This is a genomic window from Streptomyces tamarix (assembly GCF_032423885.1).
Lineage (GTDB): Bacteria > Actinomycetota > Actinomycetes > Streptomycetales > Streptomycetaceae > Streptomyces > Streptomyces tamarix.
This window is the reverse complement of record NZ_JAWCTQ010000030.1, coordinates 1-89,594: the sequence shown is the minus strand read 5'-3', so window position 1 is coordinate 89,594 and position 89,594 is coordinate 1. Positions and strand designations below refer to the sequence as shown.

General features: G+C 73.4%; 77 protein-coding genes and 1 pseudogene. 47 read left to right on the top strand and 31 right to left on the bottom strand.

Annotated features, from left to right (window positions below):
• Positions 1–529: 529 nt before the first annotated feature.
• Positions 530–922, bottom strand: coding sequence for an SCO4983 family protein (locus RND61_RS22135; protein WP_315879779.1), 393 nt, complete (start codon positions 920–922; stop codon positions 530–532).
• Between the two features lie 80 nt (positions 923–1,002).
• Positions 1,003–2,214, bottom strand: a complete 1,212-nt coding sequence (locus RND61_RS22130; RefSeq protein WP_315879778.1) for a pyridoxal phosphate-dependent aminotransferase — start codon at positions 2,212–2,214, stop codon at positions 1,003–1,005.
• A gap of 201 nt (positions 2,215–2,415) precedes the next feature.
• Here RND61_RS22130 and mptB point away from each other — a divergent pair, with 201 nt between their 5' ends.
• Positions 2,416–3,888 carry a polyprenol phosphomannose-dependent alpha 1,6 mannosyltransferase MptB gene (gene mptB / locus RND61_RS22125; protein WP_315879777.1) on the top strand — a complete coding sequence of 491 codons (1,473 nt, stop codon included), beginning with the start codon at positions 2,416–2,418 and terminating at the stop codon, positions 3,886–3,888.
• Positions 3,889–3,906: 18 nt separating this feature from the next.
• Here mptB and RND61_RS22120 read toward each other — a convergent pair whose 3' ends face one another.
• The gene (locus RND61_RS22120; protein ID WP_315879776.1) at positions 3,907–5,487 is read right to left on the bottom strand and encodes an N-acyl-D-amino-acid deacylase family protein; all 1,581 of its coding nucleotides are present in this window, start codon (positions 5,485–5,487) and stop codon (positions 3,907–3,909) included.
• Positions 5,488–5,524: 37 nt separating this feature from the next.
• Positions 5,525–6,820: an alanine racemase gene (locus RND61_RS22115; protein ID WP_315879775.1), complete on the bottom strand. Its 1,296-nt coding sequence runs from the start codon at positions 6,818–6,820 to the stop codon at positions 5,525–5,527.
• 716 nt (positions 6,821–7,536) lie between these two features.
• Between RND61_RS22115 and RND61_RS22110 the strand changes: the two genes are divergently transcribed.
• Genes RND61_RS22110 through RND61_RS22100 form a run of 3 tightly spaced genes read left to right on the top strand, consistent with a single transcriptional unit; the run spans position 7,537 to position 9,694 of the window.
• Entirely contained in the window at positions 7,537–8,538 is a 1,002-nt protein-coding gene (locus RND61_RS22110; RefSeq protein WP_391653894.1) for a sugar kinase, read from the top strand.
• Positions 8,535–9,296 (top strand): IclR family transcriptional regulator, encoded by a 762-nt coding sequence (locus RND61_RS22105; RefSeq protein ID WP_315879773.1) that lies wholly within the window; start codon positions 8,535–8,537, stop codon positions 9,294–9,296. Before RND61_RS22110 ends, RND61_RS22105 begins: the two co-directional genes overlap by 4 nt.
• The gene (locus tag RND61_RS22100; RefSeq protein ID WP_315879772.1) at positions 9,293–9,694 is read left to right on the top strand and encodes a RidA family protein; all 402 of its coding nucleotides are present in this window, start codon (positions 9,293–9,295) and stop codon (positions 9,692–9,694) included. The genes RND61_RS22105 and RND61_RS22100 overlap by 4 nt, the downstream gene beginning before the upstream one ends.
• Positions 9,695–9,701: 7 nt before the next feature.
• Here RND61_RS22100 and RND61_RS22095 read toward each other — a convergent pair whose 3' ends face one another.
• Together RND61_RS22095 and RND61_RS22090 are read right to left on the bottom strand one after the other, a co-directional pair.
• Complete coding sequence (locus RND61_RS22095) at positions 9,702–11,552, bottom strand: serine/threonine-protein kinase (RefSeq protein WP_315879771.1); 1,851 nt, start codon at positions 11,550–11,552, stop codon at positions 9,702–9,704.
• 142 nt (positions 11,553–11,694) lie between these two features.
• Entirely contained in the window at positions 11,695–13,041 is a 1,347-nt protein-coding gene (locus RND61_RS22090) for a M14 family metallopeptidase (protein ID WP_315879770.1), read from the bottom strand.
• 191 nt (positions 13,042–13,232) lie between these two features.
• On the opposite strand from RND61_RS22090, the gene RND61_RS22085 reads away from it, so the two are divergent.
• Positions 13,233–14,564, top strand: coding sequence for an Nramp family divalent metal transporter (locus tag RND61_RS22085; protein WP_391653887.1), 1,332 nt, complete (start codon positions 13,233–13,235; stop codon positions 14,562–14,564).
• Positions 14,565–14,607: 43 nt separating this feature from the next.
• On the opposite strand, the gene RND61_RS22080 is transcribed toward RND61_RS22085, so the two are convergent.
• Positions 14,608–16,296: a chitinase gene (locus tag RND61_RS22080; RefSeq protein WP_315879769.1), complete on the bottom strand. Its 1,689-nt coding sequence runs from the start codon at positions 16,294–16,296 to the stop codon at positions 14,608–14,610.
• 366 nt (positions 16,297–16,662) lie between these two features.
• Here RND61_RS22080 and RND61_RS22075 point away from each other — a divergent pair, with 366 nt between their 5' ends.
• The 13 genes from RND61_RS22075 to RND61_RS22015 all read left to right on the top strand — a co-directional run bounded on the left by RND61_RS22075 (position 16,663) and on the right by RND61_RS22015 (position 27,704).
• Complete coding sequence (locus RND61_RS22075) at positions 16,663–17,562, top strand: hypothetical protein (protein WP_315879768.1); 900 nt, start codon at positions 16,663–16,665, stop codon at positions 17,560–17,562.
• Between the two features lie 70 nt (positions 17,563–17,632).
• Positions 17,633–18,358 (top strand): Flp pilus assembly protein CpaB, encoded by a 726-nt coding sequence (gene cpaB, locus RND61_RS22070; protein ID WP_315879767.1) that lies wholly within the window; start codon positions 17,633–17,635, stop codon positions 18,356–18,358.
• Positions 18,359–18,374: 16 nt separating this feature from the next.
• Positions 18,375–19,604 (top strand): AAA family ATPase, encoded by a 1,230-nt coding sequence (locus tag RND61_RS22065; RefSeq protein ID WP_315879766.1) that lies wholly within the window; start codon positions 18,375–18,377, stop codon positions 19,602–19,604.
• 21 nt (positions 19,605–19,625) lie between these two features.
• Entirely contained in the window at positions 19,626–20,009 is a 384-nt protein-coding gene (locus RND61_RS22060) for a TadE/TadG family type IV pilus assembly protein (RefSeq protein WP_315879765.1), read from the top strand.
• Positions 20,010–20,014: 5 nt separating this feature from the next.
• Positions 20,015–20,413: a TadE/TadG family type IV pilus assembly protein gene (locus tag RND61_RS22055; RefSeq protein WP_315879764.1), complete on the top strand. Its 399-nt coding sequence runs from the start codon at positions 20,015–20,017 to the stop codon at positions 20,411–20,413.
• Entirely contained in the window at positions 20,410–21,753 is a 1,344-nt protein-coding gene (locus RND61_RS22050) for a CpaF family protein (protein WP_315879763.1), read from the top strand. The genes RND61_RS22055 and RND61_RS22050 overlap by 4 nt, the downstream gene beginning before the upstream one ends.
• Before the next feature lie 43 nt (positions 21,754–21,796).
• On the top strand, positions 21,797–22,735 hold the full coding sequence (locus RND61_RS22045) for a type II secretion system F family protein (protein ID WP_315879762.1): 939 nt from the start codon (positions 21,797–21,799) through the stop codon (positions 22,733–22,735).
• Between the two features lie 34 nt (positions 22,736–22,769).
• Positions 22,770–23,660 (top strand): DUF5936 domain-containing protein, encoded by an 891-nt coding sequence (locus RND61_RS22040; RefSeq protein ID WP_315879761.1) that lies wholly within the window; start codon positions 22,770–22,772, stop codon positions 23,658–23,660.
• Positions 23,661–24,063: 403 nt separating this feature from the next.
• Positions 24,064–24,297: a hypothetical protein gene (locus tag RND61_RS22035; protein WP_250334898.1), complete on the top strand. Its 234-nt coding sequence runs from the start codon at positions 24,064–24,066 to the stop codon at positions 24,295–24,297.
• Positions 24,294–24,878 (top strand): pilus assembly protein TadG-related protein, encoded by a 585-nt coding sequence (locus RND61_RS22030; protein ID WP_315879787.1) that lies wholly within the window; start codon positions 24,294–24,296, stop codon positions 24,876–24,878. Before RND61_RS22035 ends, RND61_RS22030 begins: the two co-directional genes overlap by 4 nt.
• Positions 24,879–24,899: 21 nt before the next feature.
• Positions 24,900–25,508 (top strand): hypothetical protein, encoded by a 609-nt coding sequence (locus tag RND61_RS22025; RefSeq protein WP_315879760.1) that lies wholly within the window; start codon positions 24,900–24,902, stop codon positions 25,506–25,508.
• The gene (locus RND61_RS22020) at positions 25,508–26,140 is read left to right on the top strand and encodes an OmpA family protein (protein ID WP_315879786.1); all 633 of its coding nucleotides are present in this window, start codon (positions 25,508–25,510) and stop codon (positions 26,138–26,140) included. Before RND61_RS22025 ends, RND61_RS22020 begins: the two co-directional genes overlap by 1 nt.
• Before the next feature lie 352 nt (positions 26,141–26,492).
• The gene (locus RND61_RS22015; protein ID WP_391653892.1) at positions 26,493–27,704 is read left to right on the top strand and encodes a hypothetical protein; all 1,212 of its coding nucleotides are present in this window, start codon (positions 26,493–26,495) and stop codon (positions 27,702–27,704) included.
• On the opposite strand, the gene RND61_RS22010 is transcribed toward RND61_RS22015, so the two are convergent.
• Positions 27,676–28,056 (bottom strand): DUF192 domain-containing protein, encoded by a 381-nt coding sequence (locus RND61_RS22010; RefSeq protein ID WP_315879759.1) that lies wholly within the window; start codon positions 28,054–28,056, stop codon positions 27,676–27,678. The two genes, RND61_RS22015 and RND61_RS22010, sit on opposite strands and share 29 nt — an antisense overlap.
• Positions 28,057–28,406: 350 nt before the next feature.
• Between RND61_RS22010 and RND61_RS22005 the strand changes: the two genes are divergently transcribed.
• Positions 28,407–29,204: a prepilin peptidase gene (locus tag RND61_RS22005; RefSeq protein ID WP_315879758.1), complete on the top strand. Its 798-nt coding sequence runs from the start codon at positions 28,407–28,409 to the stop codon at positions 29,202–29,204.
• A 333-nt stretch (positions 29,205–29,537) separates the two neighbouring features.
• Here the strand turns inward: RND61_RS22005 and mgrA are convergent, their stop codons facing one another.
• The gene (gene mgrA / locus RND61_RS22000; protein ID WP_315879757.1) at positions 29,538–30,575 is read right to left on the bottom strand and encodes an L-glyceraldehyde 3-phosphate reductase; all 1,038 of its coding nucleotides are present in this window, start codon (positions 30,573–30,575) and stop codon (positions 29,538–29,540) included.
• Between the two features lie 116 nt (positions 30,576–30,691).
• Here mgrA and RND61_RS21995 point away from each other — a divergent pair, with 116 nt between their 5' ends.
• The 5 genes from RND61_RS21995 (at position 30,692) to RND61_RS21975 (ending at position 36,540) form a co-directional block, all read left to right on the top strand.
• Positions 30,692–31,453, top strand: coding sequence for an isoprenyl transferase (locus RND61_RS21995; RefSeq protein ID WP_315879756.1), 762 nt, complete (start codon positions 30,692–30,694; stop codon positions 31,451–31,453).
• A gap of 343 nt (positions 31,454–31,796) precedes the next feature.
• Positions 31,797–33,119: a PhoH family protein gene (locus RND61_RS21990; protein WP_315879755.1), complete on the top strand. Its 1,323-nt coding sequence runs from the start codon at positions 31,797–31,799 to the stop codon at positions 33,117–33,119.
• A gap of 454 nt (positions 33,120–33,573) precedes the next feature.
• Positions 33,574–34,293: an aggregation-promoting factor C-terminal-like domain-containing protein gene (locus tag RND61_RS21985; RefSeq protein WP_315879754.1), complete on the top strand. Its 720-nt coding sequence runs from the start codon at positions 33,574–33,576 to the stop codon at positions 34,291–34,293.
• 100 nt (positions 34,294–34,393) lie between these two features.
• A complete protein-coding gene (locus tag RND61_RS21980; protein WP_315879753.1) occupies positions 34,394–35,788 on the top strand; it encodes an AI-2E family transporter in 1,395 nt (464 codons plus the stop codon).
• Positions 35,785–36,540, top strand: coding sequence for a hypothetical protein (locus tag RND61_RS21975; protein ID WP_315879752.1), 756 nt, complete (start codon positions 35,785–35,787; stop codon positions 36,538–36,540). Before RND61_RS21980 ends, RND61_RS21975 begins: the two co-directional genes overlap by 4 nt.
• A 301-nt stretch (positions 36,541–36,841) precedes the next feature.
• Here the strand turns inward: RND61_RS21975 and RND61_RS21970 are convergent, their stop codons facing one another.
• Positions 36,842–37,381, bottom strand: coding sequence for an alkyl hydroperoxide reductase (locus RND61_RS21970; RefSeq protein ID WP_315879751.1), 540 nt, complete (start codon positions 37,379–37,381; stop codon positions 36,842–36,844).
• A gap of 23 nt (positions 37,382–37,404) precedes the next feature.
• Entirely contained in the window at positions 37,405–37,959 is a 555-nt protein-coding gene (locus RND61_RS21965; RefSeq protein WP_315879750.1) for a peroxiredoxin, read from the bottom strand.
• Positions 37,960–38,089: 130 nt separating this feature from the next.
• On the opposite strand from RND61_RS21965, the gene RND61_RS21960 reads away from it, so the two are divergent.
• Complete coding sequence (locus RND61_RS21960) at positions 38,090–39,058, top strand: hydrogen peroxide-inducible genes activator (protein ID WP_391653880.1); 969 nt, start codon at positions 38,090–38,092, stop codon at positions 39,056–39,058.
• Between the two features lie 89 nt (positions 39,059–39,147).
• On the opposite strand, the gene RND61_RS21955 is transcribed toward RND61_RS21960, so the two are convergent.
• From RND61_RS21955 to RND61_RS21930, 6 genes are all read right to left on the bottom strand, one after another.
• Positions 39,148–41,472 carry an FtsX-like permease family protein gene (locus tag RND61_RS21955; RefSeq protein WP_315879749.1) on the bottom strand — a complete coding sequence of 775 codons (2,325 nt, stop codon included), beginning with the start codon at positions 41,470–41,472 and terminating at the stop codon, positions 39,148–39,150.
• Positions 41,473–41,591: 119 nt separating this feature from the next.
• Positions 41,592–42,308 (bottom strand): ABC transporter ATP-binding protein, encoded by a 717-nt coding sequence (locus RND61_RS21950; protein WP_315879748.1) that lies wholly within the window; start codon positions 42,306–42,308, stop codon positions 41,592–41,594.
• On the bottom strand, positions 42,305–42,838 hold the full coding sequence (locus tag RND61_RS21945; RefSeq protein WP_315879747.1) for a PadR family transcriptional regulator: 534 nt from the start codon (positions 42,836–42,838) through the stop codon (positions 42,305–42,307). The genes RND61_RS21950 and RND61_RS21945 overlap by 4 nt, the downstream gene beginning before the upstream one ends.
• Before the next feature lie 85 nt (positions 42,839–42,923).
• Complete coding sequence (locus RND61_RS21940; protein WP_315879783.1) at positions 42,924–43,886, bottom strand: endonuclease/exonuclease/phosphatase family protein; 963 nt, start codon at positions 43,884–43,886, stop codon at positions 42,924–42,926.
• A gap of 239 nt (positions 43,887–44,125) precedes the next feature.
• Positions 44,126–44,479, bottom strand: a complete 354-nt coding sequence (locus tag RND61_RS32735; protein ID WP_391653878.1) for a hypothetical protein — start codon at positions 44,477–44,479, stop codon at positions 44,126–44,128.
• The gene (locus RND61_RS21930; RefSeq protein WP_315879746.1) at positions 44,476–45,441 is read right to left on the bottom strand and encodes an SPFH domain-containing protein; all 966 of its coding nucleotides are present in this window, start codon (positions 45,439–45,441) and stop codon (positions 44,476–44,478) included. The genes RND61_RS32735 and RND61_RS21930 overlap by 4 nt, the downstream gene beginning before the upstream one ends.
• Positions 45,442–45,680: 239 nt before the next feature.
• Between RND61_RS21930 and RND61_RS21925 the strand changes: the two genes are divergently transcribed.
• On the top strand, positions 45,681–47,933 hold the full coding sequence (locus RND61_RS21925; RefSeq protein WP_315879745.1) for a transglycosylase domain-containing protein: 2,253 nt from the start codon (positions 45,681–45,683) through the stop codon (positions 47,931–47,933).
• Positions 47,934–48,010: 77 nt separating this feature from the next.
• On the opposite strand, the gene RND61_RS21920 is transcribed toward RND61_RS21925, so the two are convergent.
• The 3 genes from RND61_RS21920 to RND61_RS21910 all read right to left on the bottom strand — a co-directional run bounded on the left by RND61_RS21920 (position 48,011) and on the right by RND61_RS21910 (position 52,820).
• A complete protein-coding gene (locus RND61_RS21920) occupies positions 48,011–50,266 on the bottom strand; it encodes a SpoIIE family protein phosphatase (RefSeq protein WP_315879744.1) in 2,256 nt (751 codons plus the stop codon).
• A 246-nt stretch (positions 50,267–50,512) separates the two neighbouring features.
• The gene (gene fomD / locus RND61_RS21915; RefSeq protein WP_315879743.1) at positions 50,513–51,256 is read right to left on the bottom strand and encodes a cytidylyl-2-hydroxypropylphosphonate hydrolase; all 744 of its coding nucleotides are present in this window, start codon (positions 51,254–51,256) and stop codon (positions 50,513–50,515) included.
• A 127-nt stretch (positions 51,257–51,383) separates the two neighbouring features.
• On the bottom strand, positions 51,384–52,820 hold the full coding sequence (locus tag RND61_RS21910) for a class II fumarate hydratase (RefSeq protein WP_315879742.1): 1,437 nt from the start codon (positions 52,818–52,820) through the stop codon (positions 51,384–51,386).
• A 105-nt stretch (positions 52,821–52,925) separates the two neighbouring features.
• Between RND61_RS21910 and RND61_RS21905 the strand changes: the two genes are divergently transcribed.
• On the top strand, positions 52,926–54,458 hold the full coding sequence (locus RND61_RS21905) for a ricin-type beta-trefoil lectin domain protein (protein WP_315879741.1): 1,533 nt from the start codon (positions 52,926–52,928) through the stop codon (positions 54,456–54,458).
• Positions 54,459–54,589: 131 nt separating this feature from the next.
• Here the strand turns inward: RND61_RS21905 and RND61_RS21900 are convergent, their stop codons facing one another.
• Positions 54,590–56,254 (bottom strand): fumarate hydratase, encoded by a 1,665-nt coding sequence (locus RND61_RS21900; protein WP_315879740.1) that lies wholly within the window; start codon positions 56,252–56,254, stop codon positions 54,590–54,592.
• Between the two features lie 138 nt (positions 56,255–56,392).
• Here RND61_RS21900 and RND61_RS21895 point away from each other — a divergent pair, with 138 nt between their 5' ends.
• Together RND61_RS21895 and RND61_RS21890 are read left to right on the top strand one after the other, a co-directional pair.
• Complete coding sequence (locus RND61_RS21895; protein ID WP_315879739.1) at positions 56,393–57,070, top strand: DUF1707 SHOCT-like domain-containing protein; 678 nt, start codon at positions 56,393–56,395, stop codon at positions 57,068–57,070.
• Between the two features lie 162 nt (positions 57,071–57,232).
• On the top strand, positions 57,233–57,607 hold the full coding sequence (locus RND61_RS21890; RefSeq protein WP_315879738.1) for a WhiB family transcriptional regulator: 375 nt from the start codon (positions 57,233–57,235) through the stop codon (positions 57,605–57,607).
• A gap of 196 nt (positions 57,608–57,803) precedes the next feature.
• Here the strand turns inward: RND61_RS21890 and glpX are convergent, their stop codons facing one another.
• The gene (gene glpX, locus RND61_RS21885) at positions 57,804–58,835 is read right to left on the bottom strand and encodes a class II fructose-bisphosphatase (RefSeq protein ID WP_315879737.1); all 1,032 of its coding nucleotides are present in this window, start codon (positions 58,833–58,835) and stop codon (positions 57,804–57,806) included.
• A 135-nt stretch (positions 58,836–58,970) separates the two neighbouring features.
• Between glpX and RND61_RS21880 the strand changes: the two genes are divergently transcribed.
• Positions 58,971–59,486 carry a DUF4245 domain-containing protein gene (locus tag RND61_RS21880; protein WP_315879782.1) on the top strand — a complete coding sequence of 172 codons (516 nt, stop codon included), beginning with the start codon at positions 58,971–58,973 and terminating at the stop codon, positions 59,484–59,486.
• 105 nt (positions 59,487–59,591) lie between these two features.
• Here the strand turns inward: RND61_RS21880 and ppgK are convergent, their stop codons facing one another.
• Both ppgK and RND61_RS21870 read right to left on the bottom strand, forming a co-directional pair.
• Positions 59,592–60,332: a polyphosphate--glucose phosphotransferase gene (gene ppgK / locus RND61_RS21875; protein ID WP_315879736.1), complete on the bottom strand. Its 741-nt coding sequence runs from the start codon at positions 60,330–60,332 to the stop codon at positions 59,592–59,594.
• Between the two features lie 154 nt (positions 60,333–60,486).
• Positions 60,487–61,470 (bottom strand): 4-hydroxy-3-methylbut-2-enyl diphosphate reductase, encoded by a 984-nt coding sequence (locus RND61_RS21870; RefSeq protein ID WP_315879735.1) that lies wholly within the window; start codon positions 61,468–61,470, stop codon positions 60,487–60,489.
• Positions 61,471–61,559: 89 nt separating this feature from the next.
• On the opposite strand from RND61_RS21870, the gene xseA reads away from it, so the two are divergent.
• From xseA to RND61_RS21855, 3 genes are all read left to right on the top strand, one after another.
• Positions 61,560–62,792, top strand: a complete 1,233-nt coding sequence (gene xseA, locus RND61_RS21865; protein ID WP_315879734.1) for an exodeoxyribonuclease VII large subunit — start codon at positions 61,560–61,562, stop codon at positions 62,790–62,792.
• Between the two features lie 94 nt (positions 62,793–62,886).
• On the top strand, positions 62,887–63,132 hold the full coding sequence (locus RND61_RS21860; protein WP_315879781.1) for an exodeoxyribonuclease VII small subunit: 246 nt from the start codon (positions 62,887–62,889) through the stop codon (positions 63,130–63,132).
• Between the two features lie 150 nt (positions 63,133–63,282).
• Complete coding sequence (locus tag RND61_RS21855) at positions 63,283–63,873, top strand: malonic semialdehyde reductase (protein ID WP_315879733.1); 591 nt, start codon at positions 63,283–63,285, stop codon at positions 63,871–63,873.
• Between the two features lie 468 nt (positions 63,874–64,341).
• Here RND61_RS21855 and RND61_RS21850 read toward each other — a convergent pair whose 3' ends face one another.
• Positions 64,342–64,830 carry a DUF6542 domain-containing protein gene (locus tag RND61_RS21850; protein ID WP_315879780.1) on the bottom strand — a complete coding sequence of 163 codons (489 nt, stop codon included), beginning with the start codon at positions 64,828–64,830 and terminating at the stop codon, positions 64,342–64,344.
• Positions 64,831–65,429: 599 nt separating this feature from the next.
• Between RND61_RS21850 and ychF the strand changes: the two genes are divergently transcribed.
• Positions 65,430–66,518: a redox-regulated ATPase YchF gene (gene ychF / locus RND61_RS21845; RefSeq protein WP_315879732.1), complete on the top strand. Its 1,089-nt coding sequence runs from the start codon at positions 65,430–65,432 to the stop codon at positions 66,516–66,518.
• A 561-nt stretch (positions 66,519–67,079) separates the two neighbouring features.
• Here ychF and RND61_RS21840 read toward each other — a convergent pair.
• From RND61_RS21840 to RND61_RS21825, 4 genes are all read right to left on the bottom strand, one after another.
• Complete coding sequence (locus tag RND61_RS21840; protein WP_315879731.1) at positions 67,080–68,432, bottom strand: hypothetical protein; 1,353 nt, start codon at positions 68,430–68,432, stop codon at positions 67,080–67,082.
• A complete protein-coding gene (locus RND61_RS21835; protein ID WP_315879730.1) occupies positions 68,429–70,414 on the bottom strand; it encodes a hypothetical protein in 1,986 nt (661 codons plus the stop codon). The genes RND61_RS21840 and RND61_RS21835 overlap by 4 nt, the downstream gene beginning before the upstream one ends.
• Positions 70,411–71,202, bottom strand: a complete 792-nt coding sequence (locus tag RND61_RS21830) for a toll/interleukin-1 receptor domain-containing protein (protein WP_315879729.1) — start codon at positions 71,200–71,202, stop codon at positions 70,411–70,413. Before RND61_RS21830 ends, RND61_RS21835 begins: the two co-directional genes overlap by 4 nt.
• Positions 71,203–71,521: 319 nt before the next feature.
• A complete protein-coding gene (locus tag RND61_RS21825) occupies positions 71,522–72,766 on the bottom strand; it encodes a helix-turn-helix domain-containing protein (RefSeq protein ID WP_315879728.1) in 1,245 nt (414 codons plus the stop codon).
• Positions 72,767–73,374: 608 nt separating this feature from the next.
• Between RND61_RS21825 and RND61_RS21820 the strand changes: the two genes are divergently transcribed.
• A complete protein-coding gene (locus tag RND61_RS21820; RefSeq protein ID WP_315879727.1) occupies positions 73,375–74,079 on the top strand; it encodes a VanZ family protein in 705 nt (234 codons plus the stop codon).
• A gap of 279 nt (positions 74,080–74,358) precedes the next feature.
• Here the strand turns inward: RND61_RS21820 and RND61_RS21815 are convergent, their stop codons facing one another.
• The gene (locus RND61_RS21815) at positions 74,359–75,141 is read right to left on the bottom strand and encodes a TetR/AcrR family transcriptional regulator C-terminal domain-containing protein (RefSeq protein WP_315879726.1); all 783 of its coding nucleotides are present in this window, start codon (positions 75,139–75,141) and stop codon (positions 74,359–74,361) included.
• Positions 75,142–75,230: 89 nt separating this feature from the next.
• On the opposite strand from RND61_RS21815, the gene RND61_RS21810 reads away from it, so the two are divergent.
• The 4 genes and pseudogenes from RND61_RS21810 to RND61_RS21795 all read left to right on the top strand — a co-directional run bounded on the left by RND61_RS21810 (position 75,231) and on the right by RND61_RS21795 (position 79,512).
• On the top strand, positions 75,231–76,142 hold the full coding sequence (locus tag RND61_RS21810) for an alpha/beta fold hydrolase (RefSeq protein WP_315879725.1): 912 nt from the start codon (positions 75,231–75,233) through the stop codon (positions 76,140–76,142).
• 210 nt (positions 76,143–76,352) lie between these two features.
• Positions 76,353–77,468, top strand: coding sequence for an IS630 family transposase (locus tag RND61_RS21805; RefSeq protein WP_315879724.1), 1,116 nt, complete (start codon positions 76,353–76,355; stop codon positions 77,466–77,468).
• A 45-nt stretch (positions 77,469–77,513) separates the two neighbouring features.
• Positions 77,514–78,176 (top strand): annotated as a pseudogene (locus RND61_RS21800) (response regulator transcription factor); the annotation flags it as partial.
• A 256-nt stretch (positions 78,177–78,432) separates the two neighbouring features.
• A complete protein-coding gene (locus RND61_RS21795; RefSeq protein ID WP_315879723.1) occupies positions 78,433–79,512 on the top strand; it encodes a sensor histidine kinase in 1,080 nt (359 codons plus the stop codon).
• Positions 79,513–79,864: 352 nt separating this feature from the next.
• On the opposite strand, the gene RND61_RS21790 is transcribed toward RND61_RS21795, so the two are convergent.
• Positions 79,865–80,833, bottom strand: coding sequence for a PDR/VanB family oxidoreductase (locus tag RND61_RS21790; protein WP_315879722.1), 969 nt, complete (start codon positions 80,831–80,833; stop codon positions 79,865–79,867).
• Between the two features lie 300 nt (positions 80,834–81,133).
• On the opposite strand from RND61_RS21790, the gene RND61_RS21785 reads away from it, so the two are divergent.
• From RND61_RS21785 to RND61_RS21750, 8 genes are all read left to right on the top strand, one after another.
• Positions 81,134–82,309 carry a trans-sulfuration enzyme family protein gene (locus RND61_RS21785; RefSeq protein WP_315879721.1) on the top strand — a complete coding sequence of 392 codons (1,176 nt, stop codon included), beginning with the start codon at positions 81,134–81,136 and terminating at the stop codon, positions 82,307–82,309.
• Positions 82,310–82,628: 319 nt separating this feature from the next.
• Positions 82,629–83,657 (top strand): SGNH/GDSL hydrolase family protein, encoded by a 1,029-nt coding sequence (locus RND61_RS21780; protein WP_315879720.1) that lies wholly within the window; start codon positions 82,629–82,631, stop codon positions 83,655–83,657.
• A 316-nt stretch (positions 83,658–83,973) separates the two neighbouring features.
• On the top strand, positions 83,974–86,040 hold the full coding sequence (locus RND61_RS21775; RefSeq protein ID WP_315879719.1) for an iron-containing redox enzyme family protein: 2,067 nt from the start codon (positions 83,974–83,976) through the stop codon (positions 86,038–86,040).
• 70 nt (positions 86,041–86,110) lie between these two features.
• Entirely contained in the window at positions 86,111–87,946 is a 1,836-nt protein-coding gene (locus RND61_RS21770) for a carbamoyltransferase family protein (protein ID WP_315879718.1), read from the top strand.
• A gap of 31 nt (positions 87,947–87,977) precedes the next feature.
• On the top strand, positions 87,978–88,124 hold the full coding sequence (locus RND61_RS21765) for a hypothetical protein (RefSeq protein ID WP_315879717.1): 147 nt from the start codon (positions 87,978–87,980) through the stop codon (positions 88,122–88,124).
• A 90-nt stretch (positions 88,125–88,214) separates the two neighbouring features.
• Positions 88,215–88,949: an AzlC family ABC transporter permease gene (locus RND61_RS21760; RefSeq protein ID WP_315879716.1), complete on the top strand. Its 735-nt coding sequence runs from the start codon at positions 88,215–88,217 to the stop codon at positions 88,947–88,949.
• The gene (locus RND61_RS21755; protein WP_315879715.1) at positions 88,946–89,278 is read left to right on the top strand and encodes a branched-chain amino acid transporter permease; all 333 of its coding nucleotides are present in this window, start codon (positions 88,946–88,948) and stop codon (positions 89,276–89,278) included. The genes RND61_RS21760 and RND61_RS21755 overlap by 4 nt, the downstream gene beginning before the upstream one ends.
• A gap of 1 nt (position 89,279) precedes the next feature.
• The coding region (locus RND61_RS21750) for a carbamoyl-phosphate synthase domain-containing protein (protein ID WP_315879714.1) at positions 89,280–89,594 on the top strand (315 nt) is incomplete at its 3' end.

The following is an 89,594-nucleotide window of genomic DNA, read 5'->3' as shown; positions in this document are numbered from 1 at the left end:
GCTTCGCGCCTCCGCGCGATCGCCCCCTCGACACTCGCGCGCCCCTTCGGCTCCACGAGCGGTTCACGGGGGTGTCCTTCCCCTCCCGGCCCACAGGGGTTTCTGGTCCTGCGAGTGGTGTGCCCCCTTCGGCTTCACGAGCCGATCACGGGGTACTCGCCCCCTCCCTCCCGACACTCGCGCGCCCCTTCGGCTCCACGAGCGGTTCACGGGGGTGTCCTTCCCCTCCCGGCCCACAGGGGTTTCTGGTTCTACGAGTGGTGTGCCCCCTTCGGCTTCGCGAGCCGATCACGGGGCACTCGCCCCCTCTCTACCAGGGCGCCAGGGTGCCGCTTCGGCTTCGCACGTGGTTCACAGGGGACCCGCCAGGGTGCCTCTCGGCTTCGTGAGCGGTTCACGGGCGTGGCCCGTCCCCTTCCCGCGCCCGCGCGGCACCAGGGGCCACGGCCTTCGGCTCGTGGGTGGGATCGACGGGGCAAAGGGGTGGCAACCCGGTCCGCGCACCTTCGCGGGCGCGGACCGGGGCCGTTCAGGGGGCGCCGACCAGGCTGTCCTCGCCCAGGACGGCGGCGTGGGCGTCCATGCGCTCGGCGGCGAGGATCGCGGCGGCCGTGTCGGCACGGGAGGCCGCGACGACCAGGGCGCGCCCCGCGAGGGCGTGGGCGCGGCGGTGCAGCGCGGACGGGTCCGCGCCGGTCAGTCCGGCGTGCCGGGCGGGCGGGGCGCCGCGCAGCCTGGCCACCTGCTGGGCGATGCGCTGCGCGGCGGCGGCGTCGCCCAGTTCGTCGGTGACGGCCAGCAGCGCCGCGAGGTGCCCGGCGAGCTGGATGTCCAGCTCCTCCTCGCGGGAGCGGTGCGGGAACTGGTTCCGGTCGTCGTCGGCCATCCGGTGGACCGACTTGGTGCGGATCGGTTCGTACATGGGATGGCCTCCTGCTCTCAGACAGGAGGCCATCCTACATTGGATTCAGTCTAAAGTTGAGCCCGTCCCAAGTGACGGTGTCAGTGCTGGCTGTAGCCGTCCAGGAAGGTCCCGATCCTGGTCACGGCGTCGACCAGGTCCGTCGTGTTGGGCAGCGTGACGATGCGGAAGTGGTCCGGCTCGTGCCAGTTGAAGCCCGTCCCGTGCACCACCATGATCTTCTCGGCGCGCAGCAGGTCGAGGACCATCTGCCGGTCGTCCTTGATCTTGTAGACGGCCGGGTCGAGGCGGGGGAAGAGGTACAGCGCGCCCTTCGGCTTCACACAGCTGACCCCGGGGATGTCGATCAGCCGCTCGTACGCCGCGTCCCGCTGCTCCAGCAGCCGGCCGCCCGGCGCGACCAGCGCCTCTATCGACTGGCGGCCCTGCAGGGCCGCCGCGATGGCGTGCTGGGCGGGCATGTTCGCGCACAGGCGCATGTTGGCGAGGATGGTCAGGCCCTCGATGTACGAGGAGGCGTGCGCCTTCGGGCCGCAGACGGCCAGCCAGCCGCTGCGGTAGCCGGCCACGCGGTAGTTCTTGGACATGCCGTTGAACGTCAGGCACAGCAGGTCCGGGGCGATGGCGGCGGTCGGGGTGTGCGTGGCGCCGTCGTAGAGGATCTTGTCGTAGATCTCGTCCGAGCAGACCACCAGGTTGTGCCGGCGGGCGATCTCGGTGAGGCCGCGCAGCATCTCGTCGTCGTAGACGGCGCCGGTCGGGTTGTTCGGGTTGATGATGACGAGCGCCTTGGTGCGGTCGGTGACCTTGCGCTCGATGTCGGCCAGATCGGGCATCCAGTCGGCCTGCTCGTCGCACCGGTAGTGCACCGGCGTGCCGCCCGCCAGCGCCACCGACGCCGTCCACAGCGGGTAGTCCGGGGCGGGGACGAGGACCTCGTCGCCGTCGTCGAGCAGCGCCTGCATCGCCATCTGGATGAGCTCCGAGACGCCGTTGCCGAGGTAGACGTCCTCGACGGAGAGGGGGATGCCCTTCGTCTCGTAGTGGCTCATCACCGCGCGCCGGGCCGCGAGCAGGCCCTTCGCGTCGCCGTAGCCGTGCGACGAGCCGAGGTTGCGGAGCATGTCCTCGAGGATCGCGGGCGGGCACTCGAAGCCGAAGGCGGCCGGGTTGCCCGTGTTGAGCTTGAGGATGCGATGGCCTGCCGCCTCCAGCCGCATCGCCTCGTCGAGCACCGGGCCGCGGATTTCGTAGCAGACATTGGCGAGCTTCGTTGACTGGATGACCTGCATGCCCGCGAGCTTACGGTCGCCCGGCCCGCCGCGCCTCGTGTTTTGCACCACGCAGCGGACCCGGTTCTGCACCGCGCCGCGGACCCGGACGGGGCCGGGGCGCGGTCGCGTCACCGGGACGAGGGGGTGGTCGAAAGCGCGGGCGAGGGATTCCGCGGGCTCAGGTGGGTGGACGGGGGAGGCCGGGTAGGTTGGCTCCTCATGTGGTCCTTGAGGAGCGTCGCCGGATGCAGGCGCCTGGGCGCGGTCGGGTCGGTCGGGGTGGCCCTGGGCGGCTGGGCCGCGGGCACCATGCCGGCCCGTGACCCGTGGGGCCTGTGGTTCCCGCGGGTCCAGGACACGGCGCGGCCCGGGGTGCTCCTGGCCCTCGCCGGGCTCACGCTCCTGGTCGTCGCCTGGTGGCGGTACGGGCGGCTGGTCGCCGGCGGCGCCGCCGCGCGCCCCCGGGCCGCCGCCGCCACGCTCGCCTGGTGGACCGCGCCGCTCCTCCTCGCCCCGCCGCTGTACAGCGCCGACGTGTACAGCTACATCGCGCAGGGCGCCATGGTCGCCGAGGGCCACGACGTGTACCGCTTCGGCCCGTCCGTCCTCGCGCCCGACGGGCTCGGCGGGGTGGCCGCCGCGAGCGTCGGCGGACACTGGACGGACACCCCCGCCCCGTACGGCCCGGCCTTCCTGCTCCTCGCGAAGGCGGTCGCCGCCGTGACGGCCGGGCAGATCGTGCCGGCCGTGCTCGGGATGCGGATCGTCGCCGTCGCCGCGCTCGCCCTGCTGTTCTGGGCGCTGCTCCGGTTCGCGCCGCGCGCCGCCACCGGCGGCGCGCTCTGGCTCGGCGTCCTCAACCCGCTGCTGCTCGTCCACGTCGTCGGCGGGCTCCACAACGACGGGCTGATGGCGGGGCTGCTCCTGGCGGGCACCGCGCTCGCCGTGCGCCGGGGCCGCTGGGTCGTGGGCAGCGCCCTCGTCGCCCTCGCCATGATGATCAAGTCACCGGCCGCGCTCGCGCTGCTGTTCATCGGCGTCGTCGTCGGCCGCGAGACGTCCGGCCCGCTGATACGGCGCGTCGCGAAGGGGCTGCTCGGGCCGGGCGCCGTCGCCGCCTGCGTCGCGGTCGGCGCGACGCTGTGCGCGGGCACCGGCTTCGGCTGGCTGCGCACCCAGAGCGTCGCCGGGACGATCCACACCGCGCTCTCCCTCACCAGCGACCTCGGCGTCGCGCTCGGCGAGTCCATGTACTTCCTGTCCGGCGCCGAACCGGACCCCGTCAAGCGGGCCGTGCAGGCCATGGGCCTCACCCTGGCCCTCGCCCTCGTCGCGTACCTCGCGTCGTGCGTGGCACGCGGCTGGCTGGACCCGCTGCACGCCCTGGGCCTCGCCCTCCTCGCACTGGTCGCGCTCTCCCCGATGGTCCAGCCCTGGTACCTGCTGTGGGCCGTGCCGCCGCTCGCCGCGACGGCCTGGAACGGCCGCGTCGGCCGCGCGGTCACCATCCTGTCGGCGGGCCTCGTGTACGTGACCGCGCCGGACGGCCGCACCCCCGCGTACGGCTTCGCCCTGGCCGCCGTCGCGTGCGCGATCGGCGCCCAGCTACTGCTGCGCCGCTCCGACTTCGCCGGCGGCGTGTGGCTGCCGTCGCCGCGCCGCGCCGAGGAACGCGAGCCCTCCCGGGCCTGACGGGCCCTTCGCGCCGCCCTACGGCGCCCGCCGCACCGCGCGCCCCGCCAGGACGTCCGTGCGCCGCCCGTCCCGCACCGCGAACCGCCCGTTCACCAGCACGTGCGGAATCCCCACCGGCAGGGTGCGGGGCACCGCGAACGTGGCGCCCGCCGCGACCGCGTCCGGGTCGAACAGCACCAGGTCCGCCCGGTACCCCGCCCGCACCAGGCCCCGGTCCGGGAGCCGCAGCCGGGCCGCCGGGCGGGACGTGAGGTGCGCGACGGCCTCCTCCAGGGACAGCACGCCCAGCTCCCGCACGTACCGCCCGAGGTAGTGCGGGAACGTGCCGTACGCCCGCGGGTGCGGCTTCGCGCCCTGCAGGATGCCGTCCGAGCCGCCCGTGTGGACCCGGTGCCGCATGATCGCCCGTACGTTGCCCTCGTGCCCGACGTGCTGGAGCACCGCCGTGCCGAGCCGGTCCGCGAGGAGGAGCCGGCGCGCCGCCGCCCAGCCGGGCAGCCGCGTCCCCACGTACCGCTCCAGCGCCGGGTCCGACACGCCCGACACCTCCACCGTGTCCCACGCCACGGGCACGCCGTGGCAGCCGTCCGACCCGGTCACCTCCAGCGCGTACCGGATCCGCTCGGCCGCCGCGTCGTCCCGCAGCCGCGCCAGCAGCGCCTCCGGACCGCCCTCGTGGGCCCAGCCGGGCAGCAGCGCCGCCAGCGTCGTGCAGCCCGGCGTGTACGGGTAGGTGTCGAGCGACACGTCCACGCCGTCCGCCAGGGCCTCGTCGAGCAGCGCCAGCAGCTCGGGCGCCCGGCCCTCGTTGACGCCGAAGTTCAGCGTGGCGTGCGCCAGGTGCAGGGCGCAGCCCGTCTCCCGCGCCAGGTCGAGCACCTCCGCGTACGCCCCGAGCGCGCCCGCCCCGTACGAGCGGTGGTGCGGGCAGTAGTAGCCCCCGTGCCCGGCCACGACCCGGCACAGCGCGGCCAGTTCGGCGCGGTCCGCGTACATGCCGGGCGGGTACGTGAGGCCCGACGACATGCCGACCGCGCCCTGTTCCAGGCCCTCCGCGACGAGCCGCCGCATCCGGTCCAGCTCGGCGCCGGTCGGCGGCCGGTCCGCCCACCCCATCGCGTACGCCCGCACCGTGCCCTGCGGCACCAGGTAGGCGGCGTTCACGGCGACGCCCTCCCCGCCGAAGCCCCGGTCGAGGCGGTCCAGGTAGCCGCCGACGGTCCGCCAGTCCGGGTCCACGTCCGCCAGGTCGCCGTTCCAGCCGGCGATCGCCGCCCGCACCTCGTCGAGCGTCCGGTCGTCGGCGGGCGCGTACGACAGGCCGTCCTGGCCGAGCACCTCCAGCGTCACGCCCTGCGCGACCTTCGCCTCGTGCGCCGGGTCCCGCAGCAGCGCCAGGTCGCTGTGGGCGTGCATGTCGACGAACCCGGGCGCGAGGGCCAGCCCCGCCGCGTCCAGCGTCCGCGCGCCGGACAGCGGCCGGTCGCCCTCGCGGCGGACCGCTGCGATCCGGCCCCGGTCGACGCCCACGTCCGCCCGGTACGACGGCCCGCCCGTGCCGTCGACGACCCGCACGTCCCGGATGACCAGCTCCACCGCGCGCCTCCCCCCTCGAAGACCGGAACCCGGAGCGTCAGAAGAACGTGCGGACGTAGTCGACGGCCGTCCCGTCCGCCTCCACCACCGGGATCAGCGGCCACTTCTCGAACACCGTGCACGGGTGCGCCAGCCCCAGCGCCACCCAGTCGCCGACCTCCAGCGCCGTGCCCTCCGGGTCCGTCCGCAGCCACGCGTGCTGGTCCGACAACGCCGTCACCGCCAGCCCCGCCGCCGGGCGGACCGCGCCGTCCCGGCCGGACCGCACCCACTGCGGCACGGGCAGCGCCAGGTCGTACGATACGTCCCGCTTCCCCGCGTTGAGGAACGCCTCGCCCGGGGTGGGCCGGGACACGACCTGCGCCCACAGCCGGAACGCCGGCTCCAGCGCGCCCTCCTCCGGGACGCGGTTGAACGGCGTCAGCCGCTCGTAGTGGCCGTGGTCGTGGGAGACGTACGCACCGGACCGCAGCAGCCGCAGCACGGGCGCCGACAGCGGCGGCACCTCGGCGAACACCTCCGCGACCGCGTCGAACCACTCGCTGCCGCCCGCGCTGAGGACGATCTCCTCGGCGTCCGCGAACAGCCCCGCCCCGTCCAGTTCCGCCGCCAGCCCGACGAGCCGCCGCAGCCACGCCCGCACGGTCTCCGGGGACGCGCCCGGCACCTGCGCCTCGTACCCGGCGACCCCGACCAGCCGCAGCGACGCAGCCCGCGCCGCCGCCCCGGCGACCTCCGCGGCCGCCGCGGGCGTGCGCGCCCCGGTCCGGGCGCCCTCGCCGGCCGCCAGCTCGACCACCACGTCGACGGGGCGCGCGGACCCGGCCAGCGCCCGGTCCATCAGCTCGACGCCGCGCACCGAGTCGACGTAGCAGACGAAGCGGAACTCCGGGTCGTCCGCGAGCTGTCCGGCGACCCAGCGCAGCGCGGCCTCGTCGACCAGCTCGTTCGCCAGGAACACCCGGCGCACCCCGAACGCCCGGCAGACCCGCGCCTGGTGGGGGACCGCCACGGTCACGCCCCAGGCGCCGTGCGCCAACTGGCGGGCGAACAGGCCCGGTGCCATCGTCGTCTTGCCGTGCGGGGCGAACGCCAGGCCGTGGCGCTTCGCGTACGCCCCCAGCAGCGCCAGGTTGTGCTCCAGGGCCTCGGCGGAGAGCGTCAGGACCGGCGTCGTGAAGCCGCCGGTGAAGACGTCGCGCCGTTGGGCGGCCAGTTCACCGACCGTCAGGCCGTCCGCGTCCGGCGGGAGGCCCTTGAAGCGGTGGTCGACCCGCTCGTCCGCGAGCCGCGCGGCGAGCGCGTCGGGCCCCAGCGGCTGTCCGGCGGCCATCGGGCCTCCCTTCCGTTGCGTATGGTGCAACGGTCGTTGCGTATTCTGCTTGACGGTGTCTAACATCCGGGCGGACGCCGGGTCAATGGCCCGGGCCGGGCCGGTTCGTCCGCGCCGGCGGCCGGACGGCCGCCGTGGCGACCGGCTCGCGGAGCCGAGGGACGGGCGGGGTGGTCATGGCCGACGCGTGGAGCCGAGGGGCGGACGGGCACCGGGCCGATCGGCTCGTGGGACCGGTGGGACCGGTGGGGTCTGGTGGTGCCGGGAGGGGGACGGTGCCCCCCTGGGCCGCTGGTGGTGCCGGAGGGGCGCGCGGGCGTGGGGAGGACGATCGCGCGGAGGTGTGTGGCGCTGAGGTTGTTCGCCCGGGGTCTGGTGGTGTCGGGAGGGGGACGGTGCCCCCTTGGGCCGCTCGTGGTGCCGGAGGGGCGCGCGGGTGTGGGGAGGACGATTGCGCGGAGGTGTGTGGCGCTGAGGTTGTTCGCCCGGGGTCTGGTGGTGCCGGGAGGGGGACGGTGCCCCCTTGGGCCGCTCGTGGAGCCGAAGGGGCGCGCGGGTGTCGAGGCGGTGATCGCGCGGAGGCGCGAAGCGCTGAGCACGTTCGCCGTCTCGACACCCGCTCACAGCGCCCCGGAGGCGGAACGAGCCTGAAAAGGGGGGAGCGCCCCGGAGGCGGAACGAGCCCAAAACCAGCAGCAGTGTGTCTGGGCGAGTCCATGGTCGCCTTCCTGCCGTCCCGTCCCGGCCGCCTCGCGGACGTGCCGTCCTTCACCCGTGGGATCGGCGGCGCCGAGTCCAACGTGGCCTGTGCCCTGGCCGCCGCCGGGCACCGCGTCCGTTGGATCAGCCGTGTCGGCGCCGACGGCTTCGGCGATCACCTGGTGGCGTCCGTCGCCGCGTACGGCGTCGACGTCTCGCGCGTCCGCCGGGATCCGCGCCGGCCGACCGGGGTGTACTTCCGTACGGCCGCCGACCGCGGTGACGTCGCGCACGAGGTCGTCTACCACCGGGCCGGGTCGGCGGCCTCCGCGATGTCGGTGCGGAACGTCCCGTACGAGGAGGCCGCGGCGGGCCGCGTCCTGCACCTGTCGGGCATCACCGCGGCGCTCTCGCCGGACTGCCGCGCGTTGATGGCGGCGCTCACCGCCCGCCGCCCCGACCGGCCGCTGGTCTCCTTCGACCTCAACCACCGCCCGTCCCTGTGGCCCCGCCCGGAGACCGCCCGCCGCGTCCTGTTGGAGTTGGCGCGCGGCGCCGACCTGGTCTTCGCCGGGGAGGACGAGGCGGCCCGCGCGCTCGGCCTGCACGGCCCGGCCGCCGTCCGCGTCGCCCTCCCGGAGCCGGACGTGCTGGTCGTCAAGGAGGGCGCGAAGGGGGCGACCCTCTTCGCCCGCGTGCCGGGCTCGGCGCGCGACGTGCGGGTCTTCGTGCCCGCGCCGCGCGTCGACGTCGTGTCGTACGCCGGGGCCGGGGACGCCTTCGCCGCCGGGTTCCTCGACGCGACCCTGCGCGGGCTGCCGTTCGCGGCGCGGCTGCGGTACGGGCACCTGGCGGCGGCGGCGGTGCTCACCGTGCCCGGGGACCTCGCGCCCGTCCCGGATCCGGCGCGCGTCGCACGGCTCGCCGCCCTCGGCGACGCCGACTGGGGGAGACTGCGTCTCGGTCCCGGCCGGCCGGAGCCGGGGCCGGACGACGACGAGGAGGTACGCACGCGATGAGCCAGACCGTCGACCGGGCGCTCAGCATCCTGCCGCTGCTCGCCCAGGGCCCCGCCGACCTGGGGCAGGTCGCCGAGCGGCTCGGTGTCCACAAGTCGACCGCCCTGCGTCTGCTGCGCACCCTGCACGAGCACGGCCTCGTCCACCGGCAGCGGGACCAGCGCTACCGGCTCGGCGCCCGCCTTTTCGCGCTCGCCCAGGAGGCCGCCGAGAACCTCGACGTGCGGGAGATCGCCCACCCCCACCTCGTCCGCCTCAACGAGGAGACCGGTCACACCGTGCACCTCGCCGTCCGCGAGGGCGACGAGGTGCTGTACGTCGACAAGGTCGACAGCCGCTACCCGGTGCGGATGTACTCGCGGGTCGGCCGTCCCGTCGCCGTCACCGTCGCCGCCGTCGCGAAGGTCCTCCTCGCCGACCTGCCCGAGGCGGAGCGCCACGCGCTGACCGCCCGCCTCGACTACCTCCCGTACACGCCCCGTTCGACGCCGAACGCCGCCGCCTTCCGCACGGAGCTGGCGGCCGTGCGCGAACAGGGCTGGGCCGCCGATCTCGGCGGTCACGAGGAGTCCATCAACTGCGTCGCCGCCCCGGTGCGCGGCGCGGACGGCCGCGTGGCCGCCGCCCTGTCGGTGTCCGCGCCCAACGTCGTCGTCACCGCCGACGAACTCCTCGCCCTGCTCCCGCTGGTGCGCCGCACCGCGCGGGCCGTCAGCGACGACTACTCCGGCACCACCCCACCGAAGGACACGCCATGAGCGAGAAGACCGCCGTCACGCCGCCCACCCACGCGGCCCCGCCCGCCCGGTTCTCCCACGGCGTGCGCAAGGGGAACGTCCTCCAGGTCGCCGGGCAGGTCGGCTTCCTCCCCGCCGTGCCGGGGCAGCCGCCCGTCGTGGCCGGGCCGACCCTGCGCGAGCAGGTCCTGCAGACCCTCGCCAACGTCGAGTCGGTCCTCACGGAGGCGGGCGCGGGCTGGGACGACGTGGTGATGACGCGCGTGTACCTGACGGACGTGGCCCACTTCGCCGAGATGAACGCCCTCTACGACGCGCACCTGAAGGACGTGGCCGTGCCGCCCGCGCGCACCACCGTGTACGTCGGGCTGCCGGCGGGGCTGCTCGTCGAGATCGACGCGCTGGCGGTGCTGGACTGACGCGCGGTCAGGCGACGCGGGTGCAGACGTAGCCGCGGCCCTCGTTCACCTTCCAGGTCCAGTAGCGGTTGTTCTCGTCGGGGCAGCGGGTCCGCCCGTCCGACGGCATCCGGTAGTAGCCGGTGATCTGGAGGATGTGCGTCTGGCCCTTCGGCACCCGGTCGGAGGCGCAGTTCCAGATCTCCATCAGGTTGGCGGAGGCGTCGCCGTCGCCGTCGATCTCCGCGGTGAAGCACTGGCCGGTGCGGAACTGGCGGGAGAGGCACAGCACGGTCCGCATCCCGTCGTCCGCGTGGTTCGACCATTGGTCCCGGCCCGGTCCCGAGTCGCACGGGCCGGCCGGGCCGACGCGGGTGACGTGGACGTACGCGCTCGCCGAGTCGCAGTCCACGCGGACCGGGGCGGGCTTGCTCCACTCGCCGTACCCCGTGTCGTACACGTCGAGGCAGTTCCCGGCGCGTACGGCGCGGAACGCCAGGTCCTGGAGGCTGGGCGTCGGCTTGCGGGGCGTGTACGCGTACCCGGGCGTCGGGCGGGTGAGCGAGCCGCCGCTCCCGGGCGTCGAGGACGAGGTGGTCCGGGCGGCGTCGTCGAAATACCAGGCGGCGAAGAGGAGGGCCAGGACGACGAGCAGGGCCGTGGAGCACCCGCCGGACGACTTCTTCTCCGGGGGCGGCGACGGGGCCGGCAGCGGGACCGGTGCCGGCCCTGTCGCCCGCGCGCCCGCCGAGGCGCGGGCGCGCGCCCGGGACGCCACCCGCTGCCGGCCCCGTTCGCGCTCGCGTTCCCGCTCCTGTTCGCGCGCCCGCGCCCGCTCGCGCTCCTGTTCGCGGGCGCGGGCCCGTTCCCGCTCCTCGGTGTACGTCCGCGTCGGGTCGGGCGGCGGTACGGCGCGGGTGCGGTCGTCGACCGTGAGGGCCTCCGGGTCGACGGGCGCCGGCCGCCTCCACTCCTCGCCCTGCCGCTCGTACGCGCGGATCAGCTCCGTCCAGCGCGGCGGCAGCCAGCGGCTCCCGTCGGCGGTGGCCGGCAGCCCGCGCATCTCCTCCAGGAACCGGTCGAGCACGTCCGCGGGGCGCGGCCGGTCGGCGGGCTCCACGGCCAGGCAGGGGCGGACCAGCGGGACGAGTTCCTTCGGCAGCCCCGCCAGGTCCAGGTCGCCCCGCGACACGCGGGCCAGCAGCCGCAGGGTGTCCTCGCCCTCCGGGTAGGGGGGCCGGCCCACGGCCAGGTGGAAGAGGGTGGCGCCCAGCGAGTACACGTCGGACCGCTCCGTGGACGGCTCGCCGCGCGCCTGTTCGGGGGAGGTGAACGCGATCGTGCCGAGCGTGAGCGTCGTCCGGGTGATGTCCTGGGCGTGCGAGATGCCGAAGTCGATCAGCCGGGGCCCGTCCAGCGGCAGCAGGACGTTCTGCGGCTTCACGTCGCGGTGGACGATGCCCTGCCCGTGCAGGGCGAGCAGCGCCTGTGCCGTGCCCGCGGCGATCCAGCGGATGGCGGACGCCGGCAGCCGCCCCGCGGTGCGGACGAGTTCGGCGAGGGACGGAGCGGCGATGTACTCGATCGCCATCCACGGTGTCGGCGCTTCCGGGTCCGTGTCGAGCACGCGCGCCGTGTACCGGTTGTCGACGCGCCGCGCGAGCGTCACCTTGCGGGTGAAGCGGCGCCGGTCGTGGGCGCTGACCTCGCCCTCGGCGAGGAGCGTCTTCACGGCGACGAGCGGCCCGTCCGGCTCCGTCCGCGCCAGGTAGATCCGCCCCATGCCGCCCGAACCGAGCCGCCCCAGCAGCCGGTACGGGCCGAGCGCGCCCGGATCGTCCCCGCCCAGCGGCAGCAGCCGCGTTCCGGCCCCCGTCATCCCCCGCTCCCTCCTGCGGTGCCCCCGCCAGCAGGGTAGCCGCCAACTCCCCCCGCAGCAGCCGCCCTTGGGCGTCCGCGCGGTGGCACGGGTCCCGTGCCACCGCGGGGGGTCCGGCGCCCCGCCGGGGGCGCCCGGTACCTCAGGAGGTCGCGCAGTACTGCTGCTGCTTGCCGATCGACCGGTACATGCAGTCGGCGTTCTCCAGCAGATGGAGCACCGCGTCGCGGTTGCGGGCGGTCTCGCGCTCGATCACCTCGTCGGGCGGGTAGAAGCCGCCGCCGGAGGAGCCGCTCGGGTACATCTCGAAGGTGTAGCCGAAGATGCGCTGGTCGCCCCAGAGCCAGTCGTCGATCGACCCGTCGGTGACGTAGAGGTCACTGGACTGCTCGGCGGTGTAGCCGTTGCTGGCGGCCATCTTGCGGCCGACCGCGGCGAAGGCGTCCCGGTCGTCCTGGGTCATGCCGGGCGCGGTGTCGGCGTAGGTCCAGCCGAACGGCCAGAGGACCAGCTCGCTGTAGGTGTGGAAGTCGATGGCCGCCCTGATCTGCTGCTTCCCGCCGACGACCCGGGAGCGGACGAAGTCGGCGACGACCTTCACCTCGGGGGCGGACTCGGGCGCCGAGCCGCGGTAGGTCTCGGAGCCCGCGGAGCCGGAGGAGCCGCCGCAGCAGCCCCACTTGTAGTTCCAGTTGCGGTTCATGTCGGTGCCGACGGCGGTGGAGCCGGAGTTGGGCTGCCGGTTCTTGCGCCAGCTGCGGTACGTGCCGGAGGCGATGTCGTACTCGCCGCCGTCCGGGTTGAGGTCGGGCACGATCCATATCTCGCGGCCGTTGACGGCGTTGGTGACGCGGGTGTCGGAGCCGTAGCCGGCGCCGAGTTCGCGCAGCAGGTACAGGGCCATCTCGACGGTGAGGTGCTCGCGGGCGTGCTGGTGGTGGGTGAACAGCACCTCGGGCTCGTTCTCGTCCGTCGCCACGTTGTCGCTGATCTTGATGGCGACGATGTCGCGGCCCTGGTAGGACTTGCCGATCACGCGCTTGCTCATGATGTTCGGGTACTGCTGGAGCCGCTGGTTGATCTCCGCCGTCATCTCCGCGTAGGTGTGGTAGCGGGAGTCGGCGGAGGGGAAGTCCATCGGCGTGACGACGCCGCCGGTACGGTCCGGGGGCCCGGGCAGCGGTTCCAGCCGGTGGCCCAGCGCGCGCAGGAGGCGGGCCTGCCCGGCGTCGGCGCTGACGACGACCGTGTGGCCGTCCACCTCGTCGACGGAGACGCCGGTGGCGGTGAGGGCGGCGCGTTCGGCGGGGGTGGACGGGCCGTGGATCTCGTACTGGCGGGTGGCCTCGTCGGCGGTGGCCGCCGGGGCGGGGGAGGGGGCGGAGGGCGCGCCGGGGGTGCTCGCGGCGGCGGTGAGCGGCGCCGCGACGGCGAGGGCGAGGGCGGCCGCGAGGGTGGCGGACCGTCCGCCGGTGATGCGTAGTCGCATGCTGACTCCTGGATGGGGGTCGGGGTGTGTCCCCGTGCGACGCAGGATGGAGTCATGGCATGAGCGCGTCAAGAAGGGGCTTCGGATCACGGCCGGAAAGGCTCGTTCCGCCGTGTGCCCTTGCGCGCCCGCCCGCCGGGCGCTTGGGTGACGTGCGCACCCCTGGAGAGACGAGGAAAGGCGGACGGCTCATGGCGGACACCGCGGACACCGCTCACGGCACGGCACACGACGGGGGCGGACCGCGCACCCCCGCGATGCGCAGGGCGAGCTGGCGGCACGTCGGACCCGGCATCGTGGTCGCCGCGACCGGCGTCGGCGCCGGCGACCTGGTCGCCACGCTCGTCGCCGGCGGCAAGTACGGCTACACGCTGCTCTGGGCGGCCGTCCTGGGCTGTCTGATCAAGATCTCCCTCGCCGAGGCCGCCGGCCGCTGGCACCTCGCCACCGGCCGCACCCTGCTCGACGGCTGGCGCTCCCTGGGCCCGTGGACGACGGTCTACTTCACCGGGTACGTCGCCGTGTGGGGCTTCGTCTACGGCGCCGCCGCGATGTCCTCCACCGCGCTGCCGCTGGCCGCGCTGTTCCCCGGCGTCATGGGGCTGAAGTGGTGGGCGGTCCTGTGCGGGGTGGGCGGGCTGCTGTTCGTCTGGTTCAACCGGTACGCCGTCTTCGAGAAGGTCATGACGGCCCTCGTCGGCGTGATGTTCCTGGTCACCGTCTACCTGGCCGTGCGGGTCGTCCCGGACCTCGGCGGCCTCCTCGCCGGCCTCGTCCCGGTCCTCCCGGACGGCTCGCTCCTCTACACCCTGGGCCTGGTCGGCGGCGTCGGCGGCACGATCACCCTCGCCGCGTACGGCTACTGGGTGAACGCCAAGGGCTGGCGGGACACGGGGTGGATGCGGGTGATGCGCCTGGACAACCGGGTCGCGTACCTGACGACCGGCGTCTTCGTGGTGGCCATGCTGATCGTGGGCGCCGAGCTGCTGCACTCCTCGGGCATCGCCATCGCCAAGGGCGACAAGGGCCTCGTCGACCTCGGCGGGGTCCTGGAAGAGAAGTACGGGGTGGCCACGGCGAAGCTGTTCCTCGTCGGGTTCTTCGCCACGTCCGTCACCTCGCTGATCGGCGTGTGGCAGGGCGTGAGCCTGCTGTTCGCGGACTTCGTGGCCCGCCTCCGCGGGCGGGGCGCCGACTCCGCGGGGCCGCAGGCGGCGCCGGGGCCGGAGGCGGGCGGGGTGCCGGTGGAGCGGTCGGTGCCGTTCCGCGCGTACCTGCTGTGGCTGACCTTCCCGCCGATGGCGCTGCTCTTCCTGGACCAGCCGTTCGTGCTGGTCGTCGTCTACGGGGTGATCGGCGCCTTCTTCATGCCGTTCCTCGCCCTGACGCTGCTGTGGCTGCTCAACTCCTCCCGCACGCCCGGGGAGTGGCGCAACGGGTGGCTCAGCAACACGGTGCTGGGCGCGGCGGGGCTGCTGTTCCTGGTGCTGTGCGTCGAGCAGGTGCGCGACCTGCCGTGGTGAGGAGGGGGCGCCGCGCCCCGGCGCGGCGCCCCTCGCGCACCGCCTACGGCAGGTTGTGGACGTGCGGGCCGACCGCGTTCGACCAGGCGTTGCCCGCCGTGGCGTCCCAGTTCGTCGACCAGGTCATCGCGCCGCGCAGCGACGGCCACGTCTTGGACGGCTTGAACGAGCCGCAGCCCGTGCCCCGCGTCAGGCAGTCCAGGGCGTTCTTCACCACGGACGGGTCGACGTAGCCGCTGCCCGCGCCGCGCGGCGAGGCCGGCACGCCGAGGCCGACCTGCGACGGGTCGAGGCCGCCCTCCAACTGGATGCAGGCGAGCGCGGTGAGGAAGTCCACCGATCCCTGCGAGTAGACCTTGCCGTCGCAGCCCAGCATGGAGCCGCTGTTGTAGTACTGCATGTTGACGACCGTGAGGATGTCCTTCACGGCGAGCGCCAGCTTGAAGTACTCGGTGCCCGTGCTCTGCATGTCGATCGTCTGCGGGGCCATCGTCAGGACCATCCCCGGACCGGCCTTCGCCGAGAGCTGGCGCAGCGCCTTCGTCAGGTACGTCGCGTTGATGCCGTGCTCCAGGTCGATGTCGACCCCGTTGAAGCCGTACTCCTGCATCAGCGCGTACGCACTGTTCGCGAACGCCGTCGCGGAGGCGTCGCTGTTGATCGTGACGTTGCCCTTCTCACCGCCGACCGACAGGATGACCGACTTGCCCGCGGCCTTCTTCGCGGCGATGTCCGCCTTGAAGTCCGCCACCGAGGCGTACCCGACGGCCGGGTCGAGGTTGAAGGTGATCTGGCCGGGCGTCGTCGTGGAGTCCGCGAACGACACGGCGATGATGTCGTACTGGGCCTGGACGTCGCGCAGCTTCTGCACCGTCGCGCCGTTGTTGAAGTTCTGCCAGTAGCCGGTCACCGCGTGCTTGGGCACGTTCGGGTTCGGGTTGGTGCCGCCCGGCGCGGTGCGGGCGGTGACGGTCGCGGACCGGGCGGACTCGCCGGCGGCGTTGGTGGCCGACACCTGGAAGCCGTACGCCGTGTCGGCGGCGAGGCCGGTCACGGTCGCGGACGTGCCGGACACGGACTGGACGCGCGCCCCGTCCCGGTACACGTGGTAGCCGGTCGCGCCGCTCACCGGGCTCCAGGAGAGCGACACGGACGACGAGGTCACCGTCCCCGCGGCCAGCCCCGCCGGGGGCGCGGGCACGACCGGGTCGGGCTCGCCGGCCCCGCCGCCGTCCGGGCCGAAGACCGACACGTCGTCGACGTGGTAGGCGGCCTGCCCGTACCAGCCGTGGGTGTAGACGGTGACCGAGGTGGTGGCGGACCCCGTGGTGAAGCTGGTGGTGAGCTGCTGCCAGCCGGAGGAGCCGGGCGACCACGTCGCCACGTCGGTCGTGCCGGTGCCGGTCGCGCCCAGGTAGGCGTACCCGCCCTGCACCCACGCGCTCAGCCGGTACGTGGAGTTCGGCTGCACCTTCACGGTCTGGGAGCAGCGGGCGTTGTCATGCCCGGCGGGCGTCGCCTTCAGGGCGGCGGTGCCGGCGCGGACGGGCGAGGCGACGGCCGTGCCGCTGTTGGCGGAGCAGGTCCAGTCGGCGAGGCCGGACTCGAACCCGGCGTTCCTGGCGACGTTGCGGTCCTCCGCCTGCGCGGTGCCGGCGCCGCCGGCCAGGACGAGCCCGGACGCGACGGCGAGCGCGAGGGCGCCGCCGACGAGCGGTCTGGTGCGGTCCACTTGCTTCCTCCGGTGGGGAGTGGGGGTGGGGGAGTGGGGATCGGGAGAAGGCGTGCGAGTCGGTGGCCACCGCGCTCCGTGCCCGTACAAGTTGGTCCAGACCAATCGCGTTGTCAAGGTTCCGGGGCGGCGTCGGGGGTGCCGTCCCCGCCCGGATGTGGGGCACCGGGCAACTCATGTCCTCTTCGCCCGATTTGACGGGGCGTGCGGAACGCGTGGTCCACCACGAGGAGTCCGAAAGCGGTTCTCCAGCCCCGTTCCCGCCGATAAAGTGCGGGATCAGGAGCACACACGGAGCGAACAGGTGTCGCAGACGACTGCGACACGCCGGAAACACCGGTGGCCGGAGCCGAACGGGGAACCAGCGTGCCGACCGCGATTGCCGTCACCAGTGCCGACCTGGTGCTACCACCGACCGACCACCACACCCCCGGCGCCGCCGTGCTCCCCCCGCCCGACACCCAGCCCCTGGACGCCGCCCTCGCCGACACGCGGACCCTCGTCGAGCAGTACGGGCACGTCGTCGCCCTCTACCCGGCCTCCACCCCCACCGCCCACGTACGCCGCCTGCACACCGTGCGCGCCCTCCTGGAGAGCGACCGCGTCGCCCTGCTGCCGCTGGACCTGCCGCCGCTCGGCGTCGCCGTCCTCGTCCGCCAGCTCCGCCAGCTCTCCGTCTGCGACTTCGGCCCCGGCGTCCTCGCCACCGCCGCCCGGCTGCTCGCCCACTACGTCCACACCGGCGCCGTACTCAACTCCGTCGCCCGCCTCGACCGGGTCCCCGTCACCCTCAAGGCGCACGCCAAGTCCTGGATGCCCGGCTCCCAGTTCGCCGTCCTCGCCAACCCGGAGCCCCGCCTCCTCCGTCTCGGCTCCCAGGGCGGCGACCCGTTCCCCGGGCCCGACTTCGCCACCCGCATGGCCGTCGCCCGCGGCCAGCTCACCACCGACTGGGTCACCGACACCCTCGGCCCCGCCTGGCGCGTCCAGGGCGTCGACGAGGTCCCGGTGCCCGCCGCCTCCGCCGACTGGTGGGGCACCGCCCGGCTCGTCGAGTTCGCCGCGTACCTGCCCGACCTGCCCGTCCTGCACCAGCTCGTGTCGTCCGTGCGCCGCGAGACCTGCGCCTGGTGCGGCATCGAACTCCTCGGCGACCGCTGCGGATTCTGCGCCGCCCCGCTCACCCCGCCCCACCCGCCCGAGCCCCGCGCCCCCGGCGGCCCCGCCGCCCTGCCCCCGGGCACGTCGGCACGGCACGCGCCATGACCCGCCCCGGCGCCCCGCCCGCGCCTCCACGCCCGTCCCCCGCCCGCCACCTCACGAGGTTCTCCCGCCCATGAACGCACGTCAGCGCCGCGGCGTCATCCTGCTCGTCCTGTCCGCCCTGTGCGCCCTCGGCGCGTTCGCCGGCGTCGTCGTCATCGTCAGCGACGTCCAGGCGAAGGTCGGACCGGAGGTCGCGGCGTACCGCGTCAAGGCGGACGTACCGGCCTACGAACCCCTCAGGCCCGGCCACTTCCAGAAGATCACCATGCCGGAGCGGTGGCTGTCCGCCAACGCCGTCAGGGACCTCTCCGCCGTCCAGGGCAAGATCGCCGTCACGGACCTCAGGAAGGGCTCCCTGCTCCAGAAGGACATGGTCGCCGACCGGCCCGCCCTCGCGAGCGGCGAGCAGGAGATCGCCATCATGATCGACGCCTCCACCGGCGTCGCCGGCAAGATCACCGCCGGGGCGCGGGTGAACATCTTCGCCACCTTCGACGACGAGGGGCGCGGCAAGAACGCCGTCGCCGAGTCCCGGCTCATCGTCGCCGGTGCCCGCGTCCTCGACGTCGGCAGGCTCACCCCCCTCGACCAGCGCAGGAGCGACGGCGGCACGGCCGGCGGTGCCCGCGAGGCCGTACCGATCACCTTCGCCCTCACCACCGCCGACGCCCAGCGCGTCGCCTACGCCGAGTCGTTCGCCGAGCACGTGCGCCTCGCCCTGCTGCCGAAGGACGGCTCCGCCGCCCCGAAGCCCGGCGAGTCGACGTACACGCTCGACGAAGACAAGAACAAGTGAGGGGACAGGCAGCAGGATGACCATTCGCGTCCTCCCCGCCGTCGGCGACCCCGACGCCGCCCGCGCCATCACCACCCTGCTCGGCCAGCTCCCCGACACCGAGCAGGCCGCCCCCGCCCCGGTCGGCGACTCGACCACCCTCGTCGACACCCTCGCCCGGGCGGCCGCCGACTCCGTCGACGACCTCCCCGAGGTCGTCCTCGTCCACGAGCGGATCGGCCCCGTCCCCGCCCTCGACCTGATCCGCGAGGTCGCCCTCCGCTTCCCCGCCGTCGGCGTCGTCCTCGTCACCGCCGACACGAGCCCCGGCCTGTACTCGGCCGCCATGGACTCCGGCGCCCGCGGCCTGGTCGGCGTCCCCCTCTCGTACGAGGAGCTCGCCCAGCGCGTCCAGTCCGCCGCCGCCTGGGCCGCCGGCGTCCGCCGCCACCTCGGCCAGACCGGGGACGCCCCCACCGGGCCGGGCGGCACCGTCGTCACCGTCAGCGGCGCGAAGGGCGGCGTCGGCACCACCGTCACCGCCGTCCAGCTCGCCCTCGCCGCCCGCGCCTCCGGCCGCAGCGTCGCCCTCGCCGACCTCGACCTCCAGTCCGGCGACGTCGCCTCCTACCTGGACGTGCAGTTCCGCCGCTCCGCCGCCGACCTCGCCGCCATCCAGGACATCACCCCCCGCGTCCTCCAGGACGCCCTCTACACCCACCCGACCGGCCTGTCCCTGCTCCTCGCCCCCGCCGACGGCGAACGCGGCGAGGAGGTCACCGACCGGTCCGCCCGCCAGATCGTCAGCGCCCTGCGCCACCGCTACGAGGTCGTCGTCGTCGACTGCGGCACGCAGATGGACTCCGCGAACGCCGCCGCCGTCGAGATGGCCGACACGGCCCTCCTCGTCGTCACCCCCGACGTCGTCGCGGTCCGCGCCGCCAAGCGCATGATCCGCCTCTGGGACCGGCTCCAGATCCGCAAGGCCGAGGACACGACGACCGTCGTCAACCGGCACACCCGCCACACGGAGATCCAACCCGCCCTCGTCGAGAAGATCACCGGCACGCGCGTCGCCCGCACCGCCGTCCCCGCCGCCTTCAAGGAACTCCAGCCGTGCGTCGACGCGGGCCGCATGCACGAGCTGGACCCCAAGTCGACCGTCAAGCAGGCCCTGTGGGCGCTCGCCGGCGAACTCGGCCTCGTGAAGGCCCCGGAGTCGACCGGCGACCGGCCGGGCAGGCTGCTCAAGGCACGCAGGAAGTAGCGGAGAGGGGAGGGGCGGCCCATGGGAGGCACACGGACCGGAACGGCACGCGGCGACCGCCGCCGCGGCGACCGGGGGCAGGTGGCCGTGGAGTTCACCGGCATGGTGCCGCTCGTGCTCGGCGTGCTGCTCCTGCTCTGGCAGGCGGCGCTCATCGGCTACACGTACTCCCTCGCCGGCAACGCCGCCGACGAGGCGGCCCGCGCGGGCGCGGTCGGCGGCGACTGCCCCGGCGCGGCCGGGAGGACGCTGTCCGGCGCGTGGTCGGCGAGCGCGGACTGCGGCGTCGCGGGCGACCTGTACACCGCCGACGTCAGCATCCGCGTCCCCGTCCTCTTCCCCGGCGCGAACCTGCCCTTCACCGTCCGGGCCCACGCGGCGGCGGCCGACGAGCGGGGGGAGTGAGGACCGTGACCGGCCACCACAGCGGCGCCCCGCACCACCGGAGGGGGCGCTCCGACCGGGGCCAGGCGGCGATCGAGTTCGCGGGCTGGATCGGCATCCTCCTGATCGCCGCCCTCGCCGCCGTCCAGCTCGGCATCGTCGCCTACGCCGCCCAGCAGGCCGGCACCGCCGCCCGCGCCGCCGCCCGCGTCGCCTCCCAGGGCGGCGACGGCGCCGCCGCCGGACGGGGCGCCATGAGCGCCTGGCTCGCGGACGGCGCGGAGGTCAGCGCCCCGTCCGGCGCCGAGGAGGTCACGGCGACCGTGACCGTCGACATCCCCGCCGTCCTGCCCCTCCTCCGCTTCGACCCGGTCACCCGGACCACCACCATGCCCGTCACGACCAGCGAGGGAGGGACCCCATGAGCCTGCGGGCCCGCATCACCAGCTCCGAGCCGGCCGGCGGGAGGGACGGCGAGGAGGACCACCTCGTCGGCGTCTACCGCGGCAAGCTCCTGGAGGAGATCGACCTCGCGGAGATGTCCGCCCTCCCGGCGGCCGACCGCCGCGTACGCCTGGAACGGGTCCTCGGCCACATCATCAGCCGCGAGGGCCCCGTCCTGTCGTCCGCGGAGCGCTCCCACCTCATCCGCCGCGTCGTCGACGAGGCGCTCGGCCTCGGCATCCTCGAACCGCTCCTGGAGGACGCCTCCATCAGCGAGATCATGGTCAACGGCCCCGACCAGGTGTACGTGGAGCGGCACGGCCGCCTCGAACGGCTCCCGATGCGCTTCTCCTCCACCGACCAGTTGATGCAGACCATCGAACGCATCGTCTCCACCGTCAACCGCCGCGTCGACGAGTCCAATCCGATGGTCGACGCCCGCCTCCCCTCCGGCGAGCGCGTCAACGTCATCATCCCGCCGCTCTCCCTCAGCGGCCCCGTCCTCACCATCCGCCGCTTCCCCCGCGCCTTCACGCTCCACGAGATGGTCGCCCTCGGATCGCTGGACGAGCACATGGTGATGCTGCTCTCGGGACTGGTCCGCGCCAAGTTCAACGTGATCGTCTCCGGCGCCACCGGCACCGGGAAGACCACCCTGCTCAACGCCCTGTCCGGCCTCGTCCCGGACGGCGAGCGCATCGTCACCATCGAGGACTCCGCCGAGCTGCGGCTCCAGCAGTCCCACGTCATCACCCTGGAGTCCCGTCCCGCCAACGTCGAGGGCAAGGGCCGCATCACCATCCGCGACCTCGTCCGCAACTCCCTGCGCATGCGCCCCGACCGCATCATCGTCGGCGAGGTCCGCGGCGGCGAGACCCTCGACATGCTCCAGGCCATGTCCACCGGCCACGACGGCTCCCTCGCCACCGTCCACGCCAACAGCGCCGAGGACGCCCTGACCCGCCTCCAGACCCTCGCCTCCATGTCCGAGGTGGAGGTGCCGTTCGCGGCCATCAGGGACCAGATCAACAGCGCCGTCGACGTGATCGTCCAGCTCACCCGGCACGCCGACGGCGCCCGCAAGATCACCGAGATCGCGATCGTCGACTCGCACGGCCGGGAGGAGTACCGCATCGTGTCGGTCTGCCGGTTCGAGGCCCAGCCGATGGCCCCGGACGGCCGCGTCCACGGCAGGTTCACCCACCACCCGCTGCCCCGGCGGGTCGCCGAACGGCTGTACATGCACAACGAGCCGACCCCCGCCGCGTTCGGCGTCGCCCACAGCGACGCCGAACTGGCCCTGCGCGGAACAGCCGCGTGACCCCCGCAGCCCCCTCCCCCGGAATCGACGGACAGACGACACGATGGACAACCTCCCGCTCCTGACGCTCGGCGCCACCCTCCTGGCCGGCTTCCTCGCCGTCCTGGGCGTGCACGCCCACGCCGCGGGCAGGGCGCAGCAGAAGGCGCTCGTGGCGCGGATGGCCCAGACGGGCCCCGCCCCCGCCGCCGGCCGCGGCCGCCGGTTCCCCGGCCTGGACCGCCGGCTGCGCCGGACGGGGCTGGGCCGCCGCCTGGAACGGAAACTGGCCGTCACGGGCCTCGCCGTCACCCCCGCCGAGTACACGGTGTACGCCCTGGCGGGCCTCCTCGCCCTGTACGTCACGGCCGCCGCCGTGTTCGCCCCGTTCTTCGGGGCCCTCGCCGTCCTGGCCGGGCTGTGGGGCGCCGACGCGTTCCTCACCTGGCAACGCCAGCGCCGCACCGAGGCGTTCATCAACCAACTGCCCGAGCTGACCCGCGTCCTCGCCAACGCCACCCAGGCCGGCCTCGCCCTGCGCACCGCCATCTCCATGGCCGCCGACGAACTGGACGACCCGGCCGGCGAGGAACTCCGCAGGGTCGCCGACCAACTCGCCGTCGGCCACAGCCTCGACGACGCCCTCGGCGACCTCGCCGACCGGCTGCCCTCCCGCGAACTCGTCGTCCTCGTCACCACCCTGGTCCTCTCCAACCGGGCCGGCGGCCAGGTCGTCGGCTCGCTGCGCAACCTCACCGGCACGCTCGACGAGCGCAAGGAGACCCGCCGCGAGGTCACCACCCTGCTCTCGCAGGTCAAGGTCACCGCGTTCGCCCTGCCCCTCCTCGGCCTCGGCTTCCTCCTCATGATCAACGGCATGAACCCGGGGGCGCTGGACGAGATGACGGGGTCGTTCGCCGGACAGGCCGGCTCGGTCGTCGCGTTCGCGCTGTACACCGCCGGGTTCGTGATGATCCGCCGACTGTCCAGGGTCCGGGTCTGAGGCACCGGGAAGAGGAAGAGGAGGGGAACGGGACATGGTCCTCCTGCTGGCCGCGCTGACGGCGCTCGCCGTGTACGGGATCTTCCACGGCGTGCGCCTGTACCGCGCCGAGGCCGAACTGCCCGGCGACCTGGCCGTCGCCCTGGAGGTCGGCGCCACGCGCACGACCGCCGTCGGCTCCGGCGTCGACCGGCTCGGCATGCGCTGGGCCCCGTCCGTGCTGCGCCTCATGGGCCCCAGGCGCGTCGACGCCCTGCGCCGCCGCCTCGACATGGCGGGCAACCCCGGCGGCCTCACCGTCGACCGGTACGCCGCCCGGCGCGCCGTGTACGGCGCCCTCGGCGTGGCCGCCGCGCTGGCGATGCTGCTGCGCGGCCAGCCCGTCGTCGCGGCGGTCGTCCTCGCGTACGGGCTGACCTGGACGGACGTACTGCTGCGCATGGCGATCCGGCGCCGCAGGGACGACATCGAACGCACCCTGCCCGACTTCCTCGACGTCCTCGCCGTCGTCGTCTCCGCCGGACTCGGCTTCCGCCAGGCGCTGGAACGGGTCGCGGAGAAGTACTCCGGCCCCTGGGCCGACGAACTGCGCATCACCCTGCGTCAGATGGACATGGGCGTCAGCCGCCGCGACGCCTTCGACCAACTGCGCAGGCGCAACGCCTCCGAACAGGTGTCGATGTTCGTCACCGCCCTCCAGCAGGGCGAGGAACTGGGCGCGCCCATCGTCGACACGCTCATCCAGATCGCCAACGACATGCGCCGCACCGACGCCCAGAACGCCCGCCGCGCGGCGGCGAAGGCCGTCCCGAAGACCACCCTCGTGGTGACGCTGGTGATGCTGCCCGCCACGATGATCCTCATCACGCTGAGCTTCTACTACGGCTCCGGCGTCGACCTGGCGGACCTGCTGGGCGGTCGGTGACGGGCGGAAGGACGCGGGCGCGGCGGCGAAGAACGTCTGCAACCGCATACGCCCCGGCGGCGGACACCCGTGTCACACCGTCAACAACCCGGTCGCACCGGAGGGGAGGGGGCGGTGACCGCTCGACCGAATGTGTGGAAGACGCTTCGCTTCCGCAAGCGGATGTGGCACATTCGTTGCTGAGTCAACGGGAGACGACGGGGGGCGCGACAGACCATGACTGACCACCGTTTCCGGCCCCAGTCGCCGATTCGGGCCCATGGACGGGCTCCGAGCCCCATGATGAAGGGGGCCCGCCCCGCGTACGGTCACGCCCCCACCCGCGTGACCTCCGGGGCACACCCCGCACCACGCGCACACGGCACCGAAGACCCGCACCATCCCGACCCCGGAGGGGACCGCAATGTCGAACATCGCACTGAAGGCCCTGACTCAGGCCAAGGTGTACGTGGGCACCTGGGCGCACACCACGACGACCGCCCTGAAGCGCCGGGGGGACCGGGGCCAGGGGGCGGTGGAGTACGTGGGGATCATCATCTTGGTGGGGGTGATCATCGCCGCGCTGGTCGGTTCCGGCATCGGCAACACCATCGCGTCCGGCCTGCGCTCCCAGGTCAGCAAGATCATCGGCGGCTGAGGGGCGCGGACCGCTGCGGCCGCGAGACCGGGCAGGCGTCGCCGCTCTATGTGTTCATGGTGGCGAGTCTGCTCTTTCTCGCGCTCGCGTTCTTCGCGGTGGGACAGGCCGGGGCGACCCGCAACGGCGCGCAGTCGGCGGCGGACGCCGCGGCGCTGGCGGCGGCCAAGGAGTCCAGGGACCGGCTCGTCCTCGGCGGCCTCGACATCCCGGGCTGGAGCGACCTGTTCGACGGTGACCTGGTGGGCGAGGACGGTTGCGGGGCGAGCCACGCGTACGCCGCCCGCAACGGCGCGACGGTGGAAGGCTGCTACGCGCTCGCCGACGGCCGCTGGGGCTTCACGGTGACGGTGCGGTCGCGCAAGCCGGTGGGCGACACGATCCTGCCGGGTACGGAGGGGGAGCACGCCGTGGTGACGGCCACGGCGGTCGTCGTTCCCCGTTGCGCCTTCGAACCGGCCGACGACGAGGACTCGCCGTCGCCGGGATCACTGGACTGCGAGGACTCCGTCCTCGACTTGGATCCGAAGGATCTTCCGGACGTGGCCGACCTCTTCGAGGTGCGGCTCGCCGAGGACTGACCGCGAAGGAACGCAAAGGGAATGGCATTCATGGGTATGCGATGCGGAGCGACCGCGCGTAGTGCCACGACGGGCATGGCGGCGGTGACGCTGGCCTTCCTGCTCACGGCCTGCGGCGGTGACACCGGAGGCGACGAGGGCGGCGGGAAGCCGCCGGGCAAGGCGGGCAGCGCCTCGTCCGCCCCCGTGGAGCAGGATCCCCCCAAGGACGAGGGGGGCGGCCCGGACACCAGCAGAACGCTCGCCACACTCAGTGGGGCCGGCGGGTTCGAACTCGTCATCCACAGCGCCGCCAGGGACCAGGGCGGCTTCCTGACGGTGACCGGGACACTGAAGAACCCCACGTCCGGAACGCTCGACGCTCCTCTCGAATGGAACGGCGAGGAGCTCCAGGTGAAGAAGACCGGACCGTCCTTCGCCGGCGCCACGCTCATCGACAAGACGGACAAGAAGCGCTACTACGTGCTGCGGGACACGGAGGGCTTCCCGCTCACGACCACCGGGGTGACCACCGTGAAGGCGGGTGAGTCCATCGTGATCTTCGCCCAGTTCCCCGCTCCCCCGGCGACGACCACGCAGGTGGAGTTCCAACTGCCGAAGATGTCCCCCGCGACCATCGAGATCTCATGATGCGTGCCCCCACCCGCCGTCCCGGCCCCGGTCTCCTCGCCGTTCTCGTCCTCCTCACCGGTGTTCATCTCGCCGCCCCCTCCGCCGCGCACGCCGACGAGACCCCGGGTGCCGTGCCGCCCGGGACCGAGGCGTCCGCGCCGGTCCCCGAGGTCGACCCGACCGCACCGGGGCTGAAGATGCGCGAGGGCGCCACCCTGGCGGCCGCGAAGGTGCTGCCGATCGTCTCCATCGTGGAGTCCGAGGGCGGAGAGGAGCGCCGCGAGGAGACCAACACCAACCTGAAGTTCGCGCTCCAGGCCGAAGTCCTGTTCGGCAAGGACAGCGCCAAGCTGACGCCCGAGGCGAACTCCCGCATCGCGGCGATCGCCGAGGAGATCAAGAAGCGGAACGCCACGAAGATCCGCGTCTTCGGCTTCACCGACGATCTCGGCTCCGCCGCCCACGGTGACGTCCTGTCCAAGCAGCGCGCCGACGCCGTCCACGGCGTGCTGTCGCCGCTGCTGGCGGCGCAGAACATCACGTACGAGATCCGCGGTTACGGCGAGCAGTACCCGATCGCGGACAACAGCACGGAGGAGGGCCGCCGCAAGAACCGCCGCGTGGAGGTCTCCTTCCCGACCGGCGGCTGAACGGCAACCGGACCACCGGCACCCGGCGGCGGATGGCGGCCAACGGCAGGAGCGGCCGGGGGACGGCCGCGGGGTAGCGCCCCGCCACCCCGCCCCGCCCCGGGTGCCACCTGGGCACACCGGGTCGACGCCGACGGCGCCCGGGTCCCGTCGGGAGCCCCCGCGCCTGCGGCGACGCTCCCGTTGCCGGGCCGGCCGGTCGCTGTGCCTGCGGTGGCGTTTTCGGCGCCGGGGCGACCGGCCGCTGTGCCTGCGGCGACGCTTTCGGGTTCACCGGGACGTACCTCACACTGCTTTCCCGGCATTCTCCGACCGGCCGCGTCCGGACGGCGGACATAATCGGCCGGTGCCCTTGGACCGAACGGCCCCACCCGCCCGGACAGCCGCGGCGGACGAAGACCCCCGCCCCGGCCACCCCAACCGCCCTGGTCACCCCGACGGTCCCGGCCGCCCGAACCGTCCCGGTCGTCCGAACGCCGCCGCCCTCGCGCTGCTGGGCTACGCGGCGGCACGCCTCACCGGTCTCGCCGTCCTCTTCGGCGCGGCCACTGCGAGCGGGGAGGACGCGTGGCACCGGCTCATGGGCCGCTGGGACGCCGTCTGGTACACCCGCGTCGCCGAGCGCGGATACGGCCACGAGATCACCCTCCCGGACGGCACCGTCCACTCCGACCTGGCGTTCTTCCCGCTGTTCCCCGCCCTGGAGCGCGCCCTGTCCGCGGTGCTCCCGATCGGCGTCGCCCCCGCCGGGCTGGTCGTCGCCTGGACGGCGTCGCTCGTCGCCGCCTGGGGTGTCTACGCGGTCGGCGCGCACGTCGCCGGACGGCGCGCCGGTGTCGTCCTGGCGGTGCTGTGGGGCGTGTACCCGACGGCGTTCGTGCAGTCCATGGCGTACACGGAGACGCTGTTCACGGCGTTCGCCGCCTGGTCGCTGTACGCCGTGCTGCGCGGCCACTGGATCCGGGCGGGCGTCCTCGTGGTGCTGGCCGGGCTCACCCGGCCCTCCGCCGTCGCGCTGATCGCCGCGCTCGGCGTCGCCGCGCTCGCCACCGTCGTCCGGGAGCGCCGCGTCACGCCCGGGCTCGCCGCCGGGGTGCTGCTGGCGCCGCTGGGCTGGTTGGGGTACGTCGTGTACGTCGCCGTACGGACCGGCAGCCCCACCGCGTACTTCGACGTCCAGGCCGGCTGGGGCAACCGCATCGACGGGGGCGCCGCCCTCGCCCGGTTCGTCCTGGCGCAGCTGACCGGGCCGCAGCCGCTCGCCGGGGTGGGGCTCCTCGCGGCGTTCGCGGTGCTCGGCTGGGCGGTGTGGCTGTGCGTGCGGCAGCGCCACCCGCTGCCGGTCCTCGTCTACACCCTCGCCGTGGTCGCGGTGTCCCTCGTCGGCGCCGCGTACTTCGGCTCCCGACCGCGCCTGATCATGCCCGCGTTCCCGCTGCTGCTCCCGGCGGCCGTCGCCCTCGTCCGGCTGCGCCCCCGGTACGCGGGCGCGGTGCTGGCCGTGTCGGCGCTGGCCTCCGCCGTGTACGGGGCGTTCACGCTGCTCGGTCCGGGTCCGCCGTGACCGGCACGTCCACGGTGAGCCGGACGCCCGGCCGCACCCCCCAACGCTCCATCGCCCCGGCCTCCGCCTCCAGCACGTGACGGGCGCGCGGCCGGGGCAGCCCGAGCCGTCCCGGCGGCATCGCCGGGACGACGGCGAGGACCGTCAGGTCGCGGTCCAGGTACGCCACGTCGATCGCGAACCGCATCCGGAAGGTGTGCACGCTCCCGCACGGCGTCAGCAGCATCGCCCCGTCGATCCCGTCCCGCCCGAGCAGGCCCCGAGCCCGCGCCCGGTACGAGGCCGCGATCTCCACCGGCACCGCCCCGCCGCCACCGACCCGCAGGGTGCCCGTCCCGTTCCGCCATCCCATGTCCCGCACGGTAGGCCGCCGGACCGCCCCGCCGCAGGGTTTCGCCGCCGGCCCGCTCTTTTGCCACAGGCTTTCGCCCCCGTGCCGCCCCGCCACCGCAGGGTTCCGCCCCCGCGTCGCCCTGCCGCCATTCCCATCGCCCCCGTCACCCCACCGCCCCGTCACCCCCTCGCCTCACCTCCTCTCCCCTCACCCCTTCGTTCCCCCTTTCCTCGCCGCCCCCGGCGCCGCCCCGCTTCCTCTCGGCTCCTCACCACTCCGCCCCGTCGCCCGGTCGCCCCGCCCGCCGGGAACATTCCGGCCGTCCCGCCCCGTGACCCGCCGGGCCACGCCCTTCTAGGGTCGGCGCTGTGTACGCCACGCTGATCGCCGTCGCCGCCCTGTGGGGCGCCGCCGCCGGGCTGCTCGTGCGGCGCGCCGCGCACCGGCTCGCCGTCGAACCGGACGAGCCCTGGCGCGACGCCTGCCCCGCCGGGCACGGCTACGCCCCCGGGCCGCGCGGCTGGCTGGGCCCCGCGCACTGCGCCGGCTGCCCGCCGCCCGTACCCCGCACCCCGCGCCGGGCCTCCGCACCCCGTGCCCCGCGCCGGGTCCCGGCCGTCGCCGTGTCGCTCCTGGCGCCCGCGCCGCTCACCGGGGCCGTCGCGTGCGCGCTGCTCGCCGCGGCCACCGGGGGGCGGCCCGAACTGGTGGTGTGGCTCCTGCTGGCGCCGTTCGCGCTGCTCCTCGCGGCCGTCGACCGGCGCGTGCACCGGCTGCCCGACCACCTGACCCTGCCGCTCGCCGCCGCCGTCCCGCTCCTGCTGGGTGTCGCCGCGCTGCTCCCGGGCCGCGCCGGGTCGTGGCGGCTGTCCGTGCTGGGCGCGCTCGCGCTGGGCGGCGCCTACCTGGTGCTGTTCCTCGTCAACCCGAACGGCATGGGCTTCGGCGACGTGAAGCTCGCGTTCCCCCTGGGCGCCGCGCTCGGCTGGTACGGCTGGCCCGCGCTGCTGGCGGGCGCCTTCGCGGGGTTCCTCTTCGGCGCCGCGTACGGCCTGGGGCTCGTCGTGCGCCGCCGCGCGACCCGCAGGAGCGCCATCCCCTTCGGCCCCTTCATGATCGGCGGAGCCCTCCTGGGCCTCCTCCTCGGCGCCCTCGCCCACCCGTAGGTCCCCACCCCCGCGTGGCCCCCCAGCGCCTCGCCCCCGCTCCCGCGTGGCCCCCGGGCGCCCCGCCCCCGCCCCCGCGCGGGCGGCCCTCCGCACGCCCCGCCGCCCCGCCGCCCGGACGTCAACCGGGGGCCCGCGCCGCGGGGTCCCCCCTGCGGAGGACGGCCGGGGACGGGGCCCGCGCCCGTACCGCAGCCACGCGTTTCCGGAGCGTAGCGCCGGCATGTCGTGGCACCCACCACGCCTTATGAAGGGTTATGGTGGAAACCCCCCCTCGGGCCGGTCCGTATCCCCCCCCACGGACCGGCCCGTTTTTCATGTCCCGGTCCCGGGTCAGCTCCGGGCGGCCCAGATGTTGACCCCGGCCGTGTCGACGGCGAAGGAGTCGATCTCCGTCAGCTCCTCCCGCGTCAGCGGCGGCCCGTCCAGCGCGGCGACGTTCTGCTCCAGTTGCGCCACGCTCGACGCGCCGATCAGCGCGGACGTCATCCGCTCGTCGCGCAGCACCCAGGCGAGCGCGAGCTGTGCCAGCGTCTGGCCGCGGCGCCGGGCGATCCCGTCCAGGCCGTGCAGCCGCCGGACGACGTCCTCGGAGATCAGGCCCGGGTCCAGCGACTTGCCGAGCGAGGCCCGCGAGCCCTCCGGGATGCCCTCCAGGTACTTGTCGGTGAGCATGCCCTGGGCGAGCGGCGCGAAGGCGATGCAGCCCATGCCCTCCGCCTCCAGCGTGTCGAGGAGGCCGTCCTCCTCCGTCCACCGGTTGATCATGGAGTACGACGGCTGGTGGATCAGGGCCGGAACGCCCATCTCGCGCAGCAGCCGCGCGGCCTCGGCGGTCTGCTCGCTCGTGTACGAGGAGACGCCCGCGTAGAGCGCCTTGCCCTGCTGGACGGCGGAGGCCAGCGCGCCCATCGTCTCCTCGAGCGGGGTGTTCCGGTCGAAGCGGTGCGAGTAGAAGATGTCGACGTACTCCAGGCCCATCCGCTTCAGCGACGCGTCGAGCGAGGACAGCAGGTACTTGCGGGACCCCCATTCGCCGTACGGGCCCGGGTGCATCAGATACCCCGCCTTGGTGGAGATGACCAGTTCGTCCCGGTACGGCCGGAAGTCCTGGGCGAGGAGCCTGCCGAAGTTCAGCTCGGCGGAGCCGGGCGGCGGGCCGTAGTTGTTCGCCAGGTCGAAGTGGGTGACGCCGAGGTCGAACGCCCGGCGCAGGATGGCGCGCTGGGACTCCAGCGTGCGGTCGTCGCCGAAGTTGTGCCACAGGCCCAGGGAGACGGCGGGGAGCTTGAGGCCGCTGCGGCCGACGCGGCGGTACTCCATGGAGTTGTACCGGTCGTCGGCGGCGCGGTGGAGAGGGGAAGCGGACATGCGTTTTCCCTATCACGGACTTGTGACCCACCGGGTTGGGCCACCGCCCGGAGCGCCCAGTAAGGTGGCGGGCCTCGGGGACGGCCGCGGTGCCCCGTACGCGAGAGGTGAGATCGGTGAACTTGCGCGACCTGGTGTACAGGCTCTACGCGCGCCGGGTGGAGGGCCGCCTCGACCACGCCCAGGTGCCCAAGCACATCGGCGTCATCCTCGACGGGAACCGGCGCTGGGCGAAGGCGTCCGGCGGCACCCCCGAGCAGGGCCACAAGGCCGGGGCCAGCAAGATCATGGAGCTGCTCGGCTGGTGCACGGAGACGGACGTCGAGGTCGTCACGCTCTGGATGCTCTCCACCGACAACCTGAACCGCCCCGAGGAGCAGTTGGTGCCGCTCCTCGGCATCATCGAGGACGCGGTCCGCAGCATCGCGGCGGACGGCCGCTGGCGCGTCCACCACGTGGGCACGATGGACCTGCTGCCGTCGCGCACGCAGTCGGTCCTCAAGGAGGCCCAGGAGTCGACGCGGCACATCGACGGGATACTCGTCAACGTCGCCGTCGGCTACGGCGGGCGCCAGGAGATCGCCGACGCGGTGCGCTCCCTGCTGCTCGACCACGCCGAGAAGGGCACCTCCTTCGAGGAGCTCGCCGAGATCGTCGACATCGACATGATCGCCGAGCACCTCTACACGCGCGGCCAGCCCGACCCGGACCTGGTGATCCGCACCAGCGGCGAGCAGCGGCTGTCCGGCTTCATGCTCTGGCAGAGCGCGCACTCCGAGTACTACTTCTGCGAGGTCCACTGGCCGGCCTTCCGCAAGGTCGACTTCCTGCGGGCGCTGCGCGACTACGCCGCCCGCCACCGCCGCTACGGCACCTGACCCACCGGGGCGGACGCCCCGCGACCCCTTTCCGAGCCGGGCCGTCGAAGGACGCGGCCCGGCTCCGGCACGTCCCGCCGGACGGGGTGTCATATGCCAAGGGCGCCACGGGCATGGCCCGGTGGCAACAGGGGCATATCCCTTGCAGAGTGAGCGGTACGGAGCCCGCTCGCCCGGGAGGCCCCTTGCGCCAGGACAACCGCGCGGCACCGGTCCGCGGTCGGAGCGGAGGGCCGGAGACACGGCCCGTGCATCGTGGCCCGATCCCGGTCCGTCCCACCGCGACGCCGCAGCAGTCGCAACCCGACCTCATGCGCCTCTAAAAGAGGGGGTCTGTCCTTCCGTGGTGACCAGCACTAAGCGCCGTCCCGACGACCGGCGCACCTACGTCCTCGACACCAGCGTCCTGCTGGCCGACCCCAACGCCCTGACCCGCTTCGAGGAGCACGAGGTCGTGCTGCCCGTCGTCGTGGTGACGGAACTGGAGGCCAAGAGACACCACCCGGAGCTCGGCTACTTCGCCCGCCAGGCGCTGCGCCTCCTGGACGACCTGCGCGTACGGTACGGCCGCCTCGACGCCCCCATCCCCGTGGGCGACCTGGGCGGGACCCTGCGCGTGGAGCTCAACCACTCGGACCCGGGCCTCCTCCCGGCCGGTTACCGCCTCGGGGACAACGACTCGCGCGTCCTCGCCGTGGCGCGCAACCTCCAGGCGGAGGGGTACGACGTCACCGTCGTCTCCAAGGACCTGCCGCTCCGCATCAAGGCGTCCTCCGTGGGCCTCCTCGCCGAGGAGTACCGCGCCGAGCTCGCCATCACCGACTCCGGCTGGACCGGCATGTGCGAGCTGCCGCTCTCCGCCGAACAGGTGGACCTCCTCTACACCCAGGAGACGCTGTACGTGCCCGACGCGGCCGACCTGCCCGTGCACACCGGTCTCGTCCTGCAGTCCGAGCGCGGCAAGGCGCTCGGCCGGGTCACGGCCGACGGCTCGGTACGGCTGGTGCGCGGCGACCGCGAGGCGTTCGGCATCCGGGGCCGCAGCGCCGAGCAGCGCATCGCCCTGGACCTGCTGCTCGACCCGGACGTCGGCATCGTGTCGCTCGGCGGCCGGGCCGGCACGGGCAAGTCCGCGCTCGCGCTGTGCGCCGGCCTCGAAGCCGTCCTGGAGCGCCGCCAGCACCAGAAGGTGATGGTCTTCCGCCCGCTGTACGCGGTGGGCGGGCAGGAACTGGGCTACCTGCCGGGCACCGAGGCCGAGAAGATGAACCCCTGGGCGCAGGCCGTCTTCGACACGCTGTCCGCGGTGACGTCGCGCGAGGTCATCGAGGAGATCACGGCCCGCGACATGCTGGAGGTCCTGCCGCTCACCCACATCCGCGGCCGCTCCCTGCACGACGCGTTCGTCATCGTGGACGAGGCGCAGTCCCTCGAACGCAACGTCCTGCTGACCGTGTTGTCCAGGATCGGGACGAATTCCCGTGTCGTCCTCACGCATGACGTCGCCCAGCGGGACAACCTGCGGGTGGGGCGGTACGACGGGGTCGTCGCCGTGGTCGAGAAGCTGAAGGGGCACCCGCTGTTCGCGCACGTCACGCTCGCCCGGTCCGAGCGCTCCCAGATCGCCGCACTGGTGACCGAAATGCTCGAAGACGTCCACGTCTGAGTACGAGGGGGCGGGAGGGGTCACAGGGTGACCGCGAACTGATCGGCCGCCAGTCAAGAGGAACACAACGGAGTTGGATCCGTGGGCGCCGCCCGGTGAAGCGCGAGAGCGTAGCCGGGCGGCGCCGCGTTGCGCACCCCTTTCGGCGAAACTCCCATGACGGACCGGGTGTGAGCTTTCACACGCGGCGAAGAATTGCCTTGCGTCCGCGCCTTCCGGCAGAGTCTTGCTTCCGTCAGGCCCCGCATACGGCACAGCCACATCCCCAGGGACCCGTGGCAGCACAACTCAACAGCCGTCCGCCGTATGCCGCCCGAGCACCACGCGGCGCTCCCCCAGGGGAGTCGCCCACCGGGCCCGTGTCCCCCGTGACCCAGCAAGTGGGGGGACCAGTGCCAGGGGCACGATCGCGCCCGCGAGGTCACCCGTGCGGGCGATGCTGGAAGGAAACCGTGTGAGCCGGATCTCGGTCCGGGGATTCGCGGTGGCGTCGGCCACCGCGGTCACCACTGTCGGCGCCGTCGTCGGTGTCGCCGCGGGCGACCCGCAGGCGACGCAGCCGGAGAAGTTCGAGGCGACCGCCGCCGACGCGACCCTCCTCGCCGACATACCCGCCGGGCAGCAGGCGCAGGTCCAGGTCGCCTCGCTGACGCAGCAAGCCGAGGCGCAGGCCGCCGAGGCCGACACCGCCGCCCAGCAGTCCGCCTGGGAGGCCGCGCGCCTCCAGGCGGCCAAGGACGCCGAGGCGAAGAAGGCCGCCGCCGAGGAGAAGGCCGAGAAGGAGCGCAAGGAACGCGAGGACCGCGAAGCACGCGAGGCGCGCGAGCGGGCCAGCCGCGACGCGGTCCGCGACGCGTCGTCCTTCGCCGCCCAGTCCTCGTACTCCGTCGCCGAGGTGCAGGCCATCGCCCGTCAGATGGTGCCGGGCGGCCAGTTCCAGTGCTTCAGCAACATCGTCGACCACGAGTCGAGCTGGAACTACCGCGCCCAGAACCCCTCGTCCGGCGCGTACGGCCTGGTCCAGGCGCTCCCCGGGTCCAAGATGGCCTCCGCGGGCGCCGACTGGCGGACCAACCCCGCCACCCAGATCAAGTGGGGCCTCAACTACATGAACGACCGCTACGGCAGCCCCTGCGGCGCCTGGTCGTTCTGGCAGGCCAATCACTGGTACTGACAGCGACGCCCGACTTCCCCGAGCCCCTCGCCGTCCTACGGCGAGGGGCTCCGTGCGTGTACGGTCGGGAGACCGCAACCCCGGGGGAACAGGGAAGATCATGTCGAAAGTGCCAGGGTGGCTCGGCCGGCTGGGTGCCGGACTGAGCCGGGTGGGACAGCGGATCGAGGAGCGCCGCGCGCGGGCCGAGGCGGAGGCCGACGCCCCCATCGGCGTGTCCCCGACCGGGGACGCGCCGGGGAGGCCGGCCGCCGGGGCCGCCCACGGAACGGGAGCGCCGGGCGACAGCCACGCGCCCGACATCGTCCCCGCGCCCCCCGCGTACGCGCCCGCCGTCGCCGCCCGGCCCGACCCGGCGGCCGCCGTCCCCTGGGGGGTGCGCGTCGCCGCCGAGGCCGGCTGGCGGCTGCTCGTCCTCGCGGGCACGCTGTGGGTGGTGATGAAGGTCATCAGCACGGTGCAGCTGGTGGTCCTCGCCTTCGTCGCCGCGCTGCTCATCACCGCACTGCTCCAGCCGACCGTGAGCCGGCTGCGGGGGTTCGGGCTGCCGCGCGGGCTCGCCACGGCGGTCACCGCCATCCTCGGCTTCGTCGTCATGGGCCTCGTCGGCTGGTTCGTCGTGTGGCAGGTCATGGACAACCTCGGCAACGTCTCCGCGCGCGTGCGGGACGGCATCGAGGAGCTGAAGCGCTGGGCGCTGGACAGCCCGTTCCACGTGACCGAGAGTCAGATCAACGACATCGCCCAGAACCTCAGCGACACGATCGGCACCAACACCGAGGAGATCACCTCCGCGGGCCTCACCGGCGTCACCGTCATGGTCGAGGTGATGACCGGGATACTGCTCGCGATGTTCTCGACCCTCTTCCTGCTCTACGACGGGAAGAAGGTCTGGCAGTGGTTCCTCAAGCTGGTACCCGCCCAGGCCCGGCCGGGGGTCGCGGGCGCCGGGCCGCGCGCCTGGCGCACCCTCACCGCGTACGTGCGCGGCACGGTGATCGTCGCCCTCATCGACGCGATCTTCATCGGGCTGGGCATCTACTTCCTCGACGTGCCGCTCGCGGTCCCGCTGGGCGTGTTCATCTTCCTCTTCGCCTTCATTCCGCTGGTGGGCGCGGTGATCTCGGGCGCCCTCGCGGTCGTCGTCGCGCTCGTCACCAACGGCGTGTTCACGGCGCTGATGGTCCTCGTCGTCGTGCTGGCGGTGCAGCAGATCGAGGGACACGTCCTCCAGCCGTTCATCCTCGGCCGGGCCGTACGGGTGCACCCGCTGGCCGTCGTGCTGACCGTCTCGGCGGGCGGCCTCGTCGCGGGCATCGGCGGCGCGGTCGTCGCGGTCCCGCTGGTCGCCGTCACCAACACGGTCGTCGGGTACCTGCGCGCGTACAGCGAGGAGCAGGCCCTGCGCCGCCTCGCGGCCGCGCACGCCCCCACCCCCGCGCCCCCGCCGGGCGGTGGGGGCGGCGGCGGTCACGAGCGGCCGGAGACCGAGTGATATCCGAACCCGAACTGCTCGACGACGAAGGCGACCCGCCGCGCGGCGCGGCGCCGGCCCGCGGACCGGAGGGCGGCGCCCCGGCGCCCGGGCGGGGCGGGGCGCGGTACCGCCGGCCCTGGCTGTGGGCGCTCGGCGGCGCGCTGGGCGCGTCCGCGCTGTGGGCGGCCGGCCTCACCGCGTACCAGACGCGCGGACCGGACCTCGGCGGCTACCGCGCGACCGAGGCCCTGTGCGCGGAGGCACCGCTGTCGGCGCTGGTCACCGCCCTGGGCGAGCGCGGCGCCACCACCGGCGCCGACACGTACGAGCACCCGGTGCTCGACCGGGCGTACTGCTCGGTGCAGTTGGGCGAGCCCCCGACCGGCTACGACGCGAGCCTCCGGTACCAACTGCACAAGGAGAGCGATCCGGGACCGGAATTCGGGGCGGTGCAGGGCCGGGCCGCCGTGCCGGGGGAGCCCGCCCCGGAGCCGGTGCCGGGGCTGGGCGACGAGGCGTACTTCAGCGTCAGCGGCGGGACGTACGCCGAGCTCGTCGTCCTGGACGGGCCCGCCGTGATCGGGCTCTCCGTCAGCACCGCGCTCCACGAGTACCTCGACGACACGGGCGATCCGCCCGCCGAGTCGACGCACGCGCCGCTCGACGGGGTGAAGGAGTTCATGGTCGAGGACGTGCGCGCGCTCATGGAGCGCCTCCGGTCCCCGGCGCCGTCCGACCTCGCCGGCACGCCCTCGCCCGACGCGGGTTGACGCTCCGCGCCGGACGGTGCTCCGCGCGGGACGGCGGAGGGTGCGGGACGGGCGGATGGCGCCTCGCGCGGGATGACGCCGCTCGGGGTGGGGTGGCGCCCGGCGTGGGAGGCGTCCGGTGTGGGATGGTGCCCGGCGCGGGAGGGCGGAAGGGCGCGGGACGACGGAGGGCGCCGGGCGGCGAGGGAGTGCCGTACGGCGGAAGCGCGCTGAACCGTCGGCGAAGGGCGCGGTACGGCGGAAGGGCCCCACCGGCCGATGCCGGTGGGGCCCTTCGCGCTTCGCGTACCGGGCCGGCCGATTACTCGGCGGCGGTCAGGACCGCTTCCGCGTCCAGCGTCGCGCCGACCGCCTGGATCACCGCGGCGATCTTGAACGCCTCCTGGATCGTGTCGCGCTCCACGCCCGCCTTGCGGAGCACCTGCTCGTGCGAGTCGAGGCACTGGCCGCAGCCGTTGATCGCGGAGACGGCGAGCGACCACAGCTCGAAGTCGACCTTCTCCACACCGGGGTTGCCGATGACGTTCATCCGCAGGCCGGCGCGCATCGTGCCGTACTCCGGGTCGGAGAGGAGGTGGCGCGTCCGGTAGAAGACGTTGTTCATCGCCATGATGGCGGCGGCGGACTTGGCCGCGTTGTACGCCTCCGGCTTGAGGTTCTCCCTCGCCTCCGGCTCCAGCTCCGCCAGCACCTTCGGGGAGCGCGAGGCGATCGCGCACGCCAGGACGGTGCCCCACAGCTGCTGCTGCGGGAGGTCGCTGTTGCCGATGACCGAGCCGAGGTTGAGCTTCAGGTCCTTCGCGTAGTCCGGTACGGCGGACTTCAGGGCGTCAAGAGACATGGTGATTCACTCGTTCCGGTTGGTCACTCGCCGGCCAGCAGCTTGACCGGGTCGAGGGTCTCGTCGCCCTTGCTCCAGTTGCACGGGCACAGCTCGTCGGTCTGCAGGGCGTCCAGGACCCGCAGGACCTCCTTGGGGTTACGGCCGACGGAGCCGGCGGTCACCATGGTGAACTGGATCTCGTTGTTCGGGTCGACGACGAAGACGGCGCGCTGCGCGAAGCCGTCCTCGCCCTGGACGCCGCACGCCTGCATCAGCTCGTGCTTGGAGTCGGCGAGCATCGGGAAGGGCAGGTCACGCAGGTCGTCGTGGTCCTTGCGCCAGGCGTGGTGGACGAACTCCGAGTCGCCGGAGACGCCGAGGATCTGGGCGTCGCGGTCCGCGAACTCGTCGTTCAGCTTGCCGAACGCGGCGATCTCGGTCGGGCACACGAAGGTGAAGTCCTTCGGCCAGAAGAACACCACGCGCCACTTGCCCTCGTAGGACTTGTGGGTGATCTGCTCGAACTCCTTGCCGCTCTCCAGCGACACGCAAGCGGTCAGGTCGTACGTGGGGAACTGGTCACCGACAGTGAGCACACGCTCTCCTAGTGGCGGGGATTGCCCTTGTGGGGGCATCCGTGGGGGCTGGACGATCGTCAGCATGGCACGGCGTGCATTGATCAGTGAAATAGCTAGACTGGGTCACGTTGATCGAAGGCGGTTATCAGTGATCTCCCCCGCGCATCCCGCGCAAAAAGGAAAACAGCCGAGTCTGGCGCAGCTCAGGGCCTTCGCGGCCGTGGCCGAGCATCTCCACTTCCGGGATGCCGCCGCCGCGATAGGGATGAGCCAGCCCGCGCTTTCGGGCGCGGTTTCGGCTCTCGAAGAGGCACTCGGTGTCCAGCTCCTTGAGCGTACGACGCGCAAGGTGCTGCTCTCGCCGGCGGGGGAGCGGCTCGCCGTCCGCGCCAAGGCGGTGCTGGACGCGGTGAGCGAGCTGATGGAGGAGGCCGAGGCCGTGCAGGCCCCGTTCACGGGCGTGCTGCGCCTCGGCGTGATCCCGACCGTCGCGCCCTACCTGCTCCCGACGGTCCTGCGGCTCGTCCACGACCGCTATCCGGACCTGGACCTCCAGGTCCACGAGGAGCAGACGTACTCCCTGCTGGAGGGGCTGGCCGCGGGGCGGCTGGACGTGCTGCTGCTCGCCGTGCCGCTGGGCGTGCCCGGCGTCACCGAGCTCCCGCTGTTCGACGAGGACTTCGTCCTGGTCACCCCCGAGGGCCACCGGTTGGGCGGCCGTACCGACATCCCCCGCGACGCGCTGCGCGACCTGCACCTGCTGCTGCTCGACGAGGGCCACTGCCTGCGCGACCAGGCCCTCGACATCTGCCGTGAGGCCGGGCGCACGGACGGCGCGGCGGTCACCACGACGGCGGCCGGGCTGTCGACGCTGGTGCAACTGGTCGCGGGCGGACTCGGGGTGACGCTGCTGCCGAGGACGGCGGTGAAGGTCGAGACCGGGCACAACCCGAGCCTGGTGACCGGCTGTTTCGCGGACCCGGCCCCGTCCCGCCGCATCGCCCTCGCGATGCGCACCGGCGCGGCGCGGGCCGCCGAGTTCGAGGAACTCGCCGAGGCGCTGCGGGGGGCCCTGGTGTCCCTGCCGGTACGGGTGCTCCCGGCCGGGGCCGGATAGGCCGGAGCGGGCGGGCCCGGGCCGGATGGGTCGGGCGGGCGCCTGCCCCGGCCCGCCCGGCGGGCGCCCGCCGTTCGCCCCGGGCGCGCCTACTCGGTGCGCAACCCGTCCGCGCGCATCAGGCGCCACAGCGGCGGCAGGCTCAGCAGCGCGACCCCCAGCAGCAGTGCCGCGCCCAGGCCCGCGACCGGCAGGAACACCCACCAGCCCGCCACCGCCTTGCCCATGCCCCGTACCAACGCCAGGCCCAGCAGCAGCCCGCCGCCCACGGCGAGGCCCATCCCCAGCGCGACCGGCACCGCCGTCTGCCACAGCACCGACCACCCCAGCGTGGCGCGCCGGGCCCCGAACGCGACCAGCGTGGACAGCGATCGCCGCCGCTCGCGGAGCTGTTCCACCGTCGACACCAGCAGCGACAGCGCGATCAGCGCCATCGTGGCCGTCGCCGCCGCCAGCACGCCGGTTCGGACGCTGGTGTACTGCCGGTCCCGCTCGACGTCCTGGACGGTCACCACCCGGATCAACGGGTCGAACCGCGCGGCCGCGTTCCGCGCGTGCTCGGCCGCGTCCGGCACGGCCGGGTCGAGCCGTACCATCGCCGTCGCCTCCGGGTCCTCCAGCAGCCCGGCGTCCAGCGCGCCGTGCGTGGCGTAGATCCCGAACGGCATCCACCCCATCGGGTCGCGCCGCGCCTCCACCACCCGGGCCGACTCCGGGATGCGCCACAGGACGGGCCGCTCCCCCTCGTCGCGCAGGTCGACCACGGCGCCCGGCCGGGCCGTCTTGGCCAGGTAGTCGTCCGGCGGCCCGTCGAGCCCGTGCGCCCGGGCGATGAACACGTCGCCGTCCCGACACGACGGCAGCTCGCCCAACTCCCGCAGCGACGCGCAGTCCCCGACCTTCAGGGCGGTCGTCGGCGCGAAGTCCTCACCCGCGCGGGGCGGGCCCGGGCGCCGCGCGCCCCCCTCGATGGTGGCGATGACCCCGGCGACCCCCTCGGCGTCCTTCACCCCGTCGATCAGCGCGCCCGCCGCACGGCTGTCCTTCGCGGCGGTCCACATCTGGAGTTGGGCGCGCGCCCCGTCCATGGCGGTGGGCCTCATGAAGTCGCTCTGCACGGCGCCGAACACCATCTGCAGCGCGATCGCCCCGGCCGCCGCGACGACGATGCCGCTCACCGCGCGGGCCGCGGTGCCGCTGCCCGTCTGGAGCCGGCGGGTGGCGAGCTGCCAGGACGGCGGCCCCCCGCGCAGCCACCGCACGGCCGCCTCGACCAGCCACGGCAGCAGCGCGGTGAGCCCGGTCAGCGCGAGGACGGCTCCGGCGGCGACCCGGTACGTGTCGAGCGGCGCGGACACGGCGTCCAGCCGCTCCCCGGGCACCAGCAGCAGGACGAGCCCGGCGGCCACCGGGACCATCCGCCACCACACCCGGCGCGGCCGGGGCGCCCCGCCCCGTACGACACCCAGTGGCTCCAACGCGATCCCGCGCAGCGCGAACAGCGCCACCGCGACCGCGCACAGCGGCACCGCCACCACGACGGCCGCCACCAGCGCCGGCTCCGGCACCAGGTCGCCCGGGAAGGCGTTGACGTCCCACACCGTGACGCGGCCCGCGAACGGCCGGCCCAGCAGGAAGAACACCCCGCCCAGCAGCAGGCCGAGCACCGCCCCGGCCAGCGCCTCGCCCGCCGCGATCCGCCGCGTCATCGCGGTGTCGGCGCCCATCAGGCGCAGCGCGGCCAGCCGCCGGTCGCGCCGCTCCCCGCCGAAGCGGACCGCCACCGCCACGTACACCAGCACCGGCAGCAGCAGCACCACGCAGGCGACCGTCACGACGAGGACGAGCGTCGCGTCCAGCGGCCGCTTGCCCTCCCCGTGCCCGAAGTGGTCGGCGCGGGACACCCGGGGCGCGTCGGCGACGCCGGGATCGTGGACGTACAGGAAGAGCTCACCGGGCCCGGCGAGACCCGCGTCGCCGATCGTGCCGGCGATCCGGTACGGGAAGCGGTCCTTCAGCAGTGCCCCGCCGGGGGAGGCGAGCAGCTCGGCGAGCGCCGGCGACACGACCATCTCACCCGGCCCCGGCAGTTTCGCGACACCGGGTGGTACGGGGGCACGGGGGCCGTCGGGGCGCAGGGCCACGCCGTGGACGGTGTCCGTACGGAAGAGCGTGGACACCTCCGTGTGGAGGAAGGAGCGGTCCGAGACGGGCGCCGTGTCGAAGGACGCCTGCCGCGCGTCGGTGCGGTCCTCCCGGCCCTGCAGCATCTGCGGGACGGACGCGGCGACGAACAGCAGCGCCACGCCCAGCCCGACGCCGATCGCGGTGAGGGCCGTACGGACCCGGGCGGCGCGACCGCCCGCGACGGCGAACCGCGCGCCGAACGCGAAGTCCCGCAGGACGCCGCGCACTTTGCGTCCGCTGCGTACTCCGCGCCCGCCGTGCCCGTCACGTCCGTCATGCCCGCGTCCGTCACGCCCGTCGTGCTCGCCGTGTCCGTCGCGTATTCCGCGCCCTTCGGTCGCCGCGCTCATGCCGCGCCCGCCGTGTCCCGCACCCTGCCGTCGCGGACGACGACCTCGCGGTCCGCGTACGCGGCGACGCGCGCCTCGTGCGTGACGAGGACGACGGCCGCACCGGTGTCCCGGGCGGCGTCGGTCAGCAGCTCCAGCACCCGCTCGCCGTTGAGGGAGTCGAGGGCGCCGGTCGGCTCGTCGGCGAAGACCACGCGCGGCGCGGTGACCAGGGCGCGGGCGACGGCGACGCGCTGGCCCTGGCCGCCGGAGACCTCGCCGGGCCGCTTGCCGCCCACGTCGGCGGCCTCCAGGCGCTCCAGCCACTCCAGCGCCCTGCGCTCGGCGGCCTTGCGGCGCTCACCGGCGAGGCGCAGCGGCAGGGCCACGTTCTCCACGCACGTCAACTCCGGCACGAGCTGCCCGAACTGGAACACGAACCCGAAGTCGCCGCGGCGCAGCGCGCTCCGCCCGGCGTCCGACAGGGCGGTGAGCTCCCGCCCGTCGTACACGACGGTGCCCGCGTCGGGGCGGACGATCCCGGCGAGGCAGTGCAGCAGCGTCGACTTGCCGGAGCCGGACGGGCCCATGACGGCGACGACCTCCCCGGCGCGGGCCGTGAAGGACGCCCCGGCCAGCGCGGTGGTCGGCCCGTACGCCTTGTGGAGGTCCTCGGCGCGCAGCAGCGGCCCCGCCGCCCCGCGGACCGACCGGTTCGGTACGGGCGTCGTCATCCGGCCGTCCCCCGCACCGTCGCGGCGAGCTGGTCGAGGCGGGCCGCGGTCAGTTCCAGCCAGCGAAGATCGGCTTCCAGGTGGAACAGCGCGTGGTCGCAGATCAACTGGTCGGCCAGGTCACCGCCCTTCTTGCGGCGGGTCAGCTCCCGCATCAGCCGCAGGTGCTCGGTGCGCTGGGCGTCCAGCAGGTCGGTGGCGCTGCGCCCGGTGAGCAGGGCGAGCACGACCTTCGTGTAGAGCGTCGACTGGAGGTACGGCTCGGGCTTCTCCGGGCTGGTCAGCCACTGTTCGACGTCGGTGACGCCGGCCTCGGTGATCGCGTAGCGCTTCCGTTCGGGGCCGTCGCCCGGCTCGACGGCGTCGACCTCCACGAGCCCGTTCCTCAACAGGCGGGACATGGTCGAGTAGACCTGGCCGTAGTGCAGCGGCCGGTCGTGGCCGAACTTCTCGTCGAAGGCGCGCTTGAGGTCGTAGCCGTGGCGCGGCCCGGACTCCAGGAGCCCGAGGAGGGTGTGACCGATGGACATGGCGCCACTATACATATCGTGTATACGCAGGGTGCATAGCTGTCCTGTTCGGTACCCCCGCCTGCCCGGGGCTGCCCGGGCCGGGCTAGTACGCGAGGCGGGCGGCGACCGGCAGGTGGTCGGAACCGGTCGCGGGCAGCGTCCAGACGTGGACGACCTCGGCGCGGCGGGCCATGACCTGGTCGATGCGGGCGAGGGGCGCCGACGCCGGCCAACTGAACGCCAGCCCCGTGCCCGCCGTGTCGAGGCGCGAGGTCAGGGGGGAGAGGCCCCGGTCGTCGACGGTGCCGTTCAGGTCGCCCAGCAGGACCACCCGGTCCAGCCGCTCGGCGGCCAGGGCGGCCCCGAGCAGCTCCGCGCTCTCGTCCCGGCGGGCCGCGTCGAAGCCGCGCTCCGGGCTGAGCCGTACGGACGGCAGGTGCGCCACGTACACGGCGATGTCGCCGCGCGGGGTCGCCGCCGTGGCCCGCAGCCCGCGCCGCCACCCGGCGTCCACGCCCCGGGGCCGGATGTCCAGGGCCCGCGCGTCCGTCAGGGGGTGCGCCGACCAGAGGCCGACCGTGCCGCGCACCTCGTGGTGCGGGTACCGGGCCGAGAGCGCCGCCCGGTACGCGGGCAGCGCCGCCGGGGTGACCTCCTCCAGTGCGATCAGGTCCGGCCGGGGGGCCATCAGCGCCCGCGCCGTACCGGCCGGGTCGGGGTTCTCGTCGCCGACGTTGTGCTGCACCACCGTGAGGCCGTGCCGTACGTCGGGGCCGGGCGCCAGCAGCACCCCGAAGTGCCCGCCCCACGCCATGGTCGGCAGCAGCGCGGCGAGCAGCGCGGTCGCCGAACGGCGCACCAGGGCGGCGGCCACGAGCACCGGCACGGCCAGGCCGAGCCACGGGAGGAAGGTCTCCAGCAGGCTCCCCGGCCGGCCGGGCAGGTCCGGCACGGTCGCGTGGAACACGATCAGCCAGGCGACCAGCGCGGCGAGCCCCGCGATCACCCGCCCTCGGGACCAGGCCGAGCGCCCCCGGCCGTCCCGCCCCCACCGCGCGCCCCGCACCACCCGATCGCCCCCGTCGCCGCCCGTCTCCGCCCCCTTCACGCGTCCGACACCCGTCGTAGGGTGACGCGTCGGCCCCCTTCGCGTGTCCGCGCCCCGTCGTACGGTGACGCGTCGTCCCCCTTCGCGCGTCCAGCACCTGCCGTACGGTGACGCGTCCGACCCGCGCCCCGGTTCCCCGGCGCCGCCGGGGCGGTGGCCGGAGGGGCGCGGGCCCGGGGCGGCGGCCGGGATCGGCGCTACGCCCCGGGCCCGTCCGGTGGCCGCCCGGCCGGACCCACGTCCCCGGTCCGGCCCTCCGGTGGCCGCCCGGCCGGGCCCTTGCCCCCGCCCCTGGCCCCGGCTCCGTCTTCGCCCTCGTCCCCGGCCCCGGCGCGGCCCTCCTCCGGCTGCTGCCTGGGCGGGCGGCCGCGGCGGGGGAGGGGGGCCGGGGAGGACGGCAGCCGGCCCGCCTCCGCCAGCGCCCTGCGCAGCAGGAACTCGATCTGCGAGTTCGCGCTGCGCAGTTCGTCCGACGCCCAGCGCGCCAGCGCCTCGTACACCGCCGGGTCGAGGCGGAGGAGCACCTGCTTGCGCTCGCGGCGGGCGGTCACTGGTAGAGCGTGCCCGCGTTGACGACCGGCTGGGCCGAGCGGTCACCGCACAGCACCACCATCAGGTTGGAGACCATCGCCGCCTTCCGCTCGGGGTCCAGTTCCACGATGTCGCGCTCCGCGATCCGGTCCAGCGCCGCCTCGACCATGCCGACCGCACCCTCCACGATCTTCTGGCGGGCCGCCACCATGGCTCCGGCCTGCTGCCGCTGGAGCATCGCCGAGGCGATCTCCGGAGCGTACGCGAGATGCGTGAACCGCGACTCGATGATGCGGACGCCCGCCGCCGCCACGCGCGCGTGGAGCTCGGCCGCGAGCTTCTCGGTGATCTCCTCGGCGTCGCCGCGCAGCGACAGGCCCTCCTCGTCGTGCGCGTCGTACGGGTACTCGATCGCGATGTGCCGGACCGCCGCCTCCGTCTGCGTGGACACGAACTGCTCGAAGTCGTCCACCTCGAACATGGCCTGCGCCGTGTCCTCCACCCGCCACACGACGACCGCGGCCAGCTCGATCGGGTTGCCGTACGCGTCGTTGACCTTCAGGACCGCCGTCTCGTGGTTCCGCACGCGCGTCGAGATCGCCACCCGCGAGGTCAGCGGGTTCACCCAGCGCAGCCCGTCCGCGCGGACCGTGCCCCGGTAGCGGCCGAACAACTGGACGACGCGGGCCTCGCCGGGCGCCACCATGTTGAGCCCGCACATCGCGAGCAGCGCCCCCAGGCCCACCAGGACGCCGAGCGCGATCAGCCCGACCCGCGCGGCCGTCGACGTCTCCTCGGCGACCGCCGCCCCCGCGACGACGAGGCACACCCCCGCCGCGAGCCCGATCAGGCCCGACAGCAGCGCCAGCCCGCCGCCGACGCTGTACGCCGCGAACTCCCGCACCTGCGGCTGCGGCGTCCTCGGTGGCGTCGCGTCCCCCGCCGTACCGCCGGACGCGGTCGTCTTCGTGGTCGTGGACATGGTCCCCCCGTTCTCGTGCTCTCTCCGGTGAAGCAAAGTGATATCACTTTAATGCTCTTCGCAACCTTGTCCACCCCCTGTGAGTCAGTTCCTCGCGGGACGGGTGCTGATTGTCACGTTCGGAAAAGACGGGATCCGTTGGTCTCTGTCGCCCGCGGCGGGTTAGCTTGCTGAGCTGATCCGGGCGTGAACGACCGAAACGCGACGGACGAACACCGATCAACGGGAGCGACGGAGCCATGGGCCGAGCGGAAGCGCGACGGTCCCGGCAGCGCGGGGCGCGCCGGGAACAGGGGGGTCGCGGGGGCATACGCCGCTTCTTCGCGTGGCGGAGGCTGCTGGGCACGCTCTTCGTGTGCTGCCTGCTCGCCATGGGCGGCTTCTACGCCGTCTACCTGCTCGTTCCCGTCCCCACGGCCAACGCCGAGGCGGAACTGCAGAGCAACGTCTACAAGTACTCCGACGGCTCGATCCTCGCCCGCAGCGGCAAGATCAACCGGTCCATCGTCGGCCTCGAGAAGATCCCCGACCCGGTCGAGAAGGCGTTCGTCGCCGCCGAGAACAAGACCTTCTACGAGGACCACGGCGTCGACTTCAAGGGCACCGCCCGGGGCCTCGTGAACTCCGTGACCGGCAAGGGCAAGCAGGGCGGCTCGACCATCACCCAGCAGTACGTCAAGAACTACTACCTGGACCAGAGCCAGACCGTCACCCGCAAGCTCAAGGAACTGGTGATCTCCCTCAAGGTCGACCAGCGCCAGAGCAAGGAGGAGATCCTCGCCGGGTACCTCAACACCAGCTACTACGGCCGCGGCGCGTACGGCATCCAGGCCGCGGCCCAGGCGTACTACGGCGTCGACGCCGGCAGGCTGACCGTCGAGCAGGGCGCCTACCTCGCCGCGCTCCTCCAGGCGCCCAGCCAGTACGACTGGACGTCCGCGACGGCGACCGGCCGCAAGCTCGCCACCGAGCGCTGGAACTACGTCCTGGACAACATGGTCGAGGAGAGCTGGCTCGACCCGGCCGAGCGCGCCGGGATGAAGTTCCCCGTCCCCCAGGAGCCCAGGCCCGCCCCCGGCATGGAGGGCCAGACCGGCTACCTGGTCGAGGCCGCCAACCAGGAGCTGGTGAACCAGGGCGTCAAGGAGGAGGACATCAAGGCCGGCGGCTGGACCATCACCCTCAACATCGACAAGAAGCGCCAGAAGGAGCTCGTCGAGGCGGTCGACGAGCAGTTGGAGAGCCGGCTCGACCGCGAGGGCAACGAGGTCGACGCGACCGTCCAGGCCGGCGCGACCTCCGTCGACCCGAAGACCGGACACGTCGTCGCCCTGTACGGCGGGGTCGGCGCCACCGAGCACTGGATGTCCAACGCCACCCGGCGCGACTACCAGCCCGCCTCCACGTTCAAGCCGCTCGTCTTCGCCGCCGCCCTGGAGAACGGCTCCCGGACGCAGGACGGCCGGCGGATCGGCGTCAACACGACCTACGACGGCACCAGCCGGCGCCCCGTCCAGGGCAGCGACACCCCGTTCGCCCCGGAGAACGAGGACGACATCAGCTACGGCCCGGTCACCGTCCAGCGCGCCATGAACAAGTCGATCAACTCGGTCTTCGCCCAGATGATCGTCGACGTCGGCCCCGACGAGGTGAAGAAGACCGCCCTCGGCCTCGGCATGAAGGACACCGACGGGTTCGTCGAGCAGCCCGCCATGTCGCTGGGCACCATGGGCGCCTCCACCTGGGACATGGCCGGCGTGTACGCCACCCTCGACAACCACGGCAGGAAGGTCACGCCGGCGATCGTGAAGTCCGCGGAGCACAAGGACCGCACGGTCGAGCTGCCCGACCCGATCGGCCCGCAGGCCGTCAGCCGCCAGACCGCCGACACGGTCACCTCGGTCCTGACCGGCGTCGTCAGGAACGGCTCCGGCCGCGCGGCCGACACCCCCGCGTACCAGGCGGCCGGCAAGACCGGTACGTCCGAGAACAACAAGTCCGCCTGGTTCGCCGGCTACACGCCCGAACTGGCCACCGTGGTCGCCCTGTTCGGCGAGGACACCGAGAAGGGCGAGCAGGTCACCCTGACCGGCACGGCCAACTCGGGCCGCGCCAACGGCGGCGGCTTCCCGGCCCGCATCTGGGCCGACTACACGCTGGACGCCCTGGGCGGCGGCTCCGACGCGCGGTTCGACCTGGACGTCATGGAGATCGCCGCCCCCGACCCGGCGCCCGTCCCGTCGCCGTCCGGGAGCCCGTCCCCGTCCCCGTCCCCGTCCTCCTCGCCGAGCGACGAACCGGTCGAGCCGTCGGACTCGCCGTCCTCCGGCACGCCGAGCGGCACCCCGTCCTCGCCGAGCCCGTCGACCGGTGAGCCGACGCCGCCCACGCAGTCCCCGCCGTCCCCGTCACCGAGCACCAGCGAGTCGGGCGACGACGAGGACCCGGGCGCGGGTCCGGGGCCCGACAAGGACAAGCCCGTCCGCCCGTAGGGAGACGAAGGGAGGTGGCCGGGCCCCGCACCAGGGGCCCGGCCACCTCCCTTCCCCCTTCCGCCGTGCCGCGGCCCTCAGAGCCGCGTCGGCAGCTCGAACCAGACGACCTTGCCGGTCGACAGCCGCGTCGCACCCCACCGGCGCGCCAGCCGGTTGACCAGGAACAGGCCGCGCCCGCCCTCGTCGGTGTCCCGCGCCCGGCGCTGCCGCGGCAGTTGCGGCGAGTCGTCGCCGACCTCGCAGCGCAGCACCTCCGTCCGCAGCAGCCGCAGCGTCACCGGCCGCGACGCGTACCGCACGGCGTTCGTCACGACCTCGCTGACCAGCAGCTCCACCGAGTCCGTCAGCTCCTCCAGGCCCCAGCGGGCCAGCGCCCTGCGGGCCAGCCGGCGCGCCCGGCCCGGCGCCGCGTCCTCCGGCTCCAGGAACCAGTACGCCACGTCGCTGGGCGTTATCCCGTCGAACCGGGCCGCCAGCAGCGCGATGTCGTCGTCCCGGTCACCCGGCCCGAGCATGTCGAGCACGTCGTCGCAGAGGGCCTCCAGCGGCGGCGGGTGGTCCGGGCCCGTCAGTTGCGCCGTCGCCGCGAGCCGCTCGCGCAACTGCTCGATCCCGGTCCACACGTCCCGCAGCCGCGACTCGACGAGCCCGTCGGTGTACAGCAGCAGCGTCGCGCCCGCCGGGGCGTCGAGCTCCACGGCCTCGAAGTCCACGCCGCCCACGCCGATCGGCGCGCCCGGCGGGACCCGCAGCACCTCCGCCCGGCCGCCCAGGTGGAGGAGTATCGGCGGCGGGTGGCCGGCGTTGGCGATGGTGATCCGGTGCGCCACCGGGTCGTACACCGCGTACAGGCAGGTCGCCATGCGGTTCTCGCCGAGCCGCTGCGCCTGCTCGTCGAGGTGGTGCAGCACCTCCTGCGGCGGCAGGTCGAGCCCGGCGAGCGTCTGCGCCGTCGTCCGCAGCTGCCCCATGATCGCGGCCGAGGTCATGGAGTGGCCCATGACGTCGCCCACGACGAGGGCGACCCGGCTGCCGGGCAGCGGGATCGCGTCGTACCAGTCGCCGCCGACCCGCGCCGTCTCGGCGGCCGGCAGGTAGCGGGACGCCAGCCGCACGCCGGTCGGCTGCGGCAGGTTCTCCGGGAGCATCGTCCGCTGGAGTTCGTCCGCGATGTACGCCTCGCGCCCGTACAGCACCGCCTTGTCGATGCCGAGCGCCGTGTGCGTCGCCAACTGCGCCGCCACCAGCAGGTCGTTGGGCTCGAACGGGGCGCGGTCCGGGCGGCGCAGGAACACCGCGGCGCCGATCACCCGGCGGCGGCCCCGCAGCGGCGCGAGGATCGCCCGGTGCCCGGACGGTACGGCACGCCCCTCGCCCAGCAGTTCCGGCAGCGCCGCCCGCGCGGCCGCGGAGTCGCCGAACACCGGCCGCACCCCGCGCAGCACCTCTGCGAGGTGCCCGCCGGGGCGGACCCGGCACAGCTCGGCGGCCGGGCTCTGCTCGGCGTCCGGCGCCACGACGGGCCCGGCCGGGAGCAGGCCCAGGTCGCCGGGGTCGTCCTCCGTTAAACGCAACCGGTCCGTGCGGCGCAGCCGCAGGACGAACGGGTCCACGGGCCGCTCGTCGCCGACCGGCAGCGGGTCCCGCAGGTACACGAGTATCGCGTCGGCGAACGTCGGCACGGTGGCCCGGCACAGGCCCAGCACGATCTCGTCCAGGTCGATGCCGCGCGCGATCCGCCGCGTCGCGGCGCCCACGAACCGCAGCCGGTCGCCCTCCCGGCGGGCCGTCCCCACCGGGTCCTGCGGCAGGCCGGCGACGGTCGCCGGAACGCCGCCCGCCGCGCCGTCCCCACTGCCGGGCGGACCACCGGCCACGGCGCCTGCCGCGACGGCACCGCCCGGAGACCGCACACCCTCCTGGGCCCGCGCCTGGCCGCCGTCACCGGTCCCTTCACCGCTCCCGGTACCGGTCCCGTCGCCGGGGTGGTCCGGCTCGGCGTCCGCGCGCACCCGCGCCTGCGCCCCGCCGCGCGCGGCCACGCCCCCGGGCCCCGCGACCGCCTCGCGGACCGCGGACGCGGCACGGGCCGTACGGGACGCCCCACGGGCCGCGTTGGCAGCGCGCGACCCGTCCGGGGCGTCCACCGGGACCGGCGGACCGGACGGGGAGGGGACGGGGGAGCCGCCGGGGTGCGACCGGTCCCGCGGGGGCGCGGCCACGGCGGGGCCCTCGGCGGGCTCCGGGGCCTCCTGCCGGGGCCGGGTGCGTTCCTGAGGCCGGGCAGCGAGCGGCTGCCGACCTTCATGGGAGGTGGGATGCTCCGTCACGCGTGGGATTCCGTCCGTCCGGGCCGGGTGGGCGATGCAATCGCTCTGACAGGCGCTATACCCGCTCTGAGCGCGGCGTCGACAAGGGACGACGGATCCGCGCGCACCTCGGGCACGGCTCCACCCCCTCGTAGGTGACTTACGGTCAGTTCCTGTCCAGTGATCGGTCGTTACTGCTGCGGGGCCGGGTCGGCCGTCCGGCGGAGGACGATCCTACGGTTACCCCCCAGGGGCGTATCAAGGGTCTCACGGTGCCGTGCGGGCCGGGAGGCGATCCCAGTCGGCCGGCAGCTCCGGAACCGTCCAGCGCGGGTCCGGACGCCACTCCTCCCAGCCGTCCGCGAACGGCGCGCCCCACGCCCGGATCACCTCGACTGCGGCGTCACCCGCCTCCCGCACCCGCCGCGCCTGGGCGGCGTCCATGAGCCCGGCGCGCTGCGCCTGGGCGAACTCGTCCTCGTCCCGCCACAGCCAACTGCGGTCGGGATAGACGGAGATGTCGAGGAAGTGGTCCTCGGAGTCGACGCCACCGGACCACCGTACGCGCGGCGACTCCAGGTTGACGTACCAACTGCGGAACTCCCAGCCCTCGCCCCAGAACAACCACACCGACCACGGGTCGGCCGGGCGGGCCAGCTTCAGCACGCCCATGCCGGACCACCGGGTGCGCGCGGTGGTGCGCGGCGCGGTGTAGCGGGTGGCGAGCGGCTCCTCGTGCACGGGCGTGCCGTCCGCCAGTACGGGCTTGACGCACTCGGTGCCGGGCGCCATCCAGACGGCGAGCAGGTCGGGGGAGTCCCGGACGACGGTCACGGGACGGCAGATGTGGACGTGGCCGTCGCCGTTGTCCCGGTACCGCCACAGGATCCGGTCGCCCGGTGCCCAACGCGGGCCGCCCGGACCGCCGGAGCCCGGACCGCTTCCCGCCTCTCCTCCCGCCGCCGGCACCGCCCCGACCTCCGGCGCCGAGCCTGTCGTCTCCGCTGTCATGCGCAGATCTTAGGACCGCGCCGGGGCGGACGTCCGCGATCCAGGTCACGCGGGACGGCCGTCCCGGTCACCGACGCCGCAGGTCAGAAGCGGTACGGCCGGGGAGCGGCGGTCGGGGGAGCGGCGGTCAGGGGCGGGTCATCCGCAGGACGTCGAGCGCCTCGTCGAGCTGTTCGAGCGTGAGGTCACCCCGCTCCACGTACCCGGACTCCAGGACCACCTCGCGGATCGTCTTCCGCTCGGCCAGCGACCGCTTGGCGACCTTCGCCGCCTCCTCGTACCCGATGTACCGGTTGAGCGGCGTCACCACGGACGGGGACGACTCGGCGTACTCGCGGGCCCGTTCGACGTTGGCGGTGATCCCGTCGACCGTGCGGTCGGCGAGGAGCCGCGCCGCGTTGGCCAGGAGCCGGATCGACTCCAGCAGGTTCTTCGCCATGACCGGGAGCATCACGTTGAGTTCGAAGTTCCCGGCCGCGCCGGCCGCCGCGACCGTGGCGTCGTTGCCGACGACCTGCGCGGCGACCATCAGGACCGCCTCCGGGACCACCGGGTTCACCTTGCCCGGCATGATCGACGAGCCGGGCTGGAGGTCCGGCAGGTTGATCTCGGCCAGGCCGGTGCGCGGCCCGGACGCCATCCACCGCAGGTCGTTCGCGATCTTGGTGAGGGAGACGGCGACCGTACGGAGCTGGCCCGACGTCTCGACCAGCCCGTCCCGCGCCCCCTGCGCCTCGAAGTGGTCGCGCGCCTCGGTCAGCGGCAGCCCGGTGTCCCGCGCGACCTCCGCGATGACGGCGGCGGAGAAACCGGGCGGCGTGTTGATGCCCGTACCGACCGCCGTACCGCCCAGCGGCAGCTCCGCGAGGCGCGGCAGGGCGGCCCGCAGCCGCTCCACCCCGTACCGCACCTGCGCCGCGTAGCCGCCGAACTCCTGGCCGAGCGTCACCGGCGTGGCGTCCATCAGGTGCGTGCGGCCGGACTTGACGACCTCCGCGAATTCGGCTGATTTTCGCTCCAGGGCGGCGGCCAGGTGGTCGAGGGCGGGGACCAGGTCACCGGTCACGGCGGCGGTCGCCGCGATGTGGATGGACGACGGGAACACGTCGTTCGACGACTGGGACGCGTTGACGTGGTCGTTGGGGTGGACGGTCCGGCCGTCGCCGAGCCGCTCGGTCGCGAGGGTGGCGAGGACCTCGTTCATGTTCATGTTGGAGGAGGTGCCGGAACCGGTCTGGAAGACGTCGACCGGGAAGTGGTCGTCCCACCGGCCCTCCGCGACCTCCGCCGCGGCCGCCCGGACCGCCTCCGCGATCTTCGGGTCCAGGGCGCCCAGCTCCGCGTTGACCTTGGCCGCCGCCGCCTTGACGCGGGCCAGGGCCGCGATGTGGGCCCGCTCCAGGCGCTGTCCCGAGACGGGGAAGTTCTCCACCGCCCGCTGCGTCTGGGCCCGCCACTTGGCGTGCGCGGGGACCCGCACCTCGCCCATGGAGTCGTGCTCGACCCGGTAGCCGCCGTCGCCGCCGGCCCCGCCGTCGCCGCGCTGTTCCCTCGTGTCCGTCATCGTCCCGACCTCCCGGAAGAGTTGAGCACCTGTCTCATTCGCTCTATTCCCAAGTGCTTTACCGACCAGTAAAAACCGTGGGTAACCCCACTTCCAGGAGGCGCAATGGCGCGCACCAGAAGGAAACTCGGACGCGCGGCGGCGGCCGTCGCGCTCACCGCCGCCCTCGGCGGCCTCGCCACCACCCCGCCCGCCGCTGCCGCCGGCCCCCCGCCGGCCGGCCAGCGGACCGTCACCTCGACGCCCCTCCCGGCCGCGTTGGAGCGCGTCCGCGCGGCCGAGGCCACCGCCCTCTACGGCAGCCCCGCCGAACGCCCCTTCGCCGAGCGCAAGACCGCCCTCGTCTCCCTCGGCGACAGCGAGATCTCCGGCGAGGGCGTCGGCGTCTACGAACCCGGCACGGACGGCCCCGACAACTGGTGCCACCGCTCGCCCGACGCGGCCGTCCACCGCACCGGCATCCCCGCCGACGTCACCTACAACGTCTCCTGCTCCGGTGCCGCCACCCCCCACATCCGCGCCGGCGGCACCCCGCAGTACGCCGACGAGCTGGTCCAGAGCGACAACCTCGCCGTCAAGGCCCGCAACACCCGCGTGAAGATGGTCCTCCTCGTGGCCGGAGCCAACGACGACCTCCAGTTCGGCCCCGTCATGACGGACTGCGTCACCCGCTACGTCCTCCTCCAGGGGCCCTGCGCGCCGAAGTACGCGCCCGGCTGGCAGGCCCGCGTCGACGGCCTCGTCCCCAAGGTCGAGCAGACCGTCCACGACCTGCGCGCCGTCATGCGCGGCGCCGGGTACGCCGACACCGACTACCGGCTCGTCGTGATGAGCTACCCCAGCCCCATCGGTCCCGACTTCCGCGACGACCCCGGCTTCCCCGGCAAGCTCGCCTGCGGCGGCCTCGGCTACGACTCCGACACCGCCTGGGGCCGCGACACCGCCGTCCCCGCGTTCGAGCGCGGCATCCGCACCGCCGCCGCGCGCACCGGCGCCGTCTACCTCGACGCCTCCCGCCTCTTCCACGGGCACGAGGTCTGCACGGACCAGGCGTGGGCGCGCGGACTCTTCGTCGACGTGACGAAGTTCCCCTGGGACGAGAACTCCGTCCGCCAGTCCTTCCACCCCAACCGGGCCGGCCACGCCGCCTTCGCGTCCTGCCTGACCCAGTTGTACGCGGTCGGCGTGCGCGAGGCGGGCTGCGCCGACCCCGCCTCCACCGGCGAGCCGGTCCTCGTCCCCGGCGCCTGGGACGACACGTTCGCCCCGCTCCGCGACGCCACCACCGGAAGGTGCGTGGACGTCTCCGGCGCCACCACCCGCAACGGCACCGCCGTCATCGGCTGGGAGTGCCACGGCGGCCGCAACCAGGGCTGGTGGTACGACCCGGCGCGCGGCTCCGTCCACACCGAGCTCACCCACGACCGCTGCCTCGACGTGCCGGGCGCCCGCTACGAGCCGGGCGCGGCCCTGGTCGTCTGGAACTGCTCCGGCGCGGCCCACCAGAGGTTCGCCCGCGACGCGGGCACCCTCCGCCCGGCCGCCGCGCCACACCTGTGCGCGACCCTCGCGTCGGCCGGGGACCCGCTGCGCCTCCAGCCCTGCGCCGCGGGCGCCGCGAACCAGCGCTTCGCGTGACGCGCGGGGCCCGACCGCCCCGCACGGCGCACGCCGGGGCGGCCGGGCCCCGTCCCGCACGACCGGCCCGGGCCGGGGCCGCGCGACGGGGACGGCGCGGGGCGGTCCCCGGCCTCACGGCGACCGCCGGATCAGGAACGCACCGGGATCGACGTGAACGTCGGGGCGGGCGCCGGGTCCTTGAAGAAGTCGTTGCCCTTGTCGTCCACCACGATGAACGCAGGGAAGTCCTCGACCTCGATCCGCCAGACCGCCTCCATGCCGAGCTCCTCGTACTCGACGACCTCGACCTTCTTGATGCAGTCCTGCGCCAGCCGGGCCGCCGGGCCGCCGATGGAGCCCAGGTAGAAGCCGCCGTGCGCGGCGCACGCGTCGGTCACCTGCTGGGAGCGGTTGCCCTTGGCCAGCATCACCTTCGAGCCGCCCGCCGCCTGGAACTGCTCCACGTACGAGTCCATGCGCCCGGCCGTCGTCGGGCCGAACGACCCGGACGCGTACCCCTCGGGCGTCTTGGCCGGACCGGCGTAGTACACCGGGTGGTCCTTCAGGTACTGCGGCATCTCCTCGCCGGCGTCCAGCCGCTCCTTGATCTTGGCGTGCGCGATGTCGCGCGCCACGACCAGCGGGCCGGTCAGCGACAGCCGGGTCTTGACCGGGTACTTGGACAGCTCGGCGAGGATGGCGTCCATCGGCTGGTTCAGGTCGATCCTGACGACGTCGCCCGCTTCGTCGAGGTGCTCGTCCGTCGTGTCCGGCAGGAAGCGCGCCGGGTCGGTCTCCAGCTGCTCCAGGAAGACGCCCTCGGCGGTGATCTTCGCGACGGCCTGGCGGTCGGCGGAGCAGGACACCGCGATCGCGACCGGGCAGGACGCGCCGTGCCGCGGCAGGCGCACCACGCGCACGTCGTGGCAGAAGTACTTGCCGCCGAACTGCGCGCCGATGCCGATCCGCTGCGTCAGCTCGAAGACCTTCTCCTCCAGCTCCTTGTCGCGGAAGCCGTGGCCGAGGACCGAGCCCTCCTCCGGCAGCTCGTCCAGGTAGTGCGCGGAGGCGTACTTGGCGGTCTTCAGCGCGTACTCGGCCGACGTGCCGCCGACGACGATCGCCAGGTGGTACGGCGGGCAGGCGGCCGTACCGAGCGAGCGAATCTTCTCCTCCAGGAACTTCATCATGGAGGCTTCGTTCAGAACCGCCTTCGTCTCCTGGTACAGGAACGACTTGTTGGCCGAGCCGCCGCCCTTCGCCATGAAGAGGAACTTGTACGCGCCGCCGTCCGTCGCGTACAGCTCGATCTGCGCGGGGAGGTTGGAGCCGGTGTTCTTCTCCTCCCACATCGTCAGCGGCGCCATCTGCGAGTACCGCAGGTTCAGCTTGGTGTACGCGTCGAAGATGCCGCGCGACAGGGCCTCCTCGTCGCGGCCCTCGGTCAGCACGTTCTGGCCGCGCTTGCCCATGACGATCGCGGTGCCCGTGTCCTGGCACATGGGCAGCACGCCGGCGGCGGCGATGTTGGCGTTCTTCAGCAGGTCCAGCGCCACGAACTTGTCGTTCGGCGACGCCTCCGGGTCGTCGATGATCTTCCGGAGCTGCGCGAGGTGCGCGGGCCGCAGGTAGTGCTGGATGTCGTGGATGGCCTCCTCCGCCAGCTTGCGCAGCGCCTCCGGCTCCACCTTGAGGAAGGTGCGCCCGTCGGCCTCGAAGGTGGACACACCCTCCGAGGTCACCAGGCGGTAGGGCGTGGTGTCCTCTCCCAGCGGGAGCAGATCGGAGTACGCAAACTCTGGCATGACGGCCATTCCTCACTCGGCAGACAGCGGCGCGGCCTCCCTTGGCAACGCGTCCACAAGCCTAGAACGCCGCCGGGCGCCCGGGTCTGTGAGGTAGGGCTCACCCCGCCCTGGTCGCGATCTATCGCGTTTCGCTACGCTGAGGGCGTGGACTCCGACAAGCAGCCCCAGAAGCAGCCCGCTCCCCGCGCTCCGCAGTCCGCCCCGGCGATGCGCGCGTCGGACGCCGACCGCGACCGGGTCGCCGACATCCTCCGGGAGGCGCTGGTCGAGGGGCGGCTCGACGCCGAGGAGCACGGCGAGCGCATCGACGCCGTGTACCGCGCGAAGACCCTCGCCGAGCTGGAGCCGATCGTCAGCGACCTGCCCGCCGCGCCCGCCGCGCCCCGCGCCGACGCGGCGTACGGCGGGTACGGCCCGGCGGGGGCGGACGGCGCGGAGGAGCGGCTGGTCGCGGTGTTCTCCAGCAACGTCCGCCGGGGCCGCTGGCGGATCGGGTCCCGCACCACCGTCTTCTCCCTCTTCGGGAACATCGAGATCGACCTCACCGAGGCGACCTTCACGCAGCGCCTCGCCACCATCAACGCCACCTCCGTCTTCGGCAACGTCGAGGTCCGCGTTCCCGAGAACGTCTCCCTGCGCGGCAACGGCACGGGCGTCTTCGGCAACTTCGAGGTGCACACCCTGGAGGCCGCCGACCCGGAGGCCCCCGTGGTGGTCGTCAACGGCTGCGCGGTCTTCGGCAACGTCGAGGCCCGCCCCAAGCGCGGCAAGCGCATCGCGGACCTCCTCCACGACAAGCTCCGCAAGCACCTCGGGGGCTGACGGGGGCGAAGCCCCCGGTCCGTCCGTCGACCGTCGACTTTCGGCCGTCCCCCGGTCCACTCCCTGGAAGCCCGCGCCACGCAGTGCATAGGCCCGCGCACAGCGGGTAGGGCTTGCTGCATCGTCTCTCTCGCCCGCGTAAGCCGTCGTCAGGAGTAGACCGTGCTGCAACTGCCGCATCAGCCCCTCCAGGTCGCCGCCGTTCCGTCCCCGCGCGTTCCGGCACGGGAGGACGAGGCAGGCCCCTGGCACACGGAGGCGGTGTGCCGCCGCGACGAGGCGGGACTCTTCTTCGCCCCGTCGAAGGAGCCCACGGCCGCGCGGCTCGCCCGCGAGGAGGCCGCCAAGCGGGTCTGCGCCCGCTGCCCCGTGATGGTCGAGTGCCGCGAGCACGCCCTGCTCCAGCCCGAGCCGTACGGCGTGTGGGGCGGCCTGACCGCCGCCGAGCGCCGCGTGGTGCTGGCCCGCCGTCGGCGCCGCGAGGTGGAGCTGAAGAAGGCCGCGTCGACCGGCCAGCAGATCGCCGCCGCCGGCTGACGGGCCGGGCGGCGCGGACGGCAGGCGGACCGCGCGGCACGGCCCGCACGAAGAGGGGCGCTCCCACCGCACTGGGAGCGCCCCTCTTCGTGTCGCCGTCCCGCGGGACCGGCGGCAACCGCCCGGTCGGGAACCGCCCGGAACCGCCCGGCGGCAACCGCCCGGCCGGAGGCCGCCGTCGGGCGCGGCCCCCGGGCTACTTCGCCCGGTCGAAGTCGATCTGGCTGTACGCGCGCAGCTTGGACAGCCGGTGCGTCGAGTCGATCTGCCGGATCGTGCCGGACTTCGAGCGCATCACGAGCGACGAGGTCGTCGCCGTCTCGGAGCGGTAGCGGACCCCGCGCAGCAGCTCGCCGTCGGTGATGCCGGTCGCCACGAAGAAGACGTTGTCGCCGCGCACCAGGTCGTCCGTGGACAGCACCCGGTCCAGGTCGTGGCCCGCGTCGAGGGCGCGCCGCCGCTCCTCCTCGTCCTTGGGCCACAGCTTGCCCTGGATGACCCCGCCCAGGCACTTGATGGCGCAGGCGCTGATGATGCCCTCGGGCGTCCCGCCGATGCCCATCAGCAGGTCGACGCCGGTGCCCTCGCGGACCGCCATGATCGAACCGGCCACGTCGCCGTCCGAGATGAACTTGATCCGGGCGCCCGTCTCGCGGATCTCCTTGACGACGCCCTCGTGGCGCGGCCGGTCCAGGATGACGACGGTGACGTCCTCGGGCGCCGAGTCCTTCGCCTTGGCCACGCGGCGGATGTTCACCGACACGGGCGCGTTGATGTCGACGAAGTCGGCCGCCTCGGGGCCGGTGACCAGCTTGTCCATGTAGAAGACCGCGGACGGGTCGAACATGGCGCCCCGGTCGGCGGCGGCCAGCACGGCGATCGCGTTGGGCATGCCCTTGGCGGTGAGCGTCGTCCCGTCGATCGGGTCCACGGCGATGTCGCACTCGGCGCCGGTGCCGTCGCCGATCCGCTCGCCGTTGAACAGCATCGGGGCCTCGTCCTTCTCGCCCTCGCCGATGACGACGACGCCGTTCATCGACACGGTGGAGACGAGGGTGCGCATGGCCCGCACGGCCGCGCCGTCGGCGCCGTTCTTGTCGCCGCGGCCGACCCAGCGGCCCGCCGCCATCGCGGCGGCCTCGGTGACCCGGACCAGTTCCAGGGCGAGGTTGCGGTCGGGGGCCTCGGGGGAGACCTCGAGTTCGGACGGCAGATGGTGCTCGGTCATCGGAGCGCACCTTTCTGTACGGCGACGGCCGGTGGTGAAGAGGGTGCTGTGACTCTATCGGTAAGCCGACAATATGAGCAGAGGGGCCCACGGATGAGCGGGACACACTGATGCGACCATAGGGGGGTGGCAGGTATGCGAGGCAAGCAGACGGTGCGCGGGATGTTCCAGTCGATGGCGGTGATCTGCGCCGCCGCCGGGGTGATCTACCTCTTCGTCCCGCACGACGACACGGCGGACCCGATCAAGCCGGTCGACTACCGCGTCGAACTGGTGACGGCCCAGCGCGCCGCGCCGTACCCGGTCGCGGCCCCCGAGGGCCTTGGGGCGGACTGGCGGCCGACGTCGGTCTCGTACGACCGGCAGGAGGGCGACGCCTGGCACCTGGGCTTCCTCACGCCGGAGCGCGAGTACGTCGCCGTCGAGCAGTCCACCGACTCCCCGGTGAGGTACGTCGTCAGGGTCACCCACGACGCGCGGGACACCGGCAGGACGCAGCAGGTCGCCGGGCGGGCCTGGCAGCGCTGGGAGGGCCCCAAGTACGACGCCCTGGTGCTGCGCGAGGAGGGCGTGACGACCGTGGTCACCGGCACGGCGTCCTTCGAGCGGCTGGGCCAGATGGCCGCGGCGCTCAAGGCCGAGCAGGGCTGAGCCGGGCTGAACCCGGGCCGAGTCGGGGTGAGCCGGGGTGAACCCGGGCCGAGCAGGGCCGAGCCGGGGTGCGGCGCCCGCCGCCCGGGCGCCGCACCGGCCCGGCTAGCGTCCGGCGGCGGCCATGGCCGCGCCCACGATCCCGGCGTTGTTCTGCAACTGCGCGGGGACGATCTCCGCCCGGACTCCGTGGATCAGCGGCAGGAACTTCTCCGCCTTGCGGCTCACCCCGCCGCCCACGATGAACAGCTCCGGGGAGAACAGCATCTCCAGGTGGGCCAGGTACTTCCGCACCCGGTGCGCCCACTCCTCCCAGCCGAGGTCCTTGTCCTCCTTGGCCTTCGTCGACGCCTGCTTCTCGGCCTCCTTGCCGTTCAGCTCCAGGTGGCCCAGCTCGGTGTTGGGCACGAGGCGGCCGTCGACGAAGACGGCGCTGCCGATGCCCGTGCCGAACGTCAGCATGACCACCGTGCCGGTACGGCCCCGGCCCGCGCCGTACGTCATCTCGGCGACGCCCGCCGCGTCCGCGTCGTTCAGCACCGTCACCGGCAGCCCGCCCAGCCGCTCGCCCAGCAGCACCGCGGCGTCCACGTCGATCCAGCCCTTGTCGACGTTGGCGGCCGTACGGACCGTCGAACCCGTCACCACACCGGGGAACGTCACCCCGACCGGACCCGACCAGCCGAAGTGCGCCACGACCTCCGCGACGCAGCCCGCGATGTCGGACGGCGTCGCGGGCTGCGGGGTCAGTACCTTGTGGCGGGGCTCGGCCAGATCGCCGCGTTCCAGGTCCACGGGAGCGCCCTTGATCCCCGACCCGCCGATGTCCACTCCGAAGACGTTCATGGACACCACGTTACGGCGCGGGGGCGGCGCGCACCGCGAGGACCGCGGCATCACCGACCGGGCGGACCGGCACACCGGGCGCACCGGGCGGACCGGCCGACCCGCGGACCGGGCCGACCGGCCGCCCGGCGAACCGGGTGGAAGGACGCGGCTCCTAGCCCTCCGCCATCGCGGCGGCCTCGGCGCGCAGGTCGCGGCGCAGCTCCTTCGGCAGCGAGAAGGTGATGGACTCCTCCGCCGCCTTCACGATCTCCACGTCCTCGAAGCCGCGCTGCGACAGCCACTCCAGGACGCCCTCGACCAGCACCTCGGGCACCGACGCGCCGGAGGTGACGCCGACCGTCGACACGCCCTCCAGCCACGCCTCGTCGATCTCGTCGGCGAAGTCGACCAGGTACGCCTCGCGGGCACCGGCCAGCTTGGCGACCTCGACGAGGCGCTTGGAGTTCGACGAGTTGCGCGAGCCGACGACGATGACCAGGTCCGACTCGGCGCCCATCTGCTTCACGGCGAGCTGGCGGTTCTGCGTGGCGTAGCAGATGTCGTCGCTCGGCGGCGAGACCAGCAGCGGGAACTTCTCCTTCAGCGCGCCGACCGTCTCCATCGTCTCGTCGACCGACAGCGTGGTCTGCGACAGCCAGACGACCTTCGACGGGTCGCGCACCTCGACCTTCGCCACGTCGTCGGGGCCGTCGACCAACTGGATGTGGTCGGGCGCCTCGCCGGACGTGCCGATGACCTCCTCGTGCCCCTCGTGGCCGATGAGGAGGATGTCGTAGTCCTCCCCGGCGAACCGCACGGCCTCCTTGTGGACCTTGGTGACCAGCGGGCACGTCGCGTCGATCGTCGCGAGCTTCCGCTCGGCCGCCTCCTCGTGGACGATCGGGGCGACGCCGTGCGCGGAGAACATCACGATGGAGCCCTCGGGCACCTCGTGCGTCTCGTCGACGAAGATGGCCCCCTTCTTCTCCAGGGTCTGCACGACGTACTTGTTGTGGACGATCTCGTGCCGCACGTAGATCGGCGCGCCGTACTGCTCCAGCGCCTTCTCGACGGCGATGACGGCGCGGTCCACGCCCGCGCAGTAGCCGCGCGGAGCGGCGAGGAGTACCCGGCGGGCAGGAGGCGTAGGAGTCATGCCCCCATCGTACGGGTGGGCGGATCAGGCCGAAGATCCGCCGAGGGCGGGAGCGGCGTGTTGTCGGCGGCGGCGCGTACGCTCCCCGTATGGCACTGACTACGTCCGCCGAAGCCCCGCTGCCCGTCGGCCAGGTGTCCCGGCTCATCGGGGGGTGGATCGACCGGCTCGGCGCCGTCTGGGTGGAGGGCCAGATCACGCAGTTGTCGCGGCGGCCGGGCGCCGGGGTGGTCTTCATGACGCTGCGCGACCCGTCGCACGACGTCTCGGTGAGCGTGACGTGCTACCGCCAGGTGTTCGACGCGGTCGCGGACGTCGTGACCGAGGGCGCGCGGGTCGTGGTGCACGCGAAGCCGGAGTGGTACGCGCCGCGCGGCCAGCTCTCCCTGCGGGCCGCGGAGATACGGCCGGTGGGCATCGGGGAGCTGCTGGCCCGGCTGGAGCAGCTGAAGCGGTCGCTGGCCGCGGAGGGGCTGTTCGCGGCGGAGCGAAAGCGACCGCTGCCGTTCCTGCCGCAGTTGATCGGCCTGGTGTGCGGTCGGGCGTCGGCCGCGGAGCGGGACGTGCTGGAGGTGGCGCGGCGCCGCTGGCCGGCGGTCCGCTTCGAGGTGCGCAACGTCGCGGTGCAGGGCGTCCACGCGGTGCCGCAGGTGGTGCGGGCGGTGCGGGAGCTCGACGCACTGGAGCGGGTCGACGTGATCGTCGTCGCGCGCGGCGGCGGCAGCGTCGAGGACCTGCTGCCGTTCTCCGACGAGGAGCTGGTGCGGGCGGTCGCCGCGTGCCGCACGCCCGTGGTGTCCGCGATCGGGCACGAGCCGGACTCGCCGCTGCTCGACCTGGTCGCCGACCTGCGGGCGGCGACGCCGACGGACGCGGCGAAGAAGGTCGTCCCGGACGTGCGGGAGGAGCTGGAGCGGGTGGGCCTGCTGCGGGACCGCGCGCTGCGCTGCGTACGCGGGCTGCTGGAGCGGGAGGAGCGGGGCCTGGCGCACGCGCTGGCCCGGCCCGTGATGGAGCAGCCGCAGCGGATGGTCGAGGAGCGGGAGGCCCAGGTTGAGGCGTTGCTGGCGCGGAGCCGCCGGGTGCTGGGGCACCTCCTGGACCGGGCCGACTCGGAGCTGGCCCACACGCACGCGCGCGTGGTGGCGCTGTCGCCGGCGGCCACCCTGGAGCGGGGGTACGCGGTGCTCCAGCGGCCGGACGGCTCGGTGGTGCGCTCGCCGGACGAGGTGGCGGGGGACGAGGAGCTGAGGGCCCGGGTCGCGGCCGGCGAGTTCACGGTGCGGCGCGTGGACGGCGGCGGTGTCGGACCCCGGCCGTAGGGTGGAGGACATGGCGAGGGCGGAGGACATGGCGGCGGACACGACGGGCACGGCGGACGCGGCGGCGGCCGGCGGGGCGACGGCCGGTGCGGCAGTGGTGGAGAGCGGCACGGCGGTGGCGGAGAGCGGCGCGGTGATCGGGTACGAGCAGGCGCGCGACGAGCTGATCGACGTGGTGCGCCGCCTGGAGGCGGGCGGGACGACGCTGGAGGAGTCGCTGGCCCTCTGGGAGCGCGGCGAGAAGCTGGCGCGGGTCTGCCGCCACTGGCTGGAGGGTGCCAGGGCCCGGCTGGACGCGTCGCTCGCGGAGGAGCGGGAGGACTCCGACCAGGAGGAATAGGCGCCGCGCGGGGGTGCGGGCGCCGCACGGCGAGGCACCACGTCCCGCATTTAGTTGAAACTTCACCTACCCCCGGCGTACGGTGGAGGCATCGCGCGGTGCTCCGTCGCGCGGCACCCCCTGACTCCGTACGTCGGAAGGCACCACCCCATGTCGCTCGCCCTCGACCCCGCCGCGCAGGACCTGCTGTTCCGCGAGGCCCGCACCGCCAACACGTTCACCGACGAGCCGGTGACCGAGGAGCAGGTCCAGGCGATCTACGACCTGGTCAAGTACGGCCCGACCGCGTTCAACCAGACGCCGCTGCGCATCGTCCTCGTCCGCTCGACCGAGGCCCGCGAGCGCCTGGTCCCGCTGATGGCCGAGGGCAACCGGGCCAAGACCGCGACCGCCCCGCTCGTCGCGATCCTCGCCGCCGACAACGAGTTCCACGAGGAACTGCCGAAGCTGTTCCCCGCGTTCCCGCAGGCCAAGGACGCCTTCTTCGCCGAGCGCCCGGTCCGCGAGTCGGCCGCCACCATGAACGCCGCCCTCCAGGCCGCGTACTTCATCGTCGGCGTCCGCGCGGCGGGCCTCGCGGCCGGCCCGATGACCGGGTTCGACTTCGCGGCCGTCCAGAAGGAGTTCCTGGACGACGACCACACGCCGCTGATGATCGTCAACATCGGCAAGCCCGGCGACGACGCCTGGTACCCGCGCTCCCCGCGCCTGGAGTACGACGAGGTCGTCACCACCGTCTGACGCCCCTTCCGCGAGGAGGGCCGACAGCAGCCCGCCGGCCGAGGTGCGGCCCGGGGGGCCAACCCCCTTCCCGCGAGGAAGGCCGCCGAGCCGGCGGCCCCGCGGCATCCTGACGCCCCTTCTGCGAGGAGGGCCGACAGCAGCCCGCCGGTCGAGGTGCGGCCCGGCAGTCCGACCCTCTTCCTGCGAGGAAGGCCGCCCAGCCGGTGGCCGAGGCACGGCCCGGCAGTCCGACCTCCTTCTCGCGAGGAGGGCTGCTGGGCCGGCGGCCCCGCGGCACCTCCCTTGAGGCGGCCCTGCGGCACCACCCCCTGGTGCCGCAGGGCCGCCTCTCCACGTACCGCCCCGGGTGCCACCCCGCCCCAGGTATCGGGGGCTCCGGGTACCGCCCTGCCTCGGGCGCCCGGGTGCTCCGGGTGCCGGGGCGCCGGGGTGCTCCAGGGTCGGTGCGGGCGCCTGGCCCCGTCGTCAGGGCCGCCGCTGGGCCGTGGCCCGTGCGGCGGCCGCGGCGGCTGCCCGCTGGCGCCGCCCCATGAGCCGTACCTTCCGCACGCAGGCGATGAGCCCGGCCACCAGCGTCCCGCCGTACAACCACCCCGCGTGCACGGCGAGTGCCGTCACCAGGGCCATCGTGTGGCCGCCGACCCCGCCCTCCCCGCCGGCGATCGGCACCACCCCGACGGCAAAGGCGATGGGCGCGCTGATGGGCGCCGTCACCAGGTCGGCGCCCCGCACCCAGAGGGCGGTCGCCGCGCTGACGGGCAGGAACAGCAGCCCGTACACGAGTGGCGAACCGTCGAACAGCAACCGGTCGAGGCATCCGGCGAGCAGCATGGCGGCGGCCGCGAAGAGACCCCCGCCGAGCCCGGTGAGCCGGGGTCTGGGCAGCCGCCGCACCGAGGCGAACAGCCCCGCGAGCCCCCGCGCCCCCGCGCCGGACGCCCCGCCTCCCCGCATCCCGGGCCGGGCCGCGCCCGGATCCACGCCGCGGCCCCCGCGCCCGGTGCCACGGGGACCGGGCCCTTTGCCGCCCCGCGGACCGGGCCGGCCGTCGCCCCGCTGCGGTCGTCCGCCGGGCTGGCCTCCGAACCGACCCCCGGGCTGTCCCCCGCTCGGCGCTCCCGGCGGAGGATCGAGCCGCCCACCACGCCGTCCACCGGACCGCCCGTCCATGTGTGCACCCTCCTGGCCGCCTCGCCGCGAGCCGGCCCGACCGGCCGCGCCCTCCCCGCCCACCGGGCCCGCCCCGGTGACGCCCTCCGCGTCCGCGCCCCGGGGAGGGGCGGGCCGCGGCGGCCTCGGACGGCGGGGGGAACTGCTCCTGTGCTGCTCCACGGTGACAACGTAGGCGGGGGGCGGCCCGAAAACCGGTACGAGACACACCTTTGGGGTGACCTTGACGTGAAGTCCACCGTCCCGACCCGACCGCCCCCGCCCGGACCCTTCCCCGACCACCCCGCCCGGGCCCGTCGCCGCCCGCCCGTCGCCGGGGGCGCCGGCACGCCCGTAAACTGGGGGGTCGGCCCACCATCCACACTTCTAGGGAAGTCGCCAACGTGTCGCTCACGATCGGAATCGTCGGCCTGCCGAATGTCGGCAAGTCGACCCTGTTCAACGCCCTGACCAAGAACGACGTGCTGGCGGCCAACTACCCGTTCGCCACGATCGAGCCCAACGTCGGCGTCGTCGGCGTCCCGGACGCGCGCCTCGACAAGCTGGCCGAGATCTTCGGTTCGCAGCGCGTCCTCCCGGCGACGGTCGACTTCGTCGACATCGCGGGCATCGTGCGCGGCGCGAGCGAGGGCGAGGGCCTGGGCAACAAGTTCCTGGCGAACATCCGCGAGTCGGACGCGATCTGCCAGGTCATCCGCGCCTTCAAGGACGAGAACGTCGTCCACGTCGACGGCAAGGTCTCGCCGAAGGACGACATCGAGACGATCAACACCGAGCTGATCCTCGCCGACCTCCAGACCATCGAGAAGGTCCTGCCGCGCCTCCAGAAGGAGTCCCGGATCAAGAAGGACGTGGCGCCGAAGGTCGCCGCGGTCGAGGCCGCGAAGGAGATCCTGGAGCGCGGCGACACCCTCTTCTCCCACGGCATCGTCCAGGGCTCGGAGAAGGCGGAGCTCCTCCACGACCTCCACCTGCTCACCACCAAGCCCTTCCTCTACGTCTTCAACGTCGACGAGGAGGAGCTGACGGACGAGGCGTTCAAGGACGAGCAGCGCGCCCTGGTCGCCCCGGCCGAGGCGATCTTCCTCAACGCCAAGCTGGAGGCGGACCTCGCCGAGCTGGACGAGGAGGACGCCATGGAGCTCCTCCAGTCCGTCGGCGCCGAGGAGCCCGGCCTGGCCACCCTGGCCCGCGTCGGCTTCGACACCCTGGGCCTCCAGACGTACCTCACGGCCGGCCCGAAGGAGGCCCGCGCCTGGACGATCAAGAAGGGCGCGACGGCCCCCGAGGCGGCCGGTGTCATCCACACCGACTTCCAGAAGGGCTTCATCAAGGCGGAGGTCATCTCCTACGACGACCTGGTCGCCACCGGCTCGGTCGCCGAGGCCCGCGCCGCCGGCAAGGCCCGCATGGAGGGCAAGGACTACGTGATGCAGGACGGCGACGTGGTGGAGTTCCGCTTCAACGTCTGATGGACGACACGCCACCGCATCGCCGACCTGGAGAACGCACAGATCCGAAGGGGCCTGGCCTGTCGAGGTCAGGCCTCCGGTCAGTTCCCGCGCAGGGAACGTGCGGGGATGCCGGTGAGGCTCCCGTGCTGGTTCGTGGGCCGCGGCTCCGTGGGAGGGGGACGCGGGGCGGCCGAACAGCTTGCGCTCACGCTTCCTCGCGGCTCCGCGTGCCTTCGTGGAAACACATCCGCACCTGCACCGCTCGGTTGCGTGCCAGGGGATGGGGCAGCGGGAACGGTCGGGCGGGGCGATGGTGTGGTGACACAGGGGCGCGATCGTCCGTACAAGCACCGTCCGGTCGACTCCATCGGCCACACCGGTGGGATGGTTCCCGGTCGCTGTGACGGCTCACACTCGGCGTCCTGAGCTCGTTCGTCTCCTGCTCACTCCCCCTTCCCGCCCTTGCCCGAGGCAGCGTCCCGGCGAGTGAGGGCCTTGCCCGGGCCTCGGGACAGGAGAGGGCTCCCCCGCCGCGGTGTGCGGTGAAGGGGAGCCTCGAAGAGCCGACCGCCTACCGGATCAGTTTCCGGCCTCGTCGTCCTCGTCCCGTGCGCGAGGTGCGGCGGGCCGGTGCGGGCTGTGGGAGGCGTCCCAGAAGTACGGAGGTGCCGTACCGTCCTCGCTCGTCTCCCACCAGCCTTGGTTCCGTTCGCCCGTGCCGCTCTCCGCCGCCCCCGGCGTGAACGCGCCCGCCCCGGCCTCCGGGTCCGCGGTCGCGGTGGTGAACGGCGAGTCCCCTGGGGCTGGGGAGCCCGGCGACCAGGGCCCCGCGGTGTACCCCTCGCCCGAAGGCCCACCCTCCGGTCCCTCGTCCCCGCCCTCGTCCGGTGCCGGGAGAAGGGTCCGCCTGATCTCGTCGGCGGCTTCGTGCAGTCCAGCGGCTTCCAGGCTCCGCACCACACGGTGCACGAACACCGTGTACGCGTCCATGTCCGGCTTCAGGCCCACTGCCGTCAGCAACAGGAGCAGCCGGTCCGAAACCCCCACCTCCTCCTCGCGGTCGAACGGTCCTCCTCCTTGGCCGTGTCCGTCCCACAGCGGGCCTCCGACGGTCGCTTCGCTCCGCGCGGCCACGGGTGGGACGAGCAGGTGGCGGAAGAGCTCGGGCACCTCCTCGTCGTTGGCCGCCGCCGCGATCTGGGCGAGCGGGCCGATCATGTCGACCGCCTTCTCGATCTCGTTCTCGTGGCGGGTGAGCCACCACACCACCGCGCTGCCCGGGCTCTTGAGCACGTCGTCACCGAGGTAGCGCCGCTTGTTGCGCTCGTGCTGACGCTCGTACTCCCAGATCTCCTCGTCCTTGCGAAGGTCGTTCAGCTTCCGCAGGCGCTCGCGGTCGGCGGGGGCGAGGGTCAGCGTCACATCGGCTGCCATGGCTTTCACCCGTCCGCTCCGGTCCGGGAGCGGGACGCCCAGTTCCCCTTCCAGGAGGTACCGCGCGAAGTTCGCCCGGCCGGGCTCCTCGTGACGGACGACCTCCAGGGCCCGGCTGACGATCGAGGAGACGGCGAGGGCAGGGAAGGCGCCGTCGGACCGGTCGGCGTGGTCGGGGACCGGCCACCACCACACGGTGGCGGAGAAGAGGAAGTCGTAGCCGTCCACCGCGCTCGGCAGCGCCGCGTCGACCACCCGCGTCTCCTGGTACGGCGGCTCCGCCGGCGCGGCAGGCGGCTCGGGTTCCCCGGACTCGTAGGGGTCGGCCGACGCGTGGCCACCGCTGAGGACCGTCATCACGAGCAGCAGGGAGCCCGAGGCCGTGACCATGGACATGAAGCCCCACAGCCACGCCGACCAGTCCAGGAGGTTTCCGAGCGCAACCGGTGCGAGGCCGCAGAGAGCGACGAACAGCAGGCTGGGAAATCGGTGCTTCATCGTGCCTCTTCCGTGGTCCGTGGTCCGGTGCCCGCACGCCCCGCACTTTCCGTGCGGGCGTACTGCGCGTGGTCGATGTGCTGCCAGAAGAGGGCGGCGACGGCCGCCCGGGAGGAGCGGCGCGCGGTCCCCGCCCAGTCGCAGGCGATGGCGTAGAGGCGGTGGAGGGCGGCCGCGTGGCCGTGCGTCGCCCTGACCAGCACGCCCAGTGCCATCTCCCGCGTGTTGTCGTGCGCCACGGCGTTCAGCCAGCTCTTCACCAGCGGGTTCCACAGCTCCGTCGGCGGCTGGGAGAAAACCGCCTCCCAACCCAGGAACAGGTCCGGCCACGGCGGCGGGTCCGGTGCCCGGCCGCTCTCCAACAGCTCTGTGAGCAGGGAGAGGTGGGGCTCAGCCCCGTGCGGCTCCCGACGCGTCCGGTTCCGCAGGCGGTCGATCAGCAGCCGGTAGAGCCGACGCTCGCGGCCGGCGAGGTCGAGGAGCGCCTCCCGGGCCTCGCGCGCCGCTTGCCCCTTCCGTACGGCGAGGTAGTGGAGCCGCACCATCGCCTGATCCGGGTGCGTCGCGCCGAGGCTCTGGAGGCAGGCCGCGGTCAGGACGCGGACGAGACCGTCCGACAAGGGGCCGGACCTCACGCACTCGTACATCCGCCTGCGGAACCACCCCCCGAACCTCTCGTGGCTGAGGCCGAGTTCGAGGGCCGCCACGGCTCGCGGCTCGCAGGACACCCCGGTCGCGCTGTTCGCCCAGCGGACCACGAGGTCGAAGAGGTGGTCGGGCCGCCCGACGGCCAGGGACCGCTCACCGAAGCGGACGACCACGTTCACACGGTCGTCGGTGGTCAGACCGCGAAGCCCGGCCGTATGGCCGATCCAGTCCCTGAGGTCATCACGCGCCCCGGGGAAGTTCGCCCAGAAGTACGTCCGCACCGCGTCGGCGTAGGCCAGCCGCTCGAAGCGGAGCCGCCCGTCCGGGTCCCGCTCGATCCCGAGTGCCGCCAGCCGCTCCCCGAAATCCGTCCGTGCGAGCTCGGTCGTCGCCTCTTCCTCGTGCCTCACCGTCCTCATCAGGCCGTGCCACGCCTCGTAGACGGTGTCGGCGCGGGCCTCCTCGAACATCGCCGTCGCGAGCAGCAGGGCCCGCTCGGGCGCGGTGCGGACCGCGGCCACCTGCCGGCCCACCTCACCGGCACGGTCGGTCACCGCGTGCATCGCCTGGTCGAGCCATCCGGCGAAGTCGGTGCCGAACCGGCCGCTGTCACGAGCGGCCCTCACCAGACCCGCGAGCCGCGCCAGTTCCCGCATGGGGGAGTGGTCGCACAGGCGCTGGAGGTCGGTGTTCTCCAGGTCCGCGGAGCGGAAGACCATCCGGTCCATGCGGAGGTGTCGGGTGACGACGGCGATGCCCCGGGGGCGCCCCAGCGTCACCGCGTGCGGTTCGAGATCCGGTGCGTGGGCGTGTTCCATGCCCGACGGCAGGACGACGACCATGTGGGCCCCCGCCTCCTGGACCTGTGACCGGCGCACGGCCAGGCGGCGCTGGGCCCTGGCGTACGCCTCCTCGTCGGTGATCCCGGAGAGGTCGAGGAGGAAGCGGTCCCCCTCACCGGGGACGAGGGGGTCCTCGTCCTTGTCCGTGGCGGGAAGCTCCTCGAACCGGACTCCCTCCTCGTCGGCGCCCCCGTCCTCACCGAGATCGTGCAGCAGCATGATCGCCGCGGCACGGCGGCCGCTGCCGGGCGGAGCCTCCAGCAGCACCACCGATCCGGGCTTCTCCAGGCGGTCGGCGGCGATGCGGTAGCCCGCCGGAGGCGCGAACCGGTCGGCCAGGCGCACCCGGTCCTCGCGGACGATCCGGAGGGGCTCGACCCCTTTGCGGATCAACCAGTCCGCGCCGACGCCGTAGAAGACGTACTGGGGCCCCACGCCGTTGTTCACCGGGCCGTGCGGATCGTTGACGGTGACGCGGTCCTGCTCGGTCATCGTCCGTCGTCCGAGCGCCGGTGCTCGCGCTCGAAGCGCTGGTGGACCGTACCGCTGTTGTCGCCCGCCGTGAACTGGACGCCGGTGTTGTCGCCCTGGAAGTGGGGCGCGTTGTACTGGTGTCCCCGACCGGTGTTCACGGGCCCCTGCGGCTCGTTGACGAAGGTGCCCAGGTCGCCGTTGAGGTTTCCGATGCCGCCGCGCACGCGCTGCTCGACGTCGCGCGTCCGCATCCTGGTGTGCCCGGCGTCCCGGGCCGACTTCTTGCGGGACTTCGCCTCCGCCCGCTCCCGCGCCGCACGGGCGTCGCGGTCCACCGCGCCCAGCTCGGGCAGCAGCCGGGCGAGGGCGTCGCCCAGTGCCGTCAGGTCCGACTCGGCGTTGCGGTGGTCGAACCGTCTGTACTGGCAGTCCGCCAGCTCCCGCAGGTCGTCCGGGAGGAGGGCGCGGTCGATCCGCGTGGCTTTTCCGACGAGCACGGGGATCACCAGGATCCCGCGGTCGAGCGCGGTCTGGATCTCACGACGGGTCCAGTCCTGCTCGGCTTCGAGGGCGGGGCGGCCGTCGGCCCCCCGCACCTCCGCCCAACGCGGGCCGATCACGGCGAGGAGCGCCTCGCACTCCTCCACCGCCCTGATCAGTTCCACCGGGAAGCGGTGTCCGGGCTCGATCGAGTTGCTGGCGAAGAAGATCCGCTCGCCGCCGAACCGCCGGGCGAGCTCCCGGGCGATCATGGTTGCTGCGGATTCCTCGTCGCCCGTGCGGTAGTTGACGAAGACGTCGGGCATGAAGGTTCCCTTCGTGAGAGGAAGACGGGGTGAAGGGGTACGGGCGCGGGGGCTGCGGACCGGGGCTCCGAGGCCCGGCACACCCGGGCCATGAGGTCCCGACCGCGTGACGGCACGGCGCGTCCACGGGAGGGCGTACGGATGGAGGTGCGCCGCCCGGTGCGTCACCGGGCGCGGACCGAAGGAGCCGGGGGCGCGGTGCGACGCGTCGGGCGGGGATCAGGGGGTCCCGCCGGAGAATGTGGGATCCGCAGGCCGGAGGGACCGGGTGGTCCGGCGAGCCGGGCGGCACGGGCCGGTGCCGGCCGTGGAGCCGGTGTCAGTCGTGCGCGGGGGCGAGCACCCGTGCCAGCGCCGGTTGCAGATCGCGTACGGCCCGGCTGCTCCGGAACCGGGAGAGCTCCCGCGCGAGACGACGGACGTCGCTGTTCACCGTCGCCGAGGGCACGGCCGGCATCACTCCCAGGAGCTCTCCGGCGATCGTGCACGCGTGCTCGACCTCTCCGGAGGCGGCATGGGCCAAGGACCTGCGGAAGCCGTACCGGGCACGGGTTCGCAGCGCGTGTGGCGGGAGGCGGCGGCACTCCCGGTCGAGGACCTCGGCGGCGGCCTTGGGGCGACCGAGGTCGTGCAGGCACCAGCCGGTCGTCATCGCCGCCGGATCGCTCACGTGGGTGGTGCCGATCACGGGCTCGGTGCCGCTGCGGGCGTCGTCGCTGTCGAGCAGCTCCCGCGCCTTGTCGAGGCTGCGGAGGCAGGCGCGTTCGTCGCCGACGAGCGCGTGCCCCTGTGCCTCCCGCTGGGCCGCGAGTCCCCGGATGCGCGGTGGGAGTCCGTCGCTCTGGGCCCGGCGGGCGAGGGCGACGGTGCTCGCGGCGTCCCCGCCGTAGAGCGTGACCAGGGCGCGTCGCACGAGCGCGTAGGAACCGAGGTGCGGATCGCCTCCCGCGCGCGCCAGTTCGGCGGCCTCACCGGTCCAGACGAGCGCCGCGCCGCTGTCCCCGGCCTCCTGGGCCATCCAGCCGGTGAACTCCGCGAACCTCGACGCGAGCAGGAGCGCGGGGGTCCGAGCAGCGGACGGGGCGTCGGCGGCCAGCCCGGCGACCATGCGCGTCTGCGTCTCCAGCAGGGGAAGCAGGACTTTCGGCGCGGTGGACTGGCCGAGCTTTCGTAGCTGGTCGAACTGCGCGCGGAAGGAGGGGAGCAGGGGATCGGTGGCAGGGGGCGCCTGACTACCGAGTTTCAGACCGATGTCGATCAGTGACCCCGTACCCGCCGCGAGGACCGCCCGGCGTCCGACGAGCCAGAGGCTCGGGGTGGCGGGGGTTTCGGTGACGTCCGAGTCGGTCTCGGGGCGGACGACCAGGCGCTGCAACTCGCCGTTCGCGCCGAGGAAGGCGTCGCACCGCCGGGCCAGCTCCGGAGACGCGGAACGCTCCCCGCGCTCGACCTTGCTGAGGTGCCCCTTGTCGTAGTTGAGCGCCACGGAGAACTCGGTCAGAGTAAGTCCCGCTTCCTGTCGCAGACGGCGAAGTTCCGGGCCGAAACGTAAAGCTGTACTCATCATTAACCTCCCCTTGAACAGTGGTGTGAGAGCCGTGCGCCCTCACGGGGAATCCTCGTTCGACGTACACCGGCCGACACGAAGGCCAAGGGTGGACACCCGTCGTGACGGAGTCGTTGCGCTTCGCGTCCGAGAGTGAGTTTGGCACGAGGCGTGCCTCGAGAATCGGGGTTCGGCGGGGTTGCCCGTTGCCTCTTCTGCCCTCCGCTGTTCCCTGTCGTGACCGGAGTCGGTCGAGAACGGGGCAAAGTGTGTTCGTGGGCGACAATCAGTGAGGCTGTTACTCACAGTCGTGTGAGTAACGTCGCCGTTATCCCCAGGCAGGGAGGTCGGTGGGCGTGGTGGACCTCGTGGGGCTTCGGATACTGCCCGACGGCCGGCTGCCCGCGGCCCCCACGGGCCGCGGCACCTTGCCGACGCCGTCGTGCGGCGTTGACGGCCCTGAGACCTCTCGTCCTTCGTCACGGCGGCCGGGCCGTGCGGTCACCGGCGGGGGAGCGTTCCGCTGCCGGCTCGCGCCGGTTTCCCGGTGGCGGGGGACGCGCGTATCGCCGGCGTATCGGAAAACGCATACGCCACCGCAACGGCCCTTCGTCTTCCCTGGAGGCGTGAACCACAACGCTTCCCTGACGGCGCCGCCCCGCCGCACGCGCCGGGCCGTGCTCCTCGGCCTGGCGGTCCTCGCCGTGGCGAGCGCCCTGTTCGCCGTGCGGCGGCCGCTCATGATGTCCGCTCCGACGTGCCTGGCCGGGCGGTGGCACGGCTGCCTCGACACGTTCAACGGCGTGGTGTTCGTCACCCTGGTCACGCTGCCGTTGGCCGTGCTGGTGGCGTGGGCCCTGGCGCGCCGACGGCGTGCCGCCGGCGCCGCGTCGGCGTGGCGGTCGTCGCTGGCCGAGGTGGGCATGGTCCACGGGACGGTGCCGTTCGTCTGGATGACCATGATGCCGGGCGGCGGGGCCGGTACCGTCCCCGGCCGGGTGAGCCTGGTACCGCTGCGGGACCTGCTCACGATGGGGCCGGTCGGGACCGTCGGCAACCTGCTGGTCCTCGCGGCGCTGGGGTTCTTCGCCCCGGTGCGGTTCGCGGCGCTGGCGTCCGTGCCGCGGGTCCTGGCGCTCGGGGCGGGCTGCTCCGCCCTGATCGAGACCGCCCAGTACGTCCTGCGGCTGGACCGGGTGTCCTCCGTGGACGACGTACTGGTCAACGCGGCCGGCGCCGCGCTGGCCGCGCTGGCGTCGCGCCGCTGGTGGCGCACCACGGTGGAAGCGCCGGCGGACCGGCCCCGCCCCGCGCCGGCACCGGCGGGCTGAGCCGGGTGTCCGTCGCGTGCACGCCCTCGCACGCGTCGGCGGCATGGCGCGTTGCTCAGTGGTCGAGGCTCGAAGTCCTTCGGGGGTTGACTCCCGCTGCTGTTGTGTGTGAAGTCCGGTCAGATCGCAGAGACGGCCGGGTAGAGGCCGCAGGCGCAGTCCGGGTATCTTCCGGGGCGCCGCCGAAATTGCACGTCGCCGCTCTCGCAGATGGTCATTTGCGAGGGGGCGGAGCATCGCGGGAGGGGAGAGGTCGGGCATGACCCTCCCGATGAAACATCAGGGAGCTGCGCTCGCCCCCGGACCGGCCGCAGGTGGCTCTGCCTCCGCGCGACCGTGCACGGAGGTCGCTCCGATGTCGTCGGGCTGAAGGAGCCCGGTGAGCACGCGGGTGAGGACGCGTTCGAAGAGCGATTCCGACGAATCCTCGGCCTCGGGCGGCTGCCCGGTCAGGGCGGTGGCGAGGTGCGGGTGGTGGCCCGCCATGGCGACCTGGGTGAGATATTCCGCCTGGGCCTGCTGCCACTGCGGGATGGTCTGCCCGGCGCGACGCTGGATCACCTCGGCGCGGGTCAGGGTGGAGACGACGGCATTGAAGATCGCGATGGCCTCCAGCTTGGTCCGGGGACGGACGTCGAGGTCGGCCAGCGCGGCCAGGGCGTGCTCCAGGTAGGTGACCGCGTGCGGCCCCACCGGGGTCCTCGTCGCGGTCGCGTCGAGCAGCCATGGGTGCGCGAGGTAGACGCCCCTGCTCTGCCAGGCCAGGGCGAGCAGGTCGTCGAGCCAGTGTCCGGAGCCGAGCTCGGCGTAGGAGATCTCGCCGTAGACCCGGTCGATCATCAGTTCCAGCAGTTCGTCACGGGTGGCCACATAGCGGTAGAGGGATGCCGGTCCGGCCCCGAGGGCGACCGCCACGGCCCGCATCGTGACGGCGGGCAGACCGTCCGCGTCGGCCAGGGCGATCCCTGCGGCGGCGATGCCGTCGCGGTCGAACGTGGGCGCCGGGCCGCGTCCGGCACGTTCGGGGCGGAGCCAGATGCTGCGGGCGGGCGGCTCGGTCATGAACCCCTCCTGTTCTGCGAACGACGTATGCAGTACCTTAGGTCACATTAACTGCGAACGCAGATCGCAGTAGATGGAAGAGAGCCGACATGCCCCAGGTGCAGCCGCAGCAGGAGTGGACGCCGACCCGGTACGCGCACAACGGCGACGTGCGGGTCGCCTTCGACCAACTGAAGGGCTCCGAGGGCGAACCGCTGCTGCTCATCATGGGCTTGGCCACCGCCCGGTTCTGGTGGCCGGCCGGTCTGTGCCGGGCCTTCGCCGACGCCGGGTTCGCCGTGGGCCGCTACGACCAGCGCGACGCCGGCCAGTCGACCCGGATGCCGGACACCGCCACCACCAACCCCTTCAAGGCCCTGTTCGCCAAGCGCGGGGACGCCTACACCTCCGAGGACATGACCGACGACGCCATCGCGGTGATGGACGAACTCGGCTGGGAGCGAGCCCATGTCTTCGGCCACTCCCTGGGCGGCACGATCGCCCAGCGGACCGCGCTGCGACACCCCGACCGGGTGCTCAGCGTCACCTCCTCGGCGGCCCTGCCCAGCGACGTCTCCGGCCTGGGGGTCCTGCGCCACCTGCGGTTCGGACTGCTCGCCAAGCTCGCCCGGACCAAGTTCCCCGAGGGCCGTGAGGGCGACATCGAGGCCGCCCTCACCGTCTGGCGCGGCATCGCCTCCCCCGGCTACCCCTTCGACGAGGCCGCAGCCCGCGCCTGGGTCGAGGCCGACGTGGACAGCGGCCCGCGCGACACCAGGGCGCAGAGTCGCCAGATCGGCGCCCAGTGGCACGGACCCAGGCTCAAGGACCTGCGCCGACCCACCCTGGTCCTGCACGGCGAGGAGGACCCGATCCTGCGCGTCAGCGCGGGGCGCGCCACCGCCCGGGCCATCGACGGCGCCCGCCTGGTGACCTACCCGGGCGTCGGCCACGATCTCCCCGCCGCCCTGTGGACCGACATCGCCCACCAGGTCAGCGACATGGCGGCCCGTCAGTCGTAGTCAGGCGGTGCGGACATGTTCGGACAGCCGCTGGGCGAATGACGGCCGGGTGCACTCCGGCGTCGTGGTCACGCGGCCACCTTGCCGGATCGTTGAGGCGCCGGACGCGGCAGACTGCCACCCGTCTGATCCACTTCTCCCGATCGGCCCGCTGTCACGCCCGTTGCCCTGGCCTGCCCGATAGTCGCGACCGCCGCCGAGCGCGAACGGTTGGAGAAGACGGCCTACGGCCACAAGACCCCGTACCGGTCACGGCGGCGGGCGGAGATCGTCCTGCACGCAGCACGGGGGCGCTCCAACGCGCGCATCGCCCGCGAGACGGGCCTGCACCTGGACACGGTCCGCACCTGGCGCGACCGGTTCGCCCACGGCGGGCTGCCGGCCCCGGCCGACCGCAAGCACACCGGGCGTCCCGCCGGCTTCACCCCCGTGCAGGTCGCCGAGGCCAAGGCGCTGGCCTGCCAGGTGCCCGCCGGGACCGGTACGCCGCTGTCGCGCTGGTCGTGCCCGGAGCCGGCCGCCGAGCTGACCGTGCGCGGGGTCACCGGCACCGTCTCCGCGTCCACGGTGCGCCGCTGGTTACGTCAGGACGCGATCAAGCCCTGGCAGTACCGGTCCTGGATCTTCATCCGAGACCAGGACTTCCGCGTCGAGGCCCAGCGGGTCCTGGACCTTTACGTCCGCACCTTCGAGGGCGTCCCGCTTCGAGGGGACGAGTATGTCCTGTCCGGCGACGAGAGGCCCTCGACCCAGGCCCGCCGCCGCTGCCGTCCGAGCCCCGCCCCGGGCCAGGCCCGGGCGATGCGCGTCAACCACGAGTACGGTCGCGGTGGAGCCCTGGCCTACCTGGCCGCCTACGACGTCCACCGCGCCCAGGTGTTCGGACGCTGCGAGCCGACCACCGGCATCGTGCCCTTCATGACCCCGGCCGCCCACGTCATGACCACCGAGCCCTACGCCAGCGCCGAACGCGTCTTCTGGATCGTCGACAACGGCTCCTCCCGCCGCGGCAAGAGAGCCGTCGACCGACCGGCCGGCGCATTCCCGAACGCGGCCGTGGTCCACACCCCCGTTCACGCCTCCTGGACGGACCAGATCGAGATCTTCTTCTCCATCGTCCAGCGCAAGGCCGTGTCACCCGACGACTTCACCGACCTCAGCGAGGTCCGGGATCGGCTCCGAGCGTCCGAAGACCGCTACAACGCCACAGCACAGCCGTTCCGGTGGAAGTTCACCACCTCCGCCATGGACGATCTCCTGACCCGGCTCGACCGACACACGTCCGCCGACCGACAACAAGAATCCTCCGCCGCCCTGACAACCTGATCAACTCCCGAAGGACTTCGAAACCCGACCGCTTAGGCTTCGGGCATGCGCGTACTGATCGTGGAGGACGAGCCCTACCTGGCCGAAGCCATACGTGACGGGCTGCGGCTGGAAGCGATCGCCGCCGACATCGCCGGCGACGGCGACTCCGCCCTGGAACTGCTCGGCGTCACCTCCTACGACATCGCGGTCCTCGACCGCGACATCCCCGGACCCTCCGGCGACGAGGTCGCCCGGCGCATCGTCGCCTCCGGCAGCGGCACCCCGATCCTCATGCTCACCGCCGCCGACCGGATCGACGACAAGGCGTCCGGGTTCGAGCTCGGTGCCGACGACTACCTCACCAAGCCGTTCGAACTGCGGGAGCTCGTCCTGCGGCTGCGGGCGCTCGACCGCAGGCGCGCGTACGCCCGGCCCCCGGTCCGCGAGATCGCGGGCCTGCGCCTCGACCCCTTCCGCCGGGAGGTCTTCCGCGACGGACGCCACGTCGCGCTCACCCGCAAGCAGTTCGCCGTGCTGGAGGTCCTCGTCGCCGCCGAGGGCGGGGTCGTCAGCGCCGAGGAACTGCTGGAACGGGCCTGGGACGAGAACGCCGACCCCTTCACCAACGCCGTCCGCATCACCGTCTCCGCCCTGCGCAAACGGCTCGGCGAACCGTGGATCATCGCCACGGTGCCGGGTGTCGGCTACCGCATCGACACCGGCCCCGGCACCGGCCCCGTCGATCCCGGTACCACCGGCTCCGGCGCCGCCCGCCCCCGTACCACCGGCTCCGGCGCCGCCCGCATCGACACCGGCTCCGGCGCCGTCGATCCCGGTACCACCGGTCCCGGCGCCGCCCGCCCCCGTACCACCGGCTCTGGCACCGCCCACGTCGGCACGGGTCCCGGCACCGGCCCGGCCCATCCCCGTACCACCGGCTCCGGCGCCGACCGCCTCGGTACCACCGGCCCCGGCAGTACGCGTGCGTAGACGCCCGGGGCTCAGCGTCCGGCTGAGACTCACCCTCAGCTACGCGGGGTTCCTCGCCGTCGCCGGCGCCCTCCTGCTGGCCGTCGTGTGGGTGTTCCTGCTGCGCTACGTACCCGACACCTCCAAGGGCCTGCTCGGGATCACGCCCAACCGCTACCTGCTCGTGCGCACCTTCGCCCCCGCCGCGGCCGCGGCGATGGCCTTCCTGCTCGTGTTCGGCCTCGCCGGGGGATGGATCCTCGCCGGCCGGATGCTCGCGCCGCTCACACGGATCACGGCCGCGGCCCGGACGGCCGGGAACGGGTCGCTGTCCCACCGGATCCGCATGGAGGGACGCCGGGACGAGTTCCGCGAACTCGCCGACACGTTCGACACCATGCTCGAACAGCTTGAGTCGCACGTCGCCGAGCAGCAGAGGTTCGCCGCGAACGCCTCCCACGAACTGCGCACCCCGCTGGCCGTCTCGCAGGCGCTGCTCGACGTCGCCCGCAAGGACCCCGCGCGGGACCGGGACGAGCTCCTGGCGCGCCTGCAGGCCGTCAACACGCGCGCGATCGGCCTCACCGAGGCGCTCCTGTTGCTCGGCCGCAGCGACCGCGGGCACTTCACCCGGGAGAGCGTCGACCTCTCCCTCGTCGCCGAGGAGGCCGCCGAAACCCTGCTGCCCCTCGCCGAGCGGCGCGGGATCACGCTCGACGTCACCGGCGGAGCGACCCGGACCAGCGGCTCCGCGGAGCTCCTGCTGCGGATGGTGACGAACCTCGTCCAGAACGCCGTCGTCCACAACCTCCCCACCGGCGGCACCGTGACGGTCCACACCGAGGCGCAAGGCGACACGAGCGTGGTGCGGGTCGAGAACACGGGCCGCCTGCTCCCACCGGAACTGGTGCCGACCCTCACCGAACCCTTCCAGCGCGGAACGGAACGCGTACACACCGACGAGCACGCCGGTGCCGGCCTCGGCCTGGCCATCGTGCACAGCGTCGTCCGCGCCCACGACGGGACCCTCGACCTCGCCCCCCGTCCCGCCGGGGGGCTCCTCGTCACGGTCCGGCTTCCCGGCGCGCCGTAGGCACCGCCCGCCGTCCCCCGGGCACCGCCTGCCGTCCCCGGGCGGGGCCACCGGATCGCGGGCGGGAAGTCCGGCGCGGGCCGTGGCCACCCGTGGCCACCTGAGGTGACCCGGGGCGGTGACCGGTCGGCGCAGCTCCGGGAGGCTCCGGGTTGGTTCCACGAGTTTCGTACGTTTTCTGTGTTTCGCGCGTTCCGCGGTCACGGAGCGGCCTGAACGGTCTCGCGCGGTCCGCCGCCGGAGGCCGGGGAGCCGGGCACCGAACCGGGCACGCCCCGCCCCGCTCCCGCGCCCCTCGGCGGAGGGCCGGACGGGGAAGGGCCGGACGGGAGGGGCGCCCGGGCCGCCGGTCCTACAGGTCGAGGGCCAGGCGGCTGCTCCTGGCCCGCCCCACGCAGATCATCATCGTCGCGCCGGTCTCCCGCTCGGCGTCGGTGAGGAGCATGTCGTGGTGGTCCGGGACGCCCTCGACCACCTTGGTCTCGCAGGTGCCGCAGATGCCCTGCTCGCAGGAGTACGCCACCCCCGGCACCGCTTCGCGCACCACGTCCAGCAGGCTCCGGTCGGCCGGCACCCGCAGGGTGATCCCGGTGCGGCGCAGCTCCACCTCGAAGCTCCCGTCGGTCGGGGACGGGGTGGTCCGGGCCGCCGGCTGGAACCGTTCCAGGTGCAGCGCCCCCGGCGGCAGGAGGCGCTCGGTGCGGCTTCGCACCGCCTCCAGCAGGCCCTCGGGTCCGCAGCAGTAGACCACCGTGTCCGCCGGCAGACCGGTCAGTGCCCGGTCCAGGTCGGGCAGGCCGTGGCTGTCCTGCGGCCACAGGGTGACCTCGCCGCCGTGCAGGGCGGCCAGTTCCGTGCGGAAGGCCATGGTGTCCAGGGAGCGGCCGCCGTAGAGGAGCGACCAGCGCGGGGCGTCCGGGCGTTCGGCCAGCTCCCGGATCATGGGCAGGACGGGGGTGATGCCGATGCCGCCCGCGACGAACACGTACCGGGGGGCCGGGATGAGCGGGAACTGGTTGCGCGGACCGCGCACCGTCAGCCCGCGGCCGACCAACCGCGTCGTGTGGATCTCCGTCGACCCGCCCCGGCCGTCCGCGACGTGCAGGACCGCGATGCGGTAGGCGTGGCGGTCCTCCGGCCGGCCGCACAGCGAGTACGAGCGGATCAGCCCCGACGGCAGTTCGACGTCGATGTGCGCCCCGGGCTCCCATTCCGGGAGCGGCGCGCCGCCCGGATCCGCCAGCGTGATCCCCAGGACCCCCTCTGCCTCCGGCTCCGCGCGGACGACCGTGAGCTCGCGCACCGGTTCTGCGGTGTTCATCGACGTACTGCCTCTCCTCGGCGTTCGTGGGCGACGGGCAACCATCCTCCGTCGCCGCACCGGGCCGCGTCACGCTCCTTTCCCGGCACGAAAGTGCAACGCACGAAACTGCCGGAACACCCTTGCCGACAAGCGCTTTTCCCGTTTCCGAGGGTGTCGGTGGCATACCCGTGCCATGCATTTTCGTGGCACCCGGGAAGCAGTGACAGGCGGCCCGGCCCGGGTGAAGCTGAGTTCCGCCGCAGATCACCGAGCCGCTCGGAACCACCTGGTCGAGCGCCGCACACCGAGAGGAACCCCGTGCCCACACAGCTGCATCCGGAGACCCAGGCGATCCATGTAGGGATTCCCGATCTGGGTGGGGCCCGGCCGCTGAACACGCCGCTCTACCAGACCGCGAACTTCGGCTACGACAACCCCGAAGAGCTGGCCGAAGCCATCAACAGCCCCGAGTCGTTCGCCTACCTGCGCAACTCCAACCCGACGGTGCGCGCACTGGAGAACGCCGTCTCCTCGCTGGAGGGCGCGGCGGCCAGCCTGGCGACCTCGAGCGGCATGGGCGCGATCCACACGGTGCTGCACACCCTGCTCGGCAGCGGCGACCACGTCATCGTCCAGAAGCACCTCTACGGCGGAACGTTCGCCCTGCTGCGGGACCTCTCCGCACGCTACGGCGTGGACGTCACCTACATCGAGGGGCGGGACGCGGCGGAGGTCACCGAGGCCCTGCGGCCGACCACCAAGGCCCTGTACCTGGAGACCCTCTCCAACCCCACCGCCCAGGTCACCGACCTGCCCGCCTTCTTCGCCGCCGGCAAGGCCGCGGGGCTGACCTGCGTGGTCGACAACACCTTCGCCTCACCGATCGGCTGCCAGCCGATCTCCCTGGGGGCCGACGTGGTGGTGCACTCCTCCACCAAGTTCCTCTCCGGCCACTGCGACGTCCTCGGCGGGATCGCCTCCTTCGCCGACGCGGCACTCCACCGCGAGGTGTGGTCGCGTTCGCTGGAGACCGGCACGATCGCCGACCCGTTCGCCGCCTGGCTGACCCTGCGCGGGCTGGCCACCCTGGGGCTGCGGATGCGCCGCCACCACGAGAACGCCGACGGCCTCGCGCGGTTCCTGTCCGACCACCCCAAGGTGGCCGAGGTCCACTGGCCGGGTCTGCCCGGCCACCCGGGTCACGACCTGGCGCGGCGCATGCTGCCCAACGGGTACGGCGGGGTGCTGGCCATCGACGTCGCGGGCGGGCGCAAGGAGACCCTCGAGTTCACCCGGCGGCTGCGGCTCGCCGACCGCGCCGTCTCCCTCGGCGGCTTCAAGACCCTCGTGCAGCAGCCTTCGGCCACCTCCCACCGCTCGATGGACGCCGAGGGGCTGCGCGCCATCGGGATCACGGAGGGGACGGTCCGCATCGCCGTCGGCCTCGAGCACCTCGACGACCTGAAGGCGGACTTCGCGCAGGCGCTGGACTGACCCCAGCCTCCGGCCCCCTGGCTCCCGGCTCCCGGCTTCCGGCCCCCTGGCCTTCGGCTCCCGGCTTCCGGCCTCCGGCCTCCTGGCTTCCGGCCCCCTGGCCCCCAGCCTCCGGCCCTCCAGCCTCCGGCTCCCTGGCCTTCGGCTCCCGGCTTCCGGCCTCCGGCCCCCGGCCCCCTGGCTTCCGGCCCCCAGCCTCCAGCCCCCCAGCCTCCGGCTCCCGGCCCCAGCCCTCCGCCCGCGCCGCCCTCTCCCGCGTTCCGTCGCGGGACCCGAACCGCTCGACCTGTTGACCGCATCACGAAGGAGCACCCCGTCCATGTCCCACCGCGCCACCCTCACCCCGCAGATGCTGCAGTATGCCGAGAAATTCGACGACCGCGGCGACATCCGCTGGATGCCGTACCTCATGTACTTCCACGCCGCTGACCACCGCTCCGAGGTCGTCAACACGGACCGGCTCGGCTTCCGCCTCTCCGAGGGTCCGAACGGCCAGACCGCCTCGGTCGGCGGCCCGCTCCCCGAGGGGCCGGTCCGGCTGTTCGCGGGCAGTTCCACGTCGTTCGGCATCGGAGCCAGCGCCGACCGCCACACCCTGCCCTCGCGGCTGTGGAGCAAGCACGCTCCGTCCCTGCCGTGGCTCAACTTCGCCGGCCGCAGCCACAACTCCACCCAGGAGCTGCTGCTGTTCACCCTGTACCGGCACCTGCTCCCGCAGGTCGACGAGATCGTGCTGTTCTCCGGCTTCAACGACCTCGGCCTGAGCCGGCTGCCCGCCTCCGTCCGCGGTGACAGTGGCGCGTTCTTCAACTGCAACGACTTCTACGGCCAGATGGAGGAGCTGCGCACCCGGAACCGCAAGTCGTCCGGCGGGCGCGGCCTGTTCGGCGGCCGCCGCCAGCCGGCGCCCGAGCCCGTCGACACGCGGGTCCCGGACCTGTCGGAGCAGATCGACATCGGCTCCGAGCTGACGCTGCGCCACCTGGACAGCTGGCGCCTGCTGGCCGAGGGCATGGGCGCGAAGCTGACCTTCGTGCTGCAGCCGCTGGCCACCTGGGTCCGCGAGGAGCCCGCGCCGCAGGAAAAGCTGATCTTCGAGGAGCTCGACAGCATCTCGAACTTCGGCGAGGTGTACGGCGACATCTCGTCGATGGAAGCCCGGGAGACGTACTCCAAGGCGCTGCGGACCGGGTGCGAGCGGATGGGCGTGCGCTACCTCGACAGCAACCCGGTCATCGCCTCCGCGATCGACAAGGACGACTGGCTCTTCGTCGACCGCATCCACTTCACCGACGAGGGCCACGACCTCGTCGCGGGGCTCCTCGCCGAGGAGCTCGGCCTCAAGTAGCAGCCCCTCCGGCATCCGGCCGGCGGCAACCCCACCACCACACCGAAGGGCACGGACATGAGCTTCCTGCGCAACCTGATCAACAAGCTGCTCGGCCGCAAGCCGAAGCCGAAGAAGAACGACGCCTCCATCTACCCGATGTTCTGACCGGGGCCGCGACCCGCCGCCCCGTCCGACCACCCACCCCGTCCCACCACCCCAGCACCCGAGAGAGAGGAACGACGTGGCAGCGCCCACCGTGGCCGCGGCATCGCCTCGCCCCACCGGCCCGGACCCCACCCCCGCCGAACCAGCCAGGACCGTCTACGGCAGAGCCGTGGATCCCGAGGCGACCCTGCCCGCGGGCCGTCTGCCGGCCGAGATCCGTACCGAACTCGCCGACGGCCAGGACCCCGACGGCACCCTGGACGAGCTGCGGCAGCGGGCGGCCGACTGGTCGGCGACGGAGACCCTGCGGTTCCAGGAACTGATCGGCCCGCTCGTCCCCGACACCCGGGCCGTGCTCGTCCGGCGGGCCGCGCTGGCCTGCGCCCCGCTCACGCTGATGTCCGGCGCCTGGCTGCAGTGGCTGAGCTCACCGGGCAACGGCGACGACCCCGCCGTCCTGAGCGTCCTCGCGCTGTACGCGTCCGACCTGGGCGTCGGCGGCCCGCGCGCCTCGCGCGGCGACGCCTACCTGTCGGTGCTGCGGCACCTGGGCGTGTCGGAGAACGCCGTGCCCGCCGGCCGGCTCGCGGCGGACCAGCGCCTCGACGACGGCCACTTCCGGATACCGGCCCTGCTGCTCGCCATGAGCCGGCGCCCGGACGACTTCCTGCCGGAGATCCTCGGCGCCGACCTGTGCCTGCGGTCGGTCGGTCTGCTGCCGGCGCTGTCGCTGGTACGGGCCGAACAGCCGACGGTCACCCGCTGGGAGCTCGTCGACCCCGCCGCGCCGCGCGGTACCGGGCCCAGCGGCGCGGAGCTGGCGCTGGCCGCCGTGCAGCGGGTGCTGGAGCGGGACGGCGAGGACGCCCGCACCCGGGTCGGCACCGGCTTCCGCTGGGCGCTGGCGGCCCTGCGGGAGTGGACGCGGCGGCTGCACGACGAACTCGTCGCCGCCTGCGACCCGGCGTTCGAGATGGCCGAACTGATGCGCAACCGGGCCCGCGAGGGCTCGGTGTACCACCACTCCTTCCCCCTGGAGGGGCGGCCCCTCGCCGACTGGCTGAGGGAGTGCCAGACCGACCCGCGGCCCATGCTGGGGGCGCTGTCCCGCAGCCGCCTGGTGCGACCGGGCAAACCGGAGCAGAGCCTGCTGGTGAACGGCCTGGTGGCGGAGAACGGCCAGATGTTCCGGGTGTTCTCGCCCGAGGACCTGGACGTGGTGCGCCGGTGGATCGGCTCACTGCCCGGGCCCGCGGTCGGCACCCCCGAGGGGGGCGCCGCCCTCGCCCCGTCCCGTCCGCTCGGACTGGGCGCCTGGCAGGCCGAGTCCGACGGGAAGCGCCCGGCGAACCTGCGGGAGGCGTACCACCTGCTGCTGAACCGCACCGACACGCCCGCGGTGCGCGCCTGGGCCCGCGAGTACACGCACGGCTGGCTGGGCCGCTCGCGGCACGGCATGGACGAGGCGGAGATGCCGCTGCCGCAGCGGTGGACGCCGCGGGGGCTGCGGCCGTGGCTGGTGGACATGCACGACCGGCACAGCGAGGCGTTCGAGCAGGGCGCCGAGCAGGAGCTGCCCAGCCGTGAGGAGCTCGTCGACTCCACCGTGCAGCTCGCCCCGCTGACCCTGATCGACGGGGCCTGGATCATGGGCTACACCGACTACGAGCACGCCTCGTCGGAGATCGCCCACTCCCTCTTCGACACCTACTGGGACGAGCTGGGCAACGGCGAGGCCGTGCTGAACCACCCGCTCATCTACCGCGAGGTGCTCACCGAGATGGGCGTGGACCTGCCCCCCACCAGTTCCCGCGCGTTCGCGGAGTGGGACGGTTTCCGGGACTCCTCCTTCGAGCTGCCGGTGTACTGGCTGAGCATCGGGCGGTTCCCGCAGACGTTCATGCCCGAGGTGCTCGGGCTGAACCTGGCGATGGAGCTCTCCGGCGTCGGCGGCACCTACCGGCGGGCCCGGCTGGCACTGAAGAAGTACGGGTTCAGCACCCGCTTCGTCGACATCCACAACACGGTGGACAACGTGGCGACGGGCCACTCGGCGTGGGCCGCCGACGCCATCGACACGTACCTCTCGTCCATCACCGTCTCCCAGGGCGCGGGCGCGCTGGACGCCGCCTGGGCGCGCGTACGCACCGGGTACCGCTCCCTCAACCCGCCGACGGGCTTCCGCGCCCGCCAGGCCGCGCGCCGGGCCGTGCGCTCCGCGGGCAAGACCCGCTGACCTGCCCCGCCGATCCGCCCCGCGGGCCTCCCGAACCCACCGACGTACCCCCATCCCTAGGAGCACTCCCATGCCCGATCTGATCCTGGGCATAGCCGCCTACTACCACGACAGCGCGGCTGCCCTGATCGTCGACGGCGTCCCCGTGGCCGCCGCCCAGGAGGAGCGGTTCAGCCGCATCCGGCACGACTCGGCCTTCCCCGCCAAGGCCATCCGCTACTGCCTGGACGAGGCGGGCGCCACGCTCGACGACGTCTCCGCCATCGCCTACTACGAGGACCCGCAGCTGAAGTGGCGCCGCGTCCTCACCACCTTCGCCGGTGCCGCGCCGAACGGCTTCCCCTCCTTCCGGGACACCCTCCCCGAGTGGCTGAAGTGGAAGCGCCGCACCACGGACGTGGTCCGCGACGAGCTGGCCGCCCTGGGCCTGGGCCGGGTCCCCGAGCTGCACGTCCGGCGGCACCACGAGTCGCACGCCGCTTCGGCGTTCTACCCCAGCCCCTACGAGTCCGCCGCCGTGCTCTGCATCGACGGGGTCGGCGAATGGGCCACCACCACGCTGTGGCACGGCCGCGGCACCCGGCTGGACGCGGTCTCCGAGATCCGCTTCCCGCACTCCCTCGGGCTGCTGTACTCGGCGTTCACCTACTTCTGCGGATTCAAGGTCGACTCGGGCGAGTACAAGCTGATGGGCCTCGCCCCCTACGGCAAGCCCCGCTACGCCCAGCTCATCCGCGAGAAGCTGATCGACATCAAGCCGGACGGCTCGTTCCGGCTGAACATGGAGTACTTCGAGTACCTGCGCGGCCAGGTGATGACGGGCCGCGGCTTCGAGCAGCTCTTCGGCGGCCCCCGCCGCCGCCCGGAAGGCCAACTCACCGAGCGGGAGTTCGACCTCGCGGCCTCGGTGCAGCAGGTCACCGAGGAGGTCGTGCTGCTGCTGGCGAAGCACGCCCGCAAGGTCACGGGCGAGAGCAAGCTGGTGATGGCCGGCGGGGTGGCGCTGAACTGCGTCTCCAACGGCAAGGTCATCAACGCCGGCATCTTCGACGAGGTGTGGGTCCAGCCCGCGGCCGGTGACGCGGGCGGCGCGCTCGGCGCGGCCCTCGCCGTCGCCTCGGACCGCGGCGCCCGGCGCAGCCACCTGGGCAACGGCACGGACGGCATGTCCGGCTCGCTGCTCGGCCCCGAGTTCAGCGACGAGGAGATCGCCGCCTACCTGGACGGCGAGAACATCCCGTACACCCGCCTCACCCCCGAGGAGCTGGCCCGCCAGACCGCGGTGGAGCTGGCCCAGGGGAAGATCGTCGGCTGGTTCCAGGGCCGGATGGAGTTCGGGCCCCGGGCACTGGGCGCCCGGTCGATCATCGGCGACCCGCGCGACCCGGTCATGCAGTCCGCCATGAACCTCAAGATCAAGTTCCGGGAGTCGTTCCGGCCCTTCGCCCCCTCGGTGCTCGCCGAGGACGCCAAGGAGTACTTCGACCTCCACCAGGAGAGCCCCTACATGCTGGTGGTCACCGGGGTCTCGCCCGCCCAGCGGCTGGAGACGGACCAGAGCGCCGACGTCTCCGGACTCGACCTGCTCAAGGTGCAGCGCTCCACCATTCCGGCCGTCACCCACGTCGACCACTCGGCCCGGGTGCAGACCGTCACCCCCGAGCGGAACGCCCCGTACCACCGCCTGCTCACCCAGTTCAAGGAGCAGACCGGCTGCCCCGTGCTGGTCAACACCTCCTTCAACGTGCGCGGCGAGCCGATCGTCGCCAGCCCCGCCGAGGCGTACGCCTGCTTCATGCGGACCAACATCGACCGTCTCGCCGTCGGCAACTTCCTGCTGCGCAAGGAGGACCAGCCGGTCTGGCAGGAGGAGACCGACTGGCGCGACGAGATCCCCCTCGACTAATCGGTCAATCGACAGAAAGGACGTACGAGCCGTGCGTACCGTACTACTGGCCATCGTCTACTACCTGGTGATCACCCCGATCGGCCTGATCACGAGAGCGGTCCGCGACCCGCTCGCCCGCGGCGCGGATCCGAAGGCCACCAGTTACTGGACGGCCTCCACCCCGACAGCGGTCTGAGTCCCGCCGGCGGCCGGGGGGAGAGGGCCCGCCACCCCCTCTTCCCCCGGCCGCCCGGGCCTACACGAACACGAACTTGCAGGAGAGATCATGCGCGCATCGCCGCCACCGACGGAACGGACAGACCAGCAGGATCCCAAGGGAGGAGCCGGAGAGGCGGTCCGGCTCACCGTGCCCGTCGCCATGGCGTACATCCCGCTGGGGGTGGCGTTCGGCGTGCTGCTGACCGCGAGCGGCATCAACTGGTACTGGGCACCGCTCTCCACCCTGCTGATCTACGCGGGATCCATCGAATTCCTCGCCGTCGGCTTCATGGTGGCCGGACTGCCGCTCTACCAGGTGGCGTTCACCTCGCTGATCGTGAACTTCCGACACATCTTCTACGGCCTGTCCTTCCCGATCGACCGGCTGCGCGGGCGCGTCCAGAAGGTCTACGGCGTCTTCGCCCTGACCGACGAGACCTACGGCATCACCACGGCCGGCCCCGGCATGCACCTGACCGGCCGCCAGATCACCATCGTGCAGGTGGTCAGCCACGTGTGGTGGTTCCTCGGCGCGCTGCTCGGCGCCCTGCTCGGCCAGGTGATCCCGGAGAGCGTCAAGGGCTTCGAGTTCGCCCTCACCGCCATGTTCCTGACCCTCGCGGTCAACGCGGTGCGCACCAGCCGGAGCGCGACCCTCGTCCTGCTCGCCCTGGGCGCCGGAGTGATCGGTTACCTCGTGGACCGCTATGTGGTCGAGGAATCCTTCCTCATCGTGAGCCTGCTGCTCTACGTGGCCGTCATCAGCGGCATGTACCAGAAGGAAAAGGAGCGGGCGAAGTGAACCACCTGTCCGACCTGCACGCGTTCGCCGTCGTCGCCGTGATCTCCCTGGTGACCGTGGCGCTCCGGGCGGCGCCCTTCGTCGTCCTGGGGAAACTGGCCGCGAACGGCTATCTGCGCTATCTCGGCGAAAAGATGCCGACCGGGGTGATGGTGCTGCTGGTGGCGTACACCATCAAGGACCTCGACGTGACCGCCTATCCGTACGGGCTGCCGAAGCTGGTCTCCCTCTCCTTGGCGGCGGTCATGTACTGGAAGACGGACAACGCGCTGCTGTCCATCGGCGGCGGCGTCGCGCTGTACATGATTCTTGTCAATGGAGTGATTTGACGTGGGGACGTGGAAAGGGAATGGCGGGACCGCGACCGCGGTACTCGTCCTGGAGGACGGGCGCAGTTTTCGTGGACGTGCTTACGGCGCGGTGGGGGAGACGTTCGGCGAAGCGGTCTTCAACACCGGAATGACCGGTTATCAGGAGACCCTGACCGACCCCTCCTACCACCGCCAGGTCGTCGTCATGACGGCCCCGCACGTCGGCAACACCGGCGTCAACGACGAGGACCCGGAATCGGGCCGTTTCTGGGTGGCGGGTTACGTGGTCCGCGACCCCGCCCGGGTGCCGTCGAGCTGGCGGGCGAAACGGTCG

What these genes read in the sequence shown, in the direction of transcription:
- RND61_RS22135 (WP_315879779.1), bottom strand. Translation starts at nt 922, where the DNA reads ATGTACGAACCGATCCGCACCAAGTCGGTCCACCGGATGGCCGACGAC.
- RND61_RS22130 (WP_315879778.1), bottom strand. Translation starts at nt 2,214, where the DNA reads ATGCAGGTCATCCAGTCAACGAAGCTCGCCAATGTCTGCTACGAAATC.
- mptB (WP_315879777.1), top strand. Translation starts at nt 2,416, where the DNA reads ATGTGGTCCTTGAGGAGCGTCGCCGGATGCAGGCGCCTGGGCGCGGTC.
- RND61_RS22115 (WP_315879775.1), bottom strand. Translation starts at nt 6,820, where the DNA reads ATGGCCGCCGGACAGCCGCTGGGGCCCGACGCGCTCGCCGCGCGGCTC.
- RND61_RS22110 (WP_391653894.1), top strand. Translation starts at nt 7,537, where the DNA reads ATGGTCGCCTTCCTGCCGTCCCGTCCCGGCCGCCTCGCGGACGTGCCG.
- RND61_RS22105 (WP_315879773.1), top strand. Translation starts at nt 8,535, where the DNA reads ATGAGCCAGACCGTCGACCGGGCGCTCAGCATCCTGCCGCTGCTCGCC.
- RND61_RS22100 (WP_315879772.1), top strand. Translation starts at nt 9,293, where the DNA reads ATGAGCGAGAAGACCGCCGTCACGCCGCCCACCCACGCGGCCCCGCCC.
- RND61_RS22095 (WP_315879771.1), bottom strand. Translation starts at nt 11,552, where the DNA reads ATGACGGGGGCCGGAACGCGGCTGCTGCCGCTGGGCGGGGACGATCCG.
- RND61_RS22090 (WP_315879770.1), bottom strand. Translation starts at nt 13,041, where the DNA reads ATGCGACTACGCATCACCGGCGGACGGTCCGCCACCCTCGCGGCCGCC.
- RND61_RS22085 (WP_391653887.1), top strand. Translation starts at nt 13,233, where the DNA reads ATGGCGGACACCGCGGACACCGCTCACGGCACGGCACACGACGGGGGC.
- cpaB (WP_315879767.1), top strand. Translation starts at nt 17,633, where the DNA reads ATGAACGCACGTCAGCGCCGCGGCGTCATCCTGCTCGTCCTGTCCGCC.
- RND61_RS22065 (WP_315879766.1), top strand. Translation starts at nt 18,375, where the DNA reads ATGACCATTCGCGTCCTCCCCGCCGTCGGCGACCCCGACGCCGCCCGC.
- RND61_RS22060 (WP_315879765.1), top strand. Translation starts at nt 19,626, where the DNA reads ATGGGAGGCACACGGACCGGAACGGCACGCGGCGACCGCCGCCGCGGC.
- RND61_RS22050 (WP_315879763.1), top strand. Translation starts at nt 20,410, where the DNA reads ATGAGCCTGCGGGCCCGCATCACCAGCTCCGAGCCGGCCGGCGGGAGG.
- RND61_RS22045 (WP_315879762.1), top strand. Translation starts at nt 21,797, where the DNA reads ATGGACAACCTCCCGCTCCTGACGCTCGGCGCCACCCTCCTGGCCGGC.
- RND61_RS22040 (WP_315879761.1), top strand. Translation starts at nt 22,770, where the DNA reads ATGGTCCTCCTGCTGGCCGCGCTGACGGCGCTCGCCGTGTACGGGATC.
- RND61_RS22035 (WP_250334898.1), top strand. Translation starts at nt 24,064, where the DNA reads ATGTCGAACATCGCACTGAAGGCCCTGACTCAGGCCAAGGTGTACGTG.
- RND61_RS22025 (WP_315879760.1), top strand. Translation starts at nt 24,900, where the DNA reads ATGGCATTCATGGGTATGCGATGCGGAGCGACCGCGCGTAGTGCCACG.
- RND61_RS22020 (WP_315879786.1), top strand. Translation starts at nt 25,508, where the DNA reads ATGCGTGCCCCCACCCGCCGTCCCGGCCCCGGTCTCCTCGCCGTTCTC.
- RND61_RS22010 (WP_315879759.1), bottom strand. Translation starts at nt 28,056, where the DNA reads ATGGGATGGCGGAACGGGACGGGCACCCTGCGGGTCGGTGGCGGCGGG.
- mgrA (WP_315879757.1), bottom strand. Translation starts at nt 30,575, where the DNA reads ATGTCCGCTTCCCCTCTCCACCGCGCCGCCGACGACCGGTACAACTCC.
- RND61_RS21980 (WP_315879753.1), top strand. Translation starts at nt 34,394, where the DNA reads ATGTCGAAAGTGCCAGGGTGGCTCGGCCGGCTGGGTGCCGGACTGAGC.
- RND61_RS21970 (WP_315879751.1), bottom strand. Translation starts at nt 37,381, where the DNA reads ATGTCTCTTGACGCCCTGAAGTCCGCCGTACCGGACTACGCGAAGGAC.
- RND61_RS21950 (WP_315879748.1), bottom strand. Translation starts at nt 42,308, where the DNA reads ATGACGACGCCCGTACCGAACCGGTCGGTCCGCGGGGCGGCGGGGCCG.
- RND61_RS21945 (WP_315879747.1), bottom strand. Translation starts at nt 42,838, where the DNA reads ATGTCCATCGGTCACACCCTCCTCGGGCTCCTGGAGTCCGGGCCGCGC.
- RND61_RS21930 (WP_315879746.1), bottom strand. Translation starts at nt 45,441, where the DNA reads ATGTCCACGACCACGAAGACGACCGCGTCCGGCGGTACGGCGGGGGAC.
- RND61_RS21925 (WP_315879745.1), top strand. Translation starts at nt 45,681, where the DNA reads ATGGGCCGAGCGGAAGCGCGACGGTCCCGGCAGCGCGGGGCGCGCCGG.
- fomD (WP_315879743.1), bottom strand. Translation starts at nt 51,256, where the DNA reads ATGACAGCGGAGACGACAGGCTCGGCGCCGGAGGTCGGGGCGGTGCCG.
- RND61_RS21910 (WP_315879742.1), bottom strand. Translation starts at nt 52,820, where the DNA reads ATGACGGACACGAGGGAACAGCGCGGCGACGGCGGGGCCGGCGGCGAC.
- RND61_RS21905 (WP_315879741.1), top strand. Translation starts at nt 52,926, where the DNA reads ATGGCGCGCACCAGAAGGAAACTCGGACGCGCGGCGGCGGCCGTCGCG.
- RND61_RS21900 (WP_315879740.1), bottom strand. Translation starts at nt 56,254, where the DNA reads ATGGCCGTCATGCCAGAGTTTGCGTACTCCGATCTGCTCCCGCTGGGA.
- glpX (WP_315879737.1), bottom strand. Translation starts at nt 58,835, where the DNA reads ATGACCGAGCACCATCTGCCGTCCGAACTCGAGGTCTCCCCCGAGGCC.
- RND61_RS21880 (WP_315879782.1), top strand. Translation starts at nt 58,971, where the DNA reads ATGCGAGGCAAGCAGACGGTGCGCGGGATGTTCCAGTCGATGGCGGTG.
- ppgK (WP_315879736.1), bottom strand. Translation starts at nt 60,332, where the DNA reads ATGAACGTCTTCGGAGTGGACATCGGCGGGTCGGGGATCAAGGGCGCT.
- RND61_RS21870 (WP_315879735.1), bottom strand. Translation starts at nt 61,470, where the DNA reads ATGACTCCTACGCCTCCTGCCCGCCGGGTACTCCTCGCCGCTCCGCGC.
- xseA (WP_315879734.1), top strand. Translation starts at nt 61,560, where the DNA reads ATGGCACTGACTACGTCCGCCGAAGCCCCGCTGCCCGTCGGCCAGGTG.
- RND61_RS21855 (WP_315879733.1), top strand. Translation starts at nt 63,283, where the DNA reads ATGTCGCTCGCCCTCGACCCCGCCGCGCAGGACCTGCTGTTCCGCGAG.
- RND61_RS21850 (WP_315879780.1), bottom strand. Translation starts at nt 64,830, where the DNA reads ATGCGGGGAGGCGGGGCGTCCGGCGCGGGGGCGCGGGGGCTCGCGGGG.
- RND61_RS21840 (WP_315879731.1), bottom strand. Translation starts at nt 68,432, where the DNA reads ATGAAGCACCGATTTCCCAGCCTGCTGTTCGTCGCTCTCTGCGGCCTC.
- RND61_RS21835 (WP_315879730.1), bottom strand. Translation starts at nt 70,414, where the DNA reads ATGACCGAGCAGGACCGCGTCACCGTCAACGATCCGCACGGCCCGGTG.
- RND61_RS21830 (WP_315879729.1), bottom strand. Translation starts at nt 71,202, where the DNA reads ATGCCCGACGTCTTCGTCAACTACCGCACGGGCGACGAGGAATCCGCA.
- RND61_RS21825 (WP_315879728.1), bottom strand. Translation starts at nt 72,766, where the DNA reads ATGAGTACAGCTTTACGTTTCGGCCCGGAACTTCGCCGTCTGCGACAG.
- RND61_RS21815 (WP_315879726.1), bottom strand. Translation starts at nt 75,141, where the DNA reads ATGACCGAGCCGCCCGCCCGCAGCATCTGGCTCCGCCCCGAACGTGCC.
- RND61_RS21810 (WP_315879725.1), top strand. Translation starts at nt 75,231, where the DNA reads ATGCCCCAGGTGCAGCCGCAGCAGGAGTGGACGCCGACCCGGTACGCG.
- RND61_RS21790 (WP_315879722.1), bottom strand. Translation starts at nt 80,833, where the DNA reads ATGAACACCGCAGAACCGGTGCGCGAGCTCACGGTCGTCCGCGCGGAG.
- RND61_RS21780 (WP_315879720.1), top strand. Translation starts at nt 82,629, where the DNA reads ATGTCCCACCGCGCCACCCTCACCCCGCAGATGCTGCAGTATGCCGAG.
- RND61_RS21770 (WP_315879718.1), top strand. Translation starts at nt 86,111, where the DNA reads ATGCCCGATCTGATCCTGGGCATAGCCGCCTACTACCACGACAGCGCG.
- RND61_RS21760 (WP_315879716.1), top strand. Translation starts at nt 88,215, where the DNA reads ATGCGCGCATCGCCGCCACCGACGGAACGGACAGACCAGCAGGATCCC.